Genomic DNA, 101,161 nt, shown 5'->3' with positions numbered 1-101,161 from the left:
GCCTTGAGTCCGCTCGCGACCACTTGAACGACTACGTGCCTTGGTATAACACCAGCCACAAACACTCCGGCATCGCGTTGTTCTCGCCGCAGGAAGTCCACGATGGCTCGTGGCGACGGGCCCATTTCACGCGCGACCTCGCTCTGCAGAGATACCACCGCAAGCATCCAGAACGGTTCCGCGCACGACCCACAACCCCAGCCCCAGCCCCAGCCCCAGCCGGCATCGTCGGGATCAATCATCGTCCCGACAAAAACGTCAAAAACTAAGCCAGATGACTCCACACAGCTTGACATCGCGCGCACCACGCATTCTCTTCATTACGCCGATTTCCGCTTCACCTCCATAGCGAATGCTGGTGCATTACCTCAAACTAGTCCTAACGAATGCCCACAATGGGCGGTAGAATAATGGGAAGCAACGTTCAAGTTTGCTTCCGCAGTGGTCCATCGAGCCCGCCGGCATTGAGACGACGGAAGGTTGCGCCCTTCAGTTTGGGCGTCTGAAAGCGCAATTTACGTGAACCGCGTGAAATTCTCGCGGCTTCAAGCCGTGATTGGGGACATCGAGATATGACACGGAATTCACGAACTCCACTTCAAGGTCGGAATCGCATCTAATGGCTGGCCTCATTGTGCACGAGTGGTTGGAAACTCACGGTGGTGCAGAAAAGGTGATGGTAGAAATCGCCAAGGCGTTCCCCGACGCACCGATTCACGCGTTATGGGATGACGCGCCGCTGCGGTTTGAATCGGGCCGAGTGCAAGAGTCCTGGCTGGCCCAGACCCCCCTGCGACGAAGAAAAGACCTGGCGTTGCCTCTCATGCCGCTGACCTGGCGCAAGATGGGGACGGCTGACGCTGATTGGATTCTGTGTTCGTCACACCTCTTCGCTCATCACGCCCGTTTCACTGGCAGTGCACGGGACGCGCCAAAACTCGTGTACGCATACACACCTGCGCGGTACATCTGGAACCCGGAACTGGACGCACGCGGAGCAAATCCTCTCGTGAAGTCAGTCGCACCCATATTTCGTCGTATAGACAGAAAGCGCGCCGCCGAAGCTCAATCCATAGCTGCTATAAGCAACTTCGTTCGTGCGCGAATCAACACTTCATGGCATCAAGACTCACGGGTGATTTATCCTCCCGTTGATGTCAAACTTTTCGCTGACGATTCGCTCGATGGACTGACGGATTCAGAACGTGAGTACTTAGATAAAGTCATCCCAAAAGAATTTGTACTCGGAGCATCGCGGTTTATCCCCTACAAACGACTGGAGGATGTAATTGCCACTGGCAGGGCGCTACGCCTTCCGACCGTGATTGCGGGATCCGGTCCGCAAGAGCAGTTCCTGCGCGACTACGCCACGGAGCATGGGAGGGAAGTCACTTTCGTGATTCAGCCATCGCTGCCTCTGTTGCGAGAACTGTTTCGAAGGGCACTCGTTTTCGTCTTTCCACCAGTCGAAGATTTCGGCATTGTCCCCGTCGAGGCCATGGCTGCCGGCACCCCGGTTATCGCGCTCAACCGGGGCGGAGCAGCCGAAACCGTTGTTAACGGCCATACCGGGGCTCTCGTTCCCGACTTTAAGAAAAGCGCTCTACTTCAGGAAGCTTTTCTCCTGAGTCAAACTGCGAACGCTGCAGATTGCAAACGTAGAGCATTCAAATTTGACGCTCCTGTCTTCGCAGCAGCTCTCACGGATTGGGTGCGCGAAGAGACAGGTACCCTCGCTGCTGGCGAATCCCTCATCAAGACCCCCCTCGAGAGTTACGCAAACTAGCCGCAGACCTGACTCTGTCGCATCGTTTGCCGATTGCGACGTCGACGCGACAGAGTCAGAACGGTGCGACACCGAGTAGGTACAGCGAAGCGCTCGACGCATGGGGGTATCGCTTTGTCGAGCAAACCAAAGATCTAGTGTTTATGAACGAAGCACTAGCCGCTCAGTAACTCCAAGTCGTGGCGCGCCATCCGTGAAACGAGCTCCGCGAAATTGACAGTCGGTTTCCAACCGAGCGCCGACCTTATTTTCGACGCATCGCCACGCATCTCATGCGGATCGGCCGGGCGCACAAAACGCTGGTCTATTCCCACGAAGCGTTCCCAGTCTTCGATGTCAATGGCTGCGAAGGCGGCTGTCACAAAATCTCGGATCGAGTGCGATTGTCCCGTTGCGATGACGTAATCATCCGCCACCGTCGCATTGCTCATAAGCAAGAGTGCATCGACGTAGTCAGGTGCCCACCCCCAGTCACGCTTCAAGTCAAGGTTGCCTAAAAGGAGTTTCTCGGACGAGCCGCTTGCAAGCGCGGCAGCCGCCATCGTAATCTTGCGCGTTACAAAGGTCGGGGGGCGCCGCGGGGACTCATGATTGTACAAAATTCCCGAAGAGGCGTGCATCCCTCTAGCGCGAAATATGGCCACCGCTTGATGGGCATACGTCTTCGCGAGGCCATACGGTGATATTGGGCTAAATGGCGTGCGTTCCGTTTGGGGGACTTCCTGGGAGTCGCCAAATATTTCAGAACTCGACGCTTGCACGAAGCGTACTTCGCGGCCGGCAGACTCCTGAAAGCGCCAGGCCGCCTCAAGAAGCGCCACAGCGGCAAGACCGCTAATCTGGCCAGTCGCGACAGGATTTGCCCACGAATAAGCCACCGAGCTGATGCCACCGAGATTGAAGATGACGTCTGGTTCGGATTCGATGACTAAGCGATCTAAAAAATCCAAGTCAGCCAGGTCCCCTACGTGGGTACACACCGACAGCAGGCCAGATTGCGGCCGACTCAAATCGTCCGCGCGAACCAAAGCATGGACCTCCCAGCCTAGGGCCTGAAGTCTTTCCACGAGATAGCTGCCATCCTGACCTGTGATTCCTGTCACCAGCGCCCGAGGCATAGTCATTCTCTAGTGAACCAGCACAGACTGCTCAGCCAGGTCATTTTCGACCATCATCTGAACCAACGTTTTGAACGAAACCGTAGGAGTCCACCCAAGCACGTCTCGGGCCTTCTTGGGGTCTCCGATCAGCAAATCAACCTCGGCCGGCCGCATAAAGCGCGGATCCTGTCTGACATACGGAGCCCAGTCATCAATCCCGGCCGCTTCAAACGCCACATCTAGCAGATCTCGAATGGAGTGGGTCTCGCCGGTGGAAATTACATAATCATCAGCGACCGGTTGCTGCAGCATACGCCACATCGCATCTACGTAGTCGCCTGCGAAGCCCCAGTCCCGTTTGGCGTCTAGGTTGCCCAAAGTCAGTTCAGTTTGCATTCCCAGCCTAATGCGACTCACTGCCTGAGTAACCTTGCGAGTGACAAACTCCGGCCCACGGCGCGGCGACTCATGATTAAATAGGATGCCGCTGCTTGCATGCATGCCGTAGGACTCGCGGTAGTTGATGGTCATATAGTGCCCGAACACTTTGGCCACCCCATAGGGCGATCGCGGCCATAGAAGCGTGTTCTCGCGTTGCGGTACGTCTTGCACCTTGCCAAACATCTCTGACGACGAGGCTTGGTAAAAACGCACTTTAGAGATGTCATCGCCAGCGTAGAGGCGTGTGGCTTCGAGAATATTGAGCACGCCCTTGCCTGTGACATCCGACGTCATCGAGGAATTTTCCCAGGAGTACGCCACAAATGAGATAGCTCCAAGGTTGTAGACCTCGTCAGGCTGGGCAATGTTGAGCACACGAGCGAGGCTCGAGACATCTGTGAGATCACCGTTGAGCAGCTTCACGTCAGGAACGGTCTGACGAACAAGATCGAGCTTCGGGTTGTTCTGCCCCCTGATCAGTCCGTAGACCTCATATCCCTTGCTCAAAAGCAATTCGGACAGATACAGGCCGTCTTGTCCTGTTATTCCTGTGACTAACGCACGAGGCATATTCGTTTCCACTTCTCATCAGACTCGGAGCGCTCGACTGCGAATTCCGAAAAGTTCCCGTTCCCGCAACGCAGGCCGGCGGAGAGGCCGTCCAATATTTTGTTCCCCGGACATTACAATAGCGCAGCAGCGCGGCGCCCAAAGCTCAGCTCTCATCTGTTCGGACGAAGGAGCGTTGCATTCGGAGGGACGGTTAATGATTCTTAGCGATCCAAAGTGTATTCGGAGTCGGAAATCCGCTAGCTTAGAGGGGTGAGCGGGCCGATGTAGTGCGCCAAATCTTGGAAATTTAAGCCTCGATTCACCGTTCAAGTTGTGGTTGAGACGACGCGGTGTACAGAAAAGGCCCCCAAGCCCTTGGCCAGCACGTGATGAAGTCACTCCTCTATAAGCAATTTCCGCACTCACAAAAATTGACTTGACAGGCCCTCAGACCTTCACCGTCCGGCCGCACCCGGATGGTAGAGAGATGTCGACGACTAATCTGGTCAAGGCCCACCCATCGCGAGAGACCTCCAACTTCACCATTACCCGCAAGGTCCGCCTGCTCGAGGTGTCCCGCTCGGGATATTACGTCTGGCTCGACCGGAAGCCATCGGACCGCATGATTCGGCGGGAGGGCATCGAGCAGAAAGTGGCGTGGTTCCACGGCGACTCCGACGAGGTCTACGGATCCCCAAGGATCCTCGCTGACCTCCGCGCCGACGGGGAGACCATCTCCCGCAAGACCGTCGCCAAGGCCATTCAACGCCTCGGATTGGTGGGCATCTGCCCGAAGAAGTGGAAGACCACCACGATCACTGACCACGCCGACGCCTACCCGATCGACGCAGTCAAGCGGGAATGGGACACCGGGGCCCTGAACCAGATCTGGGTCGGTGACATCACCTATCTGAGAACCTGGGAGGGATGGGTCTACCTGGCGACCGTGATCGACGTCCACAGCCGCCGAGTGATCGGCTGGGCCATCGCCGCCCACATGAGGACCGACCTGATCGAGGACGCCCTCGTGATGGCCATGACACTGCGCGGAGACAGGCCGCCGCAGGTCATCTTCCACAGCGACCGCGGCACCCAATATGCCTCGGCCCAGATCACCGCGTTCGCGATCAAGAATGGCATCACCCGCTCGATGGGATTGACCGGAATTTGCTGGAACAACGCCATGGCCGAGAGCTTCTTCGCGACGCTGAAAACGGAGTTCTACTACCGCAGAGTGTGGCCCACCCGCGACCGCGCCACCCGCGAAGTCGGTGCCTGGATCGAGGACCACTACAACCGTCGACGCCGGCACTCCTCGATCGGTGGAGATGTCAGCCCAGTCGATTTCGAACTGCAAGACTCATCACAGACCGCGGAAGTTCAACTCGCCGCTTAACCCGTGTCCACTACCCAGGGGCAAGGCCACACGGGGGTGAGCAAGGAGGGATCTACCATGAGAGTGCTGGGGCAAGCCAAAAACATCAAGCCTTTGCCTCGTCTCACTGCAGCTAGCTGATGGCGTCAGCTGCTCGTTTTGCAATCAGTTGGCCATACAAGCTAGCGTGCGCGAGGGCCGCCCGCTCCCAAGAGAACGTTTCTGCATGCCGTCTACATTCGTCTGGAGAGGGGCGCTTTCCTCGAAAGGCCGAGACGATTCGTGCTCCCAAGGCGCCTGAATCATTCGGACGTACAACCAGCGTGGGATCGAGGCCATTAACTGAATCCGGAAGACCGCCGCAGTCCGTGACAATGGCCGGAGCTCCCGTAGCAAGGGATTCAAGCGCAATCAAACCAAAACCCTCCAGTGCAAGGCTCGGGACCACAGATATGGTCGCGCGTTCATATGCACGGGACAATTCAGAGTCGGACAACCTTCCAGAGAGAGTAATGGACGCACCCAATCCGAGCGACACGACTAGGGCTTTGAGCTCAAGTTCCATGGAACCGGTGCCGACAATTTCGAGTCTTGCTTCCGGGATTTCGGAAACCACAAGTGCCCAAGATCGAATCAAAACATCGATTCCCATTCGCCGCTCAAGTCGACGAACGCAGATCGCCCACGGAAGATTTCCCTTCCGATCAGCTTCAACTTGGGAGAACTGGCTTAGGTCAACACCGGGGGGGATGACGCTAATTGCCGATGAATCGACTGAGTAATCATCGGATAATATCTTGGCGAACCTGTCGCACAGAACTATAAAGTGATCGTCTTGGGCGTACACAAATCGTTCAAAAATGCGTTTACAGGTCACGGCAAGACTGCTTGCACCAGTGGCTTCGCTCTCGCTGGCCCACGGCCCCTGAAAATGGCGCACATAAATGGTGCCCGATTTCTTGCGTGGTCTGGCATTATACAGTGCAAAATGTGTGTCGACGATATCGGTCGAAACGCCGACGTCTTGCCTCGAGGCAAGGAACCTCGACGCGGTTGATTGGTCGAGACGCCCCCAGGACCGTCCCCAGGGCGCCGCATCCCCAAATGCCACCGCATGGACCTGGACGTTAGCAACTTCCCCAAGGGACTGCGCTAAGCATTCAAAGTAGCGATTCAAGCCACCAGCACGCGTTGAAAACCACTCAGCCCCGTTCATTGATATCTTCACGCAACTCCGTCCGAAATCTTCGACTCCTCTTGGAGCACCTCAGGAAAGCCGAGAACGCTGCGGAAAATTGTGTCAAATTTTTTCACAATCTCACTGTCACTGTACGAAATCGCCGCCACCTGACCGTTCTCAACCAGGCTTTTCCTAAGCTCTGGACTCTCGAGGAGGTGTCGAAGCGCATTCGCCAATGAGATGGAACTGCCGCGTGTAAAAAGAAGACCGGATTCCTCGTTCAAGATCTCGGCTGGCCCGCCGCTATCAGGGGCCACAACCACGAGACCATAACTCAGCCCCTGCACGATCACTTGGCCGAATGGTTCTGGCCGAACGGAAGCATGCACGAGGACGTCATTACTGAGGAGTAGCGGTGCGATTTGGGCCACCTGGCCCACGAATTCAACTGAGAAGGGCAGGAGCTTTGCCCGAGACTTTAATTCAGCTGCGTATTTGTCTGGCCCCAAAATCGCGGAGCCCGCTATGGTCAAGATGAGGTCTCTTTCACCAAAGTTCTCTTTGGCGAGGATTTCAAGAGCGTCCAGCACAAGATGTACACCTTTCCACTTCACGAGCCGGCTGAGAGATAAGAGACGCAAGGGACGCGCATCTGTTCTCTCGACTCTGCCTCGGTGTTCATTCCCCGTGGTACCGGAAAATGAATGGGCAACGGTGGTTAGTAGCCCCTGAAACTTCTCTGGAACTGTCGAGGCAGTCCAGCGGCTATTTGGAACGATTGCCTTCGTTCGACTCAGAACCAACCAATTGATGATGGCGCGCTTAAGCGGTGAAAGCGACTGCCCGTCGATACCGTCGTGTAGGAGCAGGACGTGTTCTTGGTGCCGCCCCTTCAAGAGAACAACGTAGATTCCGACACGAAGTGTGTTTGACACAATGAGGGACTGCTTGTGGCGTCGGAGAACTGTTCGCAGAAAATGGAGCTGTTGAATTGCTCCGAGGCTCCTATCAGGAGCGAGAACGACGGTCCTTCGAGGGAATGCGAGCCGTCCGTCGTTTTTCTGAAGGAACGCGAAAGTCGCATTCAATTTCGACAGGCCCGCGAAATGCGTGAGAGCAAGCTCCGCACCTCCGGGAAGGGTAGTATGATCCACGATCAGTAGCGAGGCGTCAACGGCATCTACAGTTTCCGGCAGTCGACGTGAAAACGAACTCCGAATCCGATGAATCTTCAATTTGATCAAGCTCCAGCTAGCGTTTTTTTGTAGCAGAATACAACTCGTAACTGTCTCAGTTTACTTTGTGTTGAAGAACGATTTTTTATTGTATAAGGCCGATTATGATGGGCTGTCGCGCCGGTAGCTCGGAATGAACTGCTGCTGTGGGAGACTGGTTCGAGTATTGGCGTTTTGCCCCGGGAATTCGAATACGCGATTTAGAGCTTGGCAGGCTTGCCTTCAAGACAAACGCGCCCCACGTCGGCAGAGACGTTAAGCCTGTCTGATAGCTGTGTTCCGGGTGCGGCACGCCCCTACGACTCAGGGTTGGGTGAGGCCAGTCCCTCAGAGCGAGTCCGCCGTTTGGCGTAGGGCGAGAATCAGGAATCATCACCATGTCCAGCCCATCTTTGATCGCCGTGCGCGACGATAGCCATATGAGTAGTACCGGACCCCGAGCTGGTGGTCCGACCTCGAGAAGGTCGTTCACCCCAGCGCAGAAGCTTGCTTACCTCGCCGCGTATGACGCGGCCATCAAGAACCATGAGGGCGGCGCGTATCTGCGCACCGAGGGGTTGTACTCCTCGCAGATCACCGAGTGGCGCAAGCTGCGTGACGCCGGCGTTCTCGCGGGGAAGAAACCCGGCGAGAAGATTGGCCGGTTAACGCCGGAACAAGCTGAAATCGCCCGGCTGCGCCGCCAGCTGAGCAAGACCGAGCAACGCTTGGAAACGACGGGGGTGGCGCTGGAGATCATGTCAAAAATGCACGAGCTACTCGAAAGTCTTTCGAAGAGCTCGCGGGACGAAACACCGCGCGCGTTGCCGTAATGACCGCCTACCGCGAACTGGCCAGCCGAGGAATCTCGACTCGCGTCGCGGCCGACCTGGTCGGGATCCCTCGAGCGACCGCCACCAGGAAACCACGCATCCCCATGGCCGGGCCAACACCAATACCGGCGAACGAGATCGATGATGCCGACCGTCGGCAGATTCTCGCCGTCGTCAATTCGAACTCGTTCGTGGACCTGCCGCCGATCCAGATCTACGCGCAGCTGCTCGACGTGGGCACGTACTTGTGCTCAATATTAACGATGTACCGGGTGTTGAACGAGAACAAGCAGGTCGAGGAACGCCGCCGCCTGGCCCGCCATCCGGCACGGGCGATACCCGAATTGATCGCCACGGGACCAGGGCAGGTGCTCAGCTGGGATATTACGAAGCTTGCCGGCCCGATCAAGGGGAAGTACTTCGATGCTTACGTGATGATCGATATCTACTCCCGCTACATCGTCGGCGCGTATGTTCACGCGTCGGAATCGGGCGAGCTGGCGGTGGAGATGATGAAAGAAATCTTCGGCATTCACGGCGTCCCGCAGGTCGTGCACGCTGACCGCGGCACGTCCATGACGTCCAAGACCGTCGCGGCGTTGCTGTCTGACCTGGAGATCACCAAGTCGCATTCGAGGCCGCGGGTGAGTAACGATAATCCCTACAGCGAGGCGTGGTTCAAGACTCTCAAATTCGCTCCGACGTTCCCCGAACGCTTCGACTCCCTCGCCGACGCGAAGACGTTCATGGCCTCGTTCGTCGATGGCTACAACCACGAGCATCGTCATTCCGGGATCGGCCTGAACACGCCCGCCGACGTGCACTACGGCCTCGCGAAGGCGAAGGCCATCGAACGAGCAGCGACGTTGGACGCGGCCCGCGCACGCTTCCCCGAGCGATTCAGCACCAGCCACGCACCAAAGATCCTGTCCATGCCCGCGACGGCTTGGATCAACAAACCAGCCGATAAACCCACCGAGAACGACGGGCTCGAACTAGCCGCCTAAACTCCCACTGGCCTCATTCACCTTGACAAATTCCGCAGCGGCCTGCACCCGCACCACCCCTGGCTCCCTCGGAAGCCAATATTCACAAGAGCGGGCCCGATTATCAGCCCCGGCCCTGTGGTCCAAATCAGTCGGCACAACAGTGGAGACCCAGTACGACTGGGTCGAGCTGCCCGCCGTGCCTGCAGGGTGGCCGTGCCCGACGAAACGCGCCCACGTGCTCGTGGGATTCCTCGCGTACTCCGATGTCTGGCGGGCGGTAAGCTCCCGACCGGTCGACCGGTCGCCCTGCCCCACCTGCTGGCCGCGCTGACGCTTGCTGGGATTGCTGGGTGGCGTGCCGAAGACCTGGCGCTTTGACCGGATGAGCATGGTGTCGAAGGCGGAATAAGTGATCTAACGCCGTAGTTCACCGTTTCTCAAAGCACTACGCCGTCAGCGCCGTCGCCCGCCGGCCATTGCCTGTCGGAGAACCCCCTCATACTCCTCGAGAAGCCTCAACGGGGATGCTTGAATAAGGAGAGCAGAAATTGAATGACGAACTTGCGCCGCTTCCATCTCGCTTATGTCCGTACGTGTTGAAAGTCGTTGGGCAAGCACTGAAGCAAAATCGTTATCGTCAGGGACAATTTTCAATGCAAGACCTTCACCCACTAACGTCCTTAGGTATTCCGTTCCAGGATTCGATGACGCGACGACAGGTACGGAGAGAGAAAGTGCCTCGAAAACAGGTATACCGAAGCCTTCGTAAAGTGAAGGTGCCATCAGCACCCAGGCACGAGAAATCGTTCGGATCACCTCACTGTCGGAGGCGCCTGAGATGTGCGTCGTGGTGGACCGCCAAGAGGATACATCGGTGTCTGGGCCGATGACGGTGAGCTGTATGTGCGCCCCGAGAATTCGCCCAGCCCGTTCGACTGCATCTTCGACGAGCCACCCTCTCTTCCGTCCAGCGAAAGAACCAACGAAAACAACGGACCTTTCAATCGTGGAAAGAACGTCCGTAGGGCGTCGAACTTCAACGACCGGCGGCATGAGTGCATGGCAATCGAATCTGATGTACGAATCGGGGCCTATCGCTATGCGATGTTTCGTTGACGATTTTGATACCAGTTCAGTTGCGGCAAGTAGATAGTGATTCAACTTCCTTAGGCCCAAAGACGAGCGAGCTTCCGACAGGGACGAGCCGAGGAATGTCCTGATTATTGGAGTCCCGGCGCGCGACAAGGCCCAGTCATCTCCAAAGGAATGCAGCACGTCGAAGTCAAGCATCCTTAGCGCACTTCGCGCCCGAAAAGGAGCTAGGTAGAATCGGCCAAATCTTGACTTGGGACGGGCGATGTAAACCATACGAACTCCGTCGATGGGGGTCCCGTTTTCGAAAGTGACGACTGTTAAATTCACGTGCGAGGCAAGTGCAGTGGCAATCCTGAAGGCATACCTGGCTACGCCACCAGAGTGAACCGCGCTGGGCCATTCCAGACAAAGAAACGCAATGTTCAACATTCTTGATACTGCCTCGTGTTCTTAGACAACGTTTATCGCTTTCTATAGCCAGTGAAACTGACGGTCCATTGGGTTTTCTACCAGAATTGCTGCACACCGCTGCTCTGTCACTATGTCGAGACATTCGTTCACGGGACTGTAACCCGCATTTTCTCGGTCGCAATGAGCCAGCGCGAAATGAGCCGCATACGATTCGAATGAGGATGACGACAAGCGATTCCTGCCGCAGACAACAAAGCGATGAAATACGCACAAATATCCGAAGTGTCGCGTCCTGGTCGATGCTGGCCGTTGAACGAACGGCGACAGTTGATCCTATACATATAATAGAAGACTTCCGTTGCGCCGTGTCTTCGCTTGCGGGTGCACTTGTTTCTGTGCGCTTCGCACGGTGTGGCGCGTCTGGTCGAAGAGTCTGTGCCGACATTCGGTTTGGACCGGTCTCCACGAGTGGGTCTATATCGGCTGAGAGTTTTTGCAGCAGCAGGCGAGTGGGCAATGACCAATGATCGAATGGGGGAAACCTGATGGCCAAGCTTCCGCCACGCCAGCGTGAGGCGGCTCGAACGAAAAGACTTTGGTTGCGCGCTGCTCCAAGTGGTTTCATGGGGACCACGTTCGTGACTTACGTCGGAATGGGCCTGAGCCTCTTGTCGGCACCTATCATCGCCCGGACGCTTGGTGCTGATGGTAGAGGCTTGTTGGCCGCCGCGTTCGTGTCCATCCAGTTGCTATCGTGGACTGCCTTCTTAGGACTTCCTCGCACGCTAGCCGTTGCAGCAACGCAAAGACGGCTCGTCTCGCGGTCCGGGCTGTTGTCAACCACTCTGCTTGGCGTGGTGAGCACCATTCTCGCCCTAAGCACCGCGGACGTTGTGGCAAATGGGAATGATCAGCTGGCACTCCTGATCCGCATAGCGGCACCTCAGCTATTATTTGCTGGGTTAGCTCAGTTGGGAATGGAATACGCCCTTTCCAAGGGCCGTTTTGCCCTTTGGAATACACTCCGATCCAGTAACCTCATACTTCCCTCCGCCGCAGTTTTGGTTGCATTCTCGTTCGGAACTCTAACTTTTGAGTTTGTCTACGCGGCGACGCTCTTTGGACAAGTGCTGACGATCATCCTCGGATCGCTGATATGCATTCCCCTCTTTCGGAGGAGTGGCCGAGTAAGAGTACCGTGGAGATTCACCCTGCAATTTTGGTCTACATCAGCGGTGGATGCTGTTGGCGGTCGGATTGACCAGCTCCTGTTAGCGGCGATGGCACCACCAAATGTTCTGGGAGTATACGCAGTCGCCGTCACGTGTGCTTCTGCGGCCGCTGGAGCTACTCAGGCCATTAACGACATAACCTTTTCTCGTTTCTTGAATGCGGAAATGAAGTCGGACTCCTCTACGTTGCGATCTCGGAGTCTTGTCGGACTGGCAGCCTCACTCACTTCGGGAATTCTGGTTGTGGTTTTGATCAGTCTGCTTGCGGTGCCTCTGTTCGGCACTGATTTCGAAAGTCTCCCGACGGTAAGCGCCATTCTGATTATCTACCAGGGCATAACGGACCAGTGGAACTTGCGCACCTACTTGGACTCCGCTTCGCTCAACGGTCGAGGTCTGGCCGTGTCTTCGGTTATCGGTTTGGTAGCGCTGGTGGGTGGGCTTGCGATATTTCTACAATTCGAGTCCTTAAATGGATCGGTCATGGCAATGTGCATGGTTGCCATGGCCCTCGTGCGGTTGACTTCACGTGCGATATTTCGAAAGGTACAGGATCGTAGTCTTCGAACTACCGGACTCAGCCCTGATGCCTAAGCCTCCATCCACCGGTCAAACCTGGTTGAGCGAGGCCGCCCTGAGCTGCCGCGGATATCTCGGACAGTGGGCCCTCTTAAAATGAGGGTCCACTGAAAGTAGAGATCAGCATGGCCGCAGCACGTAGGCGTTTCACCCAGGAATTCAAGGACGAGCTATGCCGCGAGGTGATCAACACCTCCAAACCGATCAAGGACGTCGCCACCGCATATGGCGTCGGCCCCGAGACGCTCCGCAACTGACTCAACAAATATCGCGAGGCCAACGGCGGCACGGAAGCGGATCTGACGGTCTCGGAACGGGCTCGTCTGAAGGAGCTCGAGCGGGAAGTTCAGGAGCTGCGAGCGGAGACCGCCTTCTTGAAAAAGCCAGCGCTTACTTCCCGCGGGAGCAGCGGTAGCGAGCAAGTACGAATACATCGACTCCCAAAAATCTGAGCCCACCAACCAGAATTCGGTGGCGAAAATGTGCCTCTGGCTGGCCGTGTCGACGTCCGGTTTCTATCACTGGGCGACACGCCCGCAGTCCGCTACATGAACGCGGCGTATTTGCGGAGGAACTTCCCGGACCCGCCGGAAGTCTTGGGCGGCGACCCAGGCTTCCTCGAGGTCGGGCATGCGGACGGAGTGGGCGAGGATGCGGTGCTCGCAAGCGCGTTTGGCGATCGCGCATCCCAGATATGACTTTCCCAACCCGGTGAACCCCTGGAAGACGACGTTCTGTTGTCGGGTCAGGAACGAGCAGGTGCCGAGCTGGGTCAGCAATGGCCGGTTCAGACTGCGCTCGTCGAGCAGGTCGATGCGGCGCAAATCCGCGTTCGGATAACGCAGCCCCGCCCGTCGGATCCGCCCGGCGACCTTGGAGTGCGTGCAGGTGGAGCCGGTGTCCTCGACGACCAGCCGGACGCGTTCTTCGAACGACAAGCTGATCGAGAGTGTCTCGTCCGGGGTGTCGATCGCCTCGAGCAGCTCGCTCGCTCATCTCGCGGAGCTTCCGTTTGATCTCTCCGTCCAGGCGGCTCAACGGGTCCCTCCGGCGCAATAGGTGGGGGTTCGCATTCCGGTTGTCGACGCTCGTTGAAAAGTAGTCCGTTCGCCCTAGAACTCGCCGAGCGTTACTGGTCTACTTTTCGAGGAGCGCTGGCACTGGTCATCCTGAGTTGTTATGCGATGGATATGGCGTCACCGGCGTGACGACGCCTTCAGGATATGCTTCGGCATATGACACGAGGAAAAGTCCTACTTGGGTGCAATGGGATCGAGGATGCCAATGCGGGAATGGCCGGCACCGTGCTCGAGATCGGAAGAGAGCTGAGTGCGCGCGACTGGTCACCCGTGTATCGGTTCGCCAATGCCAAGGTGAACTACAGATTGGAACGACAGCTGACATACATGCGGCTACTCACCGCTTCTCTTCGCGAACGCCCCGATGCTGCGATCATCTCTTCTGGAGACGGTGCACTCATCTCGGCATTGCACCCTCGCTTGCCCCTTATCGTTCACTCCCACGGGCTCGAGCACCAGATGCGAGAAGCGAGCGTCGCTCATGGACTGCCGAATATGTTTGGTCGAGGCCACCGATATATTCGAGAGCCTGCCGTCGCTTTCAGCTCGCGGCGCGCTGACGCTCTCGTCGTGCAAACGAACGAGCAAGTTCACTCCGCGATTGAGCACTACGGTGCGCTGCCTGAGCGAGTTCTAGTCATCCCGAACGCGGTCGACGATGCGTTCTTTGACATACCTCGCAGTCCAGCCGAAGCGCCGACTGTGCTTTGGATTGGTAGCTGGATTCCCCTAAAAGGTATCGCGACCGTGCCTAGTATCTTTTCGGAACTCCGTCGCCTCGTACCGGACGCGCGGTTGCACCTGCTCGGAACAGGAATATCTTCCGAAGAGGTCTTGGCCGACTTTGCTGCGGCTGAACGAGACTCCGTGACGGTCACCCCGCGAGCTAGCAGAGACGAGGTCCGGGAAGCCCTAAGCGAGGCACACGTCGGTTTGTTCACGAGCATGTTCGAAGGTTTTGGCCGCGCCATCATTGAGACAACTGCGGCCGGCGTTCCGTTGGTTTCAACGAAGGCGGGCATTGCAGCTGACGTAGTCAATCGCGGGAATGGGGTGCTTTTTGACGATGGCGATTACGAGGCTGCGGCCCATGCGTTGGCTGGCTATCTCACGAACACCGACTCCGCGACGGCCCACGGAAGTGCTGCACGAGAAGCCTCCCAACGTTTCCGCTGGTCAGCAGTGGGAGAGCAATGGGATGAACTGCTGGTACGTGTGGTCAACAATCATAAGTCATGAAATGCGGCCGAGCAGTGGTGCTCCCTGATCTGCGCGTATGTAATCTTCGAGCACATGCCAAAGGCTGCAAACTGCAGGACTAAATCGGTGCGAAACGTGTGCTGGCGATTGCCGGAGATGAAGCCGACTGTCGTCTGAGATAGCCTCAGCGTGTGAGAGGACGTGCGATTGAAGCAGAGCGGACTTTCGCACCCGGATGTCAAGGACTGCGAGGCGTGGCCATTCTCCTGAGATCTTCGACCACGTGCTTGGCAAGTACCAACCCATCCGGGCGCTGGCAGCCTTTTTTTGGTTCTTCCATTTCGGAGTCATCGGCGTCGAGTGATTCTGTGCCATCAACAGGTCCTAATCACGGGGAATCTCTTGCGCGAGCGAGAAGCTAGTGGTCGGATTGGTTTGCGCAAGTAGGCAAAGATCGGTACAAAAACGATGCAAGTTTATAAAAGATTGCTAGCAGTCCCGTGACTCTATCCGAACTGGCCTGTACCACTCACCGAGGCAGACCAAAGAAAACTGGTGAAAAAATGATCATTCTGCGGAATGTGTCGAAATCCCAGGGTTGGGTCGATGGATAATTCCGACAAACTATAATTTGGTTTGGTCTTGACGCCACCAAAACAGCGGCCCTGCTGGAAATGAACGTGTTCACAAGTAAACACGCTGTCCTGAGCGTGGATGAAGGATGTGCACCGAAATGAGGATTACCGTCGTTAGTTCACACTTTCCTCCCGCTACCGGGGGCGTTTCAGATTACACACTGGAATGGTGTCGTGCTATGCAGGTTCTCGGGCATGACCTCACAGTCATCACGTCCACGCCGGATGCCGCTCATGCGGGCATAGCCATTGAGCATTTCACTCGACGCTGGGATGTCTCTGGAGCCGGTCAGCTCATCGGGCTCGTGCAAAGTTCGCGGCCGGACGCGCTAGTTGTGCAGTACGTACCACACGCGTACAGCGCAAGGGGCGGCGGGCTTGCCGTCGCGCTCTTGCTGAGGAGGCTCGCCCGCTCGATTTCGGTGCCCATGGTGGTAAATGCCCATGAAGTGTATGGCGCGTGGACTGAGTCCGTAAAACGTGCCCCTTGGCATCTCAGTCAGCGCTTCGCTGCTGCCGTCTTGGCGTCGTCCGCAGAAGCGTTCGTGGTCACAGTTAAGCGGCGTCAGAACGCAATGAAGCGCCTCTTGTGGCCATGGAGTAAACGCGTGAAGCTCATCCAAATCGGCCCAACGGTTGCTGCCTATGAGCCAGACCCAGACTGGCGGTGCCGCCACGGTGTACTGGATGGCACATTCCTCATGACATCGTTCGGCTTGGGACATCCTACACAGGCCGTCACCCAGCTATCGGCTGTGCTCGACACCCTTGCCGCGGCCGGTGTGAACTCGCGTCTGTTCATTGCTGGCCGACTCGATGTCGACCACCCTTTAGTTACTCAGCTCGGATACATCAGCGCCGAGGATGCCTCCCAGCTGTTGGCCGCAGCTGACGTTTTCGTTCTGCCGTTGGCGGATGGGGTTTCCGGTCGTCGCAGCTCGGTGATCTCAGCTCTCGCCGTCGGGGCCACTGTTGCCACGACTGTTGGCTTGGACACGGACCTAGACCTGTTTAGCGGTGGAGGGGTGGCCATGTCTCCGGCTGGAGACCCCGACGCGTTCGCTGAGCTCGTCCTCAGGTTGGCTGCAAACCCGGAAACCCGGGCGCGAGTCGCCCGACTTGGTAGGGAGCTATTTGCATCAACCTTCGCCTGGCCCGTCGTTGCGAACGCATGGGCCGAATTGCTTGAGTGTGCTGTTGAGCAGCATACCCGAGGGCGAAATGCACACAGCGGATAGTTGTTCAAGGCCTCAATCGACCGAACGGTGGATCGAGGTATTCAACGCAGATTTTTGATCTTGTTGTGCGGTTGATGGTCGGTCGCGGAACGGCCGCTGCCTCGCCAGCTGCCTCCGTCAGGGATGCGGCCGAGTGTCTGTACGTCCGAGTAGAACGGCTCGTCGGGACGGTCGCGTTCATGGAGAATCGTGGTATCGCGAGAGCCGCGGATCGGCCCTCCGGTGACGGGATAGTGTCAGGCCACCGGCGGCAACTGCCAGCGGGGTAGGAATGGCCTGACCACATCGAGTGGCCACTGAGCTGCCGCGGGCATTTCGGACAGCGGAATTAGTGGATTCTTCTACGCTGCCAATGCTGGCTGGTGATAACCATAGTGGACTTCATTAGGCCTTCGATAACCGAGTGCGGAGTGCCGGCGGCGGCTGTTGTAGAACCCTTCGATATACCGGATGACGTCACTTCGAGCTTGTGATTTCGTCGCATAAGCAGTGCGGTAAACGCGCTCGTTTGTGAGCATTGAGAAGAAACTTTCGGCCATGCTGTTGTCCCATTACACGCCCGTGCGGCCCATCGAGGACCGCATCCCCAGTTCGGTCACCAGTGCCCGAAACTCGGCCGAGGTATACACGCTGCCGCGGTCGGAGTGCCAGATCGCGTCAGGCTCGATCTGGGTCGTCGCAGCGGCGTTGCGGAGGGCGTCGGCGACGAGCTCGGTACGCATGTGATCGGCGATGGACCAGCCGACGACCTTCTTCGAGTAACAGCCGATGACCGTGGCCAGGTAGATGAACCCTTGCCAGGTGTGGATGTACGTGATGTCCTATGCCGACCTTGGGGCTATGCCGATGATGCTGGTGTTGGTGCTGGTCAACAAGGTTTTGTGAGGTCGAGATGTCGGCATAGTCACAGGGCTGTGAGCCAGGCGAGGATGTCCGGTTCGGGGTGGTAGTTGCCGGGAGTGATGCCGAGCGGCCTGGTCCGTTCTATGGCAGCTTGCTTGATGGCCATGTCGGCGTGGAGGTAGGCGTCGGTGCTGTGCGTGTCGGCGTGACCGAGCCAGAGTGCGATGACGGCGACGTCGACCCCGCCGGTCAGGAGATTCATTGCCGTTGTGTGCCGCAGAGTGTGCATCGTGACGTGTTTGCCGGCGAGGCTGGAGCATGTGGTTCTCGCGGTGTTCAGATGTTTGGCGAGGCGGTGCTCGAGTGCGTCGCGGGAGAGGGCTTGTCCGTGAGGACCGCAGAACATCTCAGTTCCGGGCCGGGTCGCCCGTTCGGCGAGGTAGTGCTTCATAGTGTTCACGGTGGTGCGGGTCAGTGGGGTGGAGCGCTGGCATCGGCCTTTGCCGGTGCAGGTGACGTGAGGTCCAGCGCCGAGGTGGATGTCGTTGAGGGTCAGGGCGCAGAGCTCGCTGATCCGAAGGCCGGTCTGCACTGCTATGGCCAGCAGCGCATCGTCGCGTCGCCCGGTCCAGGTCTGGTGGTCGGGTGCTGCGAGTAGCGCGTCGACTTCTTCAGGGGTGAGGAATTCGATGACCGGCCTAGTGGTGCGTTTGGGAGGGATCGCGAGGACCTGCGTGATCGTGGCGGGGTGCTCGGGGTGGTCGGGAAGGGCGCGACCGAGCACGGCTCGGATCGCGGTCAGTCGGGTGTCGCGGGTCTTGGCGTTGTTGCCGCGGTCGTGTTCGAGGTGGTCGAGGAATCCAGCGACGTTCGTGACGGTGAGGGCAGCGAAATCGATCCTGTCTGTAGCAACACCGAGCGTGGCGGTCAGGTGTTTGAGGAGCATCCGCCAGGTGTCGCGGTAGGACGCGACCGTGTTGTTGGAAAGGTCACGCAGGGTGCGGGCGAAGGCAGTGAAGTAGGTTTGCAGGCTTGTGGCCAGGGCGTTCATGATGATTCTCCTTCTTTGGGAGCAGGGTCGAGCATGCCAGCGGCCAGCGCCATCAGCTCGCCGGTCGCGGTCAGATACCAGTAGGTGTGCGCGGCGTCGGAGTGCCCGAGCCAGGTGGCGAGCAACACATGCGCGAACACGCCGCGGACAATGCGGCATGACCCACGCCGGTGAGCGCGAGCTGAACTGCTGGCGCTCAACGGCAATACCCGGCGGCGCTGAATCGCAATACCCGCTGGCGCTCAATCGCAATAATTGGTGGCGCTCAAGGGGTCAAATACTCATTGGTCGGACCGGGCAATTTCGTGATGTCCTTCCTGGAATAACCGCGAAGCTCGCATTTGCCGTAGTTCCGGTCTGCATGCATGCACGCTACGTTCATGTGGCCGTCTCACTGCCCGCGGTGACGGCCCTGTATCCTCATGATGAGGTTGCGAGCAGGAGGGAAGCTGATGGTGGGCATTACGCCAGTTGCGCGACCAAAGGGAAACACGAACGTTGCGATGAATAGCATTCGTTTCGCCGCCGCGTTCCTGGTTGTCATATTCCACCTACGCTCATTGTTCGTGGTGGACTTTTCTGAAACCGCAGTAGGTGGACCAATCACAGTCGCGCTCTACGGGATTATGTCGCTCGGACATCAGGCCGTCATCGTTTTCTTCGTGCTGAGCGGATTCTGGGTCGGCGGCTCAGTAATCAATGGCGTTCGAGAACGTCGTTTCAGCGCCGGCGCCTACGCATCCGCTCGACTCATTCGCCTGTGGATTGTCTTGATACCAGCCATCGTTTTGACCCTGATTCTGGACGCTGCCGGAACCGCGCTTCACGCCGGGAGTGACATCTACGTAGGTTCCGCCGCTTATCACTCGTTGATCCCGCTCGATAGGGTCGAGGCGCACACCAGCGCGCTTTCTGCGGTCGGAAACATGTTCTTTCTTCAGGACATCTACGTTCCGACAGTCGGCGGCAACAGCCCACTCTGGTCGCTTGCGGCTGAATTCTGGTACTACCTTCTATTTCCTGCAGTCGTCGTAGCGGTATGGAAGGGCGTGAGTCTTCGCGCGCGACTCGTCGCGATCGTTGTCATCGTTCTCCTGGTAGCCATCCTATCTGTGGGCCCACTGGAGAGCAGTTCTCGCGTTCTCATCCTTGCCCCAACTTGGGCGATCGGGGCCGGAGTCGCATGGTTTAGGGAGGACATCGAGGCGTGGCCCAACCGGCGAACATCCCCAGCAGTATTTGGTCTTCGGATTGCGCTCGGGGTCGCCGTTCTGATCGCTACAGTGGTGGATAGCCGCATCTGGAACGCAGGCACTACCTATGTTCTAGCGGTTGTCGCCGCGTTATGGTTGGCATCGCTCGTCACAGACGTTCGATCCCGAGTTGCAAGGACGGTTCTAATGCCTTTCTCTTTTGCGGCAGAATGGTCGTATTCCTTGTACGCCATTCACCTGCCGATTCTCGCGTTGGTCGCTGCCACGATCGTTCCGCTCGCATCCGATCGATGGCAGCTCACCGCGTGGAGCGCTCTTCTTTGTCTTGCAATCTCCTTGATTCCAGTGGCAGCCGCCATGGTGTTTTACGTGCTTTTCGAGCGCAATACCAATTCGGTTCGGAAGTTGCTTCGACGCGTCGCGTCTGCACGAATGGGGAATACGAAACCGCGCATGTCAGTGGGTACGACATCGTGAGCACCACAGTCAGGAACGTCGTCGCAATGAACGGTGTCGAATTGGCTAAATGGGGGCTGGGCATCGCAGGGGCACTCGTCCTCGTCGCTGTCAACCTCTACCTACCCATTCACTTGGTCCTCGTGATGATCGGACTGATCGTCGCGTTCATCATTAACCGGCGAGTTGGAGTAGTAGTACTTGCAGTTCTCTTGATCCCCACGATGAGCCTCCTCCGACGGATCGCTGCCGGTCCTTCTGGGTATACCGAAAGCGACCCGCTCATCTTGCTTCCATTAGTTCTCGTCGTCGTCGTGGTCGCAATGAGTTGGACTCACCCCCCGACTTTCAACCACAGAACGAAGTTAACAAATGGCGCTGCGACCGCGACCATTGCGGGAATCGCCATGAGCGTTCTGCTCACGACATCTTTCGATACGAAAGGACTGTTCTTCGCGGGCCTGATCATAGTGCCGCTCATGCTTGCGATCGTGCTGAGCTCCGGACGCATGCCGCCCGTGTGGGAATCGGTTGCAAAAGTGTTGCCGTGGCTGGGCTTCCTGGTGGGCACCTATGGCATTATCCAATTTTTCTTTCTTCCATCCTGGGATCGTGCATGGATGCTTACAAGCAAGCTGACCAGCATCGGGTTTCCGATCCCTCTGGAAGTGAGAGTGTTCGGAGCGTCGGAGTCACCCGGTCCCTACGCGCTCTTCCTCGGGTTGGTTGTCACATTGTGTCTTGGCAACGCGGTCGTAAAAAGCGGCGGTGCCAAGCGCCTCGGCTGGGTCGTTCTCGCCAGCTATTTGGTGTTCCCGCTAATCCTCTCGGGAGTTCGATCGGCGCTGCTTAGCTTTGGAATCTGCGCTGTGATCCTCGCACTCGTGCGAGCCAGAGGCATCATTCGCGTGCTGATACCCGTGTTTCTCTTGATCGCCTACCAGGCTCTCACTGTGGTGATCAGCCGGTTCGGCGCAACTTCTACCATCCTGAACGCAGATAGGTACACAGGAGTTTCCGCCCAGGACGACTCGCTCGTGGCCCGCCTAGGTCTTCTGAACTACCTAGCGAATCCGCTTCAGCACATTATCGGCAATCCCAACGCGCCCGTGGTTGACAACCTTTTTATTGACACGATGATCCGATACGGCCTTCTCGCGGCGGTGGGCTTGTTCGCGCTCTACATCTCGATCGTTGTGATTGCCGTTCGCGGCCTTGTTCGCAAGCAGAACGAGGTCGTATCGGTGTGTGCGATCTTCATCGGCATCCTGTCGCTCTTCGGGCCGAGCTTCAACGCGCTTTTCGGAATCCTGATCGGAATCGTTTTCGGGACTGTGATGGCCACCCCAGAATTTTTGGCGCGCGAAAGAACTACCTCGAGATCTATCAGAGCCGCCGGATAACCGCACACCAATCGAGCGACTTGCTGACTTTCCTGGATTTTTGCAGTTGAGGTGGTCGAAAGGGGCGCGTCGTTGGGCTGAAAGAGGTGTCAGCGCTCTTTGAAAAGTAGGCCAGTTTCGGCTGACAGTTTCAAGGCTCTTCGCAATTGAGGGTGTAGTTGGGTGCGTGAAAGGGGCGCGTCGTTGGGCTGAAAGAGGTCGAGGCCTTCCCATGATAGAAGTTCCAACACTGCCCATCAAGAAGACCTCGACATGTCCATGACTACTTTTGCCAGCCCGATCTGACCACCTTTTGCCGGCTGGATGAGCTCGGCCTGCGAGCCGTCGGGCAGCACCTCGACCGCGGTCGTGCGGTGCTCGAGTGTCACGTCGTCGAGCCTGACGATTGGTGCCACCACTGCGGCTGCCAGGGCATCCCGCGCGAGACGGTCATTCGTCGTCTTGCCCACGAACCGCTGGGGTGGCGGCCGACCACACTACTCGTGCGGGTGCGCCGCTACCTGTGTAGCGGGTGCGGGCGAACATGGCGCCAGGACACCGGTGTCGGCGGCCGTGACAAGCTGGGCGCTTTCTAGCGAACGTCGCATCACTCGATCAAATGTGGGCCGTTTCCCTGAGCCTATCGAAGTGCGCTTGAGCTGATTCCCAATTGCGTGATTCGCGAGGCCGCGCGTTGATCTTCGCTGCGACTTCAGCCAAGCGCTCCGGACTGTGGAGGCTCAGATTGGTGCCTTTCGGAAAGTACTGGCGGATGAGCCCGTTCGTGTTCTCATTCGAGCCTCGTTGCCAGGGCGAATGCGGATCGCAGAAGTAGACAGGGATGCCCGTTTCGGTCTGGAACTGCAGATACTCAGCCATTTCCGAACCCTGATCCCACGTCAAGGACTTCCGCAGGTGCGGCGGGAGCGCTGACATGGCCTGACCGACGCGTTCACGGACGGTGGCGGCGTCGCGTTTGCCGTTGAGGTGCACGAGCAGCAGCATGCCCGTTGTGCGCTCCACGAGTGTTGCAATAGCTGAGCGGTTGAATGTTCCGCAAACGAGATCGCCCTCCCAATGGCCCGGCACCAACCGTGTGTCGACCTCGGCGGGGCGCTCGCCCAGCAGCGGCCCGGAGAAACGCGATCGTCGTCTTGAGGTTCGACGATGGTTCAGTCGACCGCGGCGCCCGGTTCGGAGGTGACGGGACATTCCCCGGGACAGGCCCGTGGCGTGTGGCGAGTACAGGGCTTGATAGATGCTTTCGTGAACGACGTTCATCTCGGGCTGTCCCGGATAGTCGATGCGCAGCTGGTGGCTGATCTGTCGCGGACTCCATTGTTCGAGAAGGTGTTTCGAGATTGCACCTCGCAGTAGAGGGTTCCCTGCGATCTTGCCTGGGCGGGGGCGCTTCCGGGCGGCATCCGCCAGGACCTGTGCCGCACGTGGAGCGTATCTTTTCCCCCGCGGCGAACGATTTCGGACCACTTCCCGGCTGACTGTCGACGGGTTTCGCCCCATCTCTGCAGCGATCTGACGCAGGCTCTTTCCTACCTGCAGCGCATCAGCGATCTGGATCCGTTCACCCTCGGAGAGGTACCGTGGCGAAATCGTCGGTGGTGCTTTCAGTGAGATCGGCGCGTAGGTCGTCGCTCGACCTCGGGTGTCGGTCACGGTGCGGCCGTGCCGCCAGCGCATGCCGGTGCGCCGGTTGATGTTTAGTGTGCGGCACGCCTCGGCGTTGCTAATTCCTTGCCTCATTAGCTGAGCATATTTGGTGCGCGTCTCGACCATCGGGAGTGCACCGGTGCCCTTTCGCCGCGTTCTTGGACTCTCAGACATCGCTTCTCCTGCACCTCGGGTGATGCGACATTCGCTAGAAAGCGCCCTGCCCGTAGGCGGCCACGGAATTGCCCGCTGACGGCCAGTGAAACTGCCCGTTGGTGGCCATGAGATCTGCCCACTTCCTTTTCTGGGCCCGACCGGTTAACCGGCGGGAGCCTCTCCCTGGGGTTTGATTGCGGTATCTAGACGCATCAAGCCAGTTCAGGAAGAGGCCCATTTATGAAGGTAGACGTAGAAGTCATGGAAATGCTCGCTACGTATGATCTGACACGATCTTTTCGCGCTGCTGCGGAGCTGATGGGGTGTTCGAACCACACCGTCGCCCGCCATGTCGCCGCCCGGGGCGCCGGCCAGCCACTGGCTGAACCCGCCTTTCTAGGCCGGGTCACGGACCAGTTCCTGCCGAAGATGGAGGAGTGGATTCAGTTGTCGCACGGCAAGCTTCGCGGTGACAAAGCCCATACCAAGTTGCTGGCCCTCGGCTACACCGGGTCAGAACGCTCCACCCGGCGGGCCATCGCGCAGGTCCGCGCCAACTTCGCCTGGGCAACGTTCGGGTGCACCGGCCGTGGGTGACGGAGCCGGGCCAGTGGCTGCAATACGATTTCGGTGACGGCCCGTTGATCGATAGGCGCAAGACGGTGTTGTTCGTGGCGTGGCTGGCGTGGTCCCGGTTTCGGATCGTCATCGTGCTGCGTGACCGGACGGCGCCGACGGTGTTCGCGGCGCTGGACCGGACGCTGCGGATTATTGGCGGCGCGCCGACTTACGTGCTGACCGACAACGAGAAAACTGTGACCGTGGCGCATATCGCCGGTGTTCCGGTGCGGAACTTGCAGACGGTGGACTTCGCCCGGCACTACGGCGTGACGGTGCTCACGTGTCAGCCGGCGGACCCGGCGACGAAGGGCAGGTCGGAGTCGTCCGTGAAGCTGGCCAAGGCCGACATCGTCCCGAAGGACACGAACCTGCGGCCGGAGTATGACTCGTTCGCAGAGATTGAAGTGGCCTGTCAGGAGTTCATGGACGAGGTCAGCATCCGGGAGCACCGTGCCACCCGGCGCAAGCCCGCCGCGATGCTGCTGGAGGAGACACCGCGGCTGTAGCGCATCCCCGACACCGCCCACACGGTCTCGTTTGGTCTGTCGCGCAGCGTCCCGGACAACACCCCGATGGTCACGTTCGAGAACGGCCAGTATTCGGTGCCGTCGCACCTGCTCGGCGCGCAGGTGTTCATCCGCAGCCACGGCGTCGGCAGTGACGAACGCATCGTGGTGATGCATCAGAGCAGTGAGGGGCCGGTGGAAGTGGCCCGGCATGTCTGCTAAGCGGGCGCGCCGGCATCCGCTGTGAAAGTGTCTCGGAAATGGCTGGTCTGGCCTTGCCTACATTGCCGGGGGGAACTTGCCCGATAAGTGAGCATTTGCCGAAAATAAAAGCCCTCTTGAAGACGGTTGACCGCAGGTTGTTTGCGGTCTCGAGTTCGCTCGTGGATCTGTCAGCGCCCACGGACTACTTTTCAAAAAGCCTCGAGGGTCTCGATCGCTCGTACCTCGCGCCTCGACCCGCGGGGTGGTTCGCACCTCGCGCCGACCGGGGCGAGCGAGTGCAGCAGACTGCCTTGTTTGACGCGCGGCGCTGGTGATTGGCTTAAGAAATTGCGCGGTCGCGGACGTGGTCGCGCTAAGACTATTGTTCGCCATCCGCTCTAAAGGGGCGGGCTACCTAGCCCTGGAGCGGAGGGACAACGCGCAGGTGTGACCGGGCGCTGCGCTGCTGGCGGGGTGCGGACTCGGCGCCGGCCAGTGGGGGCACCAGCGTGAGTGGCGTCGGCGCGATCTGGGGCGCGGGAGCGGGCGGCACGCTGAGCCGTAGCGGCAGACCGGTCGCCACACGCTTCTTGTTGGCCTGCCTGCTCTTGGCGCGGATCAGCCAGACCAGCTCGTTGCAGTCCGGGTTGGCGCACTCGAAACGCACGATGTTTCCCAGCCGGGGGCAAGGCCACATCAAGGCTGTTCTCGGCACGTCGCTGAAAGCGGAGACCCTCACGAACCCAGCCAAGATCAGCGGCCTGGTCGGCGCGATTGCTCCCCATCTCGCCGTCGACGACGGGCTGAACTCGGCCTACCTGGCAGGGTTGGCCGTGGAGCTGCGCGACGTGCGCGTCGGCAACGTCACATTCTTCACTTTACCAACGAGGGGCACCGGCACCTCAGCTAACGGACAGTCGATCGTCATTATCGATCAAGACAAGCTCAAGGCTGTGCAGCAGGGGTTTCAGACGGACACCCTCGATGCGTTCCAGCCGGAGGTGCAGACGATCGGATAGGGGCATCACCCGGCCAGGACATCCTGGGGCTTGCGCGCGGGCAGGTCAACTGAGATTTTGCTCAGCCAAGATGAATGCACTGTGAATCAGCACAACCGCGAGCCCGACAGTGGCCGCGCGCGTCACGACTCTGGCAACACTTGGCGTGACGGACGCGAACACTTATTGAACCAGGAAGCCACCACGACGCTGACCACGGGTGTGTCGAAATCGCTCTGCTTCATGTCGAGGTGGACTGCCCAGGGCGTTAATGTGACGCTCACTGGGGTGGGGTCGGTTGTTGCGCAGATGTCGTTACTATCGTTGGCCAGCGGCGGGTGCTGCGCGGGGCATCCAGGGCCATCGTGAAGACGATTGACGGCGGTCTTGGCTTCGCTCGCGGGTCTCGATCGCTCCTTCGTCGCGCCTCGACCAGCGGGGCGGGGCGCAGGTTCCTGGGTCACATCTTTCTGCGCCGCATCGAGCCGAGCACCAGCCTGTCCGCGGCCAGTTCATACGCTTGTTCCTCGCTCAACATGGTCGCGGAGCGGAGCATGGAGCGGATCTCCGAATGCACCCGCGGTGAGTGCTCCTGCAGCACTGTGACTCGTCGCGATATAGCGGCGTCGAGATCGACTTCGGTGCGAACGACCTCGTTGACCAGTCCGATGCGAACGGCTTCCTCACCCGAAACTGTGCTCCCCGTTGCCGTCATCCAGAAGGCTTGCCGCCGGCCGATCGTTCGCGCCAGCCAGGCCAGCACGAGCGTGGGGGCGAGATCCATCTTGACCTCGGGAAAACCGAAAGTGGCTGTTTCCACTGCGACGGCCACGTCGGCCAACGCGACGAGCCCCACTCCGAAGCCCGCGGCGTTTCCCTGCACGCGCGTCACCGTCACCAGGGATGTCTCTGCGAACGCTTCGTTGAGGTCGATCAGGCGACGAACTTCACGAGGCAGGTCATCCGGTGTGGCGGCGGTGCGTTCCCGGCCGAGACAGAAGGAGTCACCCGTGGCCTCGAGAACCACGACGTGAATCCCGTCAGGCGGCGTCCGAAGAAAACCAGCCAGCGAATCGCACATGTTTAGCGTCATGAGATTGCCATCAGGTTTGTCGAGCCGAATCGTCATCAACGATCCGGTTCGCTCGTAGGTGAGCCCCTCTACCCGGGCCAAAGTGTCTGTTAGGTGTGTCATATTTTCCTCATCGAGCTTCATCAGTTGGTTCAATTTGGAGTCAGTTCAAGCGTTCGACTGAGACGCCCCCGTACCAATCGACGTCATCGTTGGCGGTGCGCACCGTGACACTTCTCACGTGGGTGAAATCGTGGAACGATTCCCAGCCGCCCTCGCGGCCTTGACCGCTGTTACGAACGCCGCCCCACGGCGAGGAGGGATCGAGACGATGATGGTCATTCACCCAGACGATTCCCTGCTCCAGTTTTGAGGCCACCCGGTGAGCTCGAGCCACGTCGCGAGTCCAGATCGACGAGCCCAGCCCGTATTGCGAATCATTCGCGAGCGTGATGGCATCCGCTTCGGTGTCGAAGGGAATCACGACGAGCACCGGGCCGAAAATCTCCTCCCGCGCCACCCGCATGTCATTGGTCACGTTGGCGAGCACGGTGGGAGCGACGAAGTACCCGTCGAGGCCGGGAACAGCGACCGCATGGCCGCCCGCAACCAGGGTGGCTCCCTCGTCGACGCCGATTTGAACGTAGGCGAGGATTCGATCTCGGGCGCGCTCGGAAATGACCGGTCCGAGCTGAGTGTCTTTCGCGCTCGGGTCGCCGATGCGAATGTGATTCGCTTGGTCTACGAGCGCTTCGACGAACTGCTCGTAGATGGTTCGCTGCACGAGAATGCGCGTGCCGGCGATGCAGGTCTGACCGGCGCCGACGAATCCCCCGAAGGCTGCGCCGCGCGCGGCGACCTGTACGGGAATGTCGTCGAACACGATGACCGGAGTTTTGCCTCCGAGCTCGACGGTTGACTTGGCAAAGCGCTTCGCCGTGGCGACCGCTATGGATCTCCCGATTTCTGTGCCGCCGGTGAAGACGACTTTGTCGACCAGTTCATGCTCGACCAGGGCCGCGCCGGCGACGGGACCCAGCCCGGGCACGACGTTCAACACACCCGGCGGAATTCCCGCGTCCAGGGCGAGTCGCCCGATCACGAGCGCCGTGAGCGGCGTTTGCTCTGAAGGTTTCAGCACGACGCTGTTTCCCGTTGCCAGGGCGGGAGCGACACTTTTAGAAGCAATCATCAGCGGATGGTTGAAGGACGACAACGTGGCAACCACGCCGAGGGGAAATCTGGACGTGTAGGAGTGATACTGCCCGGCCATCGGGACGACGGCATCCCGATCAGCAAGCAGCAGCGCTGCGTTGTACCGGTACCATTCCGGCAGTCGGGTGATCTGCGCCTTGGTTTCCGTGATCGGACGACCGTTGTTCAGCGTTTCGAGTCGGTAGAGTTCGTGCATGTTTTCTTCGAGTAGGTCCGCAAATCGACCCATGATCTTCGCACGCTGATGAATCGGCATGTCCCGCCAGACGCCGCTGTCAAAGGCGTTCCGGGCCGATCGCACGGCGGTATCGATATCGTCGGCGTCCGCGTTGTGGCACTGAGCAAAGACTTCGCCCGTCGCAGGATTGACTAAATCTAAGAGATCTCCACCGCCAGGTACGTCCTGACCTCCGATAAGGAGCGTATGTACTCGCTGGGATGTCGTGGTGATTGCGGTCATGTACTTTCCTGTCTCTAAAGTCATGCTGATTGGGCCAGGTGCTGGGCGGCCTCTTGTTTTGTGGACGCCTCAAGGTCTTCAAACCGACGAAGTACCGATGCCTCCAAAATGGCGACCTCCGGGTCGGAAGCGCGGCGGGGTCGCGGAAGCGAGACTTCGATGTCTTCATGGATACGGCCGCCGGGTGCCAGCATGAGGATGCGGTCGGAGAGCTCCGCTGCCTCGCTCACGTCGTGCGTCACAAAAATCACCGTCTTGCGGGTGTGAGCCCACAGCTCTTGCAGGTGTTCGCGCAAGCCGCGCGCCGTGATGGCGTCCAAGTGGCTGAAGGGTTCGTCCATCAGCAGAACGTCGGGCTCGACCGAAAAGGCGCGTGCGATGCCGATGCGCTGTTGCTGCCCACCGGAGAGTTGGCCGGGCCATTTTTTTGCTGCATGGGCAAGCCCCACCCGGGTGAGAGCGGCATTCACCCGCTCGCGTGCCGCCTCGTTCCGAACGGGCTGCACGTACATGAGATTATCGAAAACGCTTCGCCACGGCAGAAGTCGGGGCTCTTGAAAAACGTAGGCCAGCTTCGCCGCCTTCCCGTTCTCATTCATGACAACCGAGCCTGACGTGGACGTCTCGATGCCGGAAATGATGTTCAGGAGGGTGGTCTTGCCACACCCTGAGGGTCCGACGAGCGAAAGAAAGGACTGGTCCGCGACTTCAAAGCTGATATTGTCCAGAACCGTTTGCGGTCCGGTGGGGGTATTGAAGACCTTGTTAATACAGTCGACTCTGACTGTGGCCATGCGCGTACTCCTTTACTGGGAAGGTTTGAGACTGGTGGTGTGGATACGTCGTGAGATCAGTCGCCGTGCCTCGCATTCACCCCGCCGCCGGCATCGGAATGACTGGCATCGCGCCAACGAAAGGCGTACCGAGACAGCCGCTCGAGAACCAGACGATCGGTGAGCACCATGAACAGAATGAAGAAGGCGATCCAGGCGATGAAACCGGGCATCTGGTTGGCGTCGTACCAATAACGAGCGCGGTGGCCGACACCGTCGGAGGCTCCGAACCATTCGGAGAGTAACAACCCGTTCCAGCCCGACATCACGGCAAAGCGGATGCCGGAAAAGAGGTATCCCGACACCGCCGGGAGCATGACGTGGCGCAGACGCTGGAGAAACGGAACGCTGAATGAATCGGACATATTCAAAAGCGCCGGCGGGATCGATCGCGCACCTGCCGCGACGTTGACGGCGATGAAGGGCACGGCGGAAAGAACAATCGTCATGATCGGAGCGGTGTCGCCGAATCCAAACCACATGACGCAGAGCAGCGCCCAGATGACGGCGGGAACGGCGAGACCGACCATATTGAGATCGCCGAGGAGATCGTTGAGAACCCTCGACGCTCCGATGGCCAAGCCGAGTGCCGTGCCGATGACGATGGCCAGCCCGATGCCGATGCCGAAGCGCTGCATGCTGATGGCAAAATTGGACAGGAATTCGCCAATTTGAGCCTCCCGAAACGCTGCGCCCGCCACGACGATCGGCCCGGGAATTCTGTCACCGATGAAGTCCCAGGCTTGCCACAGGGCCAGGAAAACGACGGCGGCCGTCACCGATGCGCCGGTTGTTCCGACCAGCCATCGCTGCAACCCTGATCGACCGGGCCGGGCGCCCACAGCGTGGGTCTTCGTGGATGTACTCATGACTACCGTCCCCCTCTCCACGCGAATATTCGATTTTCCAGCCGAGCGAGAACGAGCCGTTCGACAACCAGGATGAATAAGACAAAGAATCCGGTCCAGGCGAGCACTCCGGTAACGGAGAACTCTTGGTATTCGGCACGAATCATGAACCCGATGCCATTCCTTCCGCCGAAGACTTCAGTCAGAGCTTCCACTTTCCACGCCATGGCAAACCCGTAACGAAGCGCTGCGAAAAGATAGGGCACGACCGACGGGAGGAAGACGGATCGAGCGATATCGCCTTTTCCCCGTCCGAAGACGGTGCTCATCTGCACGAGCTGAGGGTCCACTGCTCGTACGCCTTCGGCCACGTTCAAGGCCACATACGGCAACGCGACGAACGTCACCGCGACGATCGGACCGATCGCACCGATTCCGAAGAGTACGAGAGCGAAAACCGCGAAGGTGAGCCCCGGCACGTTTCCGAGCACCAGCATCGGCTGTTGGAAGAAGTTCCTCCAATAGGTGCTCCTGCCCATCAGTAGACCGATGGGGGCGCCCAGAACAGCACCGATCAGAAATCCCGTTGTTATCTTCCCGATGCTGGCGCCGAACTGAACGATCGCGCTGCCGTTGAGGAGCAGGTGCCACATCTCCGCCGCGACCGTCCACGGCGGCGGAAGGATGTACGAGTTGAAAGAGAAGACCGATAAAAAAGACCAGACGCTTAGCAGCAGGAGATACCCCGCGACGACCAACCCCACCCGGCGGGCCTTGCTGGCCGACGTCGCTGTGCTGAGATTGCCGGATTTCGTAGCGTGCTTAGTGCGCCGCTCCAGGCCCAGGGTGATCATGGTCACTCGTCCGTGGCGAGGAATTCTGGGATATTTTGATCCTTATCCATGAATCCGGTCGATTGCAGGAGATCGAATATCTGGGACTCTCCCTCGACCCACTCGCTGTCGAATCGGATGTCATCGACGAACCAGTCGTGCTCAGCAATATACTTCTGCACGAATTCCACGTCTTCTGGATCTTCGACCGCGAAGTGCTGCGGGTATGCCTCGACGATTTTCTCCTGGTTCGCCGACCATTCCTCGAGTCCGCGCTGCCAGACGTCGAGGAAGAACTGCACCTCGTCGGGATACGCGCGAGCCCATTCCGACCCGGCAAGGAAGACGTTGATCATCGGGCCCTCGTGTCCATCGACGACCTGTTCGGAGTAGATGTCCGCTGACGCTTTGCCGTCATACAGAACTTTGAGCTCACCACTGCGAAGTCCGGGTGCTGCGAACTCGGGGAGGCAGACACAGGCCGCCACCTCGCCACGCTCGACCAGATCTGCCTGGTTCTGGGGGTCAGCGACGATGAGGTTGAAGTCTCCGCCACCCGTGCGGAAATCGAGATCATGCATCTTTTTTGCGTACGCCCCCCACACGAGAGTGGCGGATACCGCGGTGAACACCACAATGTCTTCACCGACCAGATCTTCGAGGGTTTCGGCCGGGTTATCGGCACGGGCGATGACTACGCTTCTGTCTTTGTTGTACCGACCAATGGTGAGGGTGTCCCGGCCGGTTTCCTTTTCAATGATTGGGATCTCATAAGACGCCGTCGAGACCACATCGGCGTGGCCGCCGGCAAAGACGCCGAATTCATCCCAGGTGGAGGAGGCGATGATTCGCATGCCTCGTTCCTCCTCCATTTCGGCGAGAATCCCCTCGTCGGCGATGTAGTCCCACACCGGGTCGGGGGCGAACGTAAATCGAATCGTGTTGGCCGAGCCGCCATTTTGCGATTGACCCGTTGCTGCCCCACAGGCAGTGAGGAGCAGGGTCGAAATCACGGCGAGACTGACTACTTGGATACGTCTTGTTTTTCTGGTCACTTGTTTTTTCCTTCTCTTCAAGGAACCTGACGCGGCGTTGCGGCAGGTCTAATTGCGGAGGAACGACTTTCGTGCAGGGAGGCAAGTGGATCGAGTCCGTCGCTGGTCGCATTCTCCAATAGGTATTGCAGGATGAAATCGTGGGAAGTTGCCAGATGCTGTCGCGTCAACGCAGCTGCAAGCGCCGCGTCTCCGTCTTCGACGGCCGTGAGAATTTGAGTATGTTCTGCGTGCAGGTGCTCGGTGTTGCCGATCACTTCGAGATGGAGGTGCAGGTAGCGATCCGTCAGTTTGCGCAACTGCTCAACGGTCTTGATCATCCGCGGGCGATCGGCCTGGTTGTAGACGGTGGCGTGGAAATCCGTATTCGCCTGAAGCCAGGTGCGGGTGTCAGAACTGTGGCTCATCGTTTCAAGTTCTCGTCGCATCTGCAGAATCTCCGCCCTCCCCACATTGGGAACAGCGATTTGCGTCGCCAACGGCTCAATGGCTTCGCGCATCTCGTAGAGTTCCTGCAATTCCGGAACGGACATTCCGGTGACCACCGCGGTCGCTCCCGAAGTAGGGACCACGAGGCCCTCAGCGGCCAGCACCTGCAGAGCGTCACGAACGGGTATCCGACTCACGCCGAAGGACTCGGCCAACCGGAGCTGAGACAAGCGCGCGCCTGGCAAGATCTCGCCGACAAGTACGCTCGCGCGAAGCTGGTCGGCAATGCGCTCTGATGCAGTTTGGTATGCCATTTCATTTTCCTGTCTACAACTTTCACGAAGTGTATACAGCTTTGGCCGTTTCGGTCAAGACAATCTATGGGCCTCTGCACTGGCCTTGACGTGGGTGGCGAGGGAGTCGTGCAAAGCGATTGGCTCTGATCGAGGGGCCGGGGTCCCGATCGCTTCTCCAACCCGGCCAAAGTTGCGCAACTTTCCGCATAAATGAGCGAAATGCGCAGCATGGCTTGCGAAGTCGCTTGTATTGCGCAGGTTCACTTGGCATACTGGATAGGCCCGTGCGCAGCTGCCCGGGCTTCGTCCTGCTCTAGGAGATATCACTGTGGATATAAGACTCATGGCCGCGCTTGTTTTGGGGATTGCGACGATCATCGTTCTTGTCCTCCGCACTCGCCTGGACGCCTTCGCTGCCCTCCTCGCGGCGGCCCTGGTCACCGGCTTCGTCGCCGGCCAACCGGCCCTCGACATCATCACCGCCATCACCACCGGGTTCGGCAACACGCTCGCCTCGATCGGCATCGTGATTGGGCTCGGCGTCGGAATCGGCAAGGTCCTCGAGGTCTCCGGCGCGGCGAAATCGCTGGCCCAGGCCTTTCTCAAGCTCTTCGGCAAGGGCCGCGAGCCCTGGGCCATGGGCAGCGTCGGCGCCCTCGTGTCGGTGCCGGTGTTCTGCGACGCCGGCTACGTCATCATGAACCCGCTGGCCCGCTCGATCGCCCGGGTCAAGCGCGGCGGCTATGTGACCATCGCCCTCGCCCTCGGCGCCGGCATGACCCTCACCCACCACCTCGTGCCGCCCACCCCCGGGCCCCTCGCGGTCGCCGGCATTCTGGGTGCCGACCTCGGCATGGTCATCGTCGTCGGCAGCATCTTCACCGTGCTTCTGCTGCCCATCGTGGTGATCTACGCCAAGTGGATCGGCCCCAAGCTTGAGTCCTCAGTGACCCCCGCGGTGCGCCAGGCCGTCTACGGCGCCGCGGCCGTCACCCGTCAGTCGCACGGCGGCAGCGCCACGACGACCACCGCGACCCTCGCGCGTGACGCCGACTCGACCGACGCCGGCACACTCTTCGCCGAGCTCGAAGCCGACGACGAGCCCGACCTCGGCACGCCGCCCGCCGGCGCCAAGCCGCACCGCGTCAACGCCTTCCTCGCGTCGCTTCCGCTCGCCGTGCCGCTGGTGCTCATTCTGATCAACACCGTGGGAACCGCCATCGACAAGAGCGCCCAGGGCGCCCTCACCGGCGACTACACGCCCTCGGGCTGGGTCGTTCCCCTCGCCTTCATCGGAAACCCGGTGATTGCCCTCATCATCGGCATGCTGCTCGCCGTGTACGTGCTGCTCCCCCGCTGGACGCCGCGCGGCAAGGTCAACGGCTGGCTGGCCGAGGCCGCCGCATCCGCTGGACTCATTCTACTCATCACCGGCGCCGGCGGAGCGTTCGGCCAGGTGCTGCGCACCTCCGGAGTGGGCGACGCCCTCGCCGACGCGATCGGTTCCACCAACCTGCCCGCGTTTCTCATTCCGTTTCTCATCGCCACCGTCGTGCGCATCGCCCAGGGCTCCGGTACCGTCGCCATGATCACCGCCGCCGCCGTCTCCGCTCCCCTGGTGACGAGCATGGGCATCGACCCCCTTGTGGCCGTTCTGGCCTGCACCGCCGGCTCCATGGTGTTCAGCTACTTCAACGACTCCTACTTCTGGGTGGTCACGACCTTCACCGGCCTCGAAGGCACGAGCGCGCTCAAGGGCTGGTCGGGCATCACCACCGCCGTGTGGGTCGGCTCCATCCCGCTCTTGTTCCTCGCGAACCTGATTCTCGGCTAGCGGTTATGGCGACCAGGCGCAGCACTGCGGATGCCTCGGCGCCGACCGATTACCGGCGCGGCACCCGGGCGAGGCACGAACGACTCCTCGCCCTGGTGCGCGCCGGATCGACGGGGGTCGACGAACTCGCCACCGCCCTGCAGATCTCCCCCTCCACCGTGCGGCGGGACCTCGCCCACCTGAACACCACCGGGGCGATCACCCGCACGTACGGTGGGGCCAGCTCGGCCCCACCGTTTAGAGAACGCGAACTCAGCGACCGTGTCACCGTTGAGCACGCGGCGAAAGGCGCAATCGCTGCCCGTGCCGTCGAACTGGTGCCGCTCGGCGCCACCATCTTTCTCGATGCCGGGTCCACCTGTGGGGAACTCGCCCGGCAGCTGTGGCACACCGAAGGGCTCACCGTGGTGACCCGGAGCCTGGATAGCGCGCTCTACCTCGCATCCGCTCCGAGCCTCGAAGTCATCGTCACCGGCGGCCGGGTCGCGCGCACCAGCCACGGTCTCGAGGGCCCGCTCGCCGATCTCGCCCTCGGCCGCTACATGGTGGACGTCGCTTTTCTCGGCGTCGATGCCCTTGACCCGGTTGACGGCGTCGGCGAGCCGACCCTGCCCGAGGCGCAGGTGAAAGACACGGCAGCCCGCCGCGCGCGCCGCGTCGTCGTGCTCGCCGATGCGAGCAAGCTTTCCCGTGGAGCGGTTCCTGCCTGGGCGCCCCTGCCGCGCGGCTGGACCCTGATCACCAACGAGGTCGACGACGATATCCTCGACCGCTACCGGTCGGAGGGTGTCGCCGTCATCTCGACCGAAGTGCGCGCCGAGCCGCGCTGATCGAGGTTTCTCGACGGCGACAGGACCCCGGTCTCGATCGCTCCTTCGTCGCACCTCGATCAACGAGAAGCGCTGATCGAGGCGCGAGCCTGCGAACCACCGCCGATCGAGGCGCGAGCCTGCGAGCGATCGAGATCCCCCGACCGCGACAGAACCCCGGTCTCGATCGCTCGTCCCTCGCGCCTCGACCAGCGGAAGCGGCGGGAAGGGGTCTCGACCGGCGGACTACGCCGGAGGCTCACCAAACGCGCTGAGTGTGCGCACGACGGCGAGGAGCGATTCATCGTCGCCGACGTTGCCCGCAAACACGATGTAGGGGATGCCGGCCGCTGGCCCGTTCACCGGCTGCCAGAGCGAGACGATGCCGGGCAACATGGACCCACGCACGATCGCGTGGCGAATCTGCAGGCCGAGCGCGGCAACATCCGAGGAGGTGATACCGCCCTTGGCGATGACGAACCGCGGACGGGTGCGCGCAACCACGCTCTGCACGACCTCGACAACCGCGGCGGAGACTGTTCGGGCGATTTGCAGACTGTCGGCCGGGTCCGTCGAGCTCACCAGTACCCGGCTGGTCTGCAGGATGACGTCGGCGCCCGCAAGAGCGTCGACCACACGGTCGACAACCCCACCCAGGTCGGCCGGCGAATCGGGCGAGAGGAGCCCGGCAACGTCGATCTCAACCACCTGGGCCGCCGGGTGCGCGCTCGTGAGGGCGTCGAGCTGGCGAGTGGTCATGGCTACATGCGAGCCCACGACGATCAGGCCGCCCACGCGGGCCGGAACAGTGTCGCCGAAAGCGTCCGCTGCGCTGAGCGGTTGGCGTACGTCCTGGCCGATGCGTGCCCGCACAAACGGCGGGCCCACCCGGTAGATCAGTCGTTTGCCGCGCCGCTCTGCTTCGTCAAGGCCGAGGGCCAGCAGGCGCAGGTCATTTTCGGTGGCCGCGTCGACGACGATCGGGGTTTCATCGGTGGCGGGCTCGATCGCGGCTGCGATCGCTGCGGGGCCGGCGCGCAGGATCGCCAGGTCGATGCCGATGACGGCAGAGGCCCGTAGCCGTCCGCCGCTTTTTTCCACGACGTAGTCGGCCAGGCGCGAGTGCGCGAAAGCGAACGTTGCGTCCCGGGCGAACTCGGTGTCGGCGATGGGAGTGAGCTCGTCGGCCGCGGAGCGCATGTAGTGCACCCCGCCGATGGTCACCCGCCCAGCATCAGGAAAAGCTGGAACGATCACCACGCCATCGGTCTGCGCCCCGGCGCGGCTGCGGAGCGTCTCGGCGATGACGTCGGGTTCGAGCGGAAAGTGACCACGCAGGGTTGAATCCCCCCGGCTGACGAAAGCCAGCGCGGCCCCGTCGGCTGCGGCGAGCGCATTGGTGACGACCTGGCGGTTGCGCTCGGCGGCCTCGTTGGGTTCGAGGCTGCGCGTATTGGTGAGCACATAGATCGCCGGCGCCCCCAGGCCGAGCGCCCAGCGAAAGTCCTCGGGCTCCCAGTGAGTGAGTACCGGCAGGTCGGCTACCGACTGGGTTCCGGTGGGGTCGTCATCGAGCACGATCAGAACGCGACCGGTTGCGGCCACCGCGGCGGCAACATCCTGAGCCAGCACTTCCACTTCAGCGGGGAACCCCGCCAGCAGCTCCCGGGCGAGCAGCCGCCCTGCGCCGTCGGTGGGTCTCATGAAACCTGCAGCCCGCCGTTGATGTCGTAGGTCGCTGCGGTGATGTAGCCGGCGTCCGCACTCAACAGAAAGGCGATAAGCGCGGCGACGTCGTCGCGGGTGCCGACGCGTCCCATGAGAATATCGGCGGACATAGCGTTTTTGCGCTCGTCTGAGAGGGTGCCGCCCATGATGTCGGTGTCGATCGGGCCGGGAGCCACCGCGTTCACGGTGATGTTGTGCTGGCCCATTTCACGGGCCAGGGCGCGTGTGAAGCCGATGATGGCCGCCTTGGAGGCGCTGTAGGCGACCTTGGAGTAAGTGCCACCACCGCGCTGGGCGGAGATGGAGGAGATGCTCACGATGCGGCCGAGCTGACGCTCGATCATGCCGGCGAGCACGCGCTGAGAGACCAGGAACGAGCCGCGCATGTTGATCGCGAAGACGCGGTCCCAGGCCTCAACGGTTTCATTCATGAATTCGGTGGGCGAGCTGATGCCGGCGAGATTCACGAGGCCCACGATCGGCGGCATCGCGGCCTCAATTTCGGTGATGGCTGCGTTGACCGAGTCCTTGTCCGAGACATCGGCAGCGACGCCGATCGCACGGATACCGCGAGCCGCCGTAATCGCGGCGGCCGCCTCTCGCGCTGCATCGCCGTCAATGTCGACAATGGCAATCGACCAGCCGAGCGAGGCGAGCTTGTCGGCCGTTGCCCGGCCGATTCCACGTTCGGAGGCGGCACCGGTCAAGACTGCGGTGCGGTCGGTGGGAAAAGTAACGTCGCTCATAAGTGCTATTCCTTGGGTCGAGGGCCCACTTCTGTGTGGACCGCACCACCAGCCTAATAGATATCTGACGTCTGATGTCTAGTTAGGACTGCGCTTGGATGAACTTCTCGTAGTCCGCAAAGGTCTGCTGAATATGCGCTTCCATGGCGCGGCGCGCCTCATCGGGGTTGCGGCTCGCAATTGCCGAGCGCACGATTTTGTGATGCGCGATGGCGTGTTCCTGCACCTCAGTGAAAGCGGATGTTTCCCGCCGCAGCGTATAGAGCAGCTGGCTGAGTTGCCCCATCAGAGCGGGAACGAAAGGGTTGCCGCTGGCCGCGAGAATGATGTCGTGGAACGCGAGATCGTTTCGGGTGAGGCGGTCGAGGTCGCCATCCACGTAGGCGGCTTCCATTTCGGCGATGGTCGCATCGAGCGACACGAGATCGCTGTTCTGGTGGTTGCGCGCTGCCAGCTCGGCCGAGCCGGTTTCCACCATGCGCCGCACCTCGAGCAACCGCAGGGGCACCTCGGAACTGCCCAGGTCGTGCGCGGCGGCACGCAGGATCGCGTCGAGGCTCGACCAGTCCGAAGGTGGGTTGACGAAGGTGCCGAGCCCGCGCCGGACGGAGACTATCTTCTGTGCCTGAAGGGTCTTGATCGCCTCGCGGGCCGTCAGGCGACTGACGCCGGCTTCCTCGGCCAGAACCGCCTCCGGAGGAAGCATCTCCTGCGCCGCGAACACCCCTCGCAGAATCCGGTCGAGGAGACTCTCCACCAGGTCATCGACCAGCGATGTTCGACTCATGAAACCTATTCCTTCGTCCCGGCGCGGCGTCGGACTCTCGGTTCAGTGTATCGAGCCCGATAGCGGCCGCGCTCATAACGATCCGGGGCGGCACGTGGCGTGACGAAAGCAAACACGCGTTCCAGCAGGAGTGCGAGACCAGCAGAAATAGCGCTGGCAATTACGACGCTGAGCACGGGTGTGCCGTACTCACCCCATTCGATGAAGGAAGTCGACTGTTTGTGTACCCACGGTGGACCAAGGCGCTTCGGCCCGGGAACGCAGACAGTTAGCATGAGCCAATGGAAGACAACGAAAGCCTGCACGAAGAAGACCTCGGCCGACTGAGTGACCAGCGTCTTTCCGTGCCGTCTGACGCTGTCGCGCCTCGGCAGGTCAGCTCGACCGGCACCGGGCACCTTTTGGCTTTGTTGGACAGGGGAATTTCTGCCACCGCGCTGGAGTCTCACTTGGCGGCGTCGCTGCACGACGGAGCAATCAATGAATTGACCGCGGGTGCTGTTCGCCGGCTGAATTCGCAGCTTCAGGAGGCACATCGCAGAGAACAGCTCCTGCGCGTCTTGTACAACACGGCCACGGATTTGACCGGGATACGCGATGTCGAGGCAATCCTGAAAGCCATCGTGAGGCGCACACGGTCGCTGATCGGCAGCGATGTGGCTTATTTGAGCTTGAACGACTACGTGTCGGGCAAGTCCTTCGTACGTGTCACCGACGGCGCTACGACGACGTTGTTTCGAAACATCCGAATGCCGCTCGGCGGCGGAGTTCTCGGAGCCGTGGCCACGGGAGAGTCACCGGCACAGACTGCGGACTACCTCACCGACGATTCAATATCTCATTTTCTCGATAGCGACACTGCGGTGGCTGCCGAGGGGGTGCGGGCCATCATGGGCGTACCACTTCGCGTTGAGGGAAAAGTAATTGGCGCGCTGCTGGTCGCGGACCGGCAGCCGCACAATTTCAGCAGTGACGATGTGTCCCTGATGGAGTCGATTGGAACCCATGCGGCGGTGGCTCTCGAGAATGCGCGCCACTTTAGCGAGATGGCGGAGGCCTTGGCCCAGCGCGACAGTGCGCAGCAGGAGAACATCGCCCACGTACGTGGTCTGGAAGAGATCGCTGCGCTGAATCGGAGCCTGACAGAAACGCTCGTGGCTGCGGAGAGCATGCCGCGCCTGGTGGATTTGTTAGCGGAATCGCTCGGGAGTGAGGTTTTTGTTGTTGATCCGTTGGGAGAACCTCTATCTGCATCCCAATCGCGCCAGGATTTTGGCTTTCCGACGGCCCTCCGAGCCGCAGAGCAATCCGCAGCGACGGCCATACCCGTACCGTTTACGATTGACGGCGCGCAATACCTGGTCATGTCGGCCATCGCCGGAGATCAGCACTTGGCGTCTCTCGTCGTGGCTGGAGAATTCGGCGCCACCCAATTGGCGATGCTCGAACGCGGTGCCTTGGTGCTCAGCGTTTCAATGCTGTTTCGGCGCACACTGGTCGATGCCGAACTTCGGTTACAACTTGAGCTCATAGACGACCTGCTCTCGCCTCGAGCGGAAGAAACGGCCGCGCTGACCCGGCGGGCGGGAAGGTTCGGCTTGTCTGACACCACTCCCCTGATGGTCAGGGTGATCAGCGTCGCTGACAATGACCGCCAGAAATCACTCGCCCTCTTGCGGCGTGCGGCGGAAGACACGCCAGGCATCATTGCACTGCACGAGGGTCACCTGTGTGTAGTTGAGCCCGTGGGCCGCTGGGCCTCTAAACAGACCGCAAATGAAGCCTCCGGTGATGATGGGCGATCGATAGTGACGATCCTGAAACGCCAGCTCATCACGGCAACGGTGGGCTCGTCGGGCCCGGTGACTGGCTTCGGCAGGTTGGCCGCGGCTCATTCTGAAGCGCACGCCGTACTGCGCGCCCTTCATGCTCTTGCCCGGGTCGGCGAGGCAGCAGATCGTGCGGTTTTGGGAACGGCTGGAATGCTGTTGGGGGGCACCGAAAATACTTTCGCGGAACAGCTGATGCACGCCCAGCTCGGCCCCCTCTTCGATTACGACTCGCGTCACGGCACCGAATTGACGTTAACCGCCTGGACTTTTCTTGAGAATGAATCTGCCATTGGCACCGCGGCCAACGAACTCCATGTGCATGCGAACACTCTTCGTCAGCGCCTCGACCGCATCGACACGCTCTTGGACCCTGACTGGCGCCGAGGCAGCCGATCGTTGGATGTACGAGTGGCTCTGCGTCTGTGGCGGCTGAAGACGATGGGTGCAATTCAGACCACTTCTTGACGCGCTGCACGGTCTGGCACTCGTCGGGTCGTGCGTCAGTAGTCGCGAGCACCTGTTCAATTTGTATATAGAGGTGCTCAATCAATGGTGCGCGCTGCTATACAAATTCTTCGCTGTTCTTGGAACCATATGAAGAGCGGCATTTGTGCGTTCTTGGGCCACGCAGCCGCATACTTTCGGTCCCCAGGTCGTGCACTGTGATGGCGGATTCTTCGCCACAGAACGGGCATGACCCCAATGTCAGGAGTAAGCACAATGTCGTGTCAACACGAAGCTGGAATATCTTCGGCACCCTTTGGCGTTCTGCGACTGCCGCGAAACATCGTTGCAGGTGCGGGGCAACGCTTCGCCGCCGCTGAGATGGCGGCAAGCCTCGGCGAAAGCGTTCTGATCTGCACGGATGCCCGTCTCGCCGGTTCGCACGACCTCGCCGAACTCGTCAGCAGCCTTGAAAGCAGGGGACTGACCGTGCACGTCTTCGGTGATACTGAGGCAGAGCTCCCCCTCCAGGGCATCCACAGATGTGTCGACTGGATTACCGAGGTTGCTCAGAAGCAGGTTTCTTCTGTCATCGGTTTTGGGGGCGGCAGCTGCATTGATATGGCCAAGGTCGTCTCCGTGCTTTTGACACACGGCGGCCAGCCCCGCGATTACTACGGTGAGTTTGCTGTTCCTGGCCCAACTGTGCCTGTTATCGCGCTGCCGACGACAGCAGGAACCGGTTCCGAAGCGACCGCCATCGCCGTCGTCTCCGATTCAGAATTAGGAATGAAGATGGGCATTTCGAGCCCACATTTGATTCCGTTCGCCGCTATCTGCGATCCAGAACTCACGTACACCTGCCCACCCGCGCTGACTGCGGCGACTGGCGCGGATGCTCTGGTGCACCTCGTGGAATCCTTTACAGCTATTACCCGCGAGAGAACGAGCTCTCTTGCCTCGGAGCGCGTTTTCGTTGGCAAGAATGCATTATGCGATTCGATTGCTCTCGGCGGAATTCAGCTCGTTGGGCGCAGCCTTCTCACCGCTTACCGGGACCCATCGAATACCGAGGCCAGAGCAAACATGATGATGGCAGCTTTGTACGGCGGTGTCGTTCTCAGCAATGCGGGAACAGCGGCGGCTCACGCTATTCAGTACCCCGTTGGCGCGTTGACTCATACTCCACACGGCGTCGGCGTCGGCGTATTGCTGCCCTATGTGTTGCGTTACAACTTTCGGGCCATCCAACCCGCTCTGGCCCAGGTCGCCGAAGCCCTGGGGTGTGATATTTCCGGACTGGATGCGCGGGAAGCTGCCATCGCCGGCGTGGAAGCGGTCGATCGCCTTATTGCCGGCATCGACCTGCCAGAAACGATCAAGGACCTGGGGGTTGAGTCAGGCGACCTCGCCCAGATCGCTCAGCTCTCTCTCAACTCCAAGCGACTCATCGATAACAACCCGGTCAGCCTCGATCTCAACGCCATCACCGAAATCGTGCAGGCTGCCTACGCGGGCGATCGCAGCATCCGCTGAACCAATCGGGGCTTTGCCCTCAGCCAGTTCGAGGGCTGAGGGCAAAGCCGCAAGGCGGTTCAGGTCAGTCTCGCGCCACTTCGTCGATAGCTGCCGTAGAACGAGCCTTGACGAAGGCACTCACACGGTTTAGGACTTCCCTCGCTGTGGCGATCACTCCAGCCGAGGTAAAGAGACCGTGTGAGTGGCCGGGCAGGTGGAGGTACTCAACGGCAGTGCCGGCCGCGGCAAGCTTGGCCGCATACCTTGCGCCCTCGTCGGCCAGCGGGTCGTTATCGACGGTGCAGATAAAAGCCGCCGCTCCGTACGCCGGTACTGGATTAAGTAAGGGGCTGAGCTGTGCTTGTGATCGGTCGACACCCTCGGGCACGTAGTGGTCTGCAAACCAGTTCATGGTATTCGCGGTCAACGGAAACCCCGTGACGATTCGCTCGTACGACGGAGTCTGCATGGTGAGGTCCGTGACGGGGTACAGGAGCACCTGACCAATCAACCGGTTGTCGAAACGGTCGCCACCGCTTTCGTTGGCCAGGATCGCAGCCATCTGGCCCCCGCCGCTGTCGCCCATGACTACAACGCGAGCGATGTCGATTCCCCATTTGCCTCCGTGAGCGAGCACCCACGTGAGAGCAGATCGACAGTCATCAATCGCAGCGGGAAAGGGAGCTTCCGGAGCCAGTCGATAGTCGACCGAAACAACAATGGACTCGGTACTGACCGCCAAATAGCGGCAGAGTGAATCGTGAGTGTCGAGATCACCGATGACCCAGCCGCCACCGTGTATAAAGAAGATGGCAGGAGCCAGGCCCGTGGGCTCGCCTACGCGAGCATCGTAAAGCCGCCCGGGAATGTCCGGTTCAAACTGAACGTCGTTGACTTTCGCAATAGCCTGACTTGTCAGCCCGTTTGCCGCGCAGCTTACGGAATAATTGACCCGGGCCTGTTCGACCCCAACGTCTTGGAACGATAACGAGCCCTTAGCCCGGAACGCGGTGATCGAAGGCGCCGCCTCGGCAGCAACCATAGGATCTGCAGCCCTGCGGTCGTTCTGCGCCACAGTCATCCGCTCACTTCACCGCCGCGTAGTCAGCCAGATCGAACTCATTAATCATGGTGCGATATTCGTCTACCGTTCCACACCAGTTATTGATGACTTTGCCAGCCGCATTCTTGTACCAGGAGGAGCAATCGGACGAATACGCGGACCCTTCCAATTCAGTTTGCACCATGTCGTTGAACTGCCGAAGCACTTCAACCCTCACGTCGAAAACGTCATCGTTCTCGTCGCGGAGGTGAGTAATGACCTGAACGATGTATTCGTGCTGAGCTTCCAGCATGGTGACAATCGAGTTGTGGTTCAGATTCGTGTTGGGGCCATAAATCATGAACATATTCGGGAAGCCGTCGACGGCCATGCCTAAGTATGCTTCCGGGCTATCTCCCCAGCGCTGATCGAGGGTGACGCCGTCTCGCCCCGTCACCACGAGATCACCCTGGAAGGCCTGACTCTTGAATCCCGTGCCGTAGATGATGACATCAAGCTCATGATGCACGCCATCACCGGTAACTATCCCCGTCTCGGTAAAACGGTCAACGGAAGCTGTTTCCAGACTGACATTCGCCCGCGAGAGCGCGGGGTAATAGGCATCGCTTCGGAGAATGCGCTTGCAGCCGAACTCAAAGCTCGGGGTGAGGTTTCGTCGTAGCTCAGGGTCGGAGACTTGCGCTTCAAGGTGTGCCTGCGCCTCGAGCGCGCCTTCGTTTTGACTCGCCGAGAGATGCTTCGTTCGGGTGAACCCGGCTTCACGCTGATTGTGGATATCACCGCGAATGCGCTCGAACGATTCGGGATGACGTTGGAATTGCTCACGCTCGTCTTCTGTGAAGACGATCTGATTGCGAGGCAATATGAAATTCGCGGAGCGCTGAAAAACGGAGAGGTGCTGAGCGATTTCAGCCACTTCGGGGACATATTGAACCGCACTGGCCGCAGACCCAATTGACCCCACGCGCAGCCCGGTGAGGTCGACGTCGTGATCCCATTCCGCCGAGTGAAATGAGACCCCCTGAAACAAATGCGCATCGGTGAACGTCGGGGTGGACGGTTCGCTGAGCTGCCCCCAGGCCGGGATGAAGACCCTGGCGTAGAACACTTCATGATCAGCCGTCTCGACACGCCACAGCTGGCGTTCTTCCTGCCAGGTGGCCGAAATGACGAGGCTTTGAAAGCGGATGTTTGCGCGCACGTCGAACTCATCGGCCAAGGCCTCGAGGTAGCCCAGCAGCTCGCTACCGCCGGCATACATGCGGCTCACGCGCAGATTCAAGAAATAGCTGTAACAGTAGATCACCGATTGGGTGTCACACGCAGCACCCGGGTACGTGTTGTCACGCCACACACCACCAATGCGGTCTTTCTTTTCCAGGACGAGGAAGTTATCAATGTTGTTGCGCTTGAGCTGCGCAGCTGCCCCCAGTCCGCCGAAACCAGCGCCCAGAATAATCGCGTCAAGAATACGTTCACTCATTGAATCCACTACCTTTCTCTATCGGGCATTGTGACCACGACGCACAATGCCCGATCTTCCTGAAATTTGTTTCGGGCCGAAATATTTGCTCGACATGCCTACTTTGATGCGTTGGCGTGACTGAGCATCTTTTGCTCGTCTTTGACATCGACTTCGTACAGCGAGATTCCGCGGGTTTCTTTGTAGAAGTAGAGCGCGACTCCGGAAAGCAGCATGGCCGTGAAGAGGTAGGCAACGATCGGCATCGTTGATGAGAACGTGGCGAGCAGCGCGGTGCAGATGAGCGGCGCTACCGATCCGGCCAGAATTGACGTCACCTGGTAGCAGAAAGACACACCGGTATAACGCATTCTGGTGGGGAACAGCTCCGCCATGAGGGCACCCTGCGGGCCGTAACACAAGGCCTGCAGACTCAAACCAATCACGATTGCAGCGAATACGGTCCAGAAGCTGCCGGTATTGAGCATCGGAAAGTAGACGAAGACCCAGATCAGCAGGCCGACCACGCCGAGCAGATAGGTTTGGCGCCGGCCCAGCATGTCGGACAGCTTGCCCGCGAAGATCATGGCGAAGAATTGAACGATATTAGCCAGGAACATGATGAGCAAGACGTCTGACGTGCTCATCCCCACGTGAATTTTGAGGTAGGTGATCGAGAACACGATGATGGCGTAGTAGACCGTATTCTCACCGAATCGTGCCGCCATGCCCACGAAGACCTGCTTGGGGTACTGCGTGAGAACTTCCCGCAGTCCAGCAGCCTTGGTTTCGAGTTCTTTTTGCTTCGCGACCGATTCGAGAAAGATGGGCGCGTCTTCGACAGTGCGGCGAATGTAATAGCCGATCAGCACGATGAAGGCCGACAGCCAGAAGGCGACTCTCCAACCCCAGGACTGGAATGCTTCTTCGGGCATGGATGCGCTCAAGCCCAGAAGCACAACGGATGCCAACACGTTGCCGACGCAAGCGGCCGCCTGCGGGAAGCTCGACCAATAGCCGCGCTGGCCATTGGGGCTGTGTTCGCCGACCAGCAGAATTGCACCGCCCCATTCACCGCCGACCGCGAAGCCTTGGATGAAGCGCAGTGTCACCAGGAGCGCCGGCGCCCAATAACCCACCGCGTCGAACGAGGGGATACATCCCATTAAGAAGGTCGAGACACCGACCAGCAGAAGGCTGAATTGCAATAGCTTCTTGCGACCGACGCGGTCTCCGAAGTATCCGAACACCAGACCGCCAATGGGCCGGGCGAGAAAACCAACCGCGTACGTGGCGAAAGCCGCGATAATTCCATCGAGCGGATTATCTGTCTGCGGAAAAAAGAGAACACTGAAGACGAGCGTGGCTGCAGTCCCGTAAATAAAGAACTCGTACCATTCGGCGACCGTTCCGGCCATCGAAGCGGCGACGATTTTCTTGATTCCGGACGGAAGCTCCTTGTCCGCAACTTTACGCTCAGGTGCTTTTCTCGTTTCGACTTCATTGTCGGATTTCATACAGTGCCCCTCAAGTAGATTTCACCCCTCATGCTAGAGAGCGAATGTCTTTAGCCTGACATAACAACCCACCCGCGATTGTGGTGTTTGTTCCCACCTTTAGATCATAAATGTGTATATAAAGTTGACGTTGGTAGGCACGCCTTTCCCAGTCACGCACCGGCGTCGCTGATACCCCGCTGACATGTTCAGTCACGACAAGTTCAGTACTGGTCGTCGGATACCTCTGACGTGGCCGGCGCTCCGCATCCGCTTGCATATTGGCTGCGCGCTGTCCTAGCGACGGGAACACGCTGCCGCGACTGGGTCGGGGTCGCGGCTCGGTTCAGTAGGTGGGCATGTGGTCCAAAACCGTCCGGGCCATGACAATGATGTCTTCGGCAAATCCCTGCGCCAGGAGCGTGTCGTCGAGACCGGCCAGTGGTTTCTCAAGGGACGGATATTGGGTGTTGTTTCGCAAGACGCGCATCCAGCCGAATCCATCAAGCTCGGCTTTCTTTGGCGGTACGAGCTGAGCCCGAACGGCTTCCTCCACCGCCTTGTGGCCCCCTTTCGTCGTTGCTCGGAGCCCCTGATTTTCGAGTACCGCTGCCAGAGCCTTGCGGCAGGAGTCATAAGCCATCGCGAAACTACCGGTCGGGTCGGTATCCGCGGTTAGCCGGGACGACGCGAGGTGCCGAACGGCTTCCTGCAGCATGAAGCGGCCAACGCGCGGTCGGCTCGCACTCTCTCGATGTGACCGCGAGCGATGAGATCGTCGACTCCGGCTCGTCCCTGCTGCCAGCGCGCAATCACGATCCCCCCAAATCGAGCGGCACGAGTGGCCGGGCCTGCACCGTCTTGATAAATCCGTCGTCAGCACGCTGCCAACGGTTCGGTGAGATCACGTTGATGCTCACCTCACGACCCAGCATTTTCGTTGCCTCGAGTGCTATCGGGTAGAACTGGCTTGGTTCGACGTCGCCGACCACCAGCAGGTCAATGTCGTTCGGATCGGTCCCCGGCTCGCCGTCCAGACGAGCGGCCCACGAACCGTAGATGTATGCCGCATCGATACCGGGCAGACCGCGCAGCAGATCGGGAATGACGACAGTCGGCCCATATCCGTAGGTGACTATTTGCTTGAGGGCTGCATAGAGCGGATGCTCCTCGTTGGCACGGATCATGCGGTTGCGTCCCACGCGGCGTTCGGTCAGATAGCCCCCCTGGACGAGACGATCGACATCTCTGAGTGCCGTGGGCAACGTGGCTTCAGCCAAACGTGCAAGCTCACTCACGCTGACCTCTCGCTGCGGGTGCGCGAAAAGCTGAGCCAACAGACGTCCTTGGGTGTCAGACCGCAGGATTGGGCTCAGCAGGGGGACGGACGGTTTCATAAAAGAAAGCATATGCAATCTTTATTGAAAGTCAAGCGGGCGCTGCGCCGCGATTTATTGCGTCGGCCCCTGACCGCTCCACCAGGCCGAATTAGCTCGCGGCCTGCGTGAATGACAGCATCTCGGGCTGTGGTGACGCTGCGCGCCCGGGTGTCAGCGAACGCTGGCAGGTTCTTCGGAGTTTCTGGCGGTCAGCATCCGCTCGTCGGGCTTTGGCCTCACTGCTACCGACAGCAGACCGAAAGATTCAGAACTGGATCCGTGACGCCTCATGTCTAGTGAAATCTAGCTGACTCTACTTAAAAACTAGAGCCACATAGATTTTACTAGATATCCCGATTTCGGGTCGGTTGTTGGGAATGACGGCGTCTCCAGAGGCCGGGGCGGCATCTGCTTGTGTTGAGCTGCGGGCTGCCGAACGGGTCGACGGCTCCGGCCCAAAGTGATGGATAGCCCAGGTCCCTGGTTCTGCTCCTGATGGAACGGGGCACTTTCATGGTGTCGGTGGTGCGGCGTAAAGTCGCGCGTGCCACACCATTACCCCGGTCGATGGATCGGCAGCAAGCGAGGCTGCCGAATCCAGCTCCAACTAGGCATTGGACCCAACATGCCCAAGCCTGCAGCCATCGCGCCCACGTTCAAGGCCGGTATGACAGTCGAGGAAATGGCCGCTGTGGGTTTTCTGGTGCGGTACAAGGGCGACACCCGCTACAAGTACACCAACGACTTGCGGTTCTTCTTCGAGTGGTGCTTGGCGAACGGGTTGCCGCCGCTTGACGCGCAGCGGGTGCATCTGGAACTCTACGATCGAGGACCAGATCGCGTGGACCTCATGTGCTCAGACCGTCAGTCCACGTGAAAACGCCCCCGCTACGACGGCCGCCCGCTGTTCGGTGTCCCCGGAGTGCCCCGCGCACTGCAGCAGACAATCAACATTGATGTACTGACCGAGCAGACAGGGCCTTGGGCCAACCATGATGACGTCGTTCGGGCGCTCGGACGTGAAACGCTCGCCGAGTTATCGGAACTGCTGGGCAAGTAGTCAGTCGTGAAGCCACACGGCATCGTGGTGACCCCGAGCAATAAGATCGTCAACTCTGGCTCCTCCCTGCTGTCGCTGTGGCGCCGCTGCGGGCCAGGGTGGCAAGCCGCACTTAACTGTCGCTCGGTCGTCGAGTGGGAGTCGCGGCAGCACCGGTGAATACGCTACCGAGCGGCGTCTGACTGAGGAGGTACGCGAGCGACCATGCCACCACGAGAACAATGACGAAGTGCGCGACCGGGGGCATATAGACCGGGATCTTGCTCAACAACAAAATGAATGCACTGTGGGTCAGCACAACCGCGAGCCCGACGGTGGCCGCCCGCGTAACAGCTCCGGCAACCCGTGGCCTGATGGAAGCAAACACCCTTTGAAATAAGAGGACGAGACCTGCAGAGATGGCGCTGGCAACCACGACGCTCACGACAGGCGTGCCAAAATCACCCTGCTTCATGTCTAGTGGCTGCGAGAGGCCGGTGACGATGAGGGCTGCTGAGCCGGCCAGGAGGGCCACTGAAACCCAGCCCCTCGACCTGAGCCGCGGGGCGATCCGGCGAAAGGAAATGCCCGCGAGGATGAAGATCATGGCGGGCACGGCAACGCCCAGCGAGAAGGGGACGGCGGTCAACGCGTCGGGGGCGAGGTAGGCGACGGTCAACCCGGCAACGGCAACCGCCCAGGGTAGCCAGACGGGAAAGCGCTGCAGTGCACGAAGCAACAGGCAGGCGCCGAAGAGCGCGGTAACGAACCAAAAGGCGAAAAATGGTGCGCCCATGTATGAACCGCCGAGCAACACGTTGCCTACGTGCAGAGCCTGCCCGTTTGCCCAGAGGTACGTGCCGTAGACGGCGCCGATAGCGAGCAGCCACGCGACGTAGGGCACGAGCAGCGTGCGTACCCGCTTGCTGAATTCGACGCCCAGCGTGCGTTCGTTGGCCCAGAGGTATCCGCTGAGAAAGAAGAACACGGGAACGTGCCAGGTGTAGAGACCCATGCGGGCGATGTCATTGCTCTGGTCCGACCAGACGTGCCCAGCCACGATGGCCACAATGCCGATAACGCGCAAGCCATCGATCGCGGCCGAGCGCATTCTTGTACTGTCCACCTGGCGAAGCCTAGGGCTCCGCGCTTCCAGCTCGCTGAACTTCTTCTGGCGAGCCGCACGGTCGCGCCACCCCGCGGCAGATTTTGTACCCTGCCCCCTTTCCCCGACCCGTCGAGCAGTGAGTTGAGCCGGTTGCAGCCGACGCGCGACTTTAGGGGCTCGGCGGAGCGATTTTGATGGCCTGACCTCGGTCTGCCGAGGCGATGCTGTCGGCGGGGCAGCACACGGTCACGCTGTCGGGCACGGTCGGTGACGGTTCGGCCGTTTCGCGGGTGGCGTCTTTGACGGTGAGCGCGAGCGGCACTCTGATCTACCTTTCCGACATGGAAGCGGATGCCGTGACGACTGTTGCCGCCTCGCTGGCCTCGACCAGCGCGGGGGGCGGGGCGGCCAGCGGGAGAGGCGGCTAACGGGAGAGGCGGCTAACGGGAGTCGCGGGGCGGCCAGATGCCGTCGCATCCGTTTTGGAGACAGACGAACTGCCAGGCCTCTCCGTCGGAAACGGCCCCCATGCGCATAAGGCAGCGGGGGCAATTGGGCGGGCTCAGCTCGAGCGGAGCATCGCTAGCCAGCTCGGCCTCGGAATAGGGCGGGCCGAAGTAGAGCTGCGTGCAGCCGAGATTCGTGCAGCCGTAGTCATAGCCGTCGCCGTGCCAGGCGACCTCCATGGCGTCCCCGCACTGCGGGCAGAGGCGCGGACGTTCCACGTCTTGCTTCTCGAACAGCCACGAGACGTTGTCGTCCATGGAGTGAGACTAGTCCCGCTGGCAGGGGTGTGCTGGGGATTCTATGAACTGTGGAGAAGTGGGGCCGCATACTCGGGGCAACTAGAGCCAGGACTGGCCGGCGTCGGTGGAGCGCAGGGTGAGGTCCCCGATCCAGAGCCAGAGGGTATCGTCGGCGGATGCGACCGCAATGTTTGCGGCCAGCTCGGCGGGGGCTTCGTCGGTGGCGTAGCAGCCCGTGGTGCTCGCGCTCAGTGCAGCGGTCTCGGCGGCAGGGTCAGTGACACGGTCGGCGGCGGAGTCGATCACGCTGACGTCGACGACGCTGAGGCCGAGGCAGGCGACCGAGTCGGTCTCCGCCGACGAGGCGGCCGAGTCCCCCGCGGCCAAGGCGATGTAGCCCAGGTCGGTCGCGGTGAGGATGAGCACTCCGGGAACGGTCAGGGGCGCTGACCAGGAGGCAGCGGCATCCGTTGTGGCGAAGATGCGTGCGTCGGCGCAGAGAACGGCGGCGGAGTCAGCGTCGGCCGGACTCGCGGCGAGGGCGACGACCGCGTCGCACGGCGCCGAGACCAGGCCGTCGGGTCCGTGCACGGCGGCGCGGTCGGCCGGGTCGACGTACCACGCGTCGTCGAGCTCGTCGGGGTAGCTGGAGTAGTTGTCTCCGGCGACGAAGGTCTTGACGAACTGCGGGGCGCAGTCTTCGTCGAGGCCGATGAACTCGGCGACCGATTCGCTCTGGGCCGCGATGGACTGCAGGGCGGTGACTCCGGAGCGGCCGGTGGCGTCGGTGGCGGTCCAGCTGGATCCGGAGTCGGTGCTGAGTTCGGGTGAGGCCGGGGCCCTGCAGGTTCCGGTGCTGGCACGCCAGGCGGCGGTAGCCGACACCGCGGAGAGCAAGCGGGTGGCCGGCAGGGGCATCACGGCTGGCGCGGCCGTTGGCGAGGCTGTCGGGGTGGCGCTCGGCACGGGAAAAGCGGATGCCGTGGCGGCCGGCTCCGAAGACGCGTCGGCGGCAGCATCAACCGAGGTCGAGGTGAGCGCGCTCGTGATGAGCACGGCGTCGATGAGCAGGAAGAGTCCGATAGCGGAGTAGGCGATGATGCGACGCCGGCGGGGGTGCTGGGTCATCAGGCTCCTGCCGCGATCAGGGCGGCGGTGATCGTGGTGACGGAGGCGTTGATCGCCGCGGCGGCGCGGTCGTAGACGGCGGCGGGCTGGCGGTAGGGGTCTTCGACGTCGTCGAGGGTTGGAGGGTTGGGCGAGGGGTGGAGTCCGCGGGTCGAGGCGACGGATGCGACGAAGGCGGGGAAGTCGAGGCCTGTTTGGGCATCAACGCGGGAGGCGTCAGCGGCGAAATCTTCGGCATCGGCCGGGGCCACCAGGCGGGCGAACTGATTGAGGGTGAAGGTGTAGCGGGTGGCTTTGGGCAGCAGGGTGACGACGTCTCGACGGTGGTCACGCGTGGCGGTGAGCACGAGGTCGGCGTCGGCAATGAGCTTCGCGGTGAGCTGCCGAGCGACGTGATCGGTGTTTGACGCGCCGTATTGCGTCGACAGAGCGGCGGCTTCGGGCGTCATGGCGCTGCCCGTCATGGCGTGGGTTCCGGCGCTCGTGACCACGGCATCGAGGCCGGCGTTGCGCAGGTTTTCCCGCAGAAGCTGCTCCCCCAGTGGCGACCGGCAGATGTTTCCGGTGCAGACGATGAGGATGCGGGCGGTCATGCTTTGGCCCTTGATCGGCGCGAGTAGGCGGGAACGATGACCTCGGGGGCCGGACCGGTGTCGCCGTAGGTGTGTCCGTAACCGTACTGACCATAGTGGCCGTAGCCGTAGGCATCCGGTCCCTTGGTCGGCAGCATGGTCATGACGACGCCGCTGATCGGAGCGCCGACCTTGTCGAGCGCGGCGATGGCTCCGGTGAGCTGGTTCTTCTGGGTGCGGCCCGCGGCGACGATGAGAATGGCGCCACCGACGCTCTTGGCGAGGATCGCGGCATCCGTTACGGGAAGCAGCGGCGGGCTGTCGAAAATGACGACATCAAAGGTGCGGTTGAACTCCTCGATGATGTGCGCCATGCGCGACGACCCGAGCAGCTCGCTCGGGTTCGGCGGAATGTGCCCGGCGGGCAGCACGAACAGCTGACCGCGGCCCCAGGGCTGAATGACATCCTCGAGTTCGGCGCGGCCGACGAGTACGTCGGTGAGGCCGACACCGCCCTCGATGTTCATGTAGTCGGCGACGCGCGGTTTGCGCAGGTCGGCGTCGACGAGCAGAACGCGGGTGCCGGCATCCGCTAGTGAAATGGCCAGGTTGGCGCTCGTGGTGCTCTTGCCCTCGCTGCCGATCGAGGAGGTGACCACGAAGCAGCGGTCCCGGCGTTCCACGTCGAGGTACTGCAGGTTGGTGCGCAGGGTGCGAAAGGACTCAGCGCGCGGGCTGCGCGGGTCGGCGTGCACGATGAGGGGCCGCTCGGCGGCCTGCGGATCGAAGACGATGCCGCCGATGATGGGCAGCGCTGTGACCTGTTCCACATCGCGCTGGCTGCGAATGCGGGTGTCGAGCGTTTCGCGTAGCACCGCCAGTCCAACGCCGAGGGCGAGGCCCACGAGGGCCCCGAGGGCGATATTGAGGGGCACGTTGGGGGCCACCGGAGCCAACGGCACGCTCGCCACCTGCACCCGGGTGAGTTTCACGGAGGGCCCCCCGGTGACCGGGTCACGCTGCTCGATCTCCTGCACGCCCACGGCGAGGCTCTCGGAGACCGCGTTGGCGATATCGGCGGCGCGGCGTGGGTCGGTGTCGGTGACGGCAATGCCGATGATCGAGGTGTCGAGGGTTGCCGACACGGCGATGTTCTTGGCCAGTTTGGCTGGCGTCTGGTCGAGCCGGAGGGTCTCGATGACCGGCTGCAGCACCAGCGGTGTGATGGCGATACCGGAGTAGGTCTTGACCCGAGCCACCGTGAAGCTCGCGCCCTGCACGAGATCGCTCGTGCTGCCGCTGGACTGAATCGACACGAATACCTTGCTGGTGGCACTGTAGGTCGGCGTTTTCAGAATCGAGAAAACGGATGCCGCCGCGACGGCCACCAGGGTCAGCGCCACGATGAGCATCCAACTCTTCTGCAGGATGCGGATGTAGTCGCGGAGTTCCACGCTGCTACCTTTCGTTGCGATACAAAGTTGCCAACCAGTAGCTTGACACAGGTGAAAGGGCCACTCGGTTGCGCAAGCGGCCCACAAGCAGGGGGTGAGCTGTCGAATCAGGCGGTGGTAGCGCGGCGGCGCAGGGTGACGCGGAGGGTGATGACGAGGCCCAGGCCGAGCAGCAGGGCACCGGCGGCGCTGTAGATGAGGGCGGTCGGCACGTCGAATCCGGCGGTGGCGAGGCCGGCTCCGTCGGCGGCAACGACCGTTATCGTGGCGGTGCCGATGTTCTGCGAGCTGTCTCCGATGGCGGTGAGGGTGTAGGAGCCCGTTGCGTCGTTCGGCAGGGTGACCTTGAGGTCGAGGGCGCCGGTACTCGTGGCCGCCTTCTGGGTGTCGACGGTAGCCGCACGCAGCGTGGCCAGGGTGGCCGAACCTTCACCGGAGACCGCGATGGACACCTGTTCCTCGGCGGTGAAAGCGTCGTCATCGAACGCTACGGTAACGGTGCTGCCGGCGGCCTGGCTGCCAGACACGGTGATGAGGTCGGCGGCCACGTAGCCGGCGGCGTGCGCGGCCACTGGACCGGCGAAAACGGCGACTCCGACGAGCGCGAGCGTGGCAAGAACTTTTCTAAACAAGACGAATCCCCCGTAGTGCATTGTGTGGCCGGAATGCTCTGGGCGAACCCCTAACAACTGAAGTCTAGTGATGCCGTGTCGTTGAGCGCGATCAGTGGCGTGCTGCGCAGCTCGAGATCGCCGGAGAATGGCTCCGGGCCGAGCCAGTTGAAGCGCAGCACTGTACTTTCACTGGGTGCCAGTTCGATCGCGATGGTGCTCACCGGATAGGTGGCATCGGTCGCCGGATGGTACGGCGCCTCAGCGCCGTCGCGGGTGAGGCCGAGGTTCTGCACCTCGGGGGTTCCATAGGCCGAAACAACGGTCTTGATGTTGCCGAGGGGCACGTCGAACACGCCGCCGCCGGTCACGTACGCGGGGAGGCTGGTGGCGGCATCCGCTGGTGCGGTATTGCGCAGGGTGACCTCGAGCGTGTACTGCGGGCGCAGGTCTTCCCGGCAGGTCTGCTGGCCGAGGGCGGTGGAGACGTCGAGGTAGAGGTCCATTTTGGCGCCGGTGCCGTCGTTGAGAAAGAGGCCGAAGCGATTGGTCTGGTCGTCACTGACCGGCCGGGCGCCGGCCAGGGTGGTGCCGGCGAGAACGGTCTGCTCGGTCTCGTCGGCGTTCCAGACCAGCACGCGGTGTTCGGCTCCAGCACGGGCGAGTGCGGCGATGAGTTTGGTCGGGTCGGCGCGGCCGCTCTTAACGGCGTCGAATACGGCGCCAGCCGCGACCGCGAAGAAGGCGTCCTGCTGGACCGGCACCTCATAGCGCGCGTAGACGTCGCTCAGCAGCAGCTGCACGGCGTTGTCGGCGGTGAGTTCGTCGCCGGTGGCGAGGGCGATCGGGCCGGTAGCATCGAGCAGGTAGCTCAGCGCGACCGGGTCGACCGAGAGCACGCCGTTGGCTTCGAGGCCGAATTCAAGGCGCCACATTTCGCGGGCGAGCGCCCCGGTCTCTGCGAAGTCCGGGGTCATCGTGACGTTTTGAATGAATTCGCCGGTGATGTCGCCGTAGATGGACCGGGTGGCGTCGCTCAGCGGCAACACGGGGGCTTCGTGCTGCGGAAAGGAGGTCGAGCTGGCCTGTTGGGTGAGTTCGATGCCTCCGTTGTCGGTGTGCAGCAGGGCGAGCGCGCCGGGGATACCACCGGTGGAGCGCAGTTCGGCCGGGTTCTGAAACAGCAGAATGTAGTCGCGCGGTGCGGCCTGGCCGAGCATGGCCGGCAGCAGGGTGACGGCGCGGTCCATGGCGTCGAGCGTGACCGCGGTGTCGTTGGTGACGGTTTGCAGCCGGGTGACGGCGTCGCGCACGGCGTCGTGCACATCGTCGGTATTGATGGCATTGACATCGTCTGCGGCGCTGGTGAGCGCGGTGTTGGCCTGCTCGACGGGCGGCTGTGCGTCGAGCAAAGGTTGCAGGGCGATAGATCCGTCGACGGGCTTGAACGTGTTCAGGTCGAGGCTGCCGGCCAGACCGGCCAGCGGGGTGACGACGTTCTGGGCGACATCATCGACGACGGCGGCCAGTTCGCGCACGGCCGTGAGGTTGGGGCCGAGGAACGGGAGCAGTTCGTAGCTGCCCCAGATCGGGTCGCTCGTGCGCGAACGCGCTGTCGCCGCGAATTCGGCCAGGTCGGCGGCGGTTTGAGCCGCCTGTTCACCGTTACCGGCGAGGATCTGGTCTTGAATGGTCGACGCGAGCGGAACGGCAGCTTCGAGGGCGTCTTTGGCCTGCAGCCCGCGAATGCCGACCCAGGCGGTGGCCGCCACGACGATCACGAGCAGCCCGAGTGCGGAGAGCCCGACGATGGTTCGTGTTTTTTTCGGCTTTTTCGCGGGTGCGGCGTGCGCGGAACGGGACGAAGACATGGCCCTATTCAAGCAGAGCGCACCGGCCGGTTAGCGCCTGCGCGGTGAATCGCGAGTCGACGCTAACAACTGAGGTCGAGCTTCTCGGTTTCGTGCAGCGTTATTAACGGGGTGCTGCGCAGGGCGAGATCACCGGTGAACGGCCCGGTGCCAAGCCAGTCAAAGTGCAATACGGTGCTTTCGCCGGGAGCCAGTTCGAAGACCAGCGAGGTCACCGGATAGCTGGCATCGGTCGCGGGAACATGTTCCGCGTCGACGCCGTCCCGCGTGACACCGAGGTTGTACATCGTCGGAACACCGTAGGCCGAGACCATGGTCTTGATGTTGCCGAGCGGCACCCCCGAGATGCCTCGGCCGGTGACGTAGACGGGAAGGGAGGTGGCGGCATCCGCTGGTGCAGTGTTGGTGACGGTGACCTCGAGCGTGTATTGCGGGCGCCGGTCGGTGCGGCAGGTCTGCTGGCCGATGGCGGTTTCAACGTCGAGGTAGAAGTCCATCTTCGCGCCGGAAAGGTCATTGAGGTAGAGACCGAATCGGTTCGTCGAATCGTCGCTGACCGGGCGGCCGCCGGCGAGGGTGGTGTCGGCGAGCACAGCCTGTTCAGTCTCGTCGGCGCTCCAGACCAACACCCGGTGTTCGGCTCCGGCGCGGGCGAGCGCGGCGATGAGCCTGTTCGGGTCGGCGCGACCGCTCTTGACGGCGTCGAACACGGCGCCGGCGGCGGCCGCGAAGAAGATGTCCTGCTGCTTCAAGTCGTCATAGCGCGCGTACACGTCGTGCAGGAGCAGTGACACCGCGTTGTCGGCGTTGAGTTCGTCGCCGGTAGCGAGGGTGATCGGGCCGGTGGCATCGAGCAGGTAGCTCAGTGCAACCGGGTCGATCGAGAGCACGCCGTTGGCTTCAAGGCCGAATTGGAGCCGCCACATTTCGCGGGCCAGGGCTCCGGTTTGGGCGAAGTCGGGCGTGAGGGTGACATTTTGGATGTATTCGCCGGTGATGTCCCCATAGATCAGGGTCGTGTCGTCGCCGAGCGGCAGCACCGGTGCGGCAAACGGGTCAAAGTCCTCGGCGGTGGCCTGCTGGGTGAGTTCGACGCTGCCCTGATCGGTATGCACCAGGGCAAGAGCGCCAGGGATGCCGCCGGTCGCGCGCAGCTCGGCCAGGTTTTGAAACAGCAGGATGTAGTCGCGGGGAGCGGCCCCGCCGAGCATGGCCGGCAGCAGGGTGACGGCGCGATCCATGGCATCCAGGCTGCTCGCGGTCTGCTCGGTAACGGTCTGCAGCCGGATGACGGCGTCGCGCACGACGGGGACGACGTTGTCGGTATCGATCGCGGTGACGTCTTCTGCGGCGCGGGCGAGGGCCGTGTTGGCCTGGTCAACTGACGGCTGCGCGTCGAGCAGGGGTTGCAGGGCGATCGATCCGTCGACGGGCTTGAACGCGTTCAGGTCGAGGGTTCCGGCCAGACCGGCCAGCGGGGTGACGGCGTTCTGGGCGACATCATCGACGACGGTAGCGAGTTCACGCACGGCCGTGAGATTCGGTCCGAGAAACGGCAGAAATTCGTAGCCGCGCCAGATCGGGTCGCTCGTGCGCGACCGAGCTATTGCCGCGAATTCGGCCAGGTCGGCAGCGGTCTGGGCCGCTTGTTCACCGTCGCCGGCGAGGATCTGGTCCTGAATAGTCGACGCGAGCGGGACGGCAGCCTCGAGGGCATCCTTGGCCTGGAGACCACGAATGCCGACCCAGGCGGTGGCCGCCACGACGAGGATGAGCAGGCCGAGGACGACGAGTCCCGCGATGGTGCGGCGGCGCGTGGGGGTTGTTGGGGGTGCCTCGGCCGAGGCGGCATCGGGAGTGACGTGCGCAGGCAGTGCAGCCTCGGGAACTTCGGGCACAGCGGAGGCTGCGTCGGCCTCGTGCGGCGCGGGGTCGTCAGAGTCGGATGCAGGCCGTGCCGAGTCTGGAGAGGGCATGGCCCTATTCAAGCAGAGCGCGGGACTGGCCAGGACTGGACGCGCGCACCTGCGCACTCCCAGGTCAGGCTGGCTAGGACTTGACGCGCGCGCCGCGGGCGCGGGTCGGTTCGGCCGGGATCGAGGGCGCGATGGCCTCGGGATCACCGTAGGAATAGCCGTAGTGGCCGTAACCGTAGGCATCCGGGCCGCTCGTGGGGAGCATGGTCAGCACCAGGCCGGAGATCGGGGCTCCGACGTTGTTGAGGGCGGCAATGGCACCGGTGAGCTGGTTCTTGTGCGTGCGACCGGCGGCCACGACGATGAGGGCGCCACCCACATTTTTGGCGAGGATCGCGGCATCCGTTACCGGCAAAAGTGGCGGTGCGTCGAAGATGACCACGTCGAAGGCCCGGTTGAACTCGGTGATGAGCTGCGTCATGCGGGTCGAACCGAGCAGTTCGCTCGGGTTGGGCGGCACGTGGCCGGCTGGCAGCACGAACAGTTGGGCCTTGCCCCACGGCTGAATGACGTCGGCCAGGTCGGCGCGGCCGATGAGAACGTCGGTGAGGCCGACAGCGCCCTCGACGTCCATGTAGTCCGCGACCTTGGGGCGGCGCAGGTCAGCATCGACGAGCAGCACACGCGATCCGGCGTCGGCCAGGGCGATGGCGAGGTTGGCGCCCGTCGTACTCTTTCCTTCACTCTCGATCGAGGAGGTGATGACGAAGGAACGGTCAACCCGGCCCACGTCGAGATACTGCAGGTTGGTGCGCAGGGTGCGAAACGACTCGGCGCGGGGGCTGCGCGGGTCGACGTGCACGATGAGCGGTCGTTCTTTGGCCTTGGGGTCGAACACGATGCCGCCGAGAATGGGAAGGTCGGTGAGCAGCTCAACGTCGTGGGTATTGCGGATTCGCGTCTCGAGGGTTTCGCGCAGCACCGCGACGCCGACGCCGAGGGCCAGCCCCACGAGCGCTCCAAGGGCGATATTGAGCGGCACGTTGGGACTGACCGGTGCGATCGGTACGGTCGCTTCCTGCGTGAGGGTGAGCTTGACCGGCGAGGTCGCGTCGACCGTGTCCGGAGTTTCAATCTCTTCGACGACGAGGGTGAGGCTGTTCGAAATGGCGTTGGCCGTGTCGGCGGCCCGCACCGGGTCGGTGTCGGTGACGGTCACGTCGATGATCGAGGTTTCGAGCTGAGCGGCGGCGGCGACCTTCTTGGCCAGCTCGGCGGGCGTGATGCCGAGGTCGAGGCTGGCGATGACGGGCAGCAACACGATCGGGGTGGTCGCGAGTTCGGCATAGGTCTTGACGCGCGCGACCGAGAAGTTATTGCCCTGGGCGAGGTCGGCGGTGGACCCGCTGGACTGCGTCAGGGTGACCACCTTGGACGTGGCGCTGTACTGCGGCGTCTGCAAAATCGAATAAGTGGATGCCGCACCAACGGCCACCAGCGTGCATAACACGATGAGTACCCAGCTCTTGCGCAGAATGCGAATATAGTCGCGAAGTTCCATGCTTGGGCGATCCCCTCGTGTCGAGGAATACAACCCGTACTTCACCGCACGAACGCGCGGTTCCCCTCTTCTGAGGGTACCGAACTTTGGAACTCGCGCCGACCGGCGATGGGTGCCGGTAAATTGGGCCTTATGGGGAAAGTGGTTGTGCAACAGTCTGTGAGCGTTCTAATGCCGGCGGGCTTTGGCCTTGTGGTGGCCATTGTGCTGCTGATATCGGCCGATTCCACGTCTTTCGGGGACGCGAATGTGGCGAATTTGCTGGGGTACCTGTGTGTGTGGGTTCCGATGCTGGTGGCGATCGGAGTGGCGGGGGCTGGCGTGGCGCGCGGCGGCTGGGGCTCGGCGCTGGATGGGCCGGGTCCGGCGGTTCGTAGCGACGCGGCTGCGGCCGGAGCGGTTTCAAACCCGACGGGGGGTCTCGACTCTGCTCCTGCTCGGGCGGGCGGGGGCGACGCGGGGAACGGCATCCGCTCTGGAAAAAGCCTGCTGCGGCTGTCGATTCGGCCGATCGACCTGATCTGGGGACTCGGGGTCGGCCTGCTGGCTCGCACGGTGGCGAGCCTGATCGAGATTTTGGGCTTCGGCAGCATCGGCACTGCCGGCGTTACCTTCGGCGAGACCGTCTACGACGGCTGGTGGCTGTTCGGCGCGCTGCTGGCCCCGGTGTTGCTGGCTCCGTTCGTGGAGGAGCTGTTCTTTCGCGGGCTCGTGCTGCGGGGCGTATACCGGCAGGTTACGACGCTCGGCGCCGCGCGCTGGGCCGCGCCGATCGCGGTTGGCGTGAGCGGGCTGACCTTTGCTCTGATGCACCTCGTGACGATCGACCCAGGAAACACTGCGACCGTGGTCGTGGTCGGAGCCTCCACCCTAATTTTCGGGCTCGCCGCGGCCGCGCTCGCGCTGGCGACCAAACGAATCGGCGGCGCGATCGTGGCGCACGTGACGTTCAACGGGCTCGTTATCGTGCCAGCGCTGCTGGGGATCTGAGCCTCTTTTGATCTGCCGGCGGGCGCGGGGATACACGAAACGCCCCGACACCGAATGATGGTCGAGGCGTTTCGGTGAGCGGCCCGGAGGCTACTCGGAGAAGCTAATTACGCGGCAGCGTGCTGACGACGAACCGACACGCGCACGAGAACGAGTGCGAGGCCGAGAACGAGAACGCCAGCGGCGCCCCAGATGACGAGGACCGGAGCGTTGAAGCCGGTGGAGGCGAGGCCCTTGTCGGCTGCTACTGCTGCCGCTGCCGAAGCGGCAACGATGTCCAGGGTAACGGTGTAAGCCTGCGTCGCGGACTTGGCGGTGACCGTGTAGTCGCCGGTTGCGGTCGCAGGAATCGCGACGTTGACCGACGAGGAACCGGTCGCGGACGCAGCCTTGACGAGCGTCTTGGTGACAGCGGTCTTGATGACGCTCAGCGTGGCGGCCTCAGAGCCTGTTGCGGAGTAGGTAACGCTTTCGTTGGCTGCAAACGACTCAGCCGCGAAGGCAATGACTGCGGTTTCGCCAGCGATGGGCGCGCTGGTGATGGTCACCTTCGAGTCGGACACGTAGTCAACGGCGTTGGCGGCCGGCGCAAAGGCGAAGACGGCGATGACGGCGAGTGCCGCCGTGGCCAGGCTTTTCTTGAACATGATGAGGGTCCCCCCGGTATTTGGTGGTGTATACGCCGTAGACGGCGAGTCCCGGCAGATCATCTTGAAATACCTAGGTGGCTCTCAGGTTAGCGGGAACATTGGTGCAATACACAATCTGGTTGCAAAAACATTCGGTTAACGGGTAGTGAACCAGGGGTTTCGCCCTGAAATGGGGGTTAAGGCCTCCCGCGCGTGGGCCTTGCCGCTTGTAAGGAGCATCCTGTTCGTTTGCGGATTTGGAACCGGAGCGCCTGAGATTTCTGCGACGCGTGCGTGCCGAGTGTTACGGCGCTGACTTACTCCGGTGCCGGACGGCTGCGGTTGTTGAGCACGCCGTGGCTCTCTTCGAGGTAGCAGCTGCCGCAGAGCGATTCGTAGGTGACCTCTTCGCCATCGATGGCGACCTGGTCGCCGTCGAACACGTAGACGCCGTCGATCTTGCGGCCGTTGAACACGGCTTTGCGTCCGCAGCGGCAGATGGTCTTGAGCTCTTCGAGGCTGTGGGCCACTTCGAGCAGACGGCGGCTTCCCGGAAAGGCGACGGTTTGAAAGTCCGTGCGGATTCCGTACGCCAGCACGGGCACGTTCTCGAGAATGGCGATGCGCAGCAGGTCGTCGACCTGGGTCTCGGTGAGAAACTGGGCCTCGTCGAGCAACAGGGCGCTTACGTCACGGCCGGACTCTTTCAAGACCTGCGCGCGGTGCTGCTGGAACAGGGCGTAGGCATCCGTTTGCGGGGTGAGCAGAAAATCGACGGCGCGCATCACGCCGAGGCGGGAGAGAATTCCGCGGTCGCCCTTGGTGTCGACCGACGGTTTGGCGAGCAGCACGTGGTGGCCGCGCTCCTCGTAATTGTATGCCGCTTGCAGCATTGAGGTGCTTTTGCCGCTGTTCATGGCGCCGTATCGAAAGTACAGTTTCGCCATTAGATGCCTTTGGTTGAGTTTGAGCCGCTGCGGTCAGCGTCAAATTCTAGCGTGAGAAGCGGATGCCGGCTGGTCACGCGCACCTGGGAGAAGACGGCGCGGAGCACGCTGAGGTACGGGCGCAGGGCCCGGCGGCGCTGATACGGGGGCAGCGAGATTCCGGCCTGGATGGTGATGGTGTCGACGGCGCGTGCACCGGTCGAGCGCGATCGGGGCTTCAGCTGCGCTTGTGCCTGGGCCTGGGTGCGGGCTTGCGCGGCGGCTTGCTCCTGGGCGGCGGTCACGATGGCGATGGTCGTGGTGTCGGTGGCCGGGGTGGGGAGGGCTCCGCGGGCGCCGAAGGCCTGGGTGACCTGGGCGGTGTCGGCGGGGGCGGGGCCGGACCCGTCGATTTGCACGACGAGGCTGGTCGGATCAAAGCCCGTGAGGGTGCAGAGCGCCACGAGGATAGCGCCGGCGGCGGCACGCTGGTCGGAGTCGAAGGCGGTCGCTCGGCGCTCGGGGTCGGCAATGACGCAGAGCGGGTTGAGGCCGCGCTCAGTCAGGGCCGTGCGCTCACGTTCGATCAGGTCGTCGAGCCAGGTGTGGTCGACTTCGGCCACGAGCACCCGACGCACCTGGAAGGCGAGGGAGCGGGCCCGCTTCACGTCGGCGGCGGTGAGCGCATCCCGCTCGAGCACATCGGCCAGGAACGGCAGCACATCGGCACCGAGGTTCTTGACGCGATGGTCGACGACCTCGTGCGCGAGGAGGTCGCGATTCTCCTCGGTGCGCCCGCGGATCGCGCGGCGGGCATCCGTTTGCCAACGGTGAATGGAATTGACGATCTGGCGCGAGAACGCGGCGGCGGCGAGGCTGGGCGCGAGCACCTGGGTCATGGCGATGATCGCGAACAGGGCGGGCGGGGTTCGCACGCCGAGAAAGGGCGATTGCACGAGGGCGGTGGCACCGAGGATGATCGCTGAGCTTCCGCCAAGCGCGAGGATTTCTTTCCACGGCCGGAACGGAGCGAGGGCGAGCAGCAGCAGGCCGAGTCCGATCGGGGCGAAGTCGTCCTGGATCATGCCGTTGGACTGCCAGGCGCTGGCCGCGGCGAGCACGTGGGCGACCAGGCCGAGGGCCACGACGACGATCGCACGGGTGCGGGTGAACGGGGCCAGGTCGGGGCGCGCCGACCAGACCAGCACGGCGGCCGCGATAATGAGCGCGGCGACGGCCGAGACCGCGAGCTCTTCGAATTGGATTTCGTGCGGACGTGACACGGTCGCGGCTATCGCGTAGGTCACCACGATCAGGGCGACGACCGGGGCGATCGGCCAGGCAGCCAGGCCACCGATGGGGTCGAGACGCTGCTGTGAAGCGGATGCCGGTGCGCGCGGCCGGCGCGGCGTGGGGGTCGCGCGGGTCATCGGGGGTTCCTGGGGGTGGGGGTGGCGTTGGCCGGGTTGGCATTGGCCGGGTTGGCGTTGAGGCTGCCGGGCCGGACCGGCGTGTGGTGGGTGGGCAGGGTCGGCTTCGGTTTGATGCTGGGGGTTTCGGCCGGCACGGTCAGTCGCACGCTTGTGCCGGCGCCCGGGCGGCTCCAGATCAGCACGGATCCGCCGAGCTGCTCGATACGTCGCCGCACGGACTGCCGTAGACCGAGCCGGTCGGAAGCGGACTCCGATTCCGTGAAGCCGCGGCCGGCATCCGTTATGAGGAGTGAAATAGTAGTTCGGTCAGACTCGATGGCGAGTTCGGCGGAGTCGATGCCGGCGTGGAGGATGACGTTGACGAGGCATTGCTGCACGGCGAGGCCGACGTCGCGGTCACTGCCGGCGTCGAGGCGAGCGAGGGCGTCGCGGTCGCCGGTGACCTCGACTTTCAGCCCGCGATCACGGCAGCGTTCGACGGCGGTGTAGACGGCGCTGGAGCGCCAAGCCGGGCTTGGTGTTGGCGCTTGCTCGTGGACGGTTGGCTGCGGTGACGTGGTCGTGCGGGCGTCGATATCGGCGAGCCAGTTGGTGTCGTGCAGGGTGGTGAGGGTGTCTCTCAGGCTGGCTTTGAGGCCCGGCGAGAGAGCGCCGGGTTCGGCCAGGGAGAGCGCGACGAGCTGGGAGACGGTCGTGTCGTTGAGCAAAGCGATGGCACGGGTGTCGAGGGCATCGCGCAGCTGGCGGTTGGCGCCGTCTTGCACCGCGCGGTGGATGGCGGGTTGGGCGGCGTTGCTGGCGCGGCGGTCGATTCCGGCGAGCACCATAACCCCGACGAGTACGAGGTAGGTCGAAAGGGTGAACAGGTCGGGCTGGTAGGGCACGGTCGTGCCGACGATGGCGAGGAACGCAGCCGCCTCGGCGAGCAGAAACGCCGCGGTGCTCCAGAGCACGCCGGCGAGGGCGGTGGATCCCGCGCCGCCGACCATGACGAGGGCCATCTTCGGCAGGGCGACGAGGAACATATTCGACGCGGGGAATACGTCGGGTACGCCGAGCACGGTCGCGGTGAAGACGTACACGCCGAGGGTACCAACGAGCAGATAGGCAACGGCCAGCGGGATGCGCCGATGCCGGGTGAACAGGATGAGCAGGGCTGCCATGGCTGCCACGACCACGATGGTGATCCAGAGTTCGGAGGTTCTGAGGGTGAGGATACTGACTGATAGGATCGCGGCGCTAAAGCAGGTCAGCGCGAACCAGTGCGCGGCCCGTGCGATGGCGCGTGCGAGCGTGCGCTGGACCAGGTGGCCGGGTAACCCTAGAGACATATTTCCCCCAATAGGTAAGTATGCCATCGGGGTGGGTGGGGGTTGGGTGCGGGGAAGGCAGTGATGGGGTCAGAACAGGGTCGGGGCCAAATCAGGCGGGAGTTCGGCGGCGATTAGGGACCGGGGCGCCTCCGTGCTCCCGGCCCACCTTAGGGAACCGGGCCCATGATCCATCATGGGCCCCGTTTCCGGGCCCGGGCCCGGTGAACGGGAGGGGGTGAAGGCGGGCGTCCGGCGGGCGGCGGGCATCCGTTCTGGGGAAGACGGGAGAGCGCTGGAGCGGAGGCCGCCGGTCGCGGGGTCGACGATGCCGCGTTCGAGGCCGTGCGCGCGAATGAGCGGCTTGATGCGCGCGGCGAGCCAGGTGCGGTACTCCTTGGGCGCGTATTGGCCGCCGGCGTAGAGCTCGAGGTAGCGGGCAACCAGCTCGGGATGCTCGCGGTCGAGCCAGCGCAGGTACCAGTCCTTGACGGCGGGCTTGAGGTTGAGGCCGGAATAGAGCACGCTCGTGGCTCCGGCCGCCTTGGCCTGCCGCAGCGCCTCATCGAGGTGCGCGCGGGTGTCGGTGAGGAACGGCAAAATGGGCATGAGAAAGACGCCGCAGTCGAGTCCCCGTTCGCGCACCGCGGTCACAGTGGCGAGGCGGGCCTTCGTCGTGGGAGTTCCCGGCTCGACCGACTGCTGCAGGTCGTCGTCGCGCAGTCCATCGTCGCGCAGTCCATCGTCGCGCAGTCCATCGTCATAGATGGCAATCGACATGGCCAGGTCGACTGGAACGTGCTCACTCGCCTCGACGAGCAGGTCCAGGTCGCGGCGCAGCAGTGTGCCCTTGGTGAGAATGGAGATGGGGGTTTTGCTGTCAGCAAGGGCCGCGATGATGCCGGGCATGAGTCGGTAGCGTCCCTCGGCGCGCTGATATGGGTCGGTGTTGGTACCGAGCGCCACCGGATGCCTCCCCCAGGTGGGCTTGCCGAGTTCCTTGCGCAGCACCTCGGCCACGTTGACCTTGACGATGATCTCGCTATCGAAGTCTTTGCCGGCGTCGAGGTCGAGGTACTGGTGGGTCGGTCGGGCAAAGCAATAGGTGCAGGCGTGGGAGCATCCGCGATAAGGGTTGATCGTGTAGCCGAACGGCAGCGCGCTCTGACCGGGTACATGGTTGAGCGCCGACTTGCACAGGATCTCGTGGAACGTGATTCCGGCGAACTCGGGCGTCTGCACGCTGCGTACGAGGTTGTTCAGACGGGCGAGTCCGGGCAAGGCGCCGACCTGTTCGGTCTGTAGTTCCTGCCCGCTCCACCGCATGGGTATAGTCGAACACAAGTTCTAGCAAAGTGCAAGTGTTGCCAGAAAAAACCGCACTGAAGCGGATTCCGCAGCTCGCGTCGCGTCGAAACGGTCGCGGATGCACGTCGCGGCACTCGTGCAAGAAGCGGGCACCCCTATGTAGGGGTGCCGGGATCGCCAACGAGTGCCGCGAGCGCGGCCAGCGCTGCGGGCCCCAGCGAGAGCGCGACGGGCAGGCGATGGGCGGCCAGCGGCATCCGCTTTCATGCTGACGAGGGCGATTCGCACTACTGTTTCGGCATGCGCACACCGACGGCACCCGCGTGACCCGGCTGCGGCGCAGCGACCCGACCCGGTCGGGGTATTCCCGGCGGCGCGCGGGCACGGGCTTCAGCTACCGCGACCCGGCCGGGCAGAAGGTCACCGAGAAGCAGCTGCGGCAGCGGTTCACGGAGCTCGCGATTCCGCCCGCCTGGACCGACGTGTGGATCTCGCCGCATCCGAACGGGCACATCCAGGCGATCGGCCTCGATGCGGCCGGGCGCCGCCAGTACATCTACCATCCGGCCTGGCGCGAACAGAAGGACCGCCTCAAGTTTGAGCGCGCGTTGGAGCTGGCCGCCTCCCTGCCCCGGGTGCGTGGTCAGGTGACCCGGGATTTGCGCGGGGACAGCGAGCCGCGCGCGCGGGCCCTCGCCGCGGCATTTCGCATGCTCGACCTCGCCTCGTTGCGCATCGGCAGCGAGCGGTATGCCGACGACTACGGTAGCCACGGGCTCTCCACCCTGCTCTGCTCGCACGTGTCGGTGCGGGGAGACGTGGTGCGGCTGGACTTTCCCGCCAAGAGTGGCCAACAATTTCAAGGCGTGATAACGGATGCTGACCTCGCGACCTATCTGCATGCCCGCCTGCGCGAGCGCCCGACTGCACCGCTACTGTCCTGGGTGGTCGACGGGGAGGAGAGTGCTCTCTCGGCCGCCGATATTAACGAGTTCATCAAGGAACGCACCGGCGGCGAGTTCAGCGCGAAGGACTTTCGCACCCTGCGGGGCACGGCCGCTGCGGCCCAAAGTCTGGCCCAAAGCCTCGTGCAGAATCTGAGGGCGGCGGCTGGCATGACCAAGCACGAGGATGAGGCGAGCAGCGACGCGGGGACAAAATCGGGCAGCGCTGGGAGCAGTGCGAAAGCCAGCACCGCCGGAGCTGGCACGAAACCCGGCACCGCCGGGAAGGGGGCAAGGGACGGCACCGCCGGAGCCGGCACGAAAGCCAGCACTACAGCGACGGCGACCGGCATTGGGGCCGTGCCGGCAGCATCCGCTTCACGGCAACCGCGGGCGGCGTCGCGCAACCGTCGCGCCGACACCCGCGCCATTGCCGAAGCGATGCGACAGGCGGCCGCGGTGCTCGGCAACACCCCCGCGATCGCACGCACGAGCTACGTCGACCCGCGCATCGTGGATCTGTTTCGCGCCGGCGAGACCATCGACCCGGCCGGCCGCGTCTCGGCCGAGACGGCACTGCGCACGCTCGTACTCGGTGACGATGTTTGAGAAACGACGCTTAAGAATGTCGCACGTTCGCGGTATAACTTGAGTGCCGCTCAGCTGATCCGGCTGCTATCTATAAGAAAGGTATGCCCGTGACCCACGAGTCTGACCCCGTTGAAGAACCGCCCCTGGACATTCCTGAGCCGCCCAATACTCCCACGAACCCCGACCAGCTCGTTGGACCCGACGGACCCGACGGCCCGGCCCAGGAACATGCCGGCTCGGCTGATGAAAACACCGAAGCGGCCGTTCCGGTCGCCAGCGCCGAGACCGGTCCCGACGGCCCCGCACCGAGCGATGACGGCTCAACGGCCGGAGAAGCCGCCACAGCCAGCCCGGTCGAGCCCGACAGCGACACCGATCCTGACAGTGACAGCGACAGCGACAGCGACAGCGACAGCGACACCGAAGACGACCAGGACAACGCCGACAACGAACCGAACCTCGACGATATCGACCCCGCCGACAACCCGTCGAACCCCGATCTGGTCGGCCACGATATCGATGAAGAAGCCCCCAACCTCGCCGAACCAACCGCCTAACCCCAAGGAGTCCCCCATGAAGGGCAAGTTTCTGTTTCTCGCCGGCACCGCGACCGGCTTCGTACTCGGATCCAAGGCCGGCCGCCAGGCCTACGACCGCATCGCCGCAAAGGCCCGCCAAATGTGGGGCGACCCCGGCACCCAGAAGGTCATCTCGCAGGCCGAAGGCATCGCGCGCGACGCCGCCACCGTCGCCCAGACCAAGGTGAGCGGTCTGCTCGACCAGGCCGAGGCATCCATTAAGAAGGAGGAGCGCAAGGCAAATCCGACAACGGATGCCGACAGCCACGACCTGTAAATCCGTCACGACGCCGACGCCCCGGCTGGAGTCCCGGTGGGGGTGTCCGGCCGGGTGGTTTCCCGGGCGCCCGCGCCGGTGATTAGTCCCTGCGCCGGCCTCGATATGGGGCCGGGCTCGTGGTTGGGCACCTGGTGGTGTGCCGGACCGGGGACGCCCGGTCGCCTGCCGACCGGACGCCCAGATCAATTAGAGCGACCGCCTCGGCGTCGGCCGCGCTAGTCGGTGACGCGTGAGCTCACGGGCTCGGTCGGCCCAAATGTGCCGGGAGGTTCGGGCGTACCCGGCACCAGAAAGCTGGCTTGGGCGCGGTCGAACGAGGAGTAGAACCAGCGCGTGTTGAGCACGCCGAGCTTGGTCACTCCGTAGGCACCCCCGATTTGTTCGATGACTCCCATCAGGGCGGCCGGGTCGCCGTCCGGTAGTGCGGGATCTCGAACCAGCCATTCGGTGGGTGTGAGTTGGAGGATGCCGAGTTGCGATACGCGCAGATTCTCCGCATCCGAAACGCCATTGTTCGGGTTCACTTGCCGCCTCCGGGCCGCTTTGGGACAATTAAGTAGACCCCGGCCCAGCCACTCTTTCAAGGGGTTGACAGGGCACTCCTACCTAACGCACACCGAGCCCGAAGGCTCCAGCCGGGAACTCACCCTGTCAGACCACCCGCTGGTCGGCTCACCGATCCGCCAGGGACTAAATCGGGAAATCCCGGCCGCTGGCCAGGCCAGAGGCACCAGATTCCGGGCCAACAGTGGGCTACACCGGAGAATTTCCTGAATTGGCCACACACGCGACTCGAGCAGAACGGCCCCGCCGCGCATAACTCCTGCAAATCGTTCCGGGCACGACCGGGAACCCGCGGAAACACGCGCAAGTTCACATTCGTGCGCACAAATAGCAGGAGTTATGCACGGCGCCAGCTACTCACCGACCGCCGGGACGCGCCTAATTCGTGAGGTGCAGTACCTCGGCCGTCGCGGCGAGGGACGCGGCGGCAGCTGCGGGGTCGTCGGACAAGCGGGTGCCGTAGCTCGGAATCATCTGGCGGATGCGCGGCTTCCAGCCCTCAATGCGGTCGGGGAAGCAGCGGGCCAGCAGGTCCACCATGATCGGCGCGGCCGTCGAGGCTCCCGGCGAGGCACCGAGCAGTCCGGCGATCGAACCGTCGGACGAGGTGATGACCTCGGTTCCGAACTGCAGCACTCCGCCGAGCTTGGCATCCTTCTTCATGACCTGCACTCGTTGGCCGGCCGTAATCAGTTCCCAGTCGCCGGAAACCGCAGCGGGAATGAACTCACGCAGGGCCTTGAGCTTGGTCGTGCGCGAGGCGAACACCTCGCCGATCAGGTATTTCATCAGGTCGAAGTTGTGACGCGCGACCGCGAGCATCGGCCCGAGGTTGTGCGTGCGAATGGAGAACGGCAGGTCGAACCAGGTGCTGGTCTTCAGGAACTTCGGGCTGAATCCGGCGTACGGGCCGAACAACAGCGACTTTTCGCCATCGACCACGCGGGTGTCGAGGTGCGGCACCGACATGGGCGGGGCACCCTTGGCCGCCTTGCCGTACACCTTGGCCTGGTGCTGGGCGACGAGCTTGGGGTTGGTCGTGCGCAGAAACTGGCCGCTGATCGGAAAGCCTCCGAACCCCTGAATTTCAGGGATTCCGCTCTGCTGCAGCAGCGCGAGCGCGCCACCGCCGGCGCCGACGAAGACGAACCGCGCGTTGATGGTGCTGCGGGTCTGCCCGACCTGACGCAGCAGTTTGAGATTCCACGAGCCATCCGCTTTGTGCTGGAGGCCGACGACCTGCTCGTTCATGTGCATGTTGACCCCCTGCTTCTCGAGGTTGTCGAACATGAACCGGGTGAGGGCGCCAAAGTCGACGTCGGTGCCGCTCGCGATGCGCGTGGCGGCGATCTTCTGGCCAGCCGGACGCTTGCGGGTGAGCAGCGGGGTCCAGGTGCCGATCTTTTCGACGTTGTCGCTGAACTCCATGCCGGCAAACAGCGGTTCGGTGACAAGTACGGCGTGCCGCTTGCGCAAGTACTCCACATTGGCTTTGCCGTGCACGAAGGTCATGTGCGGCGTGGAATTGATGAACTTGCTCGGCTCCGGCAGGGCACCAATAGAAACGAGGTGCGCCCACAATTGCCGGCTGATCTGGAACTGCTCGTTGATCACAACGGCCTTGTCCGCGGTGACCGAACCGTCTGCAGCCTGCGGCATGTAGTTGAGTTCGCACAGCCCGGCATGCCCGGTGCCGGCGTTGTTCCACGGGTTCGAGCTCTCCTGGGCCAGTTCACCGAGGCGCTCATACACCTCGATGCGCCAGTTGGGCTGCAGCTCCTTGAGGAGCGTTCCGAGGGTGGCACTCATGATGCCGCCACCAATGAGGACAACGTCGACAGTTCCCTGAGAATTCACACTGTCGAGTGTATCGCTGCAAGCGGATGCCCCTGACCCGACCTCCGCTCCGTGCGGGTCAGCACACCGACCGCACTGGACGTGGCATGGCAGAGGGCCTCGGCCACTTCGGCCGCTGAATCGAGTCGGCGGGTGGCGCTGAGAATGTTGCTGCCGAGCACGACCCTGTTGAAGCGGCGCAGCATGTCCCACATGGTGCGCGGCACGATAGCGACGAGGGCCAAAACGAAGCTTCCCAGCAGGGTACCGACGGCAGTTTGGATAGCGGTGCGACCTTCTCCCGGTATGGGCAGGCCGACCGGGGAACAGTAGGTCGAGGCCGTGAGCGCCGGCCCAATTCTGCTGTCCGGATCTTCGAGTACCCCGGCGACGGCCACGGGAAAGAAGACGAGGCCCAGGATTCCGAATACTCCGAACGAGACGCGCTGCAGCACGCCCCAAATCTTTCTTCGGCTCACGCAGTCAAACCCAACGCAACTTACCCCCGGAGGAGGGCCGGAGCGGGGGCATTGGTGCGGGTGATTGTGTGGGCTTGCGGCGGCGGTACTGGGCCGGGCCCACCCTGTGAACCTAGGCCCAGTTTCTAGACTGGGCCCCCGTTCCGGGCCCGGAACGTCTCGGCGCGCTCGCGGGTCAGGCCTGGGGCACGAGGCGGTCGGCAGCGATGAGCTCCGCGATCTGCACGGCGTTCAGCGCCGCACCCTTGCGCAGGTTGTCGTTGCTGATGAAGAGGGCCAGGCCACGGCCATCCGCTACGCCTTCGTCCTGACGGATTCGGCCGACGAAGCTCGCATCCTGCCCTGCTGCCTGAAGCGGGGTGGGGATGTCGGTCAGTTCGACGCCGGGCGCGGTCTTGAGCAGTTCCTCGGCGCGGGCGACGCTGATCGGCTTCGCGAACTCGGCGTTGATCGAAAGGGAATGACCGGTGAACACCGGAACGCGCACGCAGGTTCCAGAGACGAGGAGCTGGGGCAAACCGAGGATCTTACGGCTCTCGCCCCGCAGCTTCTTCTCTTCGTCGGTCTCGAATTGGCCGTCGTCGACGATGGTGCCAGCCAGCGGGATCACGTCGAACGCGATCGGGCGGGCGTAGATGGTGGGCTCGGGCAGGGCCACGGCGCTGCCGTCGTGCACGAGCTGGAACAGGTTCTCGTCTTGCGCGGCGACGCGCACCTGGCTGGCGAGCTCGAACGCTCCGGCCAGACCGCTGCCGGAGACCGCCTGGTAGGTGCTGACGATCAGGCGCTTGAGCCCGGCCTCGTCGTGCAGCACCTTGAGCACGGGCATGGCGGCCATGGTCGTGCAGTTAGGGTTGGCGATGATGCCCTTGACGGCGAGCTTGATGGCTTCGGGGTTGACCTCGCTGACGACGAGGGGAACATCCGGATCCATGCGCCAGCCCGACGAGTTGTCGACGACGGTGACGCCGGCTGCCGCAAAGCGGGGAGCCTGGGCCTTGGAGAGCGTGGCCCCGGCCGAGAAGATAGCAACGTCGAGCCCGGTCGGGTCGGCGACGGAGGCATCTTCGACCGTGATCGGCTCGCCCCGAAAGGTGAGGGTGGTGCCGGCCGAGCGTGCCGACGCGAAGAAGCGGATGCTCTTCACCGGAAAGTCACGCTCCTCCAGCAGACGACGCACGACGGCGCCCACCTGTCCGGTGGCTCCGACGACGCCGATGTTGATTCCAGAAGTGCTGACTGAGTTGGTCACGTGTGTTTCCTAACGTCGTTGGGGCTGTCTCCCGTGGCTAATTCAGGAAACACCGGCGATCCAGCCGATATTTCCTGCCCGGAGCGGATGCTGCGGGCCGGTCTCCTGAATTAGCCCCCGAAAAGTGGGGGTGACGAGGTGGTGCGGGTGGTTGATGCGAGGTTCTCCCCCCCCACTTCGCGCATAACTCCTGCAATTTCGTCGCCCGCCGGTTCAGTCCCGCGCAATTACAGGGCAGTCAAAGTCGATGATGACAATTTGCAGGAGTTATGAACGGGCTGGGGCTGGACTGGGTGGTGAGGCGGGGCATCCGCTCGCCGAGGTGTGAGTTTTGTCCGATTTCGGCCGAAACCGGAGGCGAAACTCACATCGTGGCGTGGCGTGGCGTGGCGTGTGCGGGAGTTACCGGCCGGAGCCGCCGTGAACGATGGCTTCGGCGTCGCCGTCGAGCCCGAACGCGGTGTGTACCACGCGGAGGGCTTCGTTGATGGTGTCGGCGCGGGTGACGACCGAAATGCGGATCTCGCTCGTCGAGATCATCTCAATGTTGATCCCGGCTTCGTAGAGTGCCTCGAACAGTTTCGCTGAGACACCGGTGTTGGTGCGCATGCCGCCGCCGACCAGGGCGAGCTTGGCGATCTGGTCGTCGTACTGCAGGCCAGCGAATCCGATGCGGTCGCGCTCGTTGGTCAGGGCCGTGAGCACCTGCTGACCCTCCGACTTGGGCAGGGTGAAGGAGATGTCGGTGAGTCCGGTCGACGCGGCCGACACGTTCTGCACGATCATGTCGACGTTGGCGTTGGTCTTGGCGACGATCTTGAAGATCAGGGCGGCCTTGCCGGGAATGTCGGGAACGCCGACGACGGTGACCTTCGCTTCGCTCAGGTCGGCGGCGATTCCGGCGATGATGGGCTCTTCCACAATTTCTCCATTTTCTCGCGCGGTCGCGGCGTTGTAGACGATGGTGCCGGTGTTGTTGTTGAAGGATGAGCGCACGTGCAGCGTGACCCCATGGCGGCGGGCATATTCCACAGCTCGAATATACAAAACTTTGGCTCCAGCGGCGGCGAGTTCGAGCATCTCTTCACTCGTCACGCGCTCGAGCTTGCGGGCCTTGGGAACGACGCGGGGATCCGCGGTGAAGACGCCATCGACATCCGTGTAAATCTCGCAAACGTCGGCGCCGAGGGCGGCGGCCAGTGCGACGGCGGTCGTGTCGGATCCGCCGCGTCCGAGGGTGGTGATGTCTTTGGTGTCGCGGTTGAAGCCCTGGAACCCGGCGACGATCGCGACGGCACCCTCGTCGAGGGCATCGCGGATGCGTCCGGGCGTGACGTCGACGATGCGCGCCGAGCCGTGGCTCGCGTCGGTGATCATGCCGGCCTGGCTGCCGGTGAAGGAGCGGGCGTCGTAGCCGAGGCTCTTGATGGCCATCGCGAGCAGCGCCATGGAGATGCGTTCGCCCGCGGTGAGCAGCATGTCGAGCTCGCGCGGGGCGGGCAACGGCGTGACCTGATGGGCGAGGTCGAGCAACTCGTCGGTACTGTCTCCCATCGCCGAGACGGCGACGACGACCTCGTTGCCGGCCTTGCGGGTGTCCACGATGCGCTTGGCGACCCGCTTGATACTTTCGGCATCGGCGACGGACGATCCGCCGAACTTCTGCACGATCAAGCTCATGTGACTCCTGAGATGGGGGTGTCGCTGGCCGATGTTCGGGCCGCGTCCAAGTTCCCATCCTAAATGCTGGTGCTGACGGGTGGGTGCCATGTGACACTGTGCGGCGGCGTTCAGCGGATTCAAGGGCACGCGTGCAGGGCGGGCGCTCAGGAGTGCGCGGGCACGAGTGCAGGCGGGGGCGTCGGAGGGCGCTATCCGGACGCCGGGCCCGGGCCCGGGAAGTACTACGACACCGCACGGGGAAGTCACCGCACCGGTTCACTCGACGGGCCCGAATACGGACGCCGGGCCCAATGTTAGGGAACCGCGGTCCGGATACGGACGCCGGGCCCAGGATAGGGAACCGGGCCCATGATCAAGCATGGGCCCAGTTTCCGGGCCCGGGCCCGGGAAGTACTACGACACCGCACGGGGCGGTCGCAGGTGCGGCGGGTGGCGGGTGGCGGGTGGCGGGTGGCGACTCGCTAGTGGGTGACCTCGCGGCGGCCCTCGAAGGCGCGGCCGAGGGTGACCTCGTCGGCGTATTCGAGGTCGCCGCCGACGGGCAGGCCCGAGGCGAGACGGGTCACCTTGATCTCGAGCGTCGTCAACAGGCGCGAAAGGTAGGTGGCAGTCGCCTCCCCCTCGAGGTTCGGGTCGGTCGCGATAATGACTTCCTGCACTGTGTTGTCGGCGAGGCGCTGCATCAGCTGGCGGATACGCAGGTCGTCGGGGCCGACCCCGTCGATCGGGCTGATCGCTCCGCCGAGCACGTGGTACAGGCCCTTGAACTCGCGGGTGCGTTCGATCGCGACGACGTCCTTGGCCTCTTCGACCACGCAGATCGAGGTGGGGTCGCGGCGCGGGTCGCGGCAGATCAGGCAGGTCGGCTGCTCGGACACGTTGCCGCAAATGTCGCAGAACCGCACCTTGTCGCGCACCTCGAGCAGCACGTTGGCGAGCCGGGTCACGTCGAATTTCTCGGTCTGCAGAATGTGGAACGCGATGCGCTGGGCCGACTTCGGTCCAATGCCGGGAAGCTGGCCGAGCTCGTCGATCAGCTCTTGAACGATACCTTCATACATGGTTTAGTGGTCGTTTCTGGTTCGGGGCGCCGCGGTGTACGGCTGTTCTTCGATGAAGGTCGCGCCCAGGATCTCGCGTACCACGGCCTCTCCATAGCGCTGCTTCTCAGCGAAGGACGGCGCGCGGGACGGGTCTTTCGCGGCTCCGCGCTGGCCGGATGCGTTCGGGTGCTGGCGCTGCACTGGCGCAGACTGCTGGCCGCGGTTTTGCTGATCGCTCGGCTGGCCAGCGTTGCGCTGGCCGTTCGGCTGGCCGGGAGCGTGGGCCGCGTTCTGCTGGCCTGAGCGACGCGAATCCTGCTGCCCTGCACTGCTTGGCTGCCCCGAGCTCAGCTGCGAAGCGGATGCCTCGGCGTCGGCCCCGTAGTCGGGCACGCGTTCCTCCGCGGGCGCGTCCATTTCGGGCGGCGCGTCGTCGTCGTCAAATGGCGGGGGCGCATCGTCAAATGGCGGCTCGTCCCGGCGCGGGGACGCGGAGCCGGCAAGCGAAGACGGCGCTAAGACTGGAGTTGACGACGACGACGAGGAAGCCGAGACCGAAGCCGCGTCGGGTACGTCTGATATCGGAGCCGCGGGACTGGCGGGTGCCGGGGCATCCGTTGTGTCGTCGACGAGGGCAGGCAATGCCGGGCCGTTGGGCGAGCCGGGAATCGCCACGGTGGCCCACCCACTGGTCGAGGCGGCGACGGGCGAGGCACCTGCTGGTGTGGAAGCTGGCGCCGTCGCGGGTGCCGCAGTCGCCGCAGGCGCAGACGCAGGCGCAGACGCAGGCGCAGCGAGCGCAGCGGTGGGAGTAGCCGGCGCGGGAGCCCCGGACGCAGACGCAGGGGGCGCGGAGGTCGCAGGCGCGGAAGCAGGCGACCGGACTTGGGCGGCCTCGGTCGAGGTTGGATCGGTGAGCGCGGATTCTGCAGTGTCGGCCGCGTTCTCAGTCGACCCAGGTGATGCGCTCGACACAGAGTCGGCTCCGAGAGCTGCCGGCACAGAAGTTGCCGGCACAGAAGTTGTCGGCGGTTTCGGTGCGGAAACCGCTGGCGCAGGCTCCGCGGCGACGGTCGTCGAGTCGCCGGACGATGCGCTCGGCGAGGACGTTTCACGGCCGGCATCGACCCGGGCGATGAACTTGACGCGCAAGCCGAGCACGGCGACGATCGCTGTGCGCAGAAAGTCGCTCGTTCCCATCCCGGGAACCTTCTGCTGCTTGAAGCTGTCAACGTCGGCAACGCTCGGGAACGACAGCGCGAGTACGTCACCATTCAGGCTCAGCACGTGCGCAGTGTAGACGACGAGCCACGCGGTCGTTTTCTCCGTTTTCACGGCCTCGAGAATTTCGGGCCAGGCGTCTTTCAACTGCTGCAGGGAGACCGGCGCCCCAGGAACAACGGCCGGGCGGGCAGTCTGCGCCCCCGGGATGGCGGTCTCGTTGGGCAGGCCTTGGATCGAGCCTGTCGAGATTTCGACCAGCGGAGAGGGTGATGCCGCGGAGGCGCCCTGAGTTCCCGGAATGGCGCTTTCAACAGGCTGGACCAGCGGAGCAGGAGGCGTCGCGGAGTTTGCTCGCGCGGCCGAGGTCGCGCCGGGAGCGGAAGCGGCAGGTGTTGCAGAGCCTGGCGCGGAGGGCGACTGAGCACCGGGAGCGGCGACGCCGCCAGCTTGCGGTGCCGCCGCGGGCGCGACCGGGGCCCCCACCCGCTGATCGAGCTTGCCGAGATCGCCACTGGCCGACCGGGGCGCGGGCGCCGACGCACCGACCCCGTCGACCCCGATGCGACGCTCGAGGCGCTCGACCCGGGCGAGGGCGCCCCTGGTCGTGTCATCGGTCGCGGGAATCAGGGCGCGCGCGATCATCAGCTCGAGATGCAGGCGCGGCGAGGTTGCCCCGCTCATCTCGGTGAGGGCGGCGTTCAAAATATCGGCGGTGCGCGACAGTTCGGCTGGCCCGAAAGCGGATGCCTGCACGCTCATACGCTCCAGCTCGTCTTGCGGCACCCCGCGCAGCACCGCTGCGGCTCCCGCGACGCTGGTGGCCGCGACGATGATGAGGTCTCGCATCCGCTCGAGAAGGTCTTCGACGAACCGGCGCGGATCTTGCCCGGTCTGGATGACCCGGTCGACGGCGTCGAAGGCGGCGGCGGAATCGCGGGCTCCGATGGCGTCGACGGCTTCGTCGAGCAGCGAGGCGCTCGTGTATCCGAGCAGGGCGACGGCGCGCTCGTACTCAATGGACTGACCGTCGGCCCCGGCCATGAGCTGGTCGAGCAGTGACAGGGTGTCCCGCGGCGAGCCTCCGCCGGCGCGCACGACAAGCGGCAGCACGCCCGGAGCGACGACCATCTTCTCGACGTCACACATCTGCTGCACGTATTCGAGCATCGGACCCGGCGGCACCAGCCGGAACGGATAGTGATGGGTGCGCGAACGGATGGTGCCGATCACCTTTTCGGGTTCGGTGGTCGCAAAGATGAACTTCACGTGTTCCGGCGGCTCTTCGACGATCTTCAGCAGCGCGTTGAAGCCCTGCGGCGTCACCATGTGCGCCTCGTCGAGGATGAAGATCTTGTAACGGTCGCGGGCCGGCGCGAAGATAGCGCGCTCACGAATATCGCGGGCATCGTCGACACCGTTATGGCTGGCCGCGTCGATTTCGACGACGTCGAGCGACCCGCCGCCGTCGCGGGCGAGCTCAACGCAGCTCGGGCAGACGCCGCACGGAGTGTCGGTGGGGCCCTCGGCGCAGTTCAGGCAGCGGGCCAGGATGCGCGCGCTCGTGGTCTTGCCACAGCCGCGCGGGCCGCTGAACAGATAGGCGTGATTCACCCGGTTGGTGCGGAGCGCCGTCATCAGCGGATCAGTCACTTGGGACTGGCCGATCATCTCGGCAAAGGTCTCTGGCCGATAGCGGCGATACAGGGCGGTAACCACGCTCTAATGGTACTTGCCACAACCGACACTCGGCCGCGCGCAGGCGTCCGCCTGAAGGTCAGTATGCCGCGCCCACGGGTGACGCACGAGACGGGGGCGTCCACATGTGCGGAGTTCGCGCGCGTTTAGCCCCATTCCAGCGTCAAATCGGCCTGAGCGCAGTGACATTCCTCTGCTTCCTGCTGATCGTGACCTGACTCAGTGCAGCTAGCGCACCGTGGCGAGGGTCTGGCGGGCTATCTCCAGCTCCTCGTTGGTGGGGATGACGAGCACGGTGACCGCAGAGTCGTCGGCCGAGATGCGCCGTGCACCTCGATTCGCAGCGGCATTGCGCTCCGGGTCGATCCGGATTCCAAACGCCTCGAGTTCACCGACCGCGCCCGCTCGCAGCATCGGGTCGTTCTCGCCGACTCCCGCCGTGAACGTGATCACGTCGACCCGCCCCAGCTGGGCGAAGTAGGCGCCGACATAGTGCTTGAGCCGGTGCACGTAGACGTCGATGGCGAGCTGGGACGGACCGTCGCCGGACTCCGCCGCCAATATCACGTCGCGCATATCGCCGCGACCGGTGAGGCCGAGCAGGCCACTGCCGCGGTTCAGCAGGGTGTCGAGCTCGTCCATGTCGAGACCGGCCCGGCGGTGCAGGTGAAACAGCACGCCCGGGTCGATATCGCCCGAGCGGGTGCCCATGACGAGTCCCTCGAGCGGAGTCATGCCCATGCTCGTCTCCACCGATCGGCCGCCGCGCACCGCACATACCGATGCACCGTTGCCGAGGTGCAGCACAATCTGGTTCAGGTCGGCCAGCGGACGGTCGACGAATTCCGCGGCGGCCCGCGAGACGAAGCTGTGGCTCGTACCGTGAAACCCGTAGCGACGGATGCGGAACCGCTCGGCCAGGTCCACGTTGATCGCGTAGGTGAACGCCTCGGGAGGGAGGGTTTGGTGAAAGGCCGTGTCGAAGATGGCCACGTGCGACACCGAGGGAAAAGCGATCTCAGCGGCCACGATACCCTGCAGCGCGCCGGGGTTGTGCAGCGGCGCGAGCCCGGAGAGCTCGTCAATGTCGCGTTCCACCTGCGGTGTCACGAGGGTCGGCTCGTGAAAACGAGCCCCGCCGTGCACGACCCGGTGGCCGACCGCGACCGGCGCATGGGTGCCCAGCGAGGGGCCGTGCGCGTGGAAGGCCTCGAGCATGACGGCGAAGCCCGCCGTGTGGTCGGAAATGGGCAGTTCACGCCAGGTCTTGGCGCTCTCGGCGCCACCCACACCGCTCACCGAATGCGACGAGTGCCCCATGAGCTCGCCGATACGCTCGACCAGTCCACTCGCGAGGGTGGTCTCGGTGTCCATCTCGATCAGCTGGTATTTGAAGGAGCTCGACCCCGAGTTGACGACCAGAACCGCGGTCATCGGATGGCTCCAGCCGGCGTCGCATCCACTACCGCCGCCAGGGCCGCGGCATCCGTGAGTCCGGCCGCCTGAATTGCGGTGATCGCGACGGTGTTCACGATGTCCTGCACGAGGGCTCCGCGCGACAGATCGTTGATCGCCTTGCGCAGACCCTGCAGCACCGGTCCGATCGCGACGGCTCCCGCGCTGCGCTGCACCGCCTTGTAGGTGTTGTTGCCGGTGTTGAGATCCGGAAAGATGAACACCGTGGCGCGGCCAGCCACGCTGGAACCGGGCATCTTGGTGGCCGCGACCGCGGCATCCGTTGCTGCATCGTATTGAATCGGACCCTCGACCATCAGATCGGGCCGGCGCTCACGCACGAGGGCGGTCGCGAAGCGCACCTTTTCGACGTCGGCGCCCTCGCCGGACGTTCCGGTGGAGTAGGACAGCATCGCGATGCGCGGCTCGATGCCGAACTGCACGGCCGTCGCCGCGGCCGAGATGGCGATGTCGGCGAGCTGCTCGGCCGTCGGCACCGGAATGACGGCGCAGTCGCCGTAGACCAGCACGCGGTCGGCGAGCGCCATGAGGAACACGCTCGACACCACGCCGACGCCGACCTGGGTCTTGATGATCTCGAAGCTCGGCCGAATGGTGTGCGCTGTGGTGTGCGTCGCGCCAGACACCATGCCGTCAGCGAGGCCCAGCTGCACCATCATCGTGCCGAAATAGCTCACATCGGTGACGGTTTCATTGGCCTGGTCGAGCGAAATTCCCTTATGTGCCCGCAACTGCATATATTCGTGGGCGAACTTAATCCGCAGCAGATCGTCGTACGGGCTCACGACGTGGGCCTTGGAAATGTCGAGGCCAAGGCCGATCGCGCGAGAGCGCACCTCGAATTCCTCACCGAGAATGGTCAGCTCGACCACGTCGCGGGCCAGCAGGGTCGCGGCGGCGCGCAGCACGCGGTCATCCTCACCCTCGGGCAGCACGATGTGCTGACGGTTCTGGCGCGCGCGCTCGAGCAGTGCATACTCGAACATGAGGGGCGTGACGACCTCCGCGCGGCTCACATCGAGTCGGTCCAGCAAAGCGGATGCATCGACGTGAGTCTCGAACAACGCCAGCGCGGTGTCGTGTTTGCGCTGGGAGTCGGCGGCGAGGCGTCCACGGGCGCGCGTTATGCGCATGGTCGTGTCGTACGAGCCGAGTGAGGTTCTGATGATCGGAAGCGAGGGGGCGAGGCCCTCCATCAACCGTTGGATCGCCTCGGGCAGCTCGAAGCCGCCATTGAGCACGATGCCGGCGATCGACGGGAAGGTTGCGGAGGCGTTGGCCAGCAGCACGGCCAGCAGCACGTCTTCGCGGTCGCCCGGCACAACGACGACGGCGCCCTGAATCAGGCGCGGCAGCACGTTGACCATCGACATTGCGGCCACGACGACGCCGAGCGCCTCACGGGCCAGCAGTGCAGGGTCGCCCTTGATCAGGGTGCCCTCGGTGGCCTCCATAATGCTCTGCATGCTCGGTGCGACGAGGTACGGGTCTTCGGGAATGGCCCAGATCGGCACCCCGAAAGCGCCGCCGGACCGCGCCGGCTGGGCATTGGTGGTGACCCGCACCGCATCGATGATGGCCGGCAGCGCGTTCTCGTCGGCCCGATTGATGATGATCGCCAATACGGATGCGTGTTCGTCGCGCAATTCCGCCAGCGCCACGTCGGTCTGCTGGGCGATGTCCGTGGCGGAGCGGGCGTCGCTCTGGCCGAGGCGTTCACCCTCGCCCGGGCCGACTCGGCCACCGAGCACGAGCAGTACGGGGGCGCCGAGGTTGGCCGCGATGCGCGCGTTGAAAGCGAGTTCGGTGGGGCTGCCGACGTCGGTGTAATCGCTGCCGATGACGACGACCGTGTCGCAGTTGGCCTCGACCGCTTTGTACCGCGCAACGATGCGGGCCAGGGCGGCGTCTGGATCGGTGTTGACGTCGTCGTAACTGACACCGATGCTCTGCTCGTAGGTTTGCCCGGCGGCAGCGCCGGGGCCGGCGTTCGCCTGCAGGTGCCGGAGGAGAAGCTCGACGACGTAGTCGGGCTCGGTCGCGGTGCGTGCGACCGGGCGGAACACACCGACCCGCTCCACGAGGTGGGTCAGTGTGTCGAGCACGCCCAGAGCGATCGTCGACTTGCCGGTATTGCCTTCTGCGCTGGTGATATAGATGCTTCGAGCCACGGTGTCCATTCAAGCTTATTCGGAGTGGGAGTGCGTCGGCGGGATCATAGAGGTAAGTCGTGACCCACGCTATACCGAGTTTGGGTTGGTCGATGGCGGTCGAGCTGGGTTAGCCTGCGCCGATGGCCGGGTTCCGCAGACGGCCAGCGCGGGGCGATGGCGGTCGGCAAGCTCGACCAACGACGGGTGGCGTCCCGCGCGCGGGTGGGGACCGGAGCAGTGCCGGGTTAGACATTGTCGCTGCCCGTCGAGGCGGCGCGGGGAGCGGCATCCGCTTGGGCAGACCAGGACCAGTCGGTGATGGCGGGAATGTCTTCACCGTGGTCTCGGGTGTATTGGCGCGCGGCCAGGCGGGCGTCCTGCATCCGCTGCCGGAGCAGGCCGGCGCGGGCGGCGAGGCCGGGGGTGCGGTCGATGACGTCCATGACGAGGTGATATCGATCGAGGTCGTTGAGCATGACCATGTCGAACGGGGTCGTCGTGGTGCCGATCTCTTTGTAGCCGCGGGCGTGCAGGTTGTCGTGGCCGTGACGCTTGTAGGTGAGCCGATGGATCAGCCACGGATACCCGTGATAGGCGAAAATGATCGGCTTGTCGGGCGTGAAGACGGCGTCGAAGGCGCTGTCGCTCAGGCCGTGCGGGTGGTCCTCCGCCGACTGCAGCCGCATCAGGTCGACGACGTTCACGACCCGCACCTTGAGCTCGGGCAGGTTCTCGCGCAGAATCTCGGCGGCGGCGAGCACCTCGAGCGTCGGCACGTCACCGGCGGCGGCGAGCACGACATCCGGCTCCTGACCGGCAATTTCGGTGCCAGCCCAGTCGAAGATGCCAAGACCGCGGGTGCAGTGCGCGACGGCCTCGTCCATGGTGAGCAGGTTCGGCGCCGGCTGCTTGCCCGCCACGACGACGTTCACATAATTGACGCTGCGCAGGCAGTGGTCGTAGGTACTGAGCAGGGTATTGGCGTCGAAGGGCAGGTAAACCCGCACCACGTCGGCGCTCTTGTTGACGACGTGGTCGATGAAACCGGGATCCTGATGGCTGAACCCGTTGTGATCCTGCCGCCAGACGTGCGAGCTGAGCAGGTAGTTGAGGCTCGCGATCGGCGCCCGCCACGGGATCTCGGCGGTCACCTTGAGCCACTTGGCGTGCTGATTGAACATGGAATCCACAATGTGAATGAACGCCTCGTAGCAGTTGAACAGCCCGTGCCGCCCGGTGAGCAGGTAGCCCTCGAGCCAGCCCTGGCACTGGTGTTCGCTCAGCATCTCCATCACGCGGCCGGCCCGGGCGAGGTTGGTGTCGCCGGGCCGGATCTCGGCGTTCCACTGCTTGTCGGTGACCTCGTAGACCGGCGGGGCGAGCCGGTTCGAGGCGGTTTCGTCGGGTCCGAAGATGCGAAAGTTATCCGGGTTCAAGCGGATGACCTCGGCCAGGTAGCCGCCCAGCACGCGCGTCGCCTCGCTGCGCGTTGCACCCGGCTCGGGCACGTCCACGGCGAAATCACGGAAGTCGGGCAGGCGCAGGTCGCGGCGCAGGAGTCCGCCGTTGGCGATCGGGTTGGCGCTCATGCGCAGGTCGCCTTGTGGGGCGAGGGCCTGTATCTGCGCAACGGGAGCACCACTTGGGTCGAACAGGTCTGCGGGACGGTAGGACAGCATCCACTGTTCGAGCAGGGCCGTGTGCGCCGGGGTGTCGCGGGCGTTACTCAGCGGAACCTGGTGCGCCCGCCAGGTGTTCTCGACCTGCACGCCGTCGATGCGGGCGGGGCAGGTCCAGCCCTTGGGGGTGCGGAGGATGATCATGGGCCAGCGCGGGCGGGCGAAATCCTCGTTGTTGGTGGCGGCCTGAGCGGCTGCGGCCTTGATCTCGGCGATCTGGTTGAGCACTTCATCAAGAGTCTCGGCCATGCGAGCGTGCACGAGCATCGGATCTTCGCCGTCAAAGCCGCCGCTCACCAGATAAGGAGTGTGACCGTAGCCGCGCATGAGGTCCTGCAGCTCGTCTTCGGGGATGCGGGCGAGCACGGTGGGGTTGGCGATTTTGTATCCGTTGAGGTGCAAAATGGGCAGCACGACGCCGTCCTGCAGCGGGTCGATGAATTTGTTGGAGTGCCAGCTGGTGGCGAGCGGGCCGGTTTCGGCCTCGCCGTCCCCGACCACCGCGGCCACGAGCAGGTTCGGATTGTCGAACGCGGCACCGTAGGCGTGGCTGAGGGCGTAGCCGAGTTCGCCGCCCTCGTGGATGGAGCCGGGCAGCTCGGGCGAGGCATGGCTGGGGATGCCGCCGGGGAAGGAGAACTGGCGAAACAGTTTCTGCACGCCGGCGGTGTTCTGCTCAATGTCGGCGTAGACCTCGGTGTAGGTGCCGTCGAGGTAGGCGTTGGCGACCATGCCGGGGCCGCCGTGGCCGGGGCCGGTGATGTAGATGGTGCTCTGGCTGCGTTCGGCGATCGCGCGGTTCAGGTGTGCGTAGAGAAAGTTGAGGCCGGGCGTGGTGCCCCAGTGGCCGAGCAGGCGCGGCTTCACGTGATCGCGGGTGAGCGGCTCGGTGAGCAGGGCGTTGCCGAGCAGGTAGATCTGGCCGACGGCGAGGTAGTTCGCGGCCCGCCACCAGGCGTCGATACTGCTCAGCGCCGCTGCACTGAGCGGTTTCGGCGCGCGTGTAGGCCAGGGCATGGTGCCGGAATCGTGGCTCATTGGTCCTCCGCAGTGTGGTGCGGCGCCATAGCCGCGCTGCTTCAATCCTATTGAGCCGTGGCGGCGCAGCTCAGGGCCAAAGGTCCCGACCCGCGAGCGTTCACGCGGATTTCACGCTCATTACGCGAAAGCGGATGCTGGTGGGGACAAAAAGGACTCCTCGCGCACCTCGGTACAGGAGCACAGCCCCGGGTACCCTCGCGCTGTGGGTATGAAAAAGACTCCTCGCGCACCCGCCAGAGCCCGGTTACCCTTGCTACGTTTCCGTCCTGGGGGAATTGGCCTGGGTGGCGCCACGCGAGGAGCCGACCCTCAGTTTAGGGCACGCGACGAGACTGCACCAACCGAGGGTGGCGACAGCATCCGCTGGAAACAGGTAAGATTCTGTGGTGCCGTTGCTTTATTGAACGGCGGCCAGGAGAATTCGCCTAGTGGCCTATGGCGCACGCTTGGAAAGCGTGTTGGGTGAAAGCCCTCGGGGGTTCGAATCCCCCATTCTCCGCCAGACTTGTAGTACAGCGTGTTGGGTGACGCACACACCCCACTCGCGGGGTTCGAATCCCCCATTCTCCGCCAGACTTGTAGTACAGCGTGTTGGGTGACGCACACACCCCACTCGCGGGGTTCGAATCCCCCATTCTCCGCCAGAGATTTCTGATTTACAGGGCCGGGTTTCGCACGACGCCAGCGTTGGTCGACGGCGGTCTCGGCAAGCTCGACCAACGACACAGGGCTGACTTTCCAGGCAGCCAGGGGCGCTAGGCGCCGGCGCGGTCGGCCAGGCCTCGCACGAAGGCTGCCTGGCCAACGTGCTGCAGGTCGTCGGAGAGCACACTCGCGAGGCGCACGCCGACGGTGACGGCGGGAGTCCAGGACTCGTCGACGACCCGGTCCAGGTCCGCCGCGCTCAGGGTGGTCAGATAAGCGAGGGTCGCGGTGTGCACGGCGTCGTAGTAGCCGCCGAGCAGGTCCGCATCGGCGCGAACGGTGGCGACTTCGGCAGAGGTGAAGCCATAGCCGATCCTCTTCGGCTCGAACGGCAGGTCGAATCGTTCGGCCCACCCCTGCCCGGTGTACACCTGCTCGCTGCCCGCCAGGTCGGCGATGTGGTCGTCCTGCAGGCGGGACAGGTGCCAGATGAGCCAGGCGATCGTGTTGGCGTCGGCATCCGCTCGATACGTGAGGGTGGCGACGGTCGCGTTTTTCAGGGTCGCAGCTACGTATCCCTGGATACGGGAAAACTCTTCGATGAGCAGTTCGGACGGGGTCATGGCTCTCCTTAGTCGTTCTGCCACCGTACCCCCGCGCTATGCCGCGATCCCGCCGGGACTCATACGCACCCGCTGAACTGCGGGTTGTTGCCGCCTCCGACGACACCAGTTTGCGTGGCGAAGCCTAAAGCGTCGTGCCTCGGGCTCACTTGAGGAACAACGCCCCCGCCCTATTATTCGGGCCGTCTGCCCGGAGATCAGGAGGGCGGCGCGGGTTTGCGTGGCCCAGCGATGGACAGCTCGCCCTCGTCAGCTATGGGCGGGTCGCCCTCGCGGCGGCTGGTGCGTTGCTCGGGTTAGTCGCAACGTCGATCAGCGAGGCGAGCCAACGAGCAAGCGCTGCCGCGTCAGGTCGAGCCCGAGGGCAACGACGCGCGCCGAAAGGCCCACGGACCCTTCGGTGAGCGCCCTCACCTCGAGCGCGTGCTGCAGCACCGACGCACTTTGGACGGGGAGCGCGCGCCAGATGTCAGCAACGGTGTGGCACAACGAGATCGAGCCGGTGGCGCTGGTCACCGACCATCCAGCGGCGAGCGCCGCGATGCGGGGTGCGCCGGGCACGCCGGCACACACGGCGGACACCGTTTGCGCCACCAGAATGCGATTTCTGAGGGTGTGTTCGTTGCCCATCACCGGGTCAGGGTAGACCGTCGTGCCGCATGCTCCGCACATTTTTTGTTTCCTGACTGACCTGACGGCCCGAGTTACTGCATCACGTCGCCGGAGTTGGGCCCGAGGGTCTGCCCTACATAGAGGTTTCCTCCGGGCTCACTCGCAAGCAGCAGCGCCGTGGGGGCGACTTCGGCCGCAACGCCGAAACGCCCGAGCGGCAATTCGGCGCGCTTGGCAATCTTCCAATCTTCGGAGATTCCCTGCACGAGCGGGGTCTCGATCGGGCCGGGAGCGATGCTGTTGACGAGCACGTTGTCGCTGGCAACTTCGAGCGCCAGCGATTTAGTCAGCGCCACGACCCCGGCCTTGGCCGCCGAATAGTGGCTCAGGCCGGTGCCGCCCTTGATGGCGAGCTGGGAAGCGATATTGATGATGCGGCCCCATTTCTGTTGGCGCATCTCCCCCACCACCTCCCGGCAGCACAGGAACACCCCGGTGAGGTCGACTGAGAGAGTCTCGTTCCACATGGCGAGTGTCATGTTTTGCAGTGGTGACTCGGTGAGCAGACCGGCACTGTTCACCAGAACGTCAATGGTGCCAAGCCGTTGGCGAGCGGTCGCGAAGGCCGTGCGCACGCTGTCTTCCTGCGACACGTCGACGTTGATCGCGTCAATGTCGGTGCCCGCGCGATCGAGTACGACCACGCGGTCACCGTTGGCGACAAACGCTTCGGCGATTGCCCGCCCGATTCCACTACTGCCGCCGGTGACGACGACTCCGCGGCCGGTGGACGCGCGATGGTGCTGGGTCATTTCTGTTCCATATCTACGCGCGCATTTTCACGGTGAGTCCGCCGTCAACGATGAGGGACTGCCCGGTGACGTACCCGGCCTGCGAAGAAGTGAGAAACGCAATAACACTGGCCACTTCGGCCGGCGTACCCACCCGACCCCAGGGGATGTCCTTGCCGGCTCGGGCGAGGCCGTCCGGTCCCAGCGAATTTACCGGGTCGAGTGACTGCGGAGTTTCGATGAGGCCGGGAATGACCGCATTCGCCCGGATGCCCTGCGGCCCCAGTTCAACAGCCACACTGCGAATCAAACCGAGCACGCCGGCTTTCGCCGCCGCGTAGTGGGCATGACCCTCCCACCCGTAGACCGCGCCGGCGATCGAGGACACCGCCACCATGGCGCCGCCCTCGGTCATGCGTTCGGCTCCGGCACGCAGTGTGCGCAGGACACCGGTGAGGTCGACGTCGAGCATGTCGGTCCACCGGGCATCCGTCATGTCGGCGAGCGATGAATTACGCAGAATACCCGCATTAGCGACGGCGTAGTCGAGGCGGCCGTATTCGTCGACCGCCCGTTGGGCGAATGCGTCAACGGATGCCGTACTGCGCACATCCACCTCGTGCACGACGGCCTCACCCCCGGCGGCGCGCACCAGCCGCAGTGTTTCCTGCGGGTCGTGCGGGTCGCCCGGGAAGGTGCCGATGATGCTGCGCACCCCCTCGCCGGCGTAGTGCACGGCGAGGGCACGGCCGATGCCGCTGGCGGCTCCGGTAATTATTGCGACGCGAGCTTCAGGCACGCTGGGCTTTCAGCTCGGTTTCCGGTGCGACAGCGAGGGGAGCTTCTGCCATGGGTTTGGCGGCGATCATGAGCACACCCGAAATAAGGGTGCCGAGGGCGCCGACCCAGAGCGCGGCGGTTCCCGTGTTGGCTCCGGCGGCGACGGCGGTGAACAGCGCGCCACCGATAACGATGCCGGGCTGGCTCATCGCGCCGATGAACGCGGTGCCGGTGGCGCGGCAGCTCACCGGGTAGCACTCGGCCATGAAGTACTGAATAGCCGCGTACGGGCCAACGAGGAAGAAGAGACCGGCGCCGAAGCTTGCGACGATGGTCACCGGGCTGTTAGCGAGGGGGCTCAGCATGATGGTGAAGGCGACCGATGCGAGGATCCAGCCGCTGATGATGGTGCGCTTGCGGCCGATCTTGTCGCCGAGCCACCCGTGGAACACGTAGCCGAAGTAGGCCAGGGCGTTGATGACAATGAGCATCCAGAAAGCATCGGAGAGTTCGACGCCCTTGGCGTTCTTGAGCACGGAGCTTCCCAGAATGCTGAAGATCATGATGCCAAAGAAGTTAAAGATCCAGGCGAGCGAGAACACGATCGTGTTGCGGCGCAGCTTCGGCTCCCAGATGAGCTTGAGCGGTGCGGTCGAGGAGTGCTCGACGCCGTACGACCCGGCAAGCAGGTGGGCTTCTTCGGTGCGCCCGGCCTTGTCGAGGCGGGTGAGTTCACTGTGCAGCTCGAACTGGGGAGTTTCTTTGAGCTTACGTGCGATGGCCCACACGATGAGCGCGGCGGGGATGGTGGCCATCAGATAGAGGGCACGCCAGCCGAAGGTCGGGAGGAAAGCCAGGGCGAGCGCACTGGCGAGCAGAAAGCCGAGCGGCCAGCCGCCCTGAATAAAGGAGTAGCTCAGGCCCGGGCGCTTGCGCTTCTTCTCGTCTTCGGTGACCTGGTAGACCTCGTTCATGTAGGTCGCGTTGACGGCCTGCTCGGAGAATCCCAGACCGCCAAATGATCGAACGATCACGAGCAACCCACTGCTGAGGAAGGCCATTCCGGTGGGGATGATGGCGGTGAGGCCGGAGACGATGGCCGTGCCACCGACGGTGACCATCATGCCCTTGCGTCGTCCGAGGCGGTCAATGACCGGGCCGACGCCGAAGCAGACGATCGCGGTGCCCACTGCGATCCAGGTGTTGATCGCGTAGGCTTCCGGCGCGGTCCAGCCGAAGGATTCTTGCATGGCGGGAAGGAGCGTGCCGAACAGTCCGTAGTCGAAGACGGCAACGGTCCAGGCCAACAGCGCCAGAATCGTGGCGGTGCGGGTCTGCTTCACGGTGAAGGCGGGAAAGCGACGTTTCTCGTTGACGGTCGCCGCCGTGAGATCGAGGGTGGGAGATTTCAGTTTCATGCGGAGGGAACCTTTCGGGGGGAACGGGCGAGGAACGAATCTGCAATCTGGTCGAAGGTGTTCCAGCTGACGCCTTCGTGGGAGTTGAAATGCTCGATGAGGCGCTCGAGCATGAGGAGCACTTGTGGGCGTCCGGAGACGTCGGGGTGGATCGTCATCGTGAAGACGGCCTGATCCATTTCGCGGTAGACCCAGTCGAACTGGTCTTTCCACATCTGTTCGATATCGCGTGGGTTCACGAAACCGTGCGAGTTGGGGGCGGCCTTGATGAACATCATGGGGGGCAGGTCATCGAGGTACCAGTTGGCGGGAATCTCGACCAGGTCGGTCTCGGTGCCGCGCATGAGCGGCTCCATCCAGGTCTGGGCGTTCTGGGCGTAGTCGATCTTTTTCCAGCTGTCACCGACGCGCACGTAGTACGGCTCGAAGTCCTTGTGCATGAGCGAGTGGTCGTACTTGATGCCGCGTTCGAGCAGAATTTCGTTCGTCACCGACGAGAATTCCCACCACGGGGCGACATACCCAGTGGGGCGGCGTCCGGAGACGTTTTCGATCAGTTCGATGGATCGGTCCAGGATCGTGGTCTCCTGTTCGCGGGTCATCGCGATCGGGTTCTCGTGGGAGTAGCCGTGCACGCCCATCTCGTGGCCCGCGGCAACGATCATGCGGGTGAGCTCGGGAAAGGTCTCGATGGAGTGCCCTGGAACGAACCAGGTGGCGGGTAAGTCGTACTTGTCGAACAGGCGAATGAGCCGGGGGCCACCCACCTCGCCGCTGAACATGCCGCGGGAGATGTCGCACGGGGAGTCTTCGCCGCCGTACGAACCGAGCATGCCGGCGACAGCGTCGACGTCTACTCCAAATGCAATCTGGATATCTTTTTTCATATCTGTGCCTTTCGTTGCACTAACAAATCTGGGCGGACTCGGTGATGGCTGCCCCGTACAGGGCAAACGCGTCGGCGATCTCATCATGGTTGCGATCGAGCTGCAGCAGAAGGCTGAGCAAAATCAGCGATTGTGAGGGCCGCAGCAGGCCAGTGGGGATGGCACCGGCCGCGACGAGGTCTCGTCCTCCGCCGGCGCCGTAGACCGGGATGACCGGGCCGGCACTCACCCGGGTGCTCGTCACCACGACGGTGCCGGCCGCGGCGGCGGCGGCGACGGCGACGCACAGGGCGGGGTTGCCGTTGCCGCTTCCCGTCGCTTGCAACACGATTCCGCTGGCCCCGGCAGCCACGGATGCCTGCAGCAAGAGTCCGTCCGCCCCCGGATAGGCAGACACCACGTCGACGCGTCTGGCCTGGCGGAGAGGGAGGGGCGGGAGCGGGAGCGGTGGCATCCGCTGGTCCTGGCGGGTGATTACGACGTCACCGGTGGCGGTCAGGAAACCGGCCGAGCCAAAGTCGGGGTTGGTGAAGGCATGGAGCGCGAAGGTCTGTGCTTTGCGCACGCCGCGGGCGGGGAATATCTCGCCGGCGAAAACGATCAACACGCCGAGGCCCGCTGCCGCGGGTGAGCCAGCGACCGCGATGGCATCGGCGAGGTTGCCGGGACCGTCGGGGTCGGCGGCGTCGGCGGATTTCTGCGCCCCGGTGAAAACCACCGGGCTTACGTGGTCGTGGGTGAGGTCGGCCAGGTAGGCGGTCTCTTCCATCGTGTCAGTGCCGTGCGTGACAACGACCCCCCGCACCGATGGGTCGGCGAGGGCAATCTTGATCTGCGCGCAGATCTCGATCATGTCGACGAGAGTGAGCAGGTAGGACCCCTCACAAGCGACGTCGACGACCCGCACGGGGTAGGCCGGGGCTGTGGCCAGACCGCCGAGAACTTCTGCACCGGCGTCGGCGGCAACCGCGGCGCCGCCTTCCGCAGAGCGGGCGCGCGACGAGATGGTTCCACCGGTCGCCAGCAACACCACGTGGGTGCCGGCACGATCTGTCATTATTTTCTCCGGAGGTCGGTACCCAAACGATTGGGTTTCTTGATGCAAGAGTAAATACCCAATGTTTCGGCCGACTGCACGCGTCATTGCGGGTACGTAACGTTCATTACCCAATCGTTTGGGTAGTGAGGTGGTCAAACTATAGAATGAGATCCACAGGCAAGTCAAGCTTCGTATCCGGCTTTCTCGGATAACGGAAACTGGAGACAGCGACATGACAGGCATCAGACCGGGGTCCGTCACCCTGAAAGATCTGGCCGCCGAACTCGGCCTGCACCCGTCGACCGTGTCACGGATCCTGCACGGGAAGGCTGACACGGCACGCGGCGCCGCCGCGCCGGTCACGGCCCAACGTGTGCGTGACCTCGCCAAGAAGGTGGGCTACTCCCCCGACCCCCAGGCCACGAGCCTGCGCACGCGGCGCACGCATCTTCTCGGAGTTATCGTTCCGCGCCTTTCCGACCTCGTGCTTGCGGTTATGTACGAAGGAATCGACGAGGCAGCCGACGACGCCAACTACTCCACATTCGTCATGAACTCTCGTGACGATACATTGATACAACGGCGCAAGATGGAAATCATGCTGTCTCGGCGAGTAGACGGCCTCATCATCGGTGACGCGCACCTTGACGGCAATATTCTCGACGAGCTCACCGAACGCAAGGTGCCTTTCGTGCTCATGAACCGCGCCATTGCCGGTTTTGCGTCAGCCACCTGCGATGACACCCTTGGCGGAGCTCTGGTGGCGCAGCACCTGTGGGACCAGGGCCACCGCGATGTTTCCATCATCGCTGGTGAGCCCTATGCCAGTACTGCAGTCGATCGCACGCACGGCTTCGTCTCCCGGTTTCGCGCGCTCGGCGGAACGATCCCCGAGGGCGCCATCGTGTGGTCGCGCTTCGACACAACGGGCGGGCACACCGCAGCGGATAGCATTCTGCGCGGCACACATCGTCGCCCCAGTGCGATCTTCGCGGTCAACGACTTCGCGGCCATCGGCGCCATGGGCGCCGCAAATTCACACGGATTGCACGTGGGCCGCGATCTGGCAATTGTCGGATTCAATGACACGTCGCTGGCCGCGCAACTGCCCATCGCGCTGTCGTCGGTGCGATCACCGATGCTCGACATCGGCCGGGTCGCCGTGAAGTTGCTCCTCGGCGTGCTGAACGGAGACGCCGTGGAGTCGGTTCGACTCGCTCCTGTTTTGTGCGTGCGAGACAGCAGTGATTTCACATGGGTGGCGGGATAAAAGGCGGCTACTGCTCGAAAACGGTGAGGCTGGCCAGACAGGTGTATCCGGGCGGGGCTGGGGCAGGGGGCGGTGGGTGGACAGATGCCGTCGCATCCGCTTCGCTGGCAAACGAACTCCCAGGCGTCGCCGTCGGGAACGATCTACATGGGCATGAGGCACCGGGGGCAATTGGGCGTCGCGCCTCGCCCGGAACGCTGCTCGCCAGCTCGGCCTCGGAATAGGGCAGGCCGAAGTAGAGCTGCGTGCCGGGCGTAACGAATGCCTGCTCAGAGCCAGGTATGGCCGGCATCGGTGGAGCGCAGGGTGAGGTCGCCGATCCAGAGCCAGAGCTTATTGTCGGCGGAGGCGGAGGCCGCGATGTTTCCGGCTAGGGCGGTGGGAGTCACGGCGGTGACGTAGACATCCGGTGTCGGTGGATGTCGGAGCGCGGGCCGGGTCAGCGGAGTCGATACCGAGGTCGATGACGCCGCCAAAGTACGGTTGAACTCCTGGATGAGTTTGGCCATGCCGGCTGATCCGAAAAGTTCGCTCGGGTTGGGCGCAATGCGGCCGGCGGGCAGCGCGAATAACTGTCCGCGGCCCCACGGCTGAATCACGTCGGCAAGTTCGGCGCGCCCGATCAGAACATTGGTGAGGCCGACAGCGCCCTCGACGTTCATGTATTCGGGGATCTTCGGGCGACGCAGGGTGGCGTCGACGAACAGAACGCGAGCTTCCGCGTCAGACAGGGCGATGTCCAGGTTGGCGCTCATCGTGCTCTTGCCTTCACCGCCGAGGAAAAATGACGACAAAGGAGCGATCGGCGCGGCCCCGATCAGCTTTTCTTGAACACAGTGAGGGCCCCGGGTCCTTGGCTGGTCGCCACGTCAACGTTGACGCTCCTTGGCACATCATCTTGAAATACCTAGGAGCAGTGACCGACTCTTTTTCTCATCGTTGATCGCCGTCCCTGGTGTCCGGAATGTAACGTTAGCGACGGTAGGCACTCACATCGGTGGCCTTGACCGAAAGCCAGACCGTCAAGCCCACCTGCAGGCCGAGGTCGGCAACCGCGGCGGGGGTGAGTTCTGCGATGATCTCGGGGTCGCCGCTCGTGCGCAGGCGCACCCCGCCGGTGCCCGGCTCAATGCCGGTGACCCGGGCCGACCAGACGTTGCGGGGGCTCGCGTGACGGGGCTGTTCCGTCTGCACGACAACGGATGCCGGGCGAAAGACGGCCGCGGCGGCTTCTGCGCCGGGGGTTGCAGAGGCGGGAGTTGTGGGCGACAGGGCTGCGGCATCCGCTGGGCGCACCCAGAACGTGCGGCCGTCTGGGGCGACGACCGCGCCGTTCTGCGCGGTGCCCACCACGAGATTGACGCCGGCGAGCGCCGCAACGAAGGGGTTTTGCGGGGCCGCGAGTACCGCTGCGGTCGTGCCTTCGTCGATGAGCGCGCCGTGGTGCAGCACGGCGACGCGGTGGGCGAGCACGACGGCGTCGACGATGTCGTGGGTGACGATGATGGCGCTCGTGCCCGTTTCGCTAAGCTGCTCGCGGATGAGTTGACGGATGAACGGTGCTGTTTCCGCGTCGAGGGCGGCCATCGGCTCGTCGAGCAGGAGCACTCGCGGGCCGGCCGCGAGGGCTCGGGCGAGGGCGACGCGCTGCTGCTGCCCGCCGGAGAGGGCGCCCGGCAAGCTGCTGCCGAGGCCGGCCAGGCCGACCCGATCGAGCCAGCGGTCGGCCTGCACCCGAGCCTCGGCGGCGTTCAAATGTGCTTCGCCGACGCGCAGGGCGAAGGCGATATTGTTGCGAGCGCTGAGATGAGGAAAGAGCAGGGGCTCCTGCCCGAGGAGCCCGATGGCCCTCTTTTCCGGCGCAATGAATCGGCCGGGCGCGGTAAGGACTGCGCCGTCGATCGTGACGGTTCCGGAGTCGGGCGTCGCGAGGCCGGCGAGCAGCTCGAGCACGGTCGACTTACCTGAGCCGTTCGGGCCGAGCAGGGCGAGCACTTCGCCCGGCGCGAGAGCGAGCTTCAGGTCGAGCGTGAACGAGCCTCGGGTGAGGTGCAGGGTGGCGGTGAGGAGGTCGTTGGCGGCGGATTTCCAGAGAGCGGGAGTCACGAGAGCGGGCTCCGACTTTGGCCAGCGATTCGGAGGTCCATCCCTGCCGGGAACAAGGTCGGCTTCGCGGTCACGTTTCGAGCTCTTTCCTGGTTCGTTGTCCCGATCGGCCGAGGTCGGCTTTCGGGCTGGGCGCGGCCGACTGCCCTCGGTGACACCGGCACGCACGGTCGGAACGTGCGCCCCAGCCGGCGTGAGTCGGCGGAGCTGGCGCGGCCAGCGGCATCCGTTTTCGGGATGGTCACGACAGTACGCTCGCTCGGCGGGTTCCGACCAGCACGAGAATGATCACGGCGACCGCGATCAGCAGCAGCGACAGGGCGACGGCCTGGTCGGTCGTCACGCCCGAGCCGTTGAAGGCGGTGTAGATGGCGAGCGGCATGGTGCGGGTGACTCCGGCCTGGTTGCCGGCGAATAGGGCGGTCGCGCCGAATTCGCCGAGGGCGCGGGCGAAGCTCAAAACGGTGCCGGCCAGTAGTCCGGGGCCGACAAGCGGCAGCGTGATGCGGGCGAAGACGGTGCCACGATGGGCGCCGAGGGTCGCGGCGACCCTCTCGTAGCGGGTGCCGGCGGTGCGCAGCGCGCCCTCGACGGCGATCACGAGAAACGGCAGGGCCACGAAGGTCTGCGCGAGGACGACGGCCCCGGTCGTGAATGGAATGCGCAGGCCGGCGAGTTCGAGGGTGTTGCCGAGCACACCGCCGCGTCCGAGCAGGGAGAGCAGCGCGATGCCGCCGACCAGTGGCGGCAGCACGAGCGGCACGGTCACGAGTGCGCGCAGCAGGCCGGCGACGCGCGGCCGCGACCGGGCGATGACGACGGCGAGCGGCACGCCGAACAGCAGGCAGAGCAACGTCGAAACGGATGCCGTCGCGAGCGACAGCCCCAGCGGCTGCAGCGCTTCCGGGGAGAGGAGCAGGGAGGGGAGGCCGGGCCAGTCGACCTTGAGCAGCAGACCGGCGAGCGGCAGCACGAGCAGTCCAAGGCCGATGCTCGCGGGCAGGTAGAGCAGGCGCGGAATCATGCGCGACCGTGCCCAGTGCTCGGGCCAGGGGGCGTGACGTGTCTGAGCATTGCTTTCCGGGCCCGGGCCCGGAAAGCGGGCCCATGTTCGATCATGGGCCCGGTTGCATAAGGTGGGCCCAGGCGGGCGATCCCGTATCCGCGAACGGTTGCCGTTTCGTCGCAGCCTGCGATGTGCCGCGGGAGGNGGGCCCAGGCGGGCGATCCCGTATCCGCGAACGGTTGCCGTTTCGTCGCAGCCTGCGATGTGCCGCGGGAGGTTTCTTCCGTTCCGGGCCCGGGCCCGGGCCCGGTCGGTGGGCCCATGTTCTATCCTGGGCCCGGTTTCCGGGCCCGGGCCCGGGCGCTCTCGAACGCTCACGGGGCGAGAAATCCGTGGGCGGCGAGCACAGACTGCCCCGCCGGCGAGAGCACGAGGTCAACGAAAGCTTGGGCCGCCTCGGCGTGCGCGCTGCCTTCCACGACCGCGATCGGATAGCGCCCGATGACCGCGTCGGCTCCGGCCGGGGTCCGGCCGTCGATGCGGCCGGGGTTGGCGGCGACATCCGTCGCGTAGACGAGGCCGGCATCCGCTTCGCCGCCGGCGATTTTGGTAACGACGGCCGTCACATTCTGTTCCTCGCTGGCGGGCGTGAGAGTGACACCGGCGTTGGCGAGCAGGGCAGCGGATGCCGCACCGCACGGCACCTGCGCCGCGCACAGCACGGTGATCACGCCGGGGCGGGCCAGATCTTCGAGGGTGTCGATCTGCAGCGGATTGCCCGGGGCGACCGCGATGCGCAGGGTATTGCCGGCGAACACGGTGGCCGGGCCGACGAGCCCGTCGTCGGCCAGCGGCTGCAGGTTCTTCTGGTCGGCGCTCGCGAACACGTCGGCCGGGGCGCCGGCGGCGATCTGGGTGGCGAGGGTGGAAGATCCGTCATAGGTGACCTGCACATCGACGGCCGGATTCTGCTGCTCGAGCAGTGTCGCGAGTTCGTCGAAAGCGCCGGTGAGCGACGCTGCGGCATAGACGCTGAGGGTTTGGGACTCGAGATCCGTGCCCGTGGCGGTCGAGTCGGTTGCCGCGGAATCTGTGGCGGTCGAGGGTGCACAACCGGTGAGAGCCAGGGCGAGCACGGCCAGAACGGCGAGGGCCTGGGGGAGGCGGGTCACGTCATCCGTCCCGGAGTTTCGACGATCACATTGGTGGCCTTGATCACGGCGACGCTGAGCGACCCGACCTCAAGCCCGAGTTCGCGCACGGCCTCGCTCGACATGAGCGAGACGACGCGGTGCGGGCCACACTGCAGCTCGACCTGGGCCATGACTGTGTCCATGGTGATGGCGGTGACGATGCCGACGAAGCGGTTGCGGGCGCTGCGGCCCACGCTCGACGGGTCTGCCGGGGTGCTCGCCTGGTCGACGGCGAAGGCGGCGAGCGCCGCTCCGTCAACCGCGAGGCGACCGGATGCGTCGGCATCCGCCACGAGACGGCCACCGTCGACCCAGCGGCGCACGGTGTCGTCACTAACGCCGAGCAGCTCGGCGGCCTCACTGATCCGATATTGCGTCATGAATTGCACGATAGCACCGCATCTGCGGATTTGACCCACTGTCTGGGTCCCTGTCATCGCGATCGGCCGTGGCTAATTCAGGAAGCCACCGAGTGAGCCCGACCACCGGGGCATAACTCCTGCAAATTGATCGCGGCGGTCGACCAAGCCCCCGTAAATACGGGCATCGCACTGCCGGGAGCGAGAAATTGCAGGAGTTAGGCGCCGGCGACCCGGGGCGGACGGGGTTCGTGACATCACGCTGGACGGATGGGAAGGCAGAGGAGAGCGCGGGATGGGTGGCCGAGGGGCCGCGCAACGCCTAGCGTTAAGCCATGGCCATTCCTCCCCTCGTTGAGCCCGTAGACCGCCTCAGCGCATCTGAATCCGTGCGGACCGCTCGCCAGCGCCGCCTCCCCCAGCTCAACGAACTCGGCCAGCGCCGCCTCGCCAACGCTCGGGTTCTCGTGCTCGGCGCCGGCGGGCTCGGCTCCCCCGCGCTGCTCTACCTCGCGGCAGCGGGCGTCGGCACCATCGGTATCGTCGATGGCGACGACGTGGAACCGAGCAACCTCCAGCGCCAGATCGTTCACGGTCAAGCGGATGTCGGTCGCCCCAAGGTAGACAGCGCCGCCGAGCGTATCGCCGAGATCGCCCCGGAGACCACCGTCGTTCGGCACGCCGAGCGTCTGGTCGCGAATAACGCGGCCGAGATCCTTGGCGGCTACGACGTGGTCATCGACGGCACCGACAACTTTCCGACCCGGTTCCTCGTGAACGACACCTGCGCGCGGCTCGGACTGCCGCTGGTGTGGGCATCCGTTTTGCGATTCGATGCCCAGCTTTCGGTGTTCTGGGCCACCCCGCCCGCGGGCTCAGGCGTCACCGGAGTGCACCTGCGCGATCTGTTTCCGACACCGCCGGCCGACGGTGAGGTGCCCAACTGCGCCGATGCCGGCGTGCTCGGCGCTCTCTGCGGCCAGGTCGGATCGCTCATGGCGACCGAAACCATCAAGCTCATCACCGGAATCGGTTCCCCGCTGATCGGCCGGGTGCTCGTGATCGATGCCCTGTCCGGCCGATTCAGCGAGATTCCACTGGTCGGAACCGGCATCGCCGCCGAGCCGACCGCTGCCGAGGTCGCGGCCGAGGTCGCGGCCGAAACCGCCCGCGTCGCCGCAGAGAATACCGCCGAGGTTTCGGGTGCCGAACTCGTGGAACGTCTCGAGGCCCAACGCGCCGGAAACGACAACTTTCTCGTGCTGGACGTGCGCGAGCCGAACGAGAATGCCGAGAGTTCCATTCCGACGGCCCGACTACTGCCGCTCGGTGAGCTCCTCACCGACGGGGTACTCTCCGACACCGGCCGGGCCGCCCTCCCGGTGGAGACCCCGCTGATCGTGCACTGCCACGCCGGGGGGCGAGCCGCCCGCGCTGCTGCCGCGCTGCGCGAGGCCGGATTCACCGACGTCTCCGTGCTCACCGGCGGGATCGTGGCCTGGGACGACCTCGTCACGGCCGGACGCGCGCCCGGCATCGGCAGCCGCTGGCCGTCCCTCGAGCCGACTCCGACCGGGCGCCACGCGTCGGCTCCGGATGGCAGCGCAGCGCCCGCCAGCCCGACAGCTACAACTAACCGATGACCGAGACGAATCTGCCCGGCGGTTCCGCTCCGGACACATCATCCCTGCCGAACGAACACGATGCGCTCGCCGGGGAGCCGTCCGAGGTTCGACGTGCGCACGCTGGCAGCGCGCACGAAGATGGGCATGGGCACGACCACACGCATTCCGACAGAGCGGATGCCTGCGCGCCGGCCGCATCCGCTCGCACCGTCGCCGAACAACTGGCGGTCATTCTGGCCGACCTGAAGCCGCTGGTGCCGGTGCGTGTGTCGCTCGACGCCGCGCGCGGCCTGGTGCTCGCCGAGGACGTGCTGTCAGCGACCGATACTCCTCCGTTCGACAACTCCGCGATGGACGGCTACGCCGTGATCCGCGCCGATCTGCTCGGCGCCTCGGCGCAGAACCCGATCAGCCTGCCCGTCGTCGCCGACCTGGCCGCCGGCACCGCCGAGAACCCACACCTGATGCCCGGGCAGGTCGCGCGCATTATGACGGGCGCGCCGATTCCCGACGGAGCGGATGCCGTCGTTCCGATCGAAGACACCGACCAGGGCACCGACCGGGTCACCATCGTGCGCGCCCCCACGGCCGCGGCGCACGTGCGCCGCGCCGGCGAAGACGCCCACGCCGGGGACCGCGTGCTGGGCGCGGGAAGCGTGCTCTGGCCGACCCGGGTCGCCGCAGCGGCGAGCGCCGGAACCAGCTCTGTGCTGGTGCACCCGGCGCCACGCGTCGCGGTCATCTCCACCGGCAGCGAACTCGTCACCCCCGGCAGCCCGACTCGTCGCGGTCAGATTCCCGACTCCAACTCCTTTCTGTTGGCGGCGGCCGTCACCGAAGCCGGCGGCGTTGCCATTCGGGTGGGGGCCGTGCCCGACGACGACGACACGTTGCGCGCGTTGCTCGCCGACTTGGCCGGAACGGTCGACGTGATCGTGCTCTCCGGCGGCGTCAGTGTCGGAGCGTACGACGTGGTCAAAGCCGTGCTACAACCCCTCGGCACCGTGCACTTCGGACCGGTCAAGATGCAACCCGGCAAGCCCCAGGGGTTCGGACGCTGGCCCGCTACCGAAAACGTGCCCGGACCGCTCATCTTCGCCCTGCCCGGTAACCCGGTCAGCGCCTACGTGTCGTTCGAGGTGTTCGTGCGCCCCGCGCTGCGCCGCCTGCTCGGGCACCCGGAGCTGCACCGCCGCACCGTCACGGCGACCGTCGCCGACGGCTGGAATTCCCCGCCCGGACGCGCCCAGTACATGCCCGTCATCGTCACGCACCGTACCGATTCTGGAACCGAGACCGGGACTGACACCGGCACCGACGGAACCCGAGACGGAACCCACATCGAGGTGCGCCCGGCCTCCCGCGGCGGGTCGGGTTCGCACCTCGTCGCCGGGCTGGCGCAGGCAACTGGTCTTGCCATCGTGTCCGAAGACACGACTCACGTTCGCGGCGGCGACCTCATCACTGTCATGCTGTCATCATGACGTACACCACCGACATTCCCGACGCG

The 101,161-nt window shown here is 63.3% G+C and carries 85 protein-coding genes, 1 tRNA gene, 1 other RNA gene and 4 pseudogenes (1 of these 91 cut by a window edge); 27 read left to right on the top strand and 64 right to left on the bottom strand.

The window, feature by feature from the left end:
• Positions 1–242: hypothetical protein (locus E3T31_RS18075; RefSeq protein WP_206750323.1), on the bottom strand; the 242-nt coding region annotated here is incomplete at its 3' end.
• Between the two features lie 377 nt (positions 243–619).
• On the opposite strand from E3T31_RS18075, the gene E3T31_RS14835 reads away from it, so the two are divergent.
• A complete protein-coding gene (locus tag E3T31_RS14835) occupies positions 620–1,786 on the top strand; it encodes a glycosyltransferase (protein WP_134469772.1) in 1,167 nt (388 codons plus the stop codon).
• Positions 1,787–1,941: 155 nt separating this feature from the next.
• Here E3T31_RS14835 and E3T31_RS14830 read toward each other — a convergent pair whose 3' ends face one another.
• A complete protein-coding gene (locus E3T31_RS14830) occupies positions 1,942–2,904 on the bottom strand; it encodes a GDP-mannose 4,6-dehydratase (protein ID WP_198417036.1) in 963 nt (320 codons plus the stop codon).
• Positions 2,905–2,913: 9 nt separating this feature from the next.
• Positions 2,914–3,897 carry a GDP-mannose 4,6-dehydratase gene (locus tag E3T31_RS14825; protein WP_134469810.1) on the bottom strand — a complete coding sequence of 328 codons (984 nt, stop codon included), beginning with the start codon at positions 3,895–3,897 and terminating at the stop codon, positions 2,914–2,916.
• Positions 3,898–4,366: 469 nt separating this feature from the next.
• Here E3T31_RS14825 and E3T31_RS14820 point away from each other — a divergent pair, with 469 nt between their 5' ends.
• Entirely contained in the window at positions 4,367–5,275 is a 909-nt protein-coding gene (locus E3T31_RS14820) for an IS3 family transposase (protein ID WP_134469768.1), read from the top strand.
• A 112-nt stretch (positions 5,276–5,387) separates the two neighbouring features.
• Here E3T31_RS14820 and E3T31_RS14815 read toward each other — a convergent pair whose 3' ends face one another.
• Positions 5,388–6,470, bottom strand: a complete 1,083-nt coding sequence (locus tag E3T31_RS14815) for a glycosyltransferase family 4 protein (protein ID WP_134469766.1) — start codon at positions 6,468–6,470, stop codon at positions 5,388–5,390.
• 8 nt (positions 6,471–6,478) lie between these two features.
• Positions 6,479–7,369 (bottom strand): glycosyltransferase, encoded by an 891-nt coding sequence (locus E3T31_RS14810; RefSeq protein ID WP_166788523.1) that lies wholly within the window; start codon positions 7,367–7,369, stop codon positions 6,479–6,481.
• 719 nt (positions 7,370–8,088) lie between these two features.
• On the opposite strand from E3T31_RS14810, the gene E3T31_RS14805 reads away from it, so the two are divergent.
• Positions 8,089–9,488 (top strand): IS3 family transposase gene (locus E3T31_RS14805; RefSeq protein WP_134469808.1). Its coding sequence is split into 2 segments (ribosomal slippage): positions 8,089–8,410 and positions 8,410–9,488, totalling 1,401 coding nucleotides; the frame shifts between segments, so codons are not numbered across the junction.
• 435 nt (positions 9,489–9,923) lie between these two features.
• Here E3T31_RS14805 and E3T31_RS14800 read toward each other — a convergent pair.
• Positions 9,924–10,994 carry a glycosyltransferase family 4 protein gene (locus tag E3T31_RS14800; protein ID WP_134469762.1) on the bottom strand — a complete coding sequence of 357 codons (1,071 nt, stop codon included), beginning with the start codon at positions 10,992–10,994 and terminating at the stop codon, positions 9,924–9,926.
• Positions 10,995–11,614: 620 nt separating this feature from the next.
• Here E3T31_RS14800 and E3T31_RS14795 point away from each other — a divergent pair.
• Positions 11,615–12,802: an oligosaccharide flippase family protein gene (locus E3T31_RS14795; protein WP_206750322.1), complete on the top strand. Its 1,188-nt coding sequence runs from the start codon at positions 11,615–11,617 to the stop codon at positions 12,800–12,802.
• A gap of 110 nt (positions 12,803–12,912) precedes the next feature.
• Positions 12,913–13,336: pseudogene (locus E3T31_RS18415) on the top strand (transposase); the annotation flags it as partial.
• Here the strand turns inward: E3T31_RS18415 and E3T31_RS14785 are convergent.
• Positions 13,306–13,725, bottom strand: coding sequence for an ATP-binding protein (locus E3T31_RS14785; protein ID WP_241978023.1), 420 nt, complete (start codon positions 13,723–13,725; stop codon positions 13,306–13,308). The pseudogene E3T31_RS18415 and the gene E3T31_RS14785 overlap by 31 nt on opposite strands.
• A gap of 297 nt (positions 13,726–14,022) precedes the next feature.
• Between E3T31_RS14785 and E3T31_RS14780 the strand changes: the two genes are divergently transcribed.
• The gene (locus tag E3T31_RS14780) at positions 14,023–15,105 is read left to right on the top strand and encodes a glycosyltransferase family 4 protein (protein WP_166788522.1); all 1,083 of its coding nucleotides are present in this window, start codon (positions 14,023–14,025) and stop codon (positions 15,103–15,105) included.
• Positions 15,106–15,787: 682 nt separating this feature from the next.
• A complete protein-coding gene (locus tag E3T31_RS18790) occupies positions 15,788–16,939 on the top strand; it encodes a glycosyltransferase family 4 protein (RefSeq protein WP_134469754.1) in 1,152 nt (383 codons plus the stop codon).
• Between the two features lie 341 nt (positions 16,940–17,280).
• Here E3T31_RS18790 and E3T31_RS14770 read toward each other — a convergent pair.
• The 3 genes and pseudogenes from E3T31_RS14770 to E3T31_RS14760 all read right to left on the bottom strand — a co-directional run.
• Positions 17,281–17,760: pseudogene (locus tag E3T31_RS14770) on the bottom strand (IS3 family transposase); the annotation flags it as partial.
• 83 nt (positions 17,761–17,843) lie between these two features.
• Positions 17,844–18,833 (bottom strand): tyrosine-type recombinase/integrase, encoded by a 990-nt coding sequence (locus E3T31_RS14765; RefSeq protein ID WP_134469752.1) that lies wholly within the window; start codon positions 18,831–18,833, stop codon positions 17,844–17,846.
• Positions 18,830–18,973 carry a hypothetical protein gene (locus E3T31_RS14760; RefSeq protein WP_198417034.1) on the bottom strand — a complete coding sequence of 48 codons (144 nt, stop codon included), beginning with the start codon at positions 18,971–18,973 and terminating at the stop codon, positions 18,830–18,832. The genes E3T31_RS14765 and E3T31_RS14760 overlap by 4 nt, the downstream gene beginning before the upstream one ends.
• A 312-nt stretch (positions 18,974–19,285) precedes the next feature.
• On the opposite strand from E3T31_RS14760, the gene E3T31_RS14755 reads away from it, so the two are divergent.
• The 3 genes and pseudogenes from E3T31_RS14755 to E3T31_RS14745 all read left to right on the top strand — a co-directional run.
• On the top strand, positions 19,286–20,524 hold the full coding sequence (locus E3T31_RS14755; RefSeq protein WP_166788520.1) for an acyltransferase: 1,239 nt from the start codon (positions 19,286–19,288) through the stop codon (positions 20,522–20,524).
• Positions 20,521–21,906 (top strand): hypothetical protein, encoded by a 1,386-nt coding sequence (locus E3T31_RS14750; RefSeq protein ID WP_134469748.1) that lies wholly within the window; start codon positions 20,521–20,523, stop codon positions 21,904–21,906. Before E3T31_RS14755 ends, E3T31_RS14750 begins: the two co-directional genes overlap by 4 nt.
• Before the next feature lie 281 nt (positions 21,907–22,187).
• Positions 22,188–22,445 (top strand): annotated as a pseudogene (locus E3T31_RS14745) (ISL3 family transposase); the annotation flags it as partial.
• Between the two features lie 55 nt (positions 22,446–22,500).
• Here the strand turns inward: E3T31_RS14745 and E3T31_RS14740 are convergent.
• Entirely contained in the window at positions 22,501–23,727 is a 1,227-nt protein-coding gene (locus tag E3T31_RS14740) for an IS30 family transposase (protein WP_134469746.1), read from the bottom strand.
• A 222-nt stretch (positions 23,728–23,949) separates the two neighbouring features.
• Here E3T31_RS14740 and istA point away from each other — a divergent pair.
• Positions 23,950–25,049: pseudogene (gene istA / locus E3T31_RS18575) on the top strand (IS21 family transposase); the annotation flags it as partial.
• Between the two features lie 406 nt (positions 25,050–25,455).
• Here the strand turns inward: istA and E3T31_RS14730 are convergent.
• Entirely contained in the window at positions 25,456–25,707 is a 252-nt protein-coding gene (locus tag E3T31_RS14730; RefSeq protein WP_134469744.1) for a hypothetical protein, read from the bottom strand.
• Between the two features lies 1 nt (position 25,708).
• Here E3T31_RS14730 and E3T31_RS14725 point away from each other — a divergent pair, with 1 nt between their 5' ends.
• A complete protein-coding gene (locus tag E3T31_RS14725; protein WP_134469742.1) occupies positions 25,709–26,059 on the top strand; it encodes a hypothetical protein in 351 nt (116 codons plus the stop codon).
• Between the two features lie 439 nt (positions 26,060–26,498).
• Here the strand turns inward: E3T31_RS14725 and E3T31_RS14720 are convergent, their stop codons facing one another.
• From E3T31_RS14720 to E3T31_RS14690, 7 genes are read right to left on the bottom strand one after another with little or no spacing between them, the layout of a single operon-like run.
• Positions 26,499–27,266 (bottom strand): enoyl-CoA hydratase/isomerase family protein, encoded by a 768-nt coding sequence (locus E3T31_RS14720; protein ID WP_206750321.1) that lies wholly within the window; start codon positions 27,264–27,266, stop codon positions 26,499–26,501.
• A 7-nt stretch (positions 27,267–27,273) separates the two neighbouring features.
• Positions 27,274–28,785, bottom strand: a complete 1,512-nt coding sequence (locus E3T31_RS14715; RefSeq protein ID WP_134469740.1) for an aldehyde dehydrogenase — start codon at positions 28,783–28,785, stop codon at positions 27,274–27,276.
• 20 nt (positions 28,786–28,805) lie between these two features.
• Positions 28,806–29,579, bottom strand: coding sequence for an ABC transporter ATP-binding protein (locus tag E3T31_RS14710; protein WP_134469738.1), 774 nt, complete (start codon positions 29,577–29,579; stop codon positions 28,806–28,808).
• 56 nt (positions 29,580–29,635) lie between these two features.
• Positions 29,636–30,487 carry an ABC transporter permease gene (locus E3T31_RS14705; protein ID WP_134469737.1) on the bottom strand — a complete coding sequence of 284 codons (852 nt, stop codon included), beginning with the start codon at positions 30,485–30,487 and terminating at the stop codon, positions 29,636–29,638.
• Between the two features lie 2 nt (positions 30,488–30,489).
• Positions 30,490–31,320, bottom strand: coding sequence for an ABC transporter permease (locus E3T31_RS14700; RefSeq protein WP_134469735.1), 831 nt, complete (start codon positions 31,318–31,320; stop codon positions 30,490–30,492).
• A gap of 2 nt (positions 31,321–31,322) precedes the next feature.
• Entirely contained in the window at positions 31,323–32,354 is a 1,032-nt protein-coding gene (locus tag E3T31_RS14695) for an ABC transporter substrate-binding protein (protein WP_174844889.1), read from the bottom strand.
• 17 nt (positions 32,355–32,371) lie between these two features.
• Entirely contained in the window at positions 32,372–33,097 is a 726-nt protein-coding gene (locus E3T31_RS14690; protein WP_134469733.1) for a GntR family transcriptional regulator, read from the bottom strand.
• Between the two features lie 310 nt (positions 33,098–33,407).
• On the opposite strand from E3T31_RS14690, the gene E3T31_RS14685 reads away from it, so the two are divergent.
• Together E3T31_RS14685 and E3T31_RS14680 are read left to right on the top strand one after the other, a co-directional pair.
• On the top strand, positions 33,408–34,913 hold the full coding sequence (locus tag E3T31_RS14685) for a GntP family permease (protein WP_198417032.1): 1,506 nt from the start codon (positions 33,408–33,410) through the stop codon (positions 34,911–34,913).
• Positions 34,914–34,918: 5 nt separating this feature from the next.
• Positions 34,919–35,743: a DeoR/GlpR family DNA-binding transcription regulator gene (locus tag E3T31_RS14680; protein WP_134469731.1), complete on the top strand. Its 825-nt coding sequence runs from the start codon at positions 34,919–34,921 to the stop codon at positions 35,741–35,743.
• Positions 35,744–35,968: 225 nt separating this feature from the next.
• On the opposite strand, the gene E3T31_RS14675 is transcribed toward E3T31_RS14680, so the two are convergent.
• The 3 genes from E3T31_RS14675 to E3T31_RS14665 all read right to left on the bottom strand — a co-directional run bounded on the left by E3T31_RS14675 (position 35,969) and on the right by E3T31_RS14665 (position 38,983).
• Positions 35,969–37,426: a four-carbon acid sugar kinase family protein gene (locus E3T31_RS14675; RefSeq protein WP_134469729.1), complete on the bottom strand. Its 1,458-nt coding sequence runs from the start codon at positions 37,424–37,426 to the stop codon at positions 35,969–35,971.
• Complete coding sequence (locus E3T31_RS14670; RefSeq protein WP_134469727.1) at positions 37,423–38,196, bottom strand: SDR family NAD(P)-dependent oxidoreductase; 774 nt, start codon at positions 38,194–38,196, stop codon at positions 37,423–37,425. The genes E3T31_RS14675 and E3T31_RS14670 overlap by 4 nt, the downstream gene beginning before the upstream one ends.
• A gap of 82 nt (positions 38,197–38,278) precedes the next feature.
• Positions 38,279–38,983 (bottom strand): FadR/GntR family transcriptional regulator, encoded by a 705-nt coding sequence (locus E3T31_RS14665; RefSeq protein WP_134469725.1) that lies wholly within the window; start codon positions 38,981–38,983, stop codon positions 38,279–38,281.
• A gap of 281 nt (positions 38,984–39,264) precedes the next feature.
• On the opposite strand from E3T31_RS14665, the gene E3T31_RS14660 reads away from it, so the two are divergent.
• Positions 39,265–41,280 carry a GAF domain-containing protein gene (locus E3T31_RS14660; RefSeq protein ID WP_134469723.1) on the top strand — a complete coding sequence of 672 codons (2,016 nt, stop codon included), beginning with the start codon at positions 39,265–39,267 and terminating at the stop codon, positions 41,278–41,280.
• A gap of 228 nt (positions 41,281–41,508) precedes the next feature.
• Positions 41,509–42,795, top strand: coding sequence for an iron-containing alcohol dehydrogenase (locus E3T31_RS14655; protein WP_370304626.1), 1,287 nt, complete (start codon positions 41,509–41,511; stop codon positions 42,793–42,795).
• 64 nt (positions 42,796–42,859) lie between these two features.
• Here the strand turns inward: E3T31_RS14655 and E3T31_RS14650 are convergent, their stop codons facing one another.
• The 5 genes from E3T31_RS14650 to E3T31_RS14630 all read right to left on the bottom strand — a co-directional run bounded on the left by E3T31_RS14650 (position 42,860) and on the right by E3T31_RS14630 (position 48,195).
• A complete protein-coding gene (locus E3T31_RS14650) occupies positions 42,860–43,852 on the bottom strand; it encodes an alpha/beta hydrolase (protein WP_241978010.1) in 993 nt (330 codons plus the stop codon).
• Between the two features lie 10 nt (positions 43,853–43,862).
• A complete protein-coding gene (locus E3T31_RS14645) occupies positions 43,863–45,323 on the bottom strand; it encodes an NAD(P)/FAD-dependent oxidoreductase (RefSeq protein ID WP_134469719.1) in 1,461 nt (486 codons plus the stop codon).
• A gap of 98 nt (positions 45,324–45,421) precedes the next feature.
• Positions 45,422–46,819: an MFS transporter gene (locus E3T31_RS14640; protein ID WP_166788519.1), complete on the bottom strand. Its 1,398-nt coding sequence runs from the start codon at positions 46,817–46,819 to the stop codon at positions 45,422–45,424.
• A 325-nt stretch (positions 46,820–47,144) separates the two neighbouring features.
• Positions 47,145–47,441: a hypothetical protein gene (locus tag E3T31_RS14635; protein WP_166788518.1), complete on the bottom strand. Its 297-nt coding sequence runs from the start codon at positions 47,439–47,441 to the stop codon at positions 47,145–47,147.
• A gap of 169 nt (positions 47,442–47,610) precedes the next feature.
• A complete protein-coding gene (locus tag E3T31_RS14630) occupies positions 47,611–48,195 on the bottom strand; it encodes an ArsR family transcriptional regulator (protein ID WP_134442921.1) in 585 nt (194 codons plus the stop codon).
• 607 nt (positions 48,196–48,802) lie between these two features.
• Between E3T31_RS14630 and E3T31_RS14625 the strand changes: the two genes are divergently transcribed.
• Entirely contained in the window at positions 48,803–49,054 is a 252-nt protein-coding gene (locus E3T31_RS14625) for a hypothetical protein (RefSeq protein ID WP_134469713.1), read from the top strand.
• A 295-nt stretch (positions 49,055–49,349) separates the two neighbouring features.
• Here the strand turns inward: E3T31_RS14625 and E3T31_RS14620 are convergent, their stop codons facing one another.
• Positions 49,350–50,342 (bottom strand): acyltransferase family protein, encoded by a 993-nt coding sequence (locus E3T31_RS14620; protein WP_134469711.1) that lies wholly within the window; start codon positions 50,340–50,342, stop codon positions 49,350–49,352.
• A 203-nt stretch (positions 50,343–50,545) separates the two neighbouring features.
• Here E3T31_RS14620 and E3T31_RS14615 point away from each other — a divergent pair, with 203 nt between their 5' ends.
• Complete coding sequence (locus E3T31_RS14615) at positions 50,546–50,752, top strand: hypothetical protein (protein ID WP_134469709.1); 207 nt, start codon at positions 50,546–50,548, stop codon at positions 50,750–50,752.
• Between the two features lie 12 nt (positions 50,753–50,764).
• Here the strand turns inward: E3T31_RS14615 and E3T31_RS14610 are convergent, their stop codons facing one another.
• The 8 genes from E3T31_RS14610 to E3T31_RS14575 form a co-directional block, all read right to left on the bottom strand.
• The gene (locus E3T31_RS14610) at positions 50,765–51,088 is read right to left on the bottom strand and encodes a hypothetical protein (protein WP_134469708.1); all 324 of its coding nucleotides are present in this window, start codon (positions 51,086–51,088) and stop codon (positions 50,765–50,767) included.
• A gap of 81 nt (positions 51,089–51,169) precedes the next feature.
• A complete protein-coding gene (locus tag E3T31_RS14605; protein WP_134469706.1) occupies positions 51,170–52,198 on the bottom strand; it encodes a hypothetical protein in 1,029 nt (342 codons plus the stop codon).
• The gene (locus tag E3T31_RS14600; protein WP_134469704.1) at positions 52,198–52,791 is read right to left on the bottom strand and encodes a low molecular weight phosphatase family protein; all 594 of its coding nucleotides are present in this window, start codon (positions 52,789–52,791) and stop codon (positions 52,198–52,200) included. Before E3T31_RS14600 ends, E3T31_RS14605 begins: the two co-directional genes overlap by 1 nt.
• A complete protein-coding gene (locus E3T31_RS14595; RefSeq protein WP_134469702.1) occupies positions 52,788–54,224 on the bottom strand; it encodes a polysaccharide biosynthesis tyrosine autokinase in 1,437 nt (478 codons plus the stop codon). The genes E3T31_RS14600 and E3T31_RS14595 overlap by 4 nt, the downstream gene beginning before the upstream one ends.
• Positions 54,225–54,331: 107 nt before the next feature.
• Positions 54,332–54,877 carry a hypothetical protein gene (locus E3T31_RS14590; protein ID WP_134469700.1) on the bottom strand — a complete coding sequence of 182 codons (546 nt, stop codon included), beginning with the start codon at positions 54,875–54,877 and terminating at the stop codon, positions 54,332–54,334.
• A 29-nt stretch (positions 54,878–54,906) separates the two neighbouring features.
• Positions 54,907–56,706 (bottom strand): DUF4012 domain-containing protein, encoded by a 1,800-nt coding sequence (locus E3T31_RS14585; protein WP_134469699.1) that lies wholly within the window; start codon positions 56,704–56,706, stop codon positions 54,907–54,909.
• A 62-nt stretch (positions 56,707–56,768) separates the two neighbouring features.
• The gene (locus E3T31_RS14580; RefSeq protein WP_134469697.1) at positions 56,769–58,682 is read right to left on the bottom strand and encodes a DUF4012 domain-containing protein; all 1,914 of its coding nucleotides are present in this window, start codon (positions 58,680–58,682) and stop codon (positions 56,769–56,771) included.
• A gap of 73 nt (positions 58,683–58,755) precedes the next feature.
• On the bottom strand, positions 58,756–60,183 hold the full coding sequence (locus tag E3T31_RS14575) for a polysaccharide biosynthesis tyrosine autokinase (RefSeq protein WP_134469695.1): 1,428 nt from the start codon (positions 60,181–60,183) through the stop codon (positions 58,756–58,758).
• A 276-nt stretch (positions 60,184–60,459) separates the two neighbouring features.
• Between E3T31_RS14575 and E3T31_RS14570 the strand changes: the two genes are divergently transcribed.
• Positions 60,460–61,173, top strand: a complete 714-nt coding sequence (locus E3T31_RS14570; protein WP_166788517.1) for a CPBP family intramembrane glutamic endopeptidase — start codon at positions 60,460–60,462, stop codon at positions 61,171–61,173.
• A 107-nt stretch (positions 61,174–61,280) separates the two neighbouring features.
• Here the strand turns inward: E3T31_RS14570 and E3T31_RS14565 are convergent, their stop codons facing one another.
• The 5 genes from E3T31_RS14565 to E3T31_RS14545 form a co-directional block, all read right to left on the bottom strand.
• Entirely contained in the window at positions 61,281–61,820 is a 540-nt protein-coding gene (locus E3T31_RS14565) for a sortase (protein ID WP_134469691.1), read from the bottom strand.
• Positions 61,821–62,119: 299 nt separating this feature from the next.
• Positions 62,120–62,749 (bottom strand): thymidine kinase, encoded by a 630-nt coding sequence (locus E3T31_RS14560; RefSeq protein WP_134469690.1) that lies wholly within the window; start codon positions 62,747–62,749, stop codon positions 62,120–62,122.
• A complete protein-coding gene (locus E3T31_RS14555) occupies positions 62,749–64,158 on the bottom strand; it encodes a hypothetical protein (RefSeq protein ID WP_134469688.1) in 1,410 nt (469 codons plus the stop codon). Before E3T31_RS14555 ends, E3T31_RS14560 begins: the two co-directional genes overlap by 1 nt.
• A complete protein-coding gene (locus E3T31_RS14550; protein WP_134469686.1) occupies positions 64,155–65,492 on the bottom strand; it encodes a sensor histidine kinase in 1,338 nt (445 codons plus the stop codon). Before E3T31_RS14550 ends, E3T31_RS14555 begins: the two co-directional genes overlap by 4 nt.
• A gap of 69 nt (positions 65,493–65,561) precedes the next feature.
• Complete coding sequence (locus tag E3T31_RS14545; protein WP_241978008.1) at positions 65,562–66,797, bottom strand: radical SAM protein; 1,236 nt, start codon at positions 66,795–66,797, stop codon at positions 65,562–65,564.
• A 305-nt stretch (positions 66,798–67,102) separates the two neighbouring features.
• Between E3T31_RS14545 and E3T31_RS14540 the strand changes: the two genes are divergently transcribed.
• The 3 genes from E3T31_RS14540 to E3T31_RS14530 all read left to right on the top strand — a co-directional run bounded on the left by E3T31_RS14540 (position 67,103) and on the right by E3T31_RS14530 (position 69,169).
• Positions 67,103–68,332, top strand: coding sequence for a DNA topoisomerase IB (locus E3T31_RS14540; protein WP_134469684.1), 1,230 nt, complete (start codon positions 67,103–67,105; stop codon positions 68,330–68,332).
• 89 nt (positions 68,333–68,421) lie between these two features.
• The gene (locus tag E3T31_RS14535; protein WP_134469682.1) at positions 68,422–68,871 is read left to right on the top strand and encodes a hypothetical protein; all 450 of its coding nucleotides are present in this window, start codon (positions 68,422–68,424) and stop codon (positions 68,869–68,871) included.
• A gap of 16 nt (positions 68,872–68,887) precedes the next feature.
• Positions 68,888–69,169: a hypothetical protein gene (locus tag E3T31_RS14530; protein ID WP_134469680.1), complete on the top strand. Its 282-nt coding sequence runs from the start codon at positions 68,888–68,890 to the stop codon at positions 69,167–69,169.
• 218 nt (positions 69,170–69,387) lie between these two features.
• Here E3T31_RS14530 and E3T31_RS14525 read toward each other — a convergent pair whose 3' ends face one another.
• From E3T31_RS14525 to ffs, 11 genes are all read right to left on the bottom strand, one after another.
• Positions 69,388–69,696, bottom strand: a complete 309-nt coding sequence (locus E3T31_RS14525) for a hypothetical protein (RefSeq protein ID WP_134469678.1) — start codon at positions 69,694–69,696, stop codon at positions 69,388–69,390.
• Positions 69,697–70,114: 418 nt separating this feature from the next.
• Positions 70,115–71,593, bottom strand: a complete 1,479-nt coding sequence (locus E3T31_RS14520) for a malate:quinone oxidoreductase (RefSeq protein ID WP_241978006.1) — start codon at positions 71,591–71,593, stop codon at positions 70,115–70,117.
• A complete protein-coding gene (locus tag E3T31_RS14515; RefSeq protein ID WP_134469676.1) occupies positions 71,590–72,051 on the bottom strand; it encodes a hypothetical protein in 462 nt (153 codons plus the stop codon). Before E3T31_RS14515 ends, E3T31_RS14520 begins: the two co-directional genes overlap by 4 nt.
• Positions 72,052–72,226: 175 nt before the next feature.
• Complete coding sequence (locus tag E3T31_RS14510) at positions 72,227–73,303, bottom strand: aspartate-semialdehyde dehydrogenase (RefSeq protein ID WP_134469674.1); 1,077 nt, start codon at positions 73,301–73,303, stop codon at positions 72,227–72,229.
• 402 nt (positions 73,304–73,705) lie between these two features.
• Positions 73,706–74,983, bottom strand: coding sequence for an aspartate kinase (locus tag E3T31_RS14505; RefSeq protein ID WP_134469672.1), 1,278 nt, complete (start codon positions 74,981–74,983; stop codon positions 73,706–73,708).
• Between the two features lie 464 nt (positions 74,984–75,447).
• A complete protein-coding gene (gene recR, locus E3T31_RS14500; protein ID WP_092340318.1) occupies positions 75,448–76,047 on the bottom strand; it encodes a recombination mediator RecR in 600 nt (199 codons plus the stop codon).
• Positions 76,048–76,050: 3 nt separating this feature from the next.
• Positions 76,051–78,969 carry a DNA polymerase III subunit gamma and tau gene (locus E3T31_RS14495; protein ID WP_134469670.1) on the bottom strand — a complete coding sequence of 973 codons (2,919 nt, stop codon included), beginning with the start codon at positions 78,967–78,969 and terminating at the stop codon, positions 76,051–76,053.
• A 207-nt stretch (positions 78,970–79,176) separates the two neighbouring features.
• The gene (locus tag E3T31_RS14490; RefSeq protein ID WP_134469668.1) at positions 79,177–80,382 is read right to left on the bottom strand and encodes an acetate/propionate family kinase; all 1,206 of its coding nucleotides are present in this window, start codon (positions 80,380–80,382) and stop codon (positions 79,177–79,179) included.
• Positions 80,379–82,595 (bottom strand): phosphate acetyltransferase, encoded by a 2,217-nt coding sequence (gene pta, locus E3T31_RS14485; RefSeq protein ID WP_134469666.1) that lies wholly within the window; start codon positions 82,593–82,595, stop codon positions 80,379–80,381. Before pta ends, E3T31_RS14490 begins: the two co-directional genes overlap by 4 nt.
• A gap of 227 nt (positions 82,596–82,822) precedes the next feature.
• Positions 82,823–85,273: a phosphoketolase gene (locus E3T31_RS14480; protein WP_241978025.1), complete on the bottom strand. Its 2,451-nt coding sequence runs from the start codon at positions 85,271–85,273 to the stop codon at positions 82,823–82,825.
• Positions 85,274–85,507: 234 nt separating this feature from the next.
• Positions 85,508–85,604: signal recognition particle sRNA small type (ffs, locus tag E3T31_RS14475), an RNA gene on the bottom strand.
• 107 nt (positions 85,605–85,711) lie between these two features.
• Between ffs and E3T31_RS14470 the strand changes: the two genes are divergently transcribed.
• Positions 85,712–85,799 (top strand) — tRNA-Ser (locus tag E3T31_RS14470).
• A 253-nt stretch (positions 85,800–86,052) separates the two neighbouring features.
• On the opposite strand, the gene E3T31_RS14465 is transcribed toward E3T31_RS14470, so the two are convergent.
• The 7 genes from E3T31_RS14465 to E3T31_RS14435 all read right to left on the bottom strand — a co-directional run bounded on the left by E3T31_RS14465 (position 86,053) and on the right by E3T31_RS14435 (position 92,110).
• Positions 86,053–86,565 (bottom strand): DinB family protein, encoded by a 513-nt coding sequence (locus E3T31_RS14465; RefSeq protein WP_134469662.1) that lies wholly within the window; start codon positions 86,563–86,565, stop codon positions 86,053–86,055.
• 312 nt (positions 86,566–86,877) lie between these two features.
• A complete protein-coding gene (locus tag E3T31_RS14460; RefSeq protein ID WP_134469660.1) occupies positions 86,878–87,198 on the bottom strand; it encodes a hypothetical protein in 321 nt (106 codons plus the stop codon).
• A 71-nt stretch (positions 87,199–87,269) separates the two neighbouring features.
• Complete coding sequence (locus tag E3T31_RS14455; RefSeq protein WP_134469658.1) at positions 87,270–87,989, bottom strand: SDR family NAD(P)-dependent oxidoreductase; 720 nt, start codon at positions 87,987–87,989, stop codon at positions 87,270–87,272.
• Positions 87,990–88,002: 13 nt separating this feature from the next.
• Positions 88,003–88,767 carry an SDR family NAD(P)-dependent oxidoreductase gene (locus E3T31_RS14450; protein WP_134469656.1) on the bottom strand — a complete coding sequence of 255 codons (765 nt, stop codon included), beginning with the start codon at positions 88,765–88,767 and terminating at the stop codon, positions 88,003–88,005.
• Entirely contained in the window at positions 88,760–90,166 is a 1,407-nt protein-coding gene (locus E3T31_RS14445) for an MFS transporter (RefSeq protein ID WP_134469654.1), read from the bottom strand. The genes E3T31_RS14450 and E3T31_RS14445 overlap by 8 nt, the downstream gene beginning before the upstream one ends.
• Complete coding sequence (locus tag E3T31_RS14440; protein ID WP_134469652.1) at positions 90,163–91,053, bottom strand: polysaccharide deacetylase; 891 nt, start codon at positions 91,051–91,053, stop codon at positions 90,163–90,165. The genes E3T31_RS14445 and E3T31_RS14440 overlap by 4 nt, the downstream gene beginning before the upstream one ends.
• A gap of 19 nt (positions 91,054–91,072) precedes the next feature.
• The gene (locus E3T31_RS14435; protein WP_166788516.1) at positions 91,073–92,110 is read right to left on the bottom strand and encodes an asparaginase; all 1,038 of its coding nucleotides are present in this window, start codon (positions 92,108–92,110) and stop codon (positions 91,073–91,075) included.
• A 214-nt stretch (positions 92,111–92,324) separates the two neighbouring features.
• On the opposite strand from E3T31_RS14435, the gene E3T31_RS14430 reads away from it, so the two are divergent.
• Positions 92,325–93,362 (top strand): LacI family DNA-binding transcriptional regulator, encoded by a 1,038-nt coding sequence (locus E3T31_RS14430; protein ID WP_134469651.1) that lies wholly within the window; start codon positions 92,325–92,327, stop codon positions 93,360–93,362.
• A 269-nt stretch (positions 93,363–93,631) separates the two neighbouring features.
• Here E3T31_RS14430 and E3T31_RS18785 read toward each other — a convergent pair whose 3' ends face one another.
• The 5 genes from E3T31_RS18785 to E3T31_RS14405 form a co-directional block, all read right to left on the bottom strand.
• Positions 93,632–94,117: a tyrosine-protein kinase family protein gene (locus E3T31_RS18785; RefSeq protein WP_134469649.1), complete on the bottom strand. Its 486-nt coding sequence runs from the start codon at positions 94,115–94,117 to the stop codon at positions 93,632–93,634.
• A 217-nt stretch (positions 94,118–94,334) separates the two neighbouring features.
• Positions 94,335–95,468, bottom strand: coding sequence for a sulfate/molybdate ABC transporter ATP-binding protein (locus E3T31_RS14420; RefSeq protein ID WP_134469647.1), 1,134 nt, complete (start codon positions 95,466–95,468; stop codon positions 94,335–94,337).
• Positions 95,469–95,709: 241 nt separating this feature from the next.
• Positions 95,710–96,492, bottom strand: a complete 783-nt coding sequence (locus E3T31_RS14415) for an ABC transporter permease (protein ID WP_134469645.1) — start codon at positions 96,490–96,492, stop codon at positions 95,710–95,712.
• 356 nt (positions 96,493–96,848) lie between these two features.
• Complete coding sequence (gene modA, locus E3T31_RS14410; RefSeq protein WP_134469643.1) at positions 96,849–97,646, bottom strand: molybdate ABC transporter substrate-binding protein; 798 nt, start codon at positions 97,644–97,646, stop codon at positions 96,849–96,851.
• The gene (locus tag E3T31_RS14405) at positions 97,643–98,104 is read right to left on the bottom strand and encodes a molybdopterin-binding protein (RefSeq protein ID WP_370304625.1); all 462 of its coding nucleotides are present in this window, start codon (positions 98,102–98,104) and stop codon (positions 97,643–97,645) included. The genes modA and E3T31_RS14405 overlap by 4 nt, the downstream gene beginning before the upstream one ends.
• 257 nt (positions 98,105–98,361) lie before the next feature.
• On the opposite strand from E3T31_RS14405, the gene E3T31_RS14400 reads away from it, so the two are divergent.
• The 3 genes in view from E3T31_RS14400 to moaC are tightly spaced (each overlapping or abutting the next) and all read left to right on the top strand, a layout consistent with a single transcriptional unit that may run on beyond the window.
• Positions 98,362–99,669: a ThiF family adenylyltransferase gene (locus E3T31_RS14400; protein WP_134469639.1), complete on the top strand. Its 1,308-nt coding sequence runs from the start codon at positions 98,362–98,364 to the stop codon at positions 99,667–99,669.
• Positions 99,666–101,135, top strand: coding sequence for a gephyrin-like molybdotransferase Glp (glp, locus tag E3T31_RS14395; RefSeq protein ID WP_134469637.1), 1,470 nt, complete (start codon positions 99,666–99,668; stop codon positions 101,133–101,135). Before E3T31_RS14400 ends, glp begins: the two co-directional genes overlap by 4 nt.
• Positions 101,132–101,161 carry the 5' end (the start) of a cyclic pyranopterin monophosphate synthase MoaC gene (gene moaC / locus E3T31_RS14390; protein ID WP_134469635.1) on the top strand. Its footprint extends 486 nt past the window's final position, so the window shows 30 of its 516 coding nt (coding positions 1–30); the start codon lies at positions 101,132–101,134; its stop codon lies beyond the right edge, outside the window. The genes glp and moaC overlap by 4 nt, the downstream gene beginning before the upstream one ends.

The organism is Cryobacterium sp. TMS1-13-1, from assembly GCF_004403125.1.
Classification (GTDB): domain Bacteria; phylum Actinomycetota; class Actinomycetes; order Actinomycetales; family Microbacteriaceae; genus Cryobacterium; species Cryobacterium levicorallinum.
Note: the sequence above shows the minus strand (reverse complement) of the source record. Positions and strands in the feature narration are given on the sequence as shown.

Coding starts and splice junctions, on each gene's coding strand:
- E3T31_RS14610 (WP_134469708.1), bottom strand. CDS start 51,088: ATGGACGACAACGTCTCGTGGCTGTTCGAGAAGCAAGACGTGGAACGT.
- E3T31_RS14405 (WP_370304625.1), bottom strand. CDS start 98,104: ATGACAGGGACCCAGACAGTGGGTCAAATCCGCAGATGCGGTGCTATC.
- E3T31_RS14575 (WP_134469695.1), bottom strand. CDS start 60,183: ATGGAACTTCGCGACTATATTCGCATTCTGCGCAAGAGCTGGGTACTC.
- E3T31_RS14480 (WP_241978025.1), bottom strand. CDS start 85,273: ATGCCCTGGCCTACACGCGCGCCGAAACCGCTCAGTGCAGCGGCGCTG.
- E3T31_RS14590 (WP_134469700.1), bottom strand. CDS start 54,877: ATGCACTACGGGGGATTCGTCTTGTTTAGAAAAGTTCTTGCCACGCTC.
- E3T31_RS14660 (WP_134469723.1), top strand. CDS start 39,265: ATGGAAGACAACGAAAGCCTGCACGAAGAAGACCTCGGCCGACTGAGT.
- E3T31_RS14545 (WP_241978008.1), bottom strand. CDS start 66,797: ATGCGGTGGAGCGGGCAGGAACTACAGACCGAACAGGTCGGCGCCTTG.
- E3T31_RS14725 (WP_134469742.1), top strand. CDS start 25,709: ATGTTTCCCAGCCGGGGGCAAGGCCACATCAAGGCTGTTCTCGGCACG.
- E3T31_RS14645 (WP_134469719.1), bottom strand. CDS start 45,323: ATGAGTGAACGTATTCTTGACGCGATTATTCTGGGCGCTGGTTTCGGC.
- E3T31_RS14455 (WP_134469658.1), bottom strand. CDS start 87,989: ATGACCCAGCACCATCGCGCGTCCACCGGCCGCGGAGTCGTCGTCACC.
- E3T31_RS14490 (WP_134469668.1), bottom strand. CDS start 80,382: ATGACCGCGGTTCTGGTCGTCAACTCGGGGTCGAGCTCCTTCAAATAC.
- E3T31_RS14755 (WP_166788520.1), top strand. CDS start 19,286: ATGGTGGGCATTACGCCAGTTGCGCGACCAAAGGGAAACACGAACGTT.
- E3T31_RS14555 (WP_134469688.1), bottom strand. CDS start 64,158: ATGACCCGCGCGACCCCCACGCCGCGCCGGCCGCGCGCACCGGCATCC.
- E3T31_RS14765 (WP_134469752.1), bottom strand. CDS start 18,833: ATGAACGCCCTGGCCACAAGCCTGCAAACCTACTTCACTGCCTTCGCC.
- E3T31_RS14710 (WP_134469738.1), bottom strand. CDS start 29,579: ATGGCCACAGTCAGAGTCGACTGTATTAACAAGGTCTTCAATACCCCC.
- E3T31_RS14560 (WP_134469690.1), bottom strand. CDS start 62,749: ATGGCGAAACTGTACTTTCGATACGGCGCCATGAACAGCGGCAAAAGC.
- E3T31_RS14675 (WP_134469729.1), bottom strand. CDS start 37,426: ATGAGACCCACCGACGGCGCAGGGCGGCTGCTCGCCCGGGAGCTGCTG.
- E3T31_RS14605 (WP_134469706.1), bottom strand. CDS start 52,198: ATGACCCAGCACCCCCGCCGGCGTCGCATCATCGCCTACTCCGCTATC.
- E3T31_RS18790 (WP_134469754.1), top strand. CDS start 15,788: ATGTGCACCGAAATGAGGATTACCGTCGTTAGTTCACACTTTCCTCCC.
- E3T31_RS14615 (WP_134469709.1), top strand. CDS start 50,546: ATGCTGTCGGCGGGGCAGCACACGGTCACGCTGTCGGGCACGGTCGGT.
- E3T31_RS14680 (WP_134469731.1), top strand. CDS start 34,919: ATGGCGACCAGGCGCAGCACTGCGGATGCCTCGGCGCCGACCGATTAC.
- E3T31_RS14700 (WP_134469735.1), bottom strand. CDS start 31,320: ATGATCACCCTGGGCCTGGAGCGGCGCACTAAGCACGCTACGAAATCC.
- E3T31_RS14670 (WP_134469727.1), bottom strand. CDS start 38,196: ATGAGCGACGTTACTTTTCCCACCGACCGCACCGCAGTCTTGACCGGT.
- E3T31_RS14655 (WP_370304626.1), top strand. CDS start 41,509: ATGACCCCAATGTCAGGAGTAAGCACAATGTCGTGTCAACACGAAGCT.
- E3T31_RS14440 (WP_134469652.1), bottom strand. CDS start 91,053: ATGAAAAAAGATATCCAGATTGCATTTGGAGTAGACGTCGACGCTGTC.
- E3T31_RS14740 (WP_134469746.1), bottom strand. CDS start 23,727: ATGTCTGAGAGTCCAAGAACGCGGCGAAAGGGCACCGGTGCACTCCCG.
- E3T31_RS14550 (WP_134469686.1), bottom strand. CDS start 65,492: ATGTCTCTAGGGTTACCCGGCCACCTGGTCCAGCGCACGCTCGCACGC.
- E3T31_RS14415 (WP_134469645.1), bottom strand. CDS start 96,492: ATGATTCCGCGCCTGCTCTACCTGCCCGCGAGCATCGGCCTTGGACTG.
- E3T31_RS14705 (WP_134469737.1), bottom strand. CDS start 30,487: ATGAGTACATCCACGAAGACCCACGCTGTGGGCGCCCGGCCCGGTCGA.
- E3T31_RS14430 (WP_134469651.1), top strand. CDS start 92,325: ATGACAGGCATCAGACCGGGGTCCGTCACCCTGAAAGATCTGGCCGCC.
- E3T31_RS14505 (WP_134469672.1), bottom strand. CDS start 74,983: ATGAGCTTGATCGTGCAGAAGTTCGGCGGATCGTCCGTCGCCGATGCC.
- E3T31_RS14690 (WP_134469733.1), bottom strand. CDS start 33,097: ATGGCATACCAAACTGCATCAGAGCGCATTGCCGACCAGCTTCGCGCG.
- E3T31_RS14435 (WP_166788516.1), bottom strand. CDS start 92,110: ATGACAGATCGTGCCGGCACCCACGTGGTGTTGCTGGCGACCGGTGGA.
- E3T31_RS14835 (WP_134469772.1), top strand. CDS start 620: ATGGCTGGCCTCATTGTGCACGAGTGGTTGGAAACTCACGGTGGTGCA.
- E3T31_RS14630 (WP_134442921.1), bottom strand. CDS start 48,195: ATGAAACCGTCCGTCCCCCTGCTGAGCCCAATCCTGCGGTCTGACACC.
- E3T31_RS14665 (WP_134469725.1), bottom strand. CDS start 38,983: ATGAGTCGAACATCGCTGGTCGATGACCTGGTGGAGAGTCTCCTCGAC.
- E3T31_RS14530 (WP_134469680.1), top strand. CDS start 68,888: ATGAAGGGCAAGTTTCTGTTTCTCGCCGGCACCGCGACCGGCTTCGTA.
- E3T31_RS14825 (WP_134469810.1), bottom strand. CDS start 3,897: ATGCCTCGTGCGTTAGTCACAGGAATAACAGGACAAGACGGCCTGTAT.
- E3T31_RS14715 (WP_134469740.1), bottom strand. CDS start 28,785: ATGACCGCAATCACCACGACATCCCAGCGAGTACATACGCTCCTTATC.
- E3T31_RS14585 (WP_134469699.1), bottom strand. CDS start 56,706: ATGTCTTCGTCCCGTTCCGCGCACGCCGCACCCGCGAAAAAGCCGAAA.
- E3T31_RS14800 (WP_134469762.1), bottom strand. CDS start 10,994: ATGTTGAACATTGCGTTTCTTTGTCTGGAATGGCCCAGCGCGGTTCAC.
- E3T31_RS14400 (WP_134469639.1), top strand. CDS start 98,362: ATGGCCATTCCTCCCCTCGTTGAGCCCGTAGACCGCCTCAGCGCATCT.
- recR (WP_092340318.1), bottom strand. CDS start 76,047: ATGTATGAAGGTATCGTTCAAGAGCTGATCGACGAGCTCGGCCAGCTT.
- E3T31_RS14600 (WP_134469704.1), bottom strand. CDS start 52,791: ATGACCGCCCGCATCCTCATCGTCTGCACCGGAAACATCTGCCGGTCG.
- E3T31_RS14465 (WP_134469662.1), bottom strand. CDS start 86,565: ATGACCCCGTCCGAACTGCTCATCGAAGAGTTTTCCCGTATCCAGGGA.
- E3T31_RS14635 (WP_166788518.1), bottom strand. CDS start 47,441: ATGGCTTATGACTCCTGCCGCAAGGCTCTGGCAGCGGTACTCGAAAAT.
- E3T31_RS14780 (WP_166788522.1), top strand. CDS start 14,023: ATGACACGAGGAAAAGTCCTACTTGGGTGCAATGGGATCGAGGATGCC.
- E3T31_RS14830 (WP_198417036.1), bottom strand. CDS start 2,904: ATGCCTCGGGCGCTGGTGACAGGAATCACAGGTCAGGATGGCAGCTAT.
- E3T31_RS14820 (WP_134469768.1), top strand. CDS start 4,367: ATGTCGACGACTAATCTGGTCAAGGCCCACCCATCGCGAGAGACCTCC.
- glp (WP_134469637.1), top strand. CDS start 99,666: ATGACCGAGACGAATCTGCCCGGCGGTTCCGCTCCGGACACATCATCC.
- E3T31_RS18785 (WP_134469649.1), bottom strand. CDS start 94,117: ATGAGCGCCAACCTGGACATCGCCCTGTCTGACGCGGAAGCTCGCGTT.
- E3T31_RS14640 (WP_166788519.1), bottom strand. CDS start 46,819: ATGAAATCCGACAATGAAGTCGAAACGAGAAAAGCACCTGAGCGTAAA.
- E3T31_RS14625 (WP_134469713.1), top strand. CDS start 48,803: ATGCCCAAGCCTGCAGCCATCGCGCCCACGTTCAAGGCCGGTATGACA.
- E3T31_RS14815 (WP_134469766.1), bottom strand. CDS start 6,470: ATGAACGGGGCTGAGTGGTTTTCAACGCGTGCTGGTGGCTTGAATCGC.
- E3T31_RS14565 (WP_134469691.1), bottom strand. CDS start 61,820: ATGTTCAAGAAAAGCCTGGCCACGGCGGCACTCGCCGTCATCGCCGTC.
- E3T31_RS14580 (WP_134469697.1), bottom strand. CDS start 58,682: ATGCCCTCTCCAGACTCGGCACGGCCTGCATCCGACTCTGACGACCCC.
- E3T31_RS14445 (WP_134469654.1), bottom strand. CDS start 90,166: ATGAAACTGAAATCTCCCACCCTCGATCTCACGGCGGCGACCGTCAAC.